The organism is Pseudoalteromonas sp. SR43-2 (assembly GCF_014163885.1).
GTDB lineage: Bacteria > Pseudomonadota > Gammaproteobacteria > Enterobacterales > Alteromonadaceae > Pseudoalteromonas > Pseudoalteromonas distincta.
The window spans coordinates 1-115,343 of sequence record NZ_JACJED010000003.1 but is presented as its reverse complement, the minus strand read 5'-3'; the positions used below and the strand labels follow the sequence as shown (position 1 = coordinate 115,343).

Genomic DNA, 115,343 nt, shown 5'->3' with positions numbered 1-115,343 from the left:
CTTTATACATGTTCATTGTATAACTAAATGGACGACCTGAACGACGTTCAAAATACACGTTAAACTTAGTCGCATACCCTTCAAAAAACTCTGTGTTATATGCTAAGTTGATTTTAAAGCTATGCTCAACTTCGTAAAAACCACGTGCTGCAATATCTTCATTACGATTTACTGTAATATTATGCTTGTAGTTACCTTCCGCTTGAGAAGCTGAACCGGCTGATGACTCGGTAACATCCTGGTGAGCATAGCTTGCCGATACAAACAGGCCATTATCCCACTGTTTAGCAATACCTGTTGAAATAATAATTGAACGTCCATCATCAGATGAATTCGTCATTTCTATGTCAGCGTTATCAGCTAAAGAGCCACTATAAATAGTTTCATTTATGACGCGTTCACCATCAGCTGCAATACCGATTGGGTTAATAGATGTATTATGCCATACCGCCTCATTCTCTTTTTTATGATAAGCAATCTCTGCTTGCCATTTAAAGCCATCACCTAATAGTTCAGAATCAAACTCATATTCAAAACCTATTTGGGTGCGGATGCTTGAAGGCAATTTAAAATCAGGGTCGATATAAGCAACGCTACCAGCACCTTGTTCTAATGAGTTTTTAATTTCATCAGGCACCTGAGTAATATCGGCAGTGTTATTTGCATAGTAGTCGTTAATTACATCGTTAGGAGCAGATACTAATGTAATACCATCGCTTTGGAATGAGTTGTTATACCAAACATTTGGAATACCACCTTGGAAGCGACCAATACCACCGTTAATAGTAAGGGCTTCTGTTACGTAGTATTTAAAGCCAACGCGAGGAAGTATAATGTCTAGACCATCTAGATTTTCTTGGTTAGTAAAGCCATACGTATTCGCAAAATTTTCATTTAGAGTTGGTTTATCATCTGATGATAAACGTTCATAACGAACACCTGCTGTAACTTCTAAATCGTCACCTACATAAAAAGTGTCTTCAATGTAGAGTGCTAGTTGGTTACGTCTTACATCATATGCTGTATCAGCTGAATCATTAGTGTAAGCATTCTGATAAGAGAAATCATAAGAACCAATTTCACGGTTTTCAAAATTTTCTAAGCTATCAAACTTCCACGTGCCAAGAGAGTTTTCAGCAAATAAGTTATATAAACGAAGTGACTCATATTGAGCACCAAAGTTTATTTCATGCTCATCCATTAAATAGGTAGCATCGAGTGTAAAAGTTAAATTTTGCGTTTCAGAGCGGTTAGCATGACGATATTGATCTGTACCAAAGTTGTAAGAAGGGCCATTTCGACCATCTTCATCAACTGAAATACTACCTAGATTTGAGCGAGTTGCGCTATCAGAGGTAACATCTTTATACGACACACCAATTTCAGTAGAAAAATCTTCAGTCCAATCAGAGTAAAGCTTTGTTGAAAAGTTATTGAACTTCGTTACGTAGGCGTAGGTGTTCGATGTTAGTACAATATTATTGCCACCGGTGCTAGTGTTACGCTCATCTTGATCGTCTTGCCATTGGTAAGTAAAATCTAAACGATGGTCATCACTTGCGTTCCAGCTTAGCTTAACTAACAGGTTTTTATTTGTATCTTCTGGCGCACCTGCTAATGAATCAGTTAAGCCATATTCATTATTTAAAATAGAGATGAAACGGTTATAGTTAGCTTCAGAAGTATTAAATTCGTTGGCTGCACCAGAGCCGTCAAAGCCGTAATCAAGATCTAATTCGCTTGACCATTCTGAATAGTTAACGAAATAAAACAGTTCGTCTTTAACAATTGCGCCACCAACGTTAAAACCAAATCTTTCTTCAGTTTTAATCGGCTCTACTTTATTTGTAGAATAAGTTTTATGACCTAGCTCATCAAGATCGTCTTCTTGTACAATATTATCGACATCGCCAGCTATCTCAGGAGTAGAGACCTCATAAAAGCCAGAGAACTTAAACTCATTTGTACCAGACTTTGTTACTGCGTTAATAGTACCGCCACCAAAGTTACCTTTAGAAGCTGAGAAAGGAGATACATCAACAGAAACTTGTTCAATAGCATCAAGTGCTACAGGAGGCTGAGAAGTCGGGTAGCCACCAAAGTTCAAGCCAAAGTCATCATTTTGACCAATACCGTCAACTGTTAAACCGTTGGTACGAGGGTTACTACCTGCAAACGTTAGCTCGCCATTACCATTAATACTGGCAAGTGGGTTTAAGCGCGCAATATCTTTAATGTCGCGGTTAAAGCTTGGCATATTTTCAATAGTATCAGAACCAAATGAGCTGCTTGAGCCACCAGATTGCTGAACAATCTTATAACCAGACACTTCAATTTTTTCGATGTTTAGCGGAGCAAGCTGCGAACTTAAGCGGTATGTTTCACCCAGATTTAGATAGATATTTTCAACAGTTGTATCATTAAACTTATCAGAATCGATGATAACCATGTAAGGACCACCTACACGTAAGCCATTAGCGATAAACGTACCACTTTCGTTTGTAGTTAGCTCGCTAATAGTTCCCGTTGGTTGGTGAACTACTTTAATTTTAACGTTTGCAGCACTGCCACCTGAAGGCGTTGTAATTTTACCACGCATTGCAGATGAAGTATCAGCAGCCATTGCGCTTGTAGAAACACCTAGAGCTAAAATTACCGCTCCAGTTAATTTCGAAAGGCGAAGCTTAGTCATAATGTTGATTTCCCGTGTGTAGGTTATATAAATTTAATACTGTTTATTTGTCAGTCGTCATTTTTAGTGCCGTTTCTAACTCTTTTGCAGAAGGGTCAAATAAGGCGTTCAATAGTCCAGCTAGTCGAATACCCGCTTGTTGTAGGCGTGTTTTAACAATTGGAGTGTTGTTATAAATGTAGCTGTACCCAACTTCGTCGTTGGTGTACTTATAAATTTTTGTTGCTAAATTGTGTGATTCTTCAACCCAAGTTTTAGGTGAGCTTTGTAAATACTCAGCAATTAACTCGCTGTTATTTGTATCAATAAATTGAGCGTATTCAGTAAACGACAAGTTCTCGTTCTCAACTAACTTTGTATCCCAAAGGCTGTGAAGATTTGTTTCTTCGTTAAAAAATGAAACCTTAATACGGTTACCACCTCTGTCTTCACCTCGACCGGCATGAAATGGCTGATGGCTATCGCCTACTAAATGCACTAAAAAACGCAAACTGAACTGCTTAGCATCTAAGGTGCTATTTTTATCAGTGAGTGTTTGCATGGAATAGTGAATGCCTTCTAGGATATTACTTACAGATTCTTTGTTTTTAGTGTGATCGTGATTGAAGCTGAAAGATTTTCCTGGTGCTGCATTAATATAATGCCAACGAGATGATTGCTTTTGCCAAAAGTCGCCAGGAGCAGAGCGCATTTCATCAGGCCACGTTGATATTTGCGCAAGTGACTCACCATCTAAATAAGGTTTAATTGCTGCTTTAGTTGTTTCGCTTATATGAGATTGTGCAATCTGCCCTACAATACGGTGGCCATTTTGACCCCAAGCGTGTGAGTTAGTGCTTGTGAATATCGCACTAATCAAAAGCGCAGAAGATATCGAGTACTTTATATTGTTATGCATTAAAACTTCCTAAATGAATATTTCATGGGGTTGCTATAAGCTAATGCGGTCAATTGTCCTCATTTTTAATGTTGATAGGAAGGACTTATTAAAATTCATAGTTTCTTATTAAATTGCTTTTAAAATCAGTCTCTTACATTTAACAGGTAAAATTACTTGTTGTAATAGGTAAGCGAAATTGTTCAAATACACTATATCGTCTATTTTTGGGTGGCATTGCTTTGGATTATAAAAATATTGTGTTGCACAAAATGTTAATTGTTACATTTTTGTTTCTATTATTGGTCGTTACGTGGGTTTGCGGTCAAGTTAGTGTATACAATGATGATTTACATTTTCCGGTTATGATCGAAACCTCAACAGAGTGTCAAACAACTGCTACAAGTAACAAAGGCCAATTAATTGTTTTTACACAATCAAAAAAAATAGCCAAATTATTAACACAAAAGTTATGCTCTGATAACGTAGTAGCTAAGCAATATGGCTCTGTAAAAGGGTATTGGGGGTATAGAACGGCAGACAGCTTTGAGTTTGTGGGTAAAGGAATTGCTGACTTAATTTTGGCTAAAAACAATATTATGGCAGCCTTTAAAGCAGAGTCGACATATAACTACCAGCCCGTTGTTGGTTTTTCTGACTACACGGCTTTTTTTATATCTTCTAAAGAAAAACCTCGAGTCACTAAACAATATTTTTTAGATAAACGCATAGGTTTGCTTGATTATCCTACCAGCCGATCAGGGCATATTTTACCAAAGCAAATGTTTAAAGAACTGGATATAAATTTAGCTAATTTGAAAATCACTTATGCTAGTTCTCATAACGAATTACGCGATTTACTCGCCGACGGAAAAGTAGATATTATTGCTTCGTTTTGGAAAGAGAGTGACGAAAAACGTTTTTCAAAAAACTATATTACGCCTTTGAGTAATAATATTACTGGAACAAGATGGTATTTAAAAATGCAGCAAAACAATACTGATTTATTATGTGCAGTACAGGCAAATTTGCTTGATATGTCTAAAGATCAAAGTTTGCATTATTATCAAAATGCACAATCGTTTTGGAGTTGCGGTACTAGCTCAGTAAACTTAAAAGAGGAAGTTAGTGATGAGTAAATATAAACAACTACTTGTTTTACTATGCTTATTTTTAACTTTATCTTCTGTGTTTTATATTTCTGTAATTCAAAAAAGCCAGCAAGTGACTAAACAAAAAATAACGCAGATAGAAAGGCAAATAGCACTCGACTTACCATTACTTGATTTATCAAATGAGCTGCTAAAGCATTCAGGGAATAAAGATGCGGTTAATAGCTACATTAAAACCTTAAACAGCTACATTAATTCGAACGATCTTAAAGTTGTTGCTATTGCACCAAAAGGCGAAATACTAGCACCTGTAAACTTACACCAAATAACACGTAGTTTGAGCACTAATAACGGACCTGTATTAGTTGTATTTAACGTTCAGCAAACCCACTTTACAGTGAGCCATCTTATTTACTATTTTATATTTTTAGTATTAAGTGTGTTGATTAGTTTTTGGGTAAAGTTTGCGTTTATTAAACAAAGTAATAAGCAGTTTAATAATGCACAGCATCAGTCAATTACAGAGCCTACGCCGCTGATACTTATAGTTGATCTTAACGATAAAACACTATCAAGTAGTTGTAATGCAGAGCAAAAAGTGGGTTTAGCCAATAAGCCATTATGCTTTTATTTAGCACTTGTAGAGTATTGTACAAATAATGATGATGTAGCGCTTAGTCATAATAAAGATGTACCAGAGGAGCTTCTAGAGCTCGCTAACAAGTATTTTTATAGGTTGGTCGAACTTGGTCATACGGTTAGAAAAAGGCCTAATTTTAATAATAGCCTAGAAAAAACCTTGAGTGAGATACGTGCGGCGTTAGATGAAGTACTTAGTGAGTGTCCTGAAGAAAAAGAGTTATATTACCCACCTAAAGCCTATGGGGAAGGCTCTCGTTCTCGTTTGCATAGTTATGGGCTGGCAAATATTAAAAAAGGTAATATTGAAATAAGAGGAAAGTAACTAGATTACTTTCCTCTTATTCTTAGAGGTTATTTAGGGGTAAATTCAGCCGCTTTGAGAGGGCTATTTTTTGATATAAAGTCTTGAAGTGCTTTAGCATCTGTTTCGTCTGTACTTACAAAGCCTTTTTTATTTGTAAGTGCAGGATAACCATCACCGCCTGATGCGTTATAGCTATTTAGACTCATTCTGTATGTTTTATTTTTATTAAGCGGTTCGCCATTGATCAAAACATTAACCAACTGATTATTTTTACGCTCAAACGATATTTTATGGTATTGCAAATAAGCACCAGCATCCGGTGGGAAGCTCGTTACTGTATTTAAGTAATCCCATAAATCACTGCCTTGCCAATCCATATAAGTAATGCGGTTTTTAAAAGGATGTACTTTTAAAATATCTTTATAGCTTACTTTACCAGCCTCTATTGAGCTGCGAATACCACCGCCACTTATTAATCCAAAGTCTGCATTTACTACATCCATTTGAGCTTGAATAATTACACGTGCAAGGTTTGTTTGTTGGTAACGAACTTTGTTTCTGTCACCTTCTAAGCGAGCATCTACTTCACCAATGGTACCTTCAATTTGTTTAGCGCCTTTAGCTTGGTATACCGCTAAATAAGATTCAAGTTTAGGGTCTGGTTTAATGTACTCGTTTGCTAATACTGCTTTAGTAGAGCCATCAGCTTGAACTTTATCTACATACAAATTAACAGGCATGAGTTTGTAGTCTAGTAACGTTAATTTTCCGTTTTCAAGCTTAAACTCAGCTTTACCAACATACTTACCCCATTCATGGGCTTGCATAATGTAAGTACCGTTTTGCTGGTCTGGCTTACAGGCAAGGCCAGGTTTAAAGTTGTCGTCATTTACATTTGTATCATTCATACACACAGGTTCTTGTGAGTGACCGCCAATGATCATATCAAGCGTGTTTGCAGGAAGTGAGCGAGCAAGTGTTACATCACCTGGTGCATTAATGCCAAAGCTAGCATCAACATAATGACCCATATGAGTCAGCGCAATGGTAATATCAGGGTTGTACTTAGCTTTTATTTCTTTAGCAAGTTTTGCGGTAACGTCAACAGGGTCTTTAAACTCTAAGTGGCCAATATACTGAGGATTACCAATTTTAGCTGTGTCTGTTGTTGTTAATCCAATAACAGCAATAGTTAAGCCATTTTTTTTGAATATTTTATAGCTATCAAACGCATGTTCGCCTGATTCTTTTTCAAATATATTGGCTGATAGAAAAGGAAAGTTCACCCATTTTTGCTGTTGCTTCAATACATCAATAGGGTTATCGAATTCGTGATTACCTAATGCCATTGCATCATAACCAATCAGCGACATACCTTTAAAGTCAGGTTCTGCTTTTTGTAAATCTGACTCAGGAATACCGGTATTAATGTCACCACCAGAGAGAAGTAAAACGGCATGACCTTGCTTTTGGGCGTCATTACGTAAAGAGTCAATTAACGTTTTGCGAGCGGCCATACCGTATTCGCCTTTTTCGTTTTGCCAAAAACGGCCGTGATTATCATTAGTATGAAGAACAGTTAAATATTCAGTAGGAGTACTATTAGAGGTTGATTCAGGAGCAGGAGATGTACATCCAAGTACACTAAAAATAATCGAAAATAAAATAATTATACGCATAAAATACCTATGGATTAAGGTCTACTTAATTTATCAAGCGGGTAGTTTAAACTAGTTTTATGCTAAAAAAACGTACTTATTGACATTTTATTTAGAAGGTACAGTTAATCGATTTGTGGCGGCACTTTCGCGACGCTTTAACTCTGCATCCGCATATTCCCGCTTAGTATGGTTTATACCTACCATCCACGTTAAAAAGCTCGCCGGTAGTTTTGTGTATGGTTCACCTTTGTGTAAACCGAAGTCGCAAATTGTTTGTTTAGTGTGTGGCATTGTTAGATCCTGTTGTTTGTGTTTTTTTAAGGTAACAAATAAGTGACCACACTTTTAAGATGATTTAATTTTAAATAGTTAGATTTATATAGCAAAAAAGAATATAAATAATGGCATATGTAATTAATTTGTCATCAACACGGTCTTAATTGTATCAACTCACACTTTAGAATCGATTTTAGTCGCCGATGGCATTAATGTGTTAACGCATTAACTAATTATTTAAAAAATATAACAACAGGAATAAAACATGAAAAAACTTTTACTTGGCTCAGCACTTGCTGCAGCAAGTTTTACAAGCACCGCTACTATAGTTGAAATGAACACGAGCCAAGGTGTCATAGAGATAAACCTGTTTGATCAACAAACCCCCAAAACAGTCGCAAATTTTTTAAGTTACGTTCAAGACGATTCATATAACGAAACAGTAATTCACCGCTCTGTTAGTAACTTTGTTATTCAAGGTGGTGGATTTACATTTTCTGATTCGCTAGATGCGATTACTACAAAGCCTGCTGTAGAAAATGAGCCCGTTTTTTCTAATGTTAAGGGCACCATTGCGATGGCTAAATTATCGGGTGATGCTAATAGCGCAACAAGTCAGTGGTTTTTTAATATTACAGACAATAGTGCAGCACTTGATACGCAAAATGGTGGCTTTACTGTGTTTGGACAAATTACTGCAGCAAGCCAATCAACGTTAGATAAAATTGCAGCGTTAGTACACTGTGGTGAAACACCCGTGGTTGATATTACTGCTGAGCAATGTGCAAGTACAGATGTAACAATTAGTAGTGCTAACTTAGTGACTATTCAAAATGTGGCGGTAATGGATGATGATCCTAATTCAGCAGCAGGCCTTACTGTCACTGAAAATACGTTAATTGATTCTGACACATCAACAGGTTCTAGTAGCAGTTCTGGCGGCGGGTTAATTTGGCTTTTAGGTGCTTTTTTACTTGCGGTACCTCGTTTAAAACGTGCTAAATAATTAAAATTAACGGTAATGTGGATGGCCTAAACCAGCCGTCCACATTACTATTATTAAACTTTGCTGTTTAAAATAGTACTCGCCAAACCATTGCTAGCCAAATTGAAAACACACAAACACAACCCAGTAAAAACACTTTAAAACGTGCGCGTACGTTGTTTTCACCTAAATGAATAACGCTATGCACAATACGTGTTGCTACAAATAAACAGGCCAGTATTGCCACAAGTGTACTGGCGCTATTTAGTTGCAGTGCAAGTAAACACCCCGCGTAAAAAAGCACAGGTATTTCAAACTGATTTGAAAAGTTTCTATCTGCCACCCTAATAGTGTCGCCAGCCTTATCTAATTGCATTGTTTTAAAATCACTTAAATCTAGTTGTTTGTTTTTAGCTGCGGCAAAGCGCCTTTTACCCATAATGAGCATGACAACCAGTGAAAGCGTAACTTGTGCAAACATGGCAAGTATGATGATTTTTTCCATTGTTTTTCCTTATTATTATTTAGAATTTGCGTATTTTTTGATATTGAAAGATTTTTAATCTCGCAAGGTTGGCAGACTCCCAACTAATATCCGATTATGAAGACATTTTTCACAATGTGTTACACAAAATAGCGTTATTTTGTAGAAAGTTATTAATTGAAAATGTTAGTTTAGCTTAACTATATTGCTTTGAATTGGCGCACGCTATTTTGCGCAATACTTTTTAATGGAAAACAAAAATGAAAAAGATTATTGGTTTTAGTGCTATCGCACTTGCAGTTTTAAGTGGTTGTTCAAATACGGCTTCGGTTTCAGTGGCGCCTCAGGCCTCTTTACTATCAGATACGTTAGTCGTTAGTCCTAACGATAACCGTGAATATAAAACACTTAAGCTGGCAAACGACATTGAAGTAATTTTAGTGTCAGATCCAGGTGCTGAAAAATCAGCAGCGGCACTCAGCGTTGGTGTTGGTTTACTGCACGATCCAATGTCGCAACAAGGTATGGCGCATTATTTAGAGCACATGCTGTTTTTAGGCACAGATCGCTACCCAGACACAAAAGGGTATTCTGATTTTATGACCAAAAATGGTGGCGCGCACAATGCTTACACGTGGCTCGATATTACTAATTACATGTTTAAAATTAATAACGACGCGTTTGATGAAGGGCTAGACCGTTTTGCTGACTTTTTCAAAGCGCCTAAGTTATACCCAGAATACACAAACAAAGAAAAAAATGCAGTAAACGCAGAGTGGTCAATGCGCCGCGAAATGGACTTTTTTGGACAATTTAAACTCGCGCGTAAAATGATGGGCGATCACCCAGCTAATCGCTTTTTAATTGGTAACCTAGAAACGCTTGGCGATAAAGAAAACAGTTCACTTCATAAAGAAACGGTTGATTTTTATAATAAATACTACTCTTCAAATATTATGAAAGTTGCGCTTATTTCTAATTTACCTATTGCTGAAATGGAGCAAAAAGCGCAAAAATACTTTGCTGACATAAAAAATAAAAATATCGAAAAACCAACAGTGACTGCAAAACTTGATTTTGATAACGCTGGCGGAAAACGCGTGTTTTATGCACCAAATGAAGATGTAAAACAGCTGCAACTTGATTTCACCATTGCTAATAATAATAGCGAATTTGCACTTAAACCAAACCGATTTGTAGCGTATTTACTAAGTAATGAAATGCAGGGCAGCCCAGCGCAACTTCTTCGTGATAAAGGATGGGTGTCTCAGCTTTCAGCTTCAGCTGCACCAAATCAATATGGTAACTACGGTTCGTTAAATGTAAATGTAGAGCTTACAGATGAAGGCATGAAAAATCGTGACGAAATAGTTGCGACTATTATGCAGTACATCGATTTAATTAAAAAAGAAGGCGTTGATAGCAAGTACTTTAACGAAATTCGTACTTCCCTTAATAACCAGTTTAAGTTTTTAGAAAAAGGTGATGAGTTTAATTATGTAAGCTCGCTTACGCAAAGCATGCAAGACTATCCGTTAAATCACGCTATTAATGCACCTTATTATTATGCAAAGTTTGACGCTGACGCTGTAAACAATGTACTTGAGCAGTTAAATGCCGACACCCTTCGTATTTGGTATGTATCGCAGCAAGAAGAGACAGACTCACAACTACACTTTTACGACGGTAAATACCGCATCAGTGACATTAGCGATGATGAAATTGCCAGCTGGAAAAAACCAAGCGAATTTAAGTTAGCACTACCAACAGTAAACAATTTATTGCCTGAAAATTTTGCAATAAAAACGCAAGCATTTAAAGAGCAAAAATACCCAGAACTTGCTTACGATAAAAATGGTGTAAAAGTATGGCGCCAAGCAAGTCAAAAATTTGCAGAGCAGCCAAAAGGGCTTGTTGAAGTTTATATAAATACTCAACCAGGTTTGAACGATATCAAAGCAGAAGTCCTTTATTCTGTCTGGGCTGATTTATATAATATTCAACAAAGTCAGTTAAGTACCGAAGCAGCAATCGCCGGTATGAGCGTAAGCTTAGCACCGAGTAATGGTCTTGTTTTATCTATGAGTGGTTTTACAGATAAGCAAGATGTATTGCTTAAACAAGCTTTAACCGGGTTAAAAGCCGATGAAACAGCACAAGCATTTAGCCAAGCGGTAGATCGTTTTAAACGTAATTTACTAAACCAACAAAAGCAGTTTCCGTATGCACAAGCATTTGGCGAGTATTCAAAACTAACGCGTACAGGTGGCTTTGATACAGATGCGCTTATTAAAGCCGCTGACTCACTGAGTGTTGCTGACTTAGCACAATTAAAAACAGCTACGTTTGCACAAAACGATTTACGCGTATTTAGTTACGGTAACTACGATCAGCAAGATATTGACGCGATAGCACAAGAGTTAAGTGCAACATTACCAAGTAATCATAAGCGCAGTGAATTTGCGCGAAGCAAAGCGTGGTTGCCACAACCTGGCGAAACGCTGGTATTGCAAAAAGATATTGATGTAGCCGATGTAGCGGTGGTTGATATGACCGTTCATCCTGTTGCGGGTTACAAACAAAAAGCAGAAGCAGCTGTATTACAAAGCCACTTTAGAACTGTTGCGTTTGATAAAATGCGTACTGAGGAGCAACTTGCATACGCAGTAGGTGCGTTAGCTCGCCCAATTGAAGATTATTCAGCAATAGGTTTGTATATTCAAACACCGGTTAAAGGACCAAAAGAAATACAAGCTCGTTTTGATAAGTTTAAAAAAGAATACGCAGTTGAACTTGATAACATGAGCGAAGAGACTTTTGAGCAGCTGAAAAACTCTACCCTTGTATCACTTAAAGAGCAGCCTAAAAACTTAAGTGACGAAATGAGCCCACTTATAAACGATTGGTACCGTGAAAACTTTACCTTTGATTCTAAGCAAAAGCTGATTGATGAAGTTGAAAAAGTAACGCTTGCAGATATAAAAGACTACTACAAGCAAACAATGCTTAACCCTAATGCTGCACGTTTAAATGTGCAACTACGCGGGACTAAGTTTATAGAAAGTGACTTTGCCGATTTACCAAATCAAACTAAAATCACAACGCTTGATGCCTATTACAATGGTATTAAATTACAAAAATAAGCTTTATTTATGTAGCTAAAAATAAACCCCAATGTATCACTACATTGGGGTTTATTATTTATCTCACTATATTTACTAATAATACCAATTCGCTTAATTAAGTGATCTATTTTGAGGATGGAAAAACGGGTTGATAGCTAGGCAAAAAATTCGCTATTTAGTTGTTCTAAATGAAAATTTTTTAACGCAGGTAGCGACTCGTTTAGCCCCGGAAAATGATTGAGTATTATTGCGGATTGGTATAATATTTAAGCCATTATTAAAAAGCCTATAACAGCTAATGCCGCAGCAATTAGCGTGTAAGGCAATTGTGTAACGGCATGGCTCATTAAATTACAACCAGAACCTTGCGCTGCGAGTACGGTTGAATCTGAGTAAAAACACGCTTGGCTACCAAAAGAGGAAGCCGATAATAGCGCACCAATGACCAGTGGTATGTTTGCATCAACCGCATTAGCCAGTGGCATAACAATCGGAATTGATACAGCAAAAATACCCCAGCTAGACCCAGTTGCAAACGCTAAAATAGCCATTGAAATAAATACCACGGCTGGTAAGTATGCAGCGATCATATAAGGGCTTAAGCTGCCAATAACAAACTGAGGCAAACCAATTAAGTCGCATACATCTTTGAATATAAACGCCGCTATAACAGTACCAATAGCGGGGATCATACTTTTAAAGCCATCAAGCATGCGTTCAATCATTTCACTTACGCTCATTAATTTTTGTAGTGCATAAAATGGGAGAGTGACCGCCATTGTTGCTAATAAGCCTTTGTATACGTCAATTTCAAAGTAAACAGTAAATGCAACCAGTAAAATAATCGGCACCAAAAAGTTACGTAATTTACCTTTAGGATCAGCATCTTCAAAGTTCTCTTCTACGGCTTTTACTGCATATTCATCCGCTGTTTGAACGTCATTGTATTGGGCTGGATCGACTTGAGCTTGCTCAATTTGCGCCATTTGCTCTGCTTTTTTCATTGGACCAATCGCAGGAATAATACCCAGCACAACAAGTAAAACAACAAGCACTGCAAACCACGCATAAAACATATACGGTATGGCTTGGATATAAACCGCAATCCCTTTGCCTTCTTCAGCAATACCGTTATCTACAAGTAAGCCACCAAAAAAAACCGCCCAGGTAGATAAAGGGACGAGTACACAAATTGGTGCAGCAGTAGAGTCTACAACATAGGCAAGCATTTCACGGCTCACTTTAAATTTATCGGTAATGCGTTTCATGGTTTCACCCACGGTAAGCGCATTTAAGTAGTCATCAATAAAAATAACTACACCCAAACAAAAGGTCATAAACAAAGATGAGCGTTTACCTTTAGTGTATTTAAGGGCTAACTTGCCAAAAGCCGATGCGCCACCTGTGCGCACTAATAGCGCGATTAAAGCACCAAAGCCACCACATACAAGTATTAGCCAGCCGATGGTTTCGTCTGTCATCACTTTTAGCGATGTACTCGCAAAGTTAGTAAGTACTTGTGCAGGATCGGCGATAACTAAGCCAACTAAAGCACCAATAAGTAAAGATAAAATAGGGCGGCGTAATACAACAGCCAATACAACTACCACCAACGGTGGTAGTAAACTTAACGCAGAAGGTTCAAGCATTTAAGTATTCACAAAATTAAAAGCATGTATAAAAATTAAAATAGTATTAATTTTTAAACTGCTTATACAAAAACAAAGAAGATGATAAGTTTGTTGTAAAATCATCTTCCAAGTCACTGCTTTTGTACGCGAGGGAGGGACACATAAACAGTTATGTTAAATAGCGGCTTAAGTGAAACGCGTTGGCTTTGGCGCCAGACGGTGCAAGGAGTGCAAACCGCTATTGTTGTGCCTGTAAAAACATCGGCGCAAAAATAATCTGCTTTTTAATTTCAGTCAACAAAAAGTTACATGCAAAACAAAGTTTTTTAGAGGAGCTTATATTGAACGCTGTATTTAAAACAAATCGATTGTTGTTGCGCCATGCAAATGAGCTTGATGCAGCTATTTTACTTAAGCTAGTTAATCAAGCGAGCTTCATAGAGCATATTGGTGATAAAGCAATTTATACCCTTGATGATGCCAAGTCGTACATCAATCAGTCATTTATTGCTTCTCATGTACGCCAAGGCTTTGGGCCTTACATTATTACTTTGCATAATGCTGTAGTGGTTGGCGTTGTTGGGTTTTATAAACGCGCCGCGTTACTGCAACCTGATTTAGGTTTTGCACTTGTAAGCGGTTTTGAAAAAAAGGGTTATGTTTTTGAAGCGGCCAGCGCACTTTTGCAACATAAGCATGAATTTGGAATTACAAAACTGTGTGCAATAACATCACCAGATAATAGGGCATCGCAGAATGTGTTGTTAAAATTGGGTTTTAAAATAGAGGGCAAGGCGGTTATCAATGATGATAAAACCGCCGTGATTATATTGTCACTTAACGATTAAAGTCTTGCTTGTTCTATTTGCTTTGCAACATTTAGGTTTATATTTAGCCATGTTGCTTCAAGTGTTGAAACTAAACCGTCATAGCCATCATCATCAATAGGGACCAATTGCGAAAAATTATTAATACTTATAAGGCGTCGGCCTGTTTCAGGGTGTGTGTAATATAAACGCCAAAGCCCAGAAATATCAGCGTTACCTTGCATATCGCCATTAAAGTGGTGAATTTCGTATTCAAGCTCATAAAACGTTTGTTGATCAAGTTCAGTAATGACCGGTAAGCCTTTTATTACCATCCAGTTGGGCATAGCATTAAAAAGTGTTTGCTGGGCTGTTGCAGTAAGCATTACATCCGGCGATTCGCCCCACAGGTTATAATTTGCAGCATGAATTTGGTTGCTATCTATTTTCATCGCAATGCCCAAATTATTTAAAGCGCCTCTAAGTACAACAGTTTGTATTCTTAGTTGCGCATCTGTATCTGCAACGTTTCGAGACGATGCACCTATAGGCTGCTCAAACTGGTAATACTGTGTCGCAGTTTGTATTGCTGAGCTACAACCTGCCAATAGTAATAATAAACTTGCGGTTAAAAATAACGATTTCATTATTGCTTCCTTGGTTTTGGATCTGCTGGTAATGATTTATCAAAAATTAGCATATTAGGTTGCTCGTTTAATCCGCGAGTTAGAGGCTGTAGGCCCTCACTTAAACGTTTAAACTCTTTTAATGTTTGCTGTATTTGATGATGAAGTTCAGAACCGGCTTGGTAACTGGCCATGGTTTTATCAAATTGGCGCATAGTGACTTCAAACTGCTCCATGCTTTTTGTCATCTTTTCGAAATTACGGTTAAAGTCGCCAGGCAAGTTTTGTATATCTTTTTGGCTTAGCAGCTCTCGCATTTCATTAGCAAGCGCTCGGTAATCGGTAAATGTAGCTTGCATTTGTGCCAAGCTATCTTCAACTTTTAAGTTATTTACCTTATTAAGTACGTCAGAAACTTGATCTGCTAATACAGTTATACCGCTAGAAATACTCGGAAAAACATCATACTGCACAAGTTTACCTAGGTGTGCTTCTGGCGCGTCGGGGTATATATCAAAATCTACATACACAGCACCCGTTAATAAATTACCAGGCTTTAACGAGGCGCGCATACCACTTTCAATCCAGCCCTTTAAACTGCCTTGCCAATACTCTTTTGCTGAAGCACTGTCATGATACAAGCGTCCGTATTCTACTTTTATAAGCACTGGAACCGCCGTATTATGGTTTCTAAAGTGGGCAGGTTTACCGTCAATAATTACATTGGCAGGTGTTTCAACAACAGTACCTACACGCATACCTCTGTATTCGACAGGTGCACCTGTGCGTAGTCCTCGAACTGATTGTTCAAATTCAATGAGGTAGTAATCAAAATCGTAAAAGCGCTCTTCTAGCGCTTCTTTATAGCTTTGGCTTAATGAAAAGCTATGCCCATCTTGTGCTATTTCACCCGGGGCCTGTTGCTCAGGTAAGCCAACCGAAATACCGCCTTTTAAAAGTTTACTTAAAGAGCCCGTATTAATATTGATGCCATCGGCAGATAGGTCAATTTCAATCCCTGCGTTCACCCAAAAAATAGAGTTCATGGTGATGAGATTTTGATAAGGTTCTTTAATAAATACGCCGTACTTCATTGCTTGGTTTTCCCAATCAAAAGTGGCGGTTTCTATTTGACCTATTTTGTAATTTTTGAAAAATATACCGGTACTCACATCAAGCACTTCAGCGTTATAACTCATTAATTTGAAACGGCCACCTTTCACATCTTTACCAATGAGGGCGGGTTCGTCTTGTAATTTAAAACGCTCTTTTAGCTCTTTACTTTCACCGGGTGAAAACTCTAAATATACACCAGACAATAGCGTACTCATTCCGCTAATACCCGTTTCATCAATGCGTGGTTTTACGACCCAAATTTTGGCATCATCAGTTAATAAGTTATTGTAGTTTTTGTCTATTTGCGCACGGGCAATTACGCTGTCTTGCGTGTCGGATAGCCTAACATGATCAATTTGACCTATTTTTACACTGCGCACTTTTATTTCAGTCTTACCTGCAATAATGCCTTCTGCTTGTGGCATTTCGATAAAAATAGTAGGGCCTTTATTAGCTTGGTATTGGTATAACATCCACATGCCCACTAACAGCGCAATTGCCGGAATGATCCAGATAGCGGAAATTTTCGGTTCTTTTGTTATTTCGGCGGTTTCGGTCATGCTTTGTTCTCTGATTTTTTGTTTTTAGGGGAATCCCACAATAAGCGTGGGTCAAAGGCATGGGCAGCCATCATTTGGCATATTACCATAACTGTAAAAAATACAATGCCTAATCCTGGCGTTACTGACATTAAATTACCCAGTTGAACTAAGGCCACTAAAATAGCAACCACGAATACATCTATCATCGACCATTTACCAATAAACTCAGTCAGTTGATAAATTCGGGTGTAACTTTTTGTATGTTTATTGGCAGGCCTTGTAACCATAAAGCATAAAAAGCTCAATACAAATGCCTTAGCAAGCGGTACAACCACACTGGCTAAAAATATAATAGCGGCAATAGGGTAGGAGCCACTGTTCCAAAGAGTAATAACACCACCAATTAAAGTTGAAGGGGATTCATCCCCAAGGCTAGTGGTGTGCATAATAGGTAAAACATTTGCTGGAATATAACAAACAACAGAAGTAATTAGCCAAGCTGCTGCTTTTTGTACGCTATAAGGGTTTCTGACGTGTGTTTTTGTATGGCAACGCTGGCAAATATTACCGGTACATAGTTGATGGCACACATGGCAGGCTTTAATATTTTCATCTATTGCACGTTTAGCATGCTCTGCGCCTTCGAGTACTTTTACAGGCTTTATTTGAGCCCATAAGCGTGGGCGATTTAAGTGAACAAGTGCAGCTATGTATAAAATAACAAACCCCACATAAGCCCAAAAACTCGTGCCGAAGCTAATATCAGCCAGCGACATGATTTTAACCATACTAACAAGTACGCCAATTAAAAATATTTCCGACATAATCCAAGGCTCTAACGCCAAAGTGAACTTTAGTAGTCGCCTTGCAATACTCTCTGGTAATGCTTTTAAAAGCCCAAGATGCAAAGGAATTAAAATAACAAGCAAACCCATGGGCAGGGCAATAATGCTCAAATCAATAAATAAGCCAAGTAGCTCACTATCATAATTAAACAAAATTCGAGCCGCGTCGGGCAGTGTAATAGTTTGAGTTATACCGCTACTACTAAATGAAATAAAAGGGTAAAACATACTGCTGAGCAGCATTAATAGTGCGCTAAAGCTTAGTGCAACTATGCGACTGTCGTGATTAACATTGGCTTCGCAAAGTTTATGGTGACAATGTGGGCATATCGCCATTTGTTTTGCGATTATGCGAGGTATATCTATGATCAGATCACAACAGGGGCAGACAGTTTGCAATTTAATACCAAGCAAGAAGAATATTTCTTCAATTTTGCTATATTTAATACATTAATACAACGCGTTCTGCCATCAAGCTGCTCGTTATATAAAGGAAGCGTGTGAAATATTATTTGTACTGCATATTAATGTGGCTCTTTATTTTCTCGCAAAATGCTGTGGCTATTAATAAAGAGCGAGAAGTAATTATCGCCGCGAGCGCATCAATTCCGCCCTACGTTTTTGCAAAAACAGACTCGGGTATACACCTAGGTTTAATCAAAGCCGCGTTAAAGGCTAATGGATCTGCCAATATTAATGTGCAATTTATGTCGAATAAACGCGCTGAGCATCAATTGCATAATAAAGGAGTAGATATACTTTTAAATTATGCAGGAGGAAGTAGTGCTGGTATTTACTCAAGTAAACCGGTACTTAGTTATGAAAATGTAGCCATTACACTCAAGCGAAATAAATATAATATTGATAAAATAGAAGGCCTGTTTAATAAAAACGTTCTTGCTTTTCAAAATGCAACTGCATATCTGCCTTCTATATTTAAAAGTAATTTTAAACACTTTAGCTCATATAAAGAGGTTATTAATCAAAAAGCGCAAGTAGATAAGCTGTTAAAAGGTTGGGTGGATGTAATTGTGCTAGGCAAGCGTATTTTTTACTATTACTACAATCAACATAAATCACCCGAAGCTGTGCAAATTTACACTTTATTTCCAAAAGCAGAGCGACCTGCGTATTTTAATAACCTCTCTTTAGCTATTGAGTTTGATATTGGTTTGGCGCTCATCAAGCAAAACGGTACTTATAAAAGAATTGTTGATGAAGGCCAAACCCATTCATCAATCAAATAACGCCACTGTTTGACGTGTAAGCGCTATTAGCTCACCGGATTGTGACCATATACAGCCATCTTCTAAACCATAGCCATCTTTTGAATGATGAGTGATTGCTTCAAAGCCAAGCCATTCGCCAGGTGATAAGTTTGGCTCTTGTACAAACTCTAAATACCATGACATGCTGCTAGCAGGAGCGGGTTGTTTAAACATTTGTAATAACGTAGGTGGCCATGCATCTGTTAATGCAATTACATGCGCTTCTGTTATTTGCTCTGGGGTGTGCTTAAAGCGCATCCAGCCCCCTAAGTGAGAAGTTTCTGCGCTGCTAAATGGCATGGCACCTTGTTGAGGGCATAAATCAACATGTTGAAAAAATTCAGGCATCTGGCCTTTAATAAAAGGTAGAGTTTGGTGCTCGTCTACCGGTTTTAACCCTAAAGACTTTGAAACAGGCACATTTACACCCGACTCTCTACTTTTAGCAAAACACGCTTGTACAATTACACACACTTGTTCATTTTGAATCGCTTTGGCAAGTACTTGTGTGCTGCTTTTACCTTGTCGTAATATTTCTACCGATAACGAAAAAGGAGTATCAGCTAGTAATGGCCCTACAAAATTTGTACTGAGTGAGAGTAGGCGACGATCATTAGATACTTTTCCTCTGATAGCTTGATACAACAGTGCGGCTGAGAGCCCACCAAAGGCAGTTCTGCCTTGGCACCAGTTTTCTGGAAATTGCATTGTGCTAGTTAATTGTTCGGTATTGTCTGAACTTCCAATTTTTGCAGCTTGTAGAAGTAATTGTTCAAAATGCATGAAGGTGTCCTTTTATAGTGCGATTTAATAAATTTATAACACAACCAAACTAGTCAGACCAGTAATTAAAAACGTCTCTGGCGGTGCAAAAATCACCATTCCTTACAATTATTAGGGTTATTTTGTAAATAAATCACAAAAAATGGATTTTTTTTCATTTTTACAGTTGAAATAAGTTTGGCGCATCCCTATTTACTATGTCATCGAACGTATTAACGAATATTGAAGTTGGAGAAGTTTCATGGGTAAAATTATTGGAATCGATTTAGGTACTACAAACTCTTGTGTTGCAGTACTTGATGGTGGCAAAGCACGTGTTATTGAAAACGCGGAAGGCGATCGCACAACGCCGTCTATTATTGCTTACACGCAAGACGGCGAAACATTAGTAGGTCAATCTGCTAAGCGTCAAGCGGTTACTAACCCGACAAACACATTATTTGCAATCAAGCGTTTAATTGGTCGTCGTTTTGAAGACGAAGAAGTACAACGCGATATCGGCATCATGCCGTTTAAAATCATCAAAGCTGATAACGGCGATGCATGGGTAGAAGCGGGTGGCGAAAAACGCGCTGCACCACAAATTTCTGCTGAAGTACTGAAAAAAATGAAGAAAACGGCAGAGGACTTCTTAGGTGAAGAAGTAACTGAAGCTGTAATCACAGTACCTGCATACTTTAACGATTCACAACGTCAAGCAACGAAAGATGCTGGCCGTATTGCGGGTCTTGAAGTTAAGCGTATTATCAATGAGCCAACTGCTGCGGCACTTGCTTACGGTATGGATAAAAACCGTGGCGAAAACATCGTTGCAGTATATGACTTAGGTGGCGGTACTTTCGATTTATCAATCATTGAAATTGATGAAGTTGAAGGCGAGCACACTTTTGAAGTACTTGCTACAAACGGTGATACTCACTTAGGTGGTGAAGATTTCGATAACCGTGTAATCAACTACCTAGTAGCTGAATTCAAGAAAGATCAAGGTTTAGATTTAAAAACTGATCCTCTTGCAATGCAACGTGTTAAAGAAGCTGCTGAAAAAGCAAAAATTGAACTGTCATCTGCACAATCAACTGAAGTAAATCTTCCGTATGTAACTGCTGATGCATCTGGTCCTAAGCACATGAACGTGAAACTAACACGTGCTAAGCTTGAATCACTAGTTGAAGATTTAGTAACTAAATCCCTAGAGCCACTTAAACGTGCACTTGCTGATGCTGATTTATCAGTAAGCGACATCAACGATATTATTCTTGTTGGTGGCCAAACACGTATGCCTTTAGTACAAAAAACAGTTGCTGATTTCTTCGGTAAAGAACCACGTAAAGACGTAAACCCTGATGAAGCAGTTGCAGTAGGCGCAGCGATTCAAGGTGGTGTACTTGCTGGTGACGTTAAAGATGTACTATTACTAGACGTTTCTCCATTATCTCTAGGTATTGAGACTATGGGTTCAGTAATGACTGCATTAATTGAGAAAAACACGACGATTCCTACTAAGAAGTCGCAAACATTCTCAACAGCTGAAGATAACCAATCTGCTGTAACAATTCACGTGTTACAAGGTGAGCGTAAACGTTCAAGCGACAATAAATCTCTAGGTCAATTTAACCTAGAAGGTATTCGCCCAGCACAACGTGGTACACCGCAAATCGAAGTAACATTCGATGTTGATGCCGATGGTATCTTACATGTATCTGCGAAAGATAAAGATACAGGTAAAGAGCAAAAAATCACAATTCAAGCATCTTCAGGCCTAAGCGATGAAGAAGTTGAAAAAATGGTTCGTGATGCAGAAGCACATGCTGAAGACGATAAAAAGTTTGAAGAACTTGTAGCTGCTCGTAACCAAGCTGATGCTCTAGTACACGGTACTCGTAAGCAAATTGAAGAAGCTGGCGATGCATTACCAAGCGAAGACAAAGAAGCGATTGAAGCGGCTGTTGTAGATTTAGAAGCTGCTATTAAGAGCGATAACAAAGAAGAGATTGAAGCTAAAACTCAAGCTCTTGCTGAAAAGTCTCAAAAACTAATGGAAATTGCACAAGCGAAAGCACAGCAAGGTTCAGCAGATGCAGGCGAGCAACAGCAATCAGCTAAGCAAGACGACGACGTTGTTGATGCAGAGTTCGAAGAAGTGAAAGACGACAAGTAATTGTTGCTAACGCTTCTCGCTAGCCAAAAACACTTAACTCAATCGAGTGTTTAGGTTAGGATGAACAATTGAGGCGCGCGAGCAATAGCTTGTCGCGCCTTTTGCATGTATTTAAGGTTTAAAAATTCAATGATAAATCGATGCGATTTATCGGTTTATCCAGCAGCTCACGCTGCAAACAGAAAAGAGTAGTGTGATAGATATGTCAAAACGCGATTATTACGAAGCCCTCGGCGTAAGCAAAGATGCGAGTGAGCGAGACATAAAAAAAGCGTATAAACGCTTAGCGATGAAATATCATCCAGATCGTACCGCAGGCGATAAAGAGCTTGAAACTAAATTTAAAGAAGTTAAAGAAGCTTACGAGATTTTAACCGATCCTCAAAAACGCCAAATGTATGACCAACATGGTCACGCGGCATTTGAGCAAGGCGGTGGCGGTGGTCATGGCGGCTTTGGTGGCGGTCATGGCGATTTTGGTGATGTATTTGGTGACGTATTTGGCGATATTTTTGGTGGCGGCGGTGGTCGACGTCAATCTCGTCAACAACGTGGTTCTGACTTACGTTACAACATGGACTTGAGCTTAGAAGAAGCGGTTCGTGGTAAAGAAGTTGAAATTAAAGTGCCAACATGGGTGGGTTGTGAGCCGTGTGATGGCAGTGGTGCTAAAGCAGGTTCTAAGCCTAAAACATGTACTACGTGTCATGGTGCTGGCCAAGTACAAATGCGCCAAGGTTTCTTTGCTGTTCAGCAAACGTGTCCAACGTGTCAGGGACAAGGTCAGATTATTTCAGACCCTTGTAACAAATGTCATGGTCAGGGCCGCGTAGAAAAAACTAAAACGCTTTCAGTTAAAATTCCAGCTGGCGTTGATACTGGAGACCGTATCCGCTTAACTGGTGAAGGTGAAGCCGGAATGCACGGCGCGCCATCTGGCGACTTGTACGTGCAAGTATCTGTTCGCGAACATGAAATATTTGTACGTGAAGCAAATAATTTATACTGTGAAGTACCAATTAGCTTTACAACAGCCGGTCTTGGTGGCGAAATTCAGGTGCCAACACTTGATGGTCGTGCAAAACTTAAAATACCTTCTGAAACGCAAACGGGCAAAATGTTCCGTATGCGTGGCAAAGGCGTTAAGTCTGTTCGAAGTGGTGCCCAAGGCGATCTAATTTGTAAGGTAGTAATCGAAACGCCAGTTAATCTTAACGAGCGTCAACGTGAACTACTGCAAGAGTTAGATGAAAGTATGGGTACAGATAGCTCGAAAAACCGTCCTAAAGAGCAAGGCTTTTTTGACGGTGTTAAAAAGTTTTTTGATGATTTAACTAAGTAAATTATTATTAATAATGAAACGGCGCTTTTTAGCGTCGTTTTTTTTGCTTTAAATTTTATTTTTGTTACTGTTAAAAAAAACACGATTAAATAGTATGACCCCAGCAATCGAATTACTTAAAAAACAAAAAATCCCCTTTGAAGTACTCAGTTACGAACACGATGCAGGTAATAGTCAATATGGGCTTGAAGCTGTTGAAAAGTTAAATTTAGATAGCGCCCAAGTATATAAAACTCTCGTTCTTGAAACGCATGAAAGGCAGCTAATTGTTGCTGTTACTCCTGTGTCGCAACAAGTTAACTTAAAACAGTTAGCAAAATTATGTGGTGCCAAAAAAGTAGCCATGGCTGCCCCGCAAAAAGTTCAAGCTAGCACTGGTTATATTTTAGGTGGAGTAAGTCCACTTGGGCAAAAAAAACGCTTAGCTACGTTTATTCATAGTAGTGCTTCACTTTTTGATACTATTTATGTGAGCGCCGGAAAGCGAGGTTTAGAAATCGCACTCTCCCCAACTAATTTAGCGGCGTTAACTGACGCTAAATTTGGCGATTTATAGCCTTTATTTTTAAAATTATTCTCCATAAAGGCAATTAACTCAAGTTAAGCAATTTGCTCAATACCTTATTTGTAACTACATTGAGAGTATCTTTATACCGTTAATATTTAATACCAAACGGTATTACACATTTTGTATACGGCTGTTTGTATGAACCTTTTAGATGTAGATTATTTTGCAATACTGGTGGCTGCACTGTCTTCTTTTATGCTTGGCGGCATATGGTACTCAAAAGCACTCTTTAAAAACGCTTGGCTAGAAAGTATTGGCTTAACTGACCTTGATTTGCAATCAGCCAATCCCAAGTTGATATTTGGCGGCAGCTTCTTTTTAGTATTTATAGCGGCTTTAATGTTGTCTCTATTTTTAGGTAAAGACGCAAGTTTAGTTGAGTGTGTAGGAACAGGCTTTGTGATCGGCTTTTTTTGGATCAGTAGTTCACTAGGATTAAGTTATATATTTGAGCAACGGCCTTTAAAACTATTTTTAATTAATGGGAGTTACTGTATTTTACAGTTTTCGTTAATGGGGCTTATCTTAGGTATTTGGCCGTAAGGGTTGAGTAGCCGTTAATGCCCAGTTTGATTCTTACCTGAGAGTAGAGTAGGTTTATATAATCGTATTTACATGATTTGGTAGCGGTATTAATGAAAATATTAGTTGTTGATGATATGCCGCTCATGCGTCATGTTTTAATTAATATGCTAAGAAAATTGGAGTATTGCAATATCGTTGAAGCTACAGATGGATTACAAGCTTTGGCTTTATTACGTGACCAGCATTTCGATTTGGTTATTACAGATCTTCATATGCCAAAAATGGATGGTGTTGATTTACTCACAAACATTCGAAAAGACAGAGCCCTTGCCGATATTCCTGTGTTGATGGTTACCTGTGAGGATAGTACAGATAAAGTTAAGCAAGTTATTGCAGCTAAAGTATCGGGGTTTATAATCAAACCTTTTAACATGAATGTACTATCATCTCAATTAAACCGCTTCTTTTTCAAAGATTAGGTTACATTTTTCATCATCATTAAATTATTATGAGCTCACTTTAGTATCCATACCGCGTAAAAATTTTACAACCCAGTGGTCACCTTTATCTACCTAATACCAATAAGCAATAATACCTAATCATTTTGCGAGGCTAAATGTGTCGCTCCCTGTGTTAAAAAATTCTCATTTAGAACAGTTAAATAGCGAATTTTCGCCTAGCTATCAACACGTTTTTCTACCCTCTAAATAGATCACTTAATTAAACGAATTGCTATAAACTGGTATCATAAAGAATAATTTTTTATATAGTACAGCAGGACTTAATGGCAAAACCTAATAAAAAAGGCCCCACTAAAACGGTCGATATTTTTTGCTCTGCTTGTAAAGCTTCCTTATTTAAATATCGAAAAGGAGGCAAAGGAGCATTAGTTAAGTGTTTTAAAGAGCGTATTAGTCAAGACTTTACACACGAGCCCTGTATTTGCCCTAACTGTAGTCGGCCTTTTGCCCGAGAAGCGATTATTCGTGGTGCACCTGCCTATAAAATAATTGGTGGCAAAGTAACTTTTAAATAATTCAGATACAGTAAAATTTCTTCATACGGACATATGGCCTTGTTAGAATTTACCATATTGATAGAATCGCCCGGTTTGCTGTTTCAATGAATGAAAAAATACCCTCCCCATGGATCGGGCCAGTTTATTGGGTTATTTAAAAATGGATAAAGGATAGTTTCGTGATAGCACTCTTATTTGACATCATAGGTATGACAGGTACTTTTTTAGTAGTTGGTTCATTTTTCTTACTGCAGCTAGGAAAAACGTCTCCATCTAGCCTAACGTATAATATGATGAATTTAACAGGGGCGATTTTGTTGTTAATTAGCCTTTGTTATAACTTTAATTTAGCGAGCTTTGTGATAGAAATATTTTGGATAGCTGCTTCATTAATTGGTTTATACAAATACCTAAAAAACAGATCAGCTTTAGCTACAAATTAATAACGTATTAATTTTGTTCTAAACCTTAAACACTGCAAGCACAACTGTTTGCGGTGTTTTTTGTTTTTGGGACTAAATTTAATTAACAAGTATAATTAAATTCATTTGTTAACAAAAAGTTTATATCCCTGCCTTATATAAGTCGTTACACTAGCGACCTTAAATTTTTAGGCTATTTCTCGGGTAGGCCATGTTTACGTTTTCTAAAAAAATAATTACAGTATGTATATTATTAGTATTAATTTTGGTTGTTACATTTTGGGTAGGCCGCGCTCACGATATTGAAAAAGCAACAGCTCAAGCGCAGCGTCAGGTTACTCAATTAAATAATTACATTGATACTGAACTCGCTCGTTTTTCGGCTATTCCCCAGCTACTTACTTATAATCAGTTAATGATTGAATTTGCAAACGGCGACCAAGCCCATTACAACGCTATAAATAACTACTTAGCTGATATACAACAAGCTAGCGGTGCATCAGATATATTTGTACTGAATGCCCAAGGCGCAGTAACGGCAAGTAGTAACTGGCAAGCCGATTACACATTTTTAGGCAGTAACTTTGCCTTTAGACCATATTTTAAGCGTGCATTTGCAGGTGAAAAAGTGGCCTATTTTGCACTAGGTATGCGCTCAAAAGAGCGTGGCATTTATTTTTCGCAGGCTGTTTATCACGACAACAAAGCGGTTGGTGTTGTTGTATTAAAAGTGAATGTAAGCAAATTTGAAAACGACAGAGAGCTTTTAAATACATCTAAAGGTAGCCATTTTTATTTAGAGCTTAGTGATAATGTAATTGCGATGTCTGATATGCAAACATGGCGTTTAAATAGCTTCAGCGAGTTTGATATAACAAAGCGACGTAATATAAAATTACGCCGTGCCTATTTAGATCATCAACCTGTATATATTAAGCAATTTCAATATAAGAGCCAGGGTATTTCGCATTTCAAAATTAATAAAAACCTTTATGTGAGTGCGACAAAACCATTGCGTTACTTTAGTGCACATATGAACGTACTTGTTGATATTACAAAAGTAAATTCAGCTCAATTAATACGCTTGTTTTGGGCATTTAGTATTTATGCTTTAGTTATGATTGTTGGTTATAGCTTACTTGCTCGTTTTGCGGGTTATAAAAAGCTCGTTTACTCTAGGCATAGTCTTGAACAAAAAGTGATTGAGCGCACACAAGAGCTTGAGAAAACGCAAGTTGCATTAGTTCAATCAGCAAAACTTGCAACAATTGGGCAGTTAAGTGCAGGTATTAATCACGAAATAAACCAGCCCCTTAGCGCTATGAATACTTACCTAGCAAGCGCCAAACGTTTACTCGCTAAGCAAAATTACACCGCACTTGGCGAAAGTATAACTGTGATTGAGGGGCTTGTAGGTCGCGTACACAAAATAGTGGGGCAGCTAAAACATTTTAGTAAACCATCACAAACTCAATTAAGGCCTTATCCGTTAGCTGGTTTATTAAATAACGCCTTGATGATTGCCAGCTCACAACTAAAGCAAGATAACGTACACGTAGAGCAGCCTAATTTAGATAGTGGGTTAATAGTGTGGGTTGATTCACTTAAATTTGAGCAAGTGTTGGTAAACTTAATAACTAACGCGAGCCAAGCTATGAATGGCGCAATAATACGTAAATTAAGTTTTAATGTTGAGTGTTTTGATAACCGAGTAAAACTCTCAATTTTAGATACAGGGCCTGGAATAGAGCAACATGCTTTTGGTAATATTTTCGAACCTTTTTATAGTACTAAAGAGAGTAACGGCTTAGGCCTTGGATTATCTATTTCAAAACAAATCATTAACTCGTTTAATGGCTCTTTAAGCGCGCACAATCGACTGCAAGGCGGGGCTGAGTTTATAATCAGTCTATCAAGCGCGCAGGATAATACAGATGATTGAAAACTCACCGTGTAAGCACATCATTGTAGTTGATGATGAAGCGATGATCAGAGATTCATTAAAGCAATTACTTACTCTCGAAGGCTACACAGTTGAGTGCTTTAATGATGCAAGTACGGCTCTAACAAAGCTTAATCGACGTTTTATGGGCGTTGTACTGAGTGACATAAATATGCCTGCAATGGATGGGCTAACTTTGCTTGAGCAAGTCACGGCATTTGATAGTGAACTGCCTGTTATATTTTTAACAGGGTACGCCGATGTAACTATTGCTGTTAAAGCTATGCAATTAGGCGCGTATGACTTATTTGAAAAACCAGTAAACGAAACATTGCTTGATTGCATAGCAAGAGCATGCGACAAGCGTAGCTTAGTGATTCAAAATCGTGCACTAAAACTTGCTGTACAAAAAACCTCAGCGCCGGGTGTACGAATACTGGGTGATACTCCTAAAATGCAAGATATGATGCATTTACTCAATACGGTTATTGATACCCCAGCTGATGTAATGATTGAAGGTGAAACTGGCACGGGTAAAGAGCTTGTAGCGCGTTACTTACACGATCAAAGTATTCGCTCAGCAAGTAACTTTGTTGCTATAAATTGCGGCGCGGTGCCTGAGCAGTTGATAGAAAGCGAGTTGTTTGGTGCTGCAAGTGGTGCCTATACCGGAGCAACTCACACTCGTAAGGGAAAGTTTGAATTTGCACAAGGTGGTACAGTTTTTTTAGATGAAATAGAAAGTACCCCAATGTCGTTGCAGGTTAAATTATTACGCGTATTAGAGGAGCGAAAAGTAACTCCAGTAGGTGATAATAAAGCAATTGAGTTAGATATAAGAATTGTTGCAGCCACTAAAGTAGATTTGCTTTTATTAGTTGAAAAAGGTGAATTTAGAGCAGATTTATATTATCGACTAAGCTTGGTAAAAGTAGATATACCGCCTCTTAGAGCTCGCAAAGCAGATATAGTATTACTGTTTAAGCATTTTAGCTCTATTGCAGCAACACGCTATCACAAGCCGCCAGCACCTCTTAATAGCGAAATACAACAGCGACTCTTAGCGTACGACTGGCCTGGTAATGTAAGGGAGCTTAGAAACCAAGCTGAGCGCGCGGTTTTATTAGGAGTAGAACTTGCTTTTAGTGTTAGCAAAACGCAGGCTAAAGGTGAGCTTTCTCCCGATTTAAGCCTATCTGAAAAAGTTGCTTTTTATGAGCAGTCGTTAATAGAAGAAGCCCTAGAGCGTAACCATGGCAGTATTAAAAATACGATGGATACACTGCAAATCGCTCGTAAAACCCTTTACGATAAAATGAGTAAATACAATTTAAACCGCGATATGTTTATTGACTAAATTGTGTGGTTTATGTGACAACTTCGTTTTTATGGTGTGTGGGAAACCGCACATTTATTCTCTTTTTTAAACGCAATACCCATTAACCGTCTGAAATGTAATAGTATTTTACCATTGGCAGTAAAGTTGCCTTATTAGGTCTGACAACAAGTAGATTCTAATAATTAGGACACATAATGATAAAGTTTACACACTCTACTATTTTACTCACCTCAATAAGTAGCTTAGCTTTTTACTCGTACACGGCTTGTGCTACTGAATATGATGTTTATGGTAAAGCCGAAGTACAAATTGCTAATACAGATACGGGTATTATGCGTTACGCAGAAGAAGGCACGCAGATTGAAGCGCCATTTTCGCGTATAGGTATTCAAGGGCAACACAAATTAAATGAATATTTAAACGTTGTTTTTAAATACGAAGTGCAAGTAAAAGGCTTTGAGCAAGATGACACCGAAGAGCCATTTAGTGCAAGGAATACATACCTTGGTTTAAAAGGTCAATTTGGCGAGCTTGTAGTGGGAAGAAATGATACTCGTTTTAAATACTCTGAAGGCAAAGTTGATAACTTTAATGAAACCCAAGGTGACATAGCCCAAGTTATTGCAGGACAAGATAGACTTGGTGATACGCTAACATACACTTCTAAGCATTGGCATAATACGCAATTTTCGTTTACTTATGCTCCAAAAGATGACAACAAAGATAACGAAGCTGGATTTGCAGCAACCTTTATTTATGGTGATCGTAGCTTAAAAAACACCTCATATTACTTATCATTAAGCCATGTTGATTCTCTCAATAATATTAATGCGAGCCGAATAGCAGCAGCCTATAAATTTGAACAATTACAGCTTGGTGCACTGTATCAGCATTCTGAATCAACAGATGGTATAAAATCAGGTAACGGTTATGTGTTAAGTGCAAGCTATACGCTTGATAAATGGGTACCTAAATTACAGTTTGCTAAAGACGACTCTTTACTTCGTCAAACTTCTGAGGCAACGCAATGGACTACGGGCCTTGACTATGTATTTGATAAGCAAACAACTGCTTACCTTTTATACACCGACCTTAATTTAGAAGAACAAGACGACAGCAGTGTTGCGCTTGGTCTTAAATACAAATTTTAGAGGCCTGCCATGACAGATAATATACTCACGCAAAAAACAGATAAGAAAAGACATTTCCAATGGCTTTTTTTAATACTTGGCCCATTAGTAATGCTATTAACATGTTTACTCGATCCACCAACGGGTATGTCTGTAGCGGCATTTAAAACCGCAGGTTTAGCATTTTGGATGGCATCGTGGTGGGTCAGCGAAGTAGTGCCAATTCCGGCAACTGCATTACTTCCTTTAGTTATATCTCCCTTAGCTGACATAGCAGCAATAAAAAGTGTGGCTGCGCCGTACGCACATCCTTTGATCTTCTTGTTTTTAGGGGGCTTTTTAATTTCTATAGCTATGGAACGTTGGGGATTACATAAACGTATTGCGTTAAGTACGATGTTGTATGCGGGTAAAAAGCCAAGCTTGCAAATTTTAGCAATGATGCTGGTAACCGCATTTTTGTCGATGTGGATGTCTAATACCGCAACAGCCGTAATGATGCTGCCTATTGCGCTTTCGATCACCAGTTTAGTTAAGCAATCAGACCCGAGTAATGAAGGTTTTGGTAAGGCTTTACTGTTATCAATCGCTTATGGTGCAAGTATTGGTGGTATTGCTACCTTAATCGGTACTCCGCCTAATGCTTTAATGGCTGCGTACTTGTCTGATAGTTATCAAATAGAAATTGGCTTTGCACAATGGATGATTGTAGGCGTACCTCTGTCTTTAAGTATGCTTATTATTAGCTGGGTTTGGCTTACTAAATTTGCTTATAAAGTAGATGCTAATGTTAAAAACGATCAAAAAATTGATACAAAAGCGGTGTTTTCAACGCAGTTAAAAAGCCTAGGTATAATGCAGCGCGCCGAAAAAGGCGTGTTATTTGTATTTGTACTTGCTGCACTTTGTTGGATATTTAGACCTTTATTAGGTGACATAACGGGTCTTAATATTTCAGATACTACTATTGCAATCGCAGCGGCATTGCTGTTGTTTGTAATGCCAGCGAATAAAGGCAGTGATGAGCGAATTCTTGATTGGCAAAATGCCTCACAAGTGCCTTGGGGCGTATTGCTATTGTTTGGGGGCGGACTTACGCTTGCATCTCAAATTAAATCGTCAGGCCTTGCTGAATTTATTGCTCACATGATTGAAGGCGCAAGCGCAATTCCACTGGTTATGAGCGTACTTGTTGTTGTTGCATTAATTACGTTTTTAACTGAGATCACAAGTAATACCGCAACAGCCGCAGGGTTCTTACCTTTATTAGGTCCTGTTGCTGAGTCTATAACAGGTTCACCGTTGGTATGGGTTATTCCTGCCGCTATAGCGTGTAGCTGTGCATTTATGATGCCTGTAGCGACACCGCCTAACGCTATTGTTTTTGGTTCAGGTCAACTACAAATGCGCGATATGATAAGAGCGGGTTTTGTATTAAATATTGTAGCAATTGCGTTAATAACACTGGTTACAATGACGATTGCAGCCCAAGTGTTTAATTTTTAACTATCCATTCAATTAGTTCCAACCAACCTATTACCAGAGTAGCTTTGTTTATATTTACAATTTAAACAAAGCTACTCTTTATGCTTATTTATATTGCCTAAGAAGCTCTTTTTTAGATAATTAGTGTTATTGCTCGAAAAACAGAACAAGGTTATAGTCGTTAATAACTTTAAAAATTGAGTAACCTATTTTGAGCACTGAGACATCACAGGCAATGCCTTTAATTCCCCAGTTTGATGAATTGCAAAAAAGCTTTCTCGAAACGCCTTACTTGCCAATTGATAAACGTCTCGTTTTATTGAAAAAACTCCGTGTACGTATTGTTGAACTTGAGCAAGAGTTAGTAGATGCTGCTTCAAAAGACTTTGGTTACAGAACCGCTTTCGATACCTTACTCGGCGATATATTACCTACAGTGCAAACACTCGCGCACATTATTAAAAAATTGCCAAAATGGGCAAAGCCAAGTAATCGCTCTGTGGGTTTAAGCTTATGGCCTTCAAAAGTAAGTGTTAATTATCAGCCCAAAGGTGTGGTTGGTATTATTGCACCGTGGAATTACCCGATTCAGTTAGCGTTAGTACCTGTGCTTACCGCCATAGCTGCCGGTAATAGAGTGATGCTTAAATTAAGCGAATTCACACCTCATACAAACGCCGTTATCGAAAAAATATTTAAAGATGATCTGCAAGCTCATTGTAAAATAATACTAGGGGGGAGTGATGTTGCAGCACAGTTTTCATCACTGCCATTTGCTCATTTATTATTTACGGGTTCTACGAACGTAGGTAAATTAGTAATGGCGTCAGCGAGTCGTAATTTAACGCCGGTAACGCTTGAACTCGGTGGTAAATCGCCAGTTATTATTACGCAAAATGCCGATATTAAAAAAGCGGCACAAGCCTTACTGTTTGGCAAAATGGCCAACGCCGGGCAAATATGCGTTGCACCCGACTACGTATTTGTACCCAAAGAGCTTGAGCATCAGCTTATTCAGCAATTATGCGAGCTGTATAAAAAGCATTTTAAAGACGGTGTTGAAGGGAAAAACTTAACCTCTATTATTAGCGATGCACACTATAAACGTTTAGCAACCTACTTAGAGCAAGCCCAAGAGCTTGGCGCAAACATTATTAAGCCACTTGAGCAAAACCAGCAAGACGAAGAAAAGCATCGTATGGGGCTGCATTTAGTGACTCAAGTAACTGACGAAATGCAGCTTATGCAAGATGAGTTATTTGGTCCAATACTACCAATAATGAGTTATGAAAAGCTCGACACTGTAATTGACTATATTAAAGCTCATCACCACCCATTAGCGCTTTATATTTTAGGCCAAGATAAACACGCTCAAGAATACATTATGAAGCAAACAATCAGTGGCACTGTGGCAATAAACGATACATTAGTGCAAGTAACTGCTGACGATGCTCCTTTTGGTGGTGTAGGGCATTCAGGAATGGGGCATTATCATGGTATAGAAGGTTTTTTAACGTTTAGCCATGCTAAAAATACGTTAGTATCGGGCTCGTTTAATCCTCGCATTGTTATGCTACTAAAACAAAGCAAACTTATTATTAAGCTTCTAAAGTGGCTTTACATAAAATAATAGGGTGCTGATTTGGTAAAGTTGAATAGGTTTTAACTTGCTAATCAAGATATATTAAAAAGGCTGAATTACATAACGTAATTCAGCCTTTTTTAGATTAGTTTAAAGCTACGGTCTTAAACTCTAAAATAAGACTTTAAAATAAGCGACCTTCGCCAGCATAGGTACCCACTTGTATTTTTGCATAAATGGCATCGGCTTTTTCTTTAGCTTCTTCAATTTCTTTAGGCAGCATTTTACGCTCATCAAGTTTACGGCTATGACTCGCTTGCATATTGCCGTTGTACTCAGCGATAGTATTCCAAATATATGACTTTTCTAAATCTTTTGGCATACCTAGTCCTTCAAAATACATGAGGGCTAAATTAAATTGCGCTAAAGAGTAATTGTTTGCAGCTGCTTTTTCGTACCAGTTACGTGCCGCTTCATAGTCTCGTGTAACACCCACGCCATTAGCGTACATTACGCCCAAATTAAATTGAGCTGCAGGTAAATTCTTCTTAGCTGCTTTTTCAAATAAGGTAACTGCCATTTGATGATCAAGTTTAACGCCTTTACCTTCATCGTATAAAACCGCTAGAGCAAACATCGAATCAGCATGGTTTTTTTTAACGCCTTGTTGATAAAGTGCAGCTGCTTTGCGGTAATCGCGTGTTACACCGTATCCACCTTCGTATAATTTGGCTAGTTCGTAAATTCCTGGCGCAAAACCTTTATCTGCTAGGTATTGGAATTCTTTTAGGGCGACTGCAAATTCACCTTCGTTAGCTGCTCTTATGCCATCTTCTAATGTTGCATGAGCAAAAGGGCTGGCAAGTAAAACGCCAGCAAGAACGAGTGCTTTTAAATTAAACTGTGACATATTAATGTCTCCAATTAGTAATAGTTTCGATAGATTTTAGAGCCAGTACATTTTTTAGGTTAAACACCCACTGCTATTTAGGCTCGCCCTTGAGGCGGTTTGCTCTTTGCTGCTCGGTTTTTTAATGAGCTTACTAAGCTACAAACTTTGCGCGGCGATTAAATAGCGCCTAGATAGAAAAAATTTTAATCCTAAAAGTTCAACAGGCCATAGTTAAATGCTAATTTATTAAATTTTTGCACTATTTGCACATTATAAACGTTTAATACCCAATACATTTATGTAAAGACTAGATCGGCTACTATAAATAGATGCAAAAAAGGGGTCTACTGTTATGTTTTACGCCAGCTTTAGTGTAAACGCAAGGTGGCACCTTATAAGATCGTGCGTATAAAATATAAATAACAGCGCGATGGACTTTCAAGGTAAGTAAATGAGTTTAAGAAGTGTAAGATACAGATTTTATAGAAAATTTAAAGATATAAAAAAAGCCCGTTAGGGCTTTTTTGAGTCATATTAACCGTCACTAATATGAGCAATGTAGCAAGTAAATGTGATATTTGGTGTTATTACTTGGGTCGAGTAAGTAATACCACGAAGCGGCACGTTCTTCTTTTAATGTGTCAGCATCCTTGCTGAATATCCTTCCATAGGCACTGAGGTCGGTACACTTTGTTTCTGATAATGATTATTAGTTAGATTAACGCGCAAGTCAATACTTAAATGATAATTATTATCAAATAGGGTTTTCATGATTATAAAATTTAAAATAAGGAAAGTGATGCTTAATAATCTTAAAGCTAAAAAAGTGATAAATGCATGCTTTGCTATCAGCATGGTATTTTTGTGTAGTTGTTCAGCCTCATTTACTTATAACAACTTGAGCTGGCTTTCGTCATTTTGGGTAGATGATTATATTGATTTAAATAAAACACAAAATAAGCAGCTCAAACAGATCATTAACACGACTCAAGCATGGCATAGAAGTACGCAGCTACCAGCTTACAAACAAGACATCCAAAATATTAAGGCACTTTTTAACAACACACTAAGCAACGATCAGTTAAAAGAGCAGGTGGTTTTTGCTAAAAAGCATTGGCAAAACTTACTCGAATACGCGCACATGCCTTTAGCAGAGCTTGGGGCAACCTTATCAAGTGAGCAAAGAGAAGAACTTTTAAACAATATTCAAATAAAAATTAACGACGAACGTGAAGAGTTTGACGAACAAACCCCGCTTGAGCGAAAAAGTGAGCGTTTGGAAGAGCAATTTGAATACTACGAGCAGTGGATCGGCAAGCTTAATAAACAACAAAAAGCGCTGATTAAATCAACTAATGAGCAACATCAAGACTCTGGAATGTTGTGGTTGGAATACAAACAAACCCGTTTGAATGCAGCCAAACAGGTATTTGAAAATGTTGAAATAACAAAAAAAGAATTTATAAATCAGTTGAGTACAGTTATTAAAGAGCGCGAACTATATATGAGCGACGCACTATTGAAAAGCAATGAAGCAAACTTAGATTTATATATAAATTTACTCTACGAATTAAACTCAACTCTAAATGATAAACAACGCCAAAGCGTTAATGATCAATTTGATGAGTTAATTGAGACCTTAAACGATATAATAGAAAATTAAATTGTGCGTGAATTATTAAGTTTTAAATTAGCTGTTTAGGCTGATTTGTTTTTAAACGCAAAAATGCTTTTTAAAGGGCAATATATGGTTACAGATTTGAAAAGTATCTTAAACACTTGGTATCCCGATAGGAATAACCAAGAATGGGTTTTAGCTACTTTGTACAAAATTGAAGGCTCTAGCTACAGAAAGATAGGCGCTATGATGCTTATTTCAAGCCTAGGCGAGCGCTTGGGGATGCTTTCAGGAGGCTGTTTAGAAGCTGACATACAACGCCATGCTAAACAAGTAATGAGTAGTTTAAGCAGCAAAACCATTAGTTATGATGCCACCGATGAAGACGATTTAACATTTCAACTTGGCATTGGTTGTGGGGGCATAGTACATATTTTACTGCAGCCCATTCATAAAGCTAATGACTATTTACAGTTAGAGCTTGTATCTAAAGCACTTAATGAGAATAAACCAGGGCGATACCTTCAACAAGTAAGCCCCATTTTGCCAGCCGGTAGTGGTGTATTTTCGCAAAATGATGAGTTGCATGGTTTATCAATGAACCGCAAAGCGCAATTGGTAGAATTACAAGGCGCTACGTGCTTGCAAACCTCTATTTATCCACCGCCCCATTTATTAATAGTAGGTGGTGGAGCAGATGCAGTTCCGGTTTATACATTTGCCAAACAACTTGGTTGGAGTGTAACGGTATGGGATACACGCGCGGCTAATGCAAAAAGACAATATTTTAAAAATGCAAATGCTATTTTGCGCATCACACCGAGTGAGTTAAAAGAATATTGCATAACTAATAAAGTCGATGCTGCTATTTTAATGGCTCACAGCGTTGAACTTGACGCCAGTACGTTGGCTCAATTTAAAGATGTACCGTTTAAATATATAGGGTTATTGGGTCCTAAGCACAGGCGTGAGCAAGTTTTAGAGCACGCAAATACGCGAGTATCACAAATTAAGTCTCCTGTTTTTGGGCCTGTCGGTTTAAATTTAGGCGGCGACTCGCCAGAGAGTATTGCACTATCGCTGATCAGCGAAATACATGCAGTGCTGTGTGATAAAGATGCCCAATCACTGAGCCATTGGGGGCAAGAGCCGTGCTAATTGCAAAAGTTGTTTTAGCCGCAGGTCAATCATCTCGCTTTAACGGCTGTAAATTAACAGCTGATATTGGCTTTGGCAAAACAATGATTGAGCATGCTGTAAATACACTGCATGCACTTGATGACACGCCGGTGTATGTAGTTACCGGGGCATGGCATAAAGAAGTAGCGCAAGCACTGGCAGGTTATAAAAACATAGAGCTGATTGAGAACAAGCAATGGAGCCAAGGTTTGGGTCATTCAATCGCGACAGCTTCTCAAACTGTGTTTAAAAATAAGTCCTTTGATGGGATTTTATTTATGCTTGCGGATCAGGTTGAGCTCAAAGTAGCGCACTTAAGTGAGCTAGTTACTGGTTTTACACGTAATCCATCGCGCTGGTGCGCAAACTATGGCGAGCGTTTAGGCGTACCCGCTATATTCCCAGCGGTTGATTTATCTCAGCTTGCAAGCTTAACTTCAGATAGAGGTGCACAGCAATTACTGCGCTCCAGCAGTGAAGTAGTCAATACAATTAGTTTACGTAGTGCGAGTTTAGACATCGATACTCAAAAGCAGCTAAGTAATTTTATAGCTAAAAATGAGTGAAAAAGTATTAGTAGGGCAAAATAAGTTTTAGCTGCGCTAACGCTTTAGTGCAGTGGTTATGGTATTTAGCTGTTAATGTAGCTGATGCGGTAACTATATGTGTTATGGATTAGTAGTTACAACAATCTTAACTGTTATAACCTGCGTTTAAATTAAACAATTTAAACGCAGGTTATAAAGCTTAATCAAGGGGCAAGCTATGGTGACGTTTACAATTAATGGCAAGGTGGTTGAATCACACGCAAGTGAAGATACACCATTGTTATGGGTTATTCGTGATGAAATTGGATTAAAAGGGACGAAGTTTGGTTGCGGTATTGCAATGTGTGGTGCGTGTACGGTGCATTTAGATGGGCAGGCAACTCGCTCATGTGTTTTACCAATTGGCGCAATTGCAGGAAAAAACATTACCACAATTGAAGGACTTAATAACGAACACCCACTTCAAAAAGCATGGGTTGAAGAGCAAGTACCACAGTGCGGTTACTGTCAGTCGGGACAAATAATGCAAGCTGCTACATTACTGGCAGCTAATCCAAGTCCTTCAGATGAAGAAATAGTAAGCCATATGAATGGTAACTACTGTCGCTGTATGGCTTATAAACGTATTAAAACTGCTATTCAACGCGCTGCAGATGAGTCGCAAAGTGTCGTAAATATATTTGATCCAAATGCACAAGACGCTTAACTGGAGCCGATAATGAAAAAATTATTTCAAAAAAATAGCGAAACCGTTAATTTAAATCGTCGCTCGTTTATGATTGGCACTGCTAGCGCAGGCTTAGTCATGGCGTTTGCCCCTGCGTTATTTTCGGGTTCGCTCAGTGCAAAAGAATCAATTGCGCAACAAGCTTTTTCACCCACTATTTGGTGGACTATGAGCACCGACGGCGCCGTAGAAGTAAGTATTGCAAAAGCTGAAATGGGTCAACATATTGGTACTGCTCTTGCGCGTATTGTGGCTGATGAACTTGAATGTGATTGGGATAAAGTATCAATTACCTACGTAGATACTCATGAAAAATGGGGCTTTATGGTAACGGGTGGTTCGTGGTCTGTATTTCAAAGCTTTAAGCCATTATCTCAAGCCGGTGCTGCAGGTCGAATTGCATTAATAGAAGCTGGAGCTAAAATGCTCGGCGTGACTGCAGATAAATGTCGTGCTGAAAAGGGCTATATTATTGCAGGCGAAAAATCGGTTAGTTACGCAGACATAGTTAAAAAAGGCGAGTTTAATCGTACATTTACCAGTGATGAAGTTTCAAACCTGCCACTAAAACCTGCTAATAAACGTCATTTAACAGGGCTTAAACAAGACTTTAAAGCGCTTGATATACCAGCCAAAACAAATGGTACAGCAGTATATGGGATAGATGTAGAAGTTGAAGGCATGCTGTACGCGCGTCCAGTTATTCCACCAACTCGTTATGGCAGCACAGTAACAAACGTTGACGATAGTGCAGCAAAAGCAATTAAAGGTTACAAAGGCTATGAAATTTTAAATGACCCTAGTAACACAGTGCAAGGCTGGGTTGTTGTATTAGCTGATAGTTACCCAAGTGCCATTAAAGCAGTAGATGCTTTAAAGGTGAGTTACAAAAAGGGTGAGTCGGCAAATATATCTGAAGCTGATATTCAAAAAGAAGGTAAGCGATTATGCGAGCAACGCGACTCGGGCACTTTGTTTGTTGATGAAGGCGATATAAAGAAAACCCAAGCAGACGCTAGTGAGTCGTTAGAATCAATGTATACCACAGCGACAGCGAGTCATTATCAGCTAGAACCATTAAATGCGGTTGCAGAGTTTAAAGACGGAAATTGGATTATTCATACAGGTAACCAGTGGCAGTCACTTACGTTACCAGCGCTTGCTAAAGCACTCGATATAGAACAAAACAAAGTAATTATTCGTCCTTATTATTTAGGTGGTGGTTTTGGTCGTCGATTATTTGGTGATTGGACTGTACCTGCGGCTCTAACTGCAAAAGCAGTAGGTAAACCAGTAAAACTGGTATTTACACGGGCAGATGATAGTTTATTCGATCAGTCTCGTTCTGCATCTGCTGCAAAAATGACGGCATCGTTTGACAAAAATGGTACCTTCACAGGGATGGAGCATGCATTTGCTGCTGGTTGGCCTACTAAAGCTATGGCTCCAGGGTTTTTATCACCGGGTGTTGATGGCAAAGGTAAATTTGATGCATTTTCAGCATCAGGCGCTGATCATTGGTACAGCATGAGCAGTCATCGTGCTCGCGCTATTAATAACGAAGTTGCACAAAGCACCTTTAATCCAGGTTGGCTACGTTCAGTAGGGCCTGGCTGGATTGCATGGAGTCTTGAGTCGTTTATTGATGAAATTGCCCATAAGCAAGGCAAAGATCCTGTTCAATTTAGAATTGAACTGTTAGATGGTAAAGGCAAGCAAGCAGGTAAAGCACCTGAGAGCGTTGGCGGAGCACTGCGCTTACGTAATGTGCTTAAAACGGTGTCTGACAAAGTAGCTTCTGTAAAATTGGCGAAAGACGAAGGCATTGGTTTTTCTGTAAGCTCAGGGCAAGAACGTACAATGCCAGCATGGCTTGCAACCGCAGCGCATGTTCACGTTAACCGTGATAGTGGTAAAATAACGCTTAAAAAGCTTTATGTTGTTGTAGATGCGGGCTTAATAGTTCACCCTGATGGCGCACTGGCGCAAATTGAAGGGTCGTTACTATGGGGCAGTAGTCTTGCATTGCATGAGTCAAATACGTATAAAGATGGACAGGTATCTGCGACTAACTTTAATACTTATTTACCGCTAAGAATGCAAGATGTACCAGATATGGACATCGAGTTTTTACAAAGCGATGAGTTTCCAGTTGGTTTAGGTGAGCCTGGCGTGATAGGGGTTGCTCCTGCGATTGGTAATGCTGTATTTAATGCAGTAGGCGTGCGTTTACGTGACCTACCAATGAAGCCAAGCGAACTTAAAAAAGGCTTAGAAGCGTAAAACAAAAATAATTAAAGGGGTTTGCTTTATGCTGCCCCTTTAGTTATTAAATATATTTATGTAATTATTATTTATGTATCAATAGGTAGCGTTGTTTATACCAGTTTGCTTAATTAAACGATTAAGTATTATTGCAAATTGGTATTAGGTTGTTATTACGTGTTGATATTAGTTAAGGTTTATTTATGCTAATCGACCCAACAGGGCGAGAGTTTAGTTACCTACGTTTGTCTATTACTGATGTATGTAATTTTAAGTGTGTTTATTGTTTACCAGATGGTTATCAGGGCGGTCACGACCGTGGCTTCCTCACAATTGATGAAATTAGCAATACACTTAAAGCGTTTGCACACCATGGTATTGAAAAAGTAAGGATCACTGGCGGAGAGCCAACCCTTAGAAAAGACTTTATAGATGTTGTTCGCGCGGCAAAAGATGTTGCGGGCATAAAAAAAATTGCAATGACCACCAATGGTTTTTCTCTTCATAAGAATATTCATGACTGGGTAGATGCAGGTTTAAACGCCATTAATGTAAGCATTGATAGTTTAGATTCACGCATGTTTAACACCATTACTGGGCATGACAAATTTACCTCAGTAATGAAAGGTATTGATACTGCGCTTGAAACGGGTATTGATTCGGTAAAAATAAACAGCGTGCTGATGAAGCAATATAACGCAAAAGAGTTTGATACATTTTTAAATTGGGTTAAACACCGCCCCGTCACCATCCGCTTTATAGAATTGATGCAAACAAACGACAACAAAGCCTTTTTTGATGCTAACCATGTTTCTGGGCAAGTTTTAAAAACTCAGCTATTACAAACGGGTTGGCAGCAAGTTGCGCGTAGTGCATCAGCAGGTCCTGCTCAAGAGTTTGCGCATCCTGATTATCAAGGCAGGATTGGTTTAATAATGCCTTACAGCAACGATTTTTGTAGTACCTGTAACCGATTAAGGGTTACAGCAAAAGGAAATCTGCACTTGTGTTTGTTTTCTGAAGAGGGTATTTCGCTAAGAGAATATATGAACGACAGTTCGAATAGTGAATTAATGGCATTGTTATCTCGCTATATTAAAACTAAAAAGCCAACTCATCTTTTACATCAAGGTAATACAGGTATTACTACTAATTTATCTATGTTAGGTGGCTAGTTTTTAGAGCTAATTTGTAAACGAAAACATCAAATGTGTTCCTAAAATATCTATAAAGGGGAGTGTTTACATGGTTTTAGAGCAACAAAGCTTGTTAAATTGTATTTTCACGTTAAACTTACTTTTTATTTTTATTAAGTGATTAGAATGGATATCGCAGCCCTTAATAGCACTAAATCATTAAGAAAAGACGTTCTAAGAGGAATGTGCCTTTGCTTTGGTGTTTTATCGGTTGGATTTGCGGGGTTTAATTTAACCGTAAATAACTTTCCATTGCTTGGCTATATCGAAATCTGTTTTTCTATTTATTGTATATTTACTTACATTACACTCATACGCCGCCCATTACAGTTTTGGCAATCCGTTGTAATGTGCGCACTTATCACATCCATTGTTATTTTAGGTACATCTTTGGCGTCGCCTCGTAACGGTGTTTATGTATGGTCGTTTGCATTACCTATTTTGTACTACCTACTATTAGGTAAAAAATATGGTGTAATTTTCTCTGCAAATTTATTAGTCACCCAAGTATTTATTTTAGGTAGTCAGTCTACGCTTGCCCCCTTTGAGACTTTTAACTTATCTCTTAATCTACTCTGTGCTTATTTAAGTATTTGGGCGATTTCTCACGTTTTTGAAGGGAGTCGTTCACACTTTTCAAGGCGACTTAAAAATTTAGCTTTACTTGACCCACTAACGGGTGCAGGCAATCGCCTTTCAATGAACCACTACTTTGAAGTAGAACTACAAGATAAATCACAGTTATATTTATTCTTACTTGATTTAGATTTTTTTAAACAAGTAAATGATGAATATGGCCATGGTGTGGGTGACCAAGTGCTTATTGAAGTAGCAACTTTACTAAGAGTTATACTCGCTAGAGGGTATGTATTTAGAGTCGGCGGTGAGGAGTTTGCTTTATTTAGCTCTTTTGAAAATGATGAGGCCGCGCTGAAAACCGCCGAACAAATAAGGGCACGTTTTGAAAGTACCACATTTGACATTGACGGCCTTGCAATCAATGTTACAACCAGTATTGGTGTCGCAAAATTTAAAAGTACCAATTCATTGGAAAGCTTTGTAAACCAAGCTGATAAACAGTTATACAAAGCAAAGCAATTTGGTCGCAATAAAGTGTATTGTAAGTTTAAAACAGAAAATGATTACGAGGCAGTTGTTGCGTAAGTCGTGCTACTTAGTACATTTGTTCAAAGTTAGGGATCCCGTTTTCCCAAATCGGTTTATCTTTTCCTAAATGCTCGCGTACAGCATCAAAAAATAATCGGGTTCTTACTGGTAAATCTCGATGCGGATATACGGCATACATCGCGCTAAACTCCATCAGTTTTACATCGGTCAATAAAGGCACTAACTTACCTTGTATTATTTCATCACCAATAATAAATGCAGGGGCGACAAAGTAAGTTGTGCCCGACAATGTTTTCATTAACAATGACTCGGCATCATTTGCACGAAACACACTTTTTATTTTTTGCTCGCAGCGCTCACCTTTACTATCGTAATAATCTATTGCTTCTACTCGAATAGAATTACTGGCATAGCTTGCTGCTGGTAATGTCGCTAACTCTTCCATTGTTTTTGGCATACCATAAGTTTCAATAAACTGTGGCGCAGCTAAAATTAATAATCGATTACGCGCTATTTTACGTGCAATAAGTGACGAGTCTTTAGGCTCTCCTACACGAAAAGCCAAATCAAATCCTTCAGAGACTATGTCTACTAATCTATCGTCTAAGCGCAGTTCGACTTCTACTTGCGGAAAGCGTTTTTGAAAATCATTAAGCACAGGTTGTAAATAACGACGACCAATAAGAGTTGATGAAGTGATTTTTAAAACGCCGCGCGGTTCTAAATGATAGTTTTCAGCCATGCGCACGGTTTCGCCGAGCAGCTCTCTAAGCTCAGCTGCTTTTTTGATCATTTCGGCGCCTGCCGCTGTGAGCGAAAATGAACGAGTAGTTCGGTTAAGTAACCTAACGCCTAACTCATCCTCTAAACGGCTAATTTGTTTAGATATAACAGAGCGATCTATGTTGCGTATTTCTGCAGCTTTAGCAAAAGAGCCTTGCTCAACTACTTCAAGTAACATTAAAAGTCGACTTGTTGTATCCATTATTACACCTTAACTAATTCATTGATGCCATTTTGGCATTAATGAATTTAAAAATCTATGGTTTTTACACACGGATTTAATCCGTATTATGCGAGGCTAATCAACAATGGAGCGTCTTCATGAACAAACATCTAATTGCTGCTGCACTTACTGCGGCCTCTTTAACACTCGCGGGTTGTGCTGATGAGAGCACAGCTCAATCAGCACCTGCACAGCAACTTCAACCAATTGATGTAGCACAGGTGCTTGTTAAGCCGGTACAAAGCTGGCACACATATACAACTCGTTTAGAGTCTCCACAAGAAGTTGCTTTAATGCCGCGTGTATCAGGAATCATCGATAGCATTGAATTTAAAGAAGGCGACGTGGTTAAAGAAGGCGATGTTTTATTTCAATTAGATGCTCGCCCATTTGCAGCGGTTGTTGCAAGCTTAAAAGCGCAAATTAAAAGTGCAGAAGCCGCCTTAGAACAAGCTAAAAGTGAAGACAAACGTGCGGTACGCTTATTAGACCGTAAGGCAATCTCTACAGAGCAAGCACAAGCGCGCACTTCAACACTGCGCCAACGCGAAGCACAGCTTTCTGCACTGCAAGCACAACTTACTTCAGCAGAACTTGATTTAGAGTTTACGTCAGTAGTATCACCAATTGATGGCATTATTTCTCGTGCAAATATTACTAAAGGTAATAACGTACTTGCGGGTCAAAGCGTATTAACATCGATTGTTTCAAACCAAGCTATGTACGCTTACTTTGATGTTGATGAGCGCACATGGAATAGCTCTTTTAATGATGTTACTGCTGCGAGCCACCAAACTGTTGTAATGCAAAAAGTCGGTCAAAGTGATTTTGCATACAAAGGCTACATTAACTTTATTGATAACCAAATTAATTCATCAACGGGCACATTACGTGTACGTGCGGTATTTAATGAAGACAACAACCAATTACGCGCAGGCTCGTTTGCACGTATCAAGCTTGCAGCCAATTCTATTAGCGACGCTATTATTATCCCAGAACGTGCAATTGGTACTGACTTAAAAAATCGCTTTGTACTAACCGTTGGCGAAAACAACGTACTTGAATACAAACTAATTACTATTGGTGAACGTTACGGTGCATTACGTGCGGTTACTTCAGGCCTTAACGAAGGTGATGTAATTGCTGTAAATGGTCCTGCTCGCGTAGGTCCTGGTATGCCAATCTCTCCGCAAACAGTAACAATTGATACAAGCGGTGTGGCATTTACATTGTCAAACGACAACGCACAACTTGTGGCTAAGCAATAAGGTTTATTGATGAAATTTTCGCATTTCTTTATACAGCGCCCAATATTTGCGGCTATGCTGTCGTTGGTTATTTTAATTGCTGGTGGCATATCACTATTCCAATTACCAGTAAGTGAATACCCAGAAGTAGTTCCTCCAACAGTTGTTGTTACCGCCAACTACCCAGGTGCTAACCCTACCGTTATTGCGCAAACAGTGGCAACACCGCTGGAGCAAGAAATTAACGGCACTGAAAACATGCTATATATGTTTTCGCAAGGTACTAGTGATGGCCGTATGACTCTAACGGTAACTTTTGCGTTAGGTACCGATTTAGACCGTGCCCAAGTACAAGTACAAAACCGTGTAAACAGTGCACTTCCGCGTTTGCCAGAAGAAGTACAGCGTTTAGGTGTTGTGGCTGAAAAGTCATCACCCGATTTAACCATGGTGGTGCATTTATATTCACCTGAAAAAACGCACGACACAGCTTACTTATCTAATTATGCTGATTTAAACATTAAAGATGAAATTGCGCGCTTACCAGGCGTAGGTGATATTCGCTTATTCGGTGGCGGTAAATACTCAATGCGAGTATGGCTTAACCCAGATGCACTTGCTGCACGCGAATTAACAGCAACAGATGTAGTAACAGCGCTTCGCTCGCAAAACCAGCAAGTTGCTGCAGGTAGCTTAGGTGCACAACCAATTTCAAACGACAGTCAATTTCAAATATTGTTAAACGTTAAAGGTCGTTTAAACAGTATTGAAGAATTTGAACAAGTTATTATTAAAGTAGGCGACGAAGGTCAGTTAACGCGTTTATCTGATATAGCCCGTGTTGATTTAGGTCAAGACACTTACGCACTGCGTGCAGAGCTTGATAACCAACCAGCTCTTGCAATGCCAATATTTCAACGTCCAGGTTCAAACGCTATTGAGCTTTCTGATCAAGTACGCGAAACAATGGCGCGCTTATCTAAAGATTTCCCTACTGGTGTTGAATACGACATTGTGTACGACCCTACGGTATTTGTTCGCGGCTCAATTGACGCGGTAATTGCCACTTTGCTTGAAGCAATTGTACTGGTAGTTATTGTTGTTATTGTATTTTTACAAACGTGGCGTGCATCAATTATTCCGTTAATTGCTGTGCCTATTTCACTCATTGGTACGTTTGCTGTAATGCAGTGGTTAGGTGTCTCAATTAATACCTTGTCGTTGTTTGGCTTAGTATTGGCCATAGGTATAGTTGTAGATGATGCGATTGTAGTTGTTGAAAACGTAGAGCGTAATATCGAAAATGGTTTATCGCCTCTTGAAGCAACCCGCGTTGCAATGAGCGAAGTAACTGGCCCTATTATTGCCATTGCATTAGTACTAAGTGCTGTATTTATTCCTACTGCGTTTATTACCGGTTTATCAGGTCAGTTTTATAAGCAATTTGCCCTTACAATTACAATTTCGACGATTATTTCAGCGTTTAACTCATTAACGTTATCGCCTGCGCTTGCTGCATTGTTACTAAAATCGCACGATGCAAAACCAGATGCGTTCACGCGTTTACTTAATAAATTGTTTGGTCGTTGGTTGTTTAAACCATTTAACCGCGTATTTAATCGTGGTGCAAAAGGTTACGAAAAACTGGTACAAAAACTAATCCGTATGACTGTTGTTGTAATGGTGTCTTATATTGCACTTGTTGGTGGCACAATTAAGTTATTTGATACCGTACCAGGTGGCTTTATTCCACAGCAAGATAAACAGTATTTAGTGGCTATTGCGCAGTTACCTGACGCATCAAGCCTTGATCGTACTGAAGACGTACTTGCTCAAATGCAGCAAATTGCATTAGAAGTCCCAGGCGTTGCACATACTGTTGCTTTTCCTGGCTTATCAGTGAACGGTTTTACAAACAGCCCTAACAGCGGCATTGTATTTACACCACTTGAGAGCTTTGACAAACGTACCGATCCGAGCCAATCAGCGATGGCGATAGCGGCGCAGTTGAATAAACGTTTTGCTGCCATTGATGAGGCATTTGTAGCGGTATTTCCACCGCCGCCAATTCAAGGTTTAGGCACTACAGGTGGTTTTAAACTGCAAATAGAAGACAGAGCTAATAAAGGGTTTGAAGCACTATTTAATAGCCTGCAAGCCGTTATTGGTAAAGCGCAACAAGACCCTGCATTAATGGGCCTGTACTCAAGTTTCCGTATTCAAGTTCCACAAATGGATATTGATATTGACCGCGAACAAGCGCTTATTCAAGGTATTCCACTTGATGAAGTATTTAACGCACTGCAAATTTACTTAGGCTCTGTGTACGTAAATGACTTTAATATGTTTGGTCGTACGTACCAAGTAAATGCACAGGCTGATGCTGACTACCGCTTAGACCCTGATCAAATACTTAATTTAAAAGTACGTAACCGCTCAGGTAATATGGTGCCACTAGGCTCTGTATTAACAGTAACACCAACAATTGGTCCTGACCGTGTTATGCATTACAACGGTTACCCAAGTGCAGAGTTAAATGGTAGCCCAGCGCCAGGTTATAGCTCTGATCAAGCACAAGTTGCTATTGAAAAAGTACTCGCAGACACACTACCAACAGGTATTGAATATGAGTGGACTGAAGTAACGTACCAACAAGTACTTGCCGGTAACACCATGGTTTATGTATTCCCGTTAGTTGTATTACTTGTATTTATGGTACTTGCAGCGCAGTACGAGAGCTTACGTTTACCACTGGCAATTATATTAATTGTACCAATGACTATTTTCTCAGCCTTGTTAGGTGTGTGGTTTGTTGGCTCTGACAACAACATATTCACCCAAATAGCGCTCATAGTTCTGGTCGCGTTGGCTTCTAAAAATGCGATATTGATGGTTGAGTTTGCAAAAGATAGACACGACTCAGGCTTATCGCACTTAGAGGCAATACTTGAGGCATGTCGTATGCGCTTGCGCCCAATATTAATGACGTCAATTGCATTTACAGCAGGTGTTGTACCGTTAGTACTTGCCACCGGTGCGGGCGCCGAAATGCGACACGCAATGGGTAACGCCGTATTCTCAGGCATGATAGGTGTAACCGTGTTTGGTCTATTGTTTACGCCGGTATTTTATATGTTAGTGACTAACAAAAAAGAGAAAGCGCAGGAGAATACTCATGACTAAATTAATGCAAAAAAGACTTAAAACAAGTCTAACTGTCAGTGCAGTATTAGTCGCTGCGTTTTTAGCCGGGTGCGCGAGTAAAATAGACACCATGAGCGAGCAAAAAGCTGTTAACGAATTTGTCGCTAAAGCTAATATTGCAAGTAACGTTAGCGTTGCTGATGAAACAAATTGGTGGAAAAAGCTTAATTCTGATCAACTAAATGAGCTTGTTACTGGCGCGCTTGCAAATAACTATAATTTGCAAACAAGCCAGCTAACACTTAAAAGCGCATTAGCGCGATTAGGAGAGCAAAAAGCCCAGTACTTTCCGCAAGGTGGCGTAAATGTTGGAGCAGCTCGAACCGATGCACCAAGCGTGTTTGACCGTCAATCAAGTGCAAACGTTGCACTTGATTGGCAGCTAGATTTATTTGGTCGTATAACGGCGTTGGTTGATGCTGCAAATGCATCGGCCATGAGCCAAGCAGAGCAAGTACGTTTATTACAAATAGAAGTAGTATCGTCGGTTGTTAAAGGCTTTGTGAGCTATCAGGGTAATGTTGAAAAACAACACATTGTAGCGCTTCAAATAGAAGCGCTTGAGCAAAGTATTGACGTTCTTCAAGCCCGAGTTGACGAAGGCGTTGCAAACGAGCTTGATTTAAACCGTACTATGGCGCAGCTTAGGCAGCAACAAGCACTTATGCCTGCTATTGAGTATGCAAAATATAGCGACTTATCTGCGCTTGCAGTACTAAGCGGTAAGCTAGCGCAAAATATTGCTATTGAAAACGAGCAAGGCGTGCTTGAACGTGACTTTAGCGTCGCACTAAAAAACGCTAATAATGCCATTGCCTTACGTCCTGATATTAGCCGCGCACTGTTTGATTTTAGCCAAGCAAGTAGTTTAAGTGTTGCAGCTAGCAAAGCGTTATTACCAGATATTAGCTTATCTGCATTTGCAGGGGTTGTGAGTATAGACAGCACAGGCTTAAAAAATACCGATCAGCAGTGGCAAGTAGCGCCGCAGTTGCAATGGTCGTTATTAAGCTACCCAGCATTATTAGCGCAGCGCGACGCGCAGCAGTTTTTAAGTGAAGCCGCATACAGCGATTATCAACAAGTGGTATTAACTGCACTCAGTGAAAGTGAACTTTCACTGCAATTGTTGGTCAATCAAGCACAGCAAAAACGCTTTGCCGATGAGCGCTATGACTTTGCTAATAAAGCATTTTTACAAGCCCAGGCAATGTACGAAGAAGGTCAAATTCCTTACCTTGAGTTGTTAGATGCGCGTCAGGATGTTTTAATAGCACAAGAAAATGCTGTTGAAACAACAATTTCTTCACTGCTTGCCAAAGTAAATGCTTACCAGTCATTTAATGGCCAATGGAGTTATGCGTTAAACGACACTAATAAGTAGAGTTATATTGATGCCAAATACTGAAAATTTACATGAATACATTATCCCGCAAACAATGCGCGCTATTGTACTGCCAGAACCAAATGAAGCAATTAACTTAGCGGATGCTGAGCTGCCTGTTCCAGACTGTGCAGATAACGAGCTGCTTGTAAAAGTAGAGTACGTTGGTTTAAATCCAGTTGATGGTCAATTTGCTAAAACAGGCTTTTGTAAATGGCAGTATCCACATATTTTAGGCTTAGACGCCGTAGGTGTTGTGGTTAAAGCTAACAAAGGTGTGTTTCCAAATGTTGGCGAGCGGGTTATGTGGCATGCCAACATTGGTGAGCAAGGTGCTTTGAGCGAATACACCAAAGTGCCTAACTTTGCAGTGTCGGTTGTGCCAAGCAGTTTAAATCCGGCCATTGCAGCAACACTTCCATGCGCCGGTATGGCAGCACTTATCAGCTTAGATAAAATAGGTATTAGTGAAGGCGATACTATTTTTATTGAAGGCGGAGCCGGAGCGGTAGGGCAGTTTGCTATTCAATATGCAAAACAGCGTGGTGCAGATGTATTTACCACCGCATCAAAGCGTAACCATAAATTGGTTAAGCAGCTAGGCGCTGATGTGGTTTTTGACTATAGCGATAAAAAGCTATGCGAAAAAATCCGCAGAGAACTTGGCCCGCAAGGCTTTGATGCGGTTATTGATACGATAGGTGGAGAGTGTACTCAGCGTAATATTGAGTTAATGCGTTTTTGCGGACGTATTGCCTGCTTAAATCCGCTACCTTGTTTTGATCAAGACTTAATGTATCACCGAGCGCCGAATATTAGCGTTGTATCGATTGGTGGTGCATGGCTTGCTAATAGTTTATGTGCACAACAACGCTTGAGCTTTATGGGCAACCTGTTACTTGAAGGAGCTGTTAGTGGCGACATTAAACACCCAGAAATAACGCCCGTAGATTTTAGTGCTGAGTCAGTATCGCAAGCGCTTAATAAACAACTTGCTGGTGGTTTTACCGGCAAGCAAATTGTTAAAGTTGCTAAGTGAAGCGCTTATACAATTTGATTTAAATTTAAGTAGTTTTAGTTAGATTAACTGATAATGTAGCCTCTATAAATTGAATAAAAACGTAGCATATTTGTGCTGCGTTTTTTTATGCCCATCAGAAAATAGATACAGCGCAAGGATTTTTGCTGTTTTATTCATCATTTTAGTCAAAATACTTTTTTTCAGCGTACAACTGTAAGCCTTTGTGTTTCAACAGTTTACGTTCAGGTAAAGAAAATAAATTGAAAAAACTGTTAATTAAATGAATAGAGTAATTGATCTAAACGATTTTTTATGACGTAATGTAGGTATTATTTAGCTGGTCGGATGAGTTCAATCATGAGTTTACGTACAAAACTAAAAAAAGTATTACCAAGTATTTCTATCACAGAACAAGAAGCGCTAGACGCGGGTGATGTATGGCTTGAAGGTTCTATCTACCAAGGTAAACCTGATTTCAGTGCACTTCGCGACGTACCTGCTGCTACATTAAGCGCAGACGAGCAAGCATTCTTAGACGGTCCAGTAAAAGAACTACTGGGCATGATTGACGATTCAGTGATTCAAAACGGCATTCATTTACCAAATGACATCTTAGAATTTTTGAAAAAAGAGCGTTTTTTCTCGCTTATCATTCCTAAGTCGTTTGGTGGTTTAGAGTTTAGCCCTTATGCAAACTCTACCATTGTTGGCACTATTGCGACTAAAAGCTCAGCAGTTGCGGTAACCGTAATGGTTCCTAACTCGTTAGGCCCAGGTGAGTTATTACTTCACTTTGGTACGCAAGAACAACAAGCACATTACTTACCACGCCTAGCAAATGGTACAGACATTCCATGTTTTGCATTAACAAGCCCAGAAGCGGGTTCTGATGCAGGTGGTATTCCTGATGTTGGTAAAGTAACTAAAGGTATGTACAACGGCGAAGAAGTCCTTGGTCTAGAAATTACCTGGGACAAGCGCTACATTACACTTGCACCTATTGCTACCGTACTTGGTTTAGCATTTAAAGTAGTTGACCCTGATGGTCTGCTAGGTGGTAAAGAAAACCTAGGCATTACCTGTGCACTTATTCCTAAAGAGCACCCAGGTGTAGAGCTTGGTAATCGCCACGACCCAATGGGTATTCGTTTTTACAACGGTACTACACGTGGTAACAAAGTATTTGTACCAATGGATTTTGTTATTGGTGGACAGAAAAACATCGGCCGTGGTTGGCAAATGCTGGTTAGCTGTTTAGGTGCTGGCCGTGGTATTTCATTACCTGCACTAGGTGTTAGTACAGCACAAGTTGCATTTAAATCAGCATCTGAATACGCAGCAGTGCGTGAACAGTTTGGTTTAGCCATTGGCCAGTTTGAAGGTATTCAAGAAAAATTAGCCGACATTGCAGGTAAAACATACCTACAAGAAGCAATGCGTGTACTTACAACTGAAGGCTTAGGCATGGGCTTAAAACCATCAGTAGTAACCGCAATCGCTAAATACCACATGACAGAGCTTGGTCGCGACGTGCTTGATTCAGCAATGGATATTCAAGCAGGTAAAGCGATTCAAAATGGCCCACAAAATACATTAGCAAGTGGTTATGTTGCTCAGCCGATTGCCATTACGGTAGAAGGCGCGAATATTCTTACACGTAACCTAATGATCTTTGGTCAAGGTGTTATGCGTTGTCACCCATATTTACAATCTATGGTTGAGTCAATTCACAGTGAAGACAAAGGCGCAGATAAAGAATTTAACGGCATTTTGCGTAAAACAATCGGCTACAGCACAGCAAACAGCTTACGTGCTTTCCGCCTTGGTGTTTTACCATTTACAGCAAGTGCTAATTCTGATTTACCAGAAGTACGTGACTACGAAAAAGCAGTACATAAATTGTCTGCAAAACTTGCAGTGTACGCAGACTTTTCGTTACTGGTACTTGGCGGTAAGTTAAAACAAGCAGAAATGCTATCGGCACGTTTAGGCGATGTAATGAGCTTCTTATATGCAGCTATGGCATCAATTAAATACTACGAGCAAAAAGTATCAAGTAGTGACCGTGAGCAAGCAGCGCCCTATTTCCATTACGCGACTCGTTTTGCACTACAAAGTGCTGAAGAAGCATTGCATAAGTTTTTAGATAACTTCCCTGCAAGTGGTACACGTAAGTTTATTCGTTTCATTACAATGAACTACTCAACTAAAATGCCAAAAATTAGCGACGATTTAATCCGCGAACTAGCTAAGCAAGCTCAGCTAGATACCGCATTTAAAGCGCAAATCACGCATTTAGTTAAACCAGTAGTGGGCGATGGCCATCATATTAATGAGCAAGCTTACAAAGCTAAAATGGCATCACTTGGCGAGCTGGCTAAAGTTAAAAAAGCATTACGTGCTAAAGTAATTAAGCCAGGTGCACGTTTTAACATTACACTTGATAACGCATTAGCGGCAAACGTAATCACGCAAGCTGAACACGTTCAGTTAATTGATTACAACATCAAACGTGAAAAAGCGATTCGTGTAGATGAGTTCGATTTTGATATGAACCTACTAGACGATAACGCACAGCCGATTAACCCGCTTAAAAGCGTAGTTAATCAGTAAGTTAAAGTAATTAAATTCAATGATGCAAAGCGCCCGCAGTATCGGCGCTTTTATTTTTGATTAAAAAATTAGTGTGGAGCCCTGTTTGTGTAAAAACAAGCGGGGCTTTTTTATGTTTTTTAAAAGTAGAATATAGATGGCGGTATTGGTTTGAAAGCGAATATGTATGCGTAGAGGATTGAAAAGAGACGCTTATAATCTTGAAAAAGGGCTAACAACCCCGTTAGCACCTTGCTGTAGTACATGGGTAGGATACCCACTGAATTAAAACGTTGAACATTTTAGCGTTCTAAATAACTCATTAACTGCGTTAAAAACTTCTCATATAGATAAACTATATTACGAAGTTTTTGCCTTGTTACTGAGCTATTTATCTATCGCTAAAATTGCTCACTAATTCAATACAGCGGGTATTATTTGCGTAGTACGCACATCACTGTGACCTAGCTGTGTTTGTACTGTGCGGATGTCAGCGCCATTTTGCAGCAAGTGCGTAGCGAATGAGTGTCTCAATGTATGAGGTGTTATTATTTTTGTTAACCCTGATTTTTGGACGGCTTTTTTAATCTCTTTTCTAATACAAGAGTGATGAAAATGATGTCGCCTTATTTCACCACTTTGAGGATCTGAACTTAATATATCAGAAGGAAATAAATATTGCCACGCAAGCGATTTTGCGGCACTTGGATATTTTTTTGTTAAAGCATATGGCATCCATACGCCAGAATATTCCGTATTATTTAAATCCAGTTTTAAATAGTCATCAACGTTCAAAATTTGATTTCTCAGCATAGGAATTAGCTCTGTGGCCAGCGTAACAATGCGGTGTTTATTACCTTTTCCATTCCATACTTGAATGCATTTATAATCAAAATCAATATCTTTTACTCTTAATTGCACCGCTTCCATTACTCTTAAGCCACTTCCATACATAAGGGCTGCAATTAAATAATAGCGCTTATTTAAATGAGCCATCAACATTTTAACTTCCTCTGGGGTCATCACCACAGGGAGCTTTGCTGGTTTTTTACTACGGGCAAAATTTAAATTTAATGAGAGTTCTTTTTTTATTATGTGCTTGTATAAAAATGACAATGAATTGAGTGCGGTGGCTTGCGTACGTGGTGCAACGTTTTGCTTTAACACTAAATGTTCTAAGTAGCGTTCGACTTCATTGTCCCCCATTGAGGCGGGATGGCGTTTATTATGAAAATGGATATAAGATGCAATCCATCTTAGGTAGGTATCTACGTTGCGTAATGAATACTGACGTACCAACATATAATCGGCTATATAATTTAAAAATGGGGAACGTGTTTTCATACTATTACCAATAATGGCGCTGTTTTTATATACAGTATAGTTGTGATGCACACATATTCAAGAAAATGAGCGGCGAGCGCATTTTCTCTTTTATTGAGAGTTTGAATGCTAATAAAAATTATATATAGCAATGTGTTAAGTTATTTGGTAAAAATGATTTATAAAATACATGAGCGTATCGTTGGCAGAAATATGCGCGATGAGCGCACTATTAAAATGTTAAATACCTAAGGACAGATTCGGTGAAATTAAAGTATTCGTTGAAATTGCAACTTTTAATACTAAGCCCAATCTACCCGATATCATTCAACTTAATTATGATGTCAATATTTTACTCTGGCATACAACTAGACCGCATTACTAATCTAACGTTAGCTGTAATTGGTGGCTCATTGGTTATTGTTTTGGTTGGTCTTTTGCTACCAAGAAACAAGTTACTTTTGTGGAGTACACTTTGTGTTTTGTCACATTTAACATATTGGTATCTTTTATCTCCATTTGTTAAAGGCACTGGAAATTACCTTGGGGACTTTGGGGCATGGTATGGTTTAATTTTGTCCGTTCTTGTACCTATTGTTTTGAGCTGGTGCGCACAACGGTATTTAACAAGGCGCTCAAGCAAGGACGCGCAAACAACGCGCGCCGCTTAGCTTGTCGTTATATGCTTTTTCGAGTCAGGAGTAAGAAGCTTGAGTATTGAGTCAGTCCAAAAAGAATGTTGTGAGCATTATCAAGCAATTTATGCTCCTGTTGAGGCTACTCAGCTTGTTACTATTTCTAAAGGCATTTATGAGGGCTCAACACCAGTTGAAGGGGTTCGTTACCCATCACCAAATCATATGAGTGGTTGGTGGTTAACTACAGATGAGTACGACGGAAATATCAGCTCATTAGTTACGGTGCACTTTGAGCACATCATCGAAAAACGCCCTGAATTAGCAATATATATGGCTCTTCCATTCGGGTATCGTTTTAACTTAGGCGGTGAGTCAGAGCACGTTTGGTTTGACCAAGCAGTGGCAAATGAAAGCATATAACAAAGTGCTTAAAAGGCGGACACAAAAAGCTTGGCTGTGCTCGTTCCTCGCAAATTTTAGCCAAGCATTTTGTGCCGTTTAGCACGGCGTTAGCTGTATAGGGAAGTTTGGCATATGAAATCAACTTTATTTATTTTGCTTTGTCTGTCTTCTATTCTTGAAGTTCAAGCCAATAAGTTAATTTTGGTTACTAAAGTACTGTCAGAAGAAGTAGTAAAACGTAACTTTGATGGTAACGAAGACCCGAGATTAAAACCATTCAAACTCGAGAAGTCCAATGCTTGCGGAATACAGTTTGTTAAACTTTATATTGAAAGCGTTTTAGAAGGTAGTTTTGATGAGCATGTTATAGATGCTCATGTAATTATAGGTGAGTGGTGTGGGCAACCATTTAAACCCTTTCAAGAGTATGTGGTAAAACTATTTGATAAAGAAGACCCTATTGTTTCCATCCATCGTACGCAGTTAGATGGTTGGGAAGTATTTAACCTATATAGTATTGATAAGCTTTCAAATAATGAACGAGCTTTAACTAAAGATTGGCATATCAAGCATTTTGATCATTTAACACCTTCAGTCATCAGTGAATTTGATGGTAAACCAGTGGTTAAAATCAATGAGCTAAAGGCGTGGTATACAGCTAACAAGTAATTAAACAGGGACAAAAAACAGTTGGCTGTTTTCACTTCGTTCAACATTTTAGCCAACAATTTTTTGCCCGTTAATTGGGCGTTAGAAGTGCCAGAAGGATCTGCAAATGTCTTATTACAACTCCACTATTTTAAAGACCGCTGCAAAAGTCTCTTTTTTACATATTTCTTGGCTTGTTGCCCTAATTGGAATTCCGATTGTATTTTTTAGGGATGGCTTAGACTTAGTAGAAAAGTCATTATTGTTTAGTGGATTATTATTCTTTTTCTGGTTTGTATATTTACTTTTTTGCATTACATTTCATAGGCTAAGTATGCGAAATGAACATAACAGATTTGGCTACCTTGCAAAGGATGACCTCGAAAAAGGCAAAGAAGTTGGTACACATTTGGAGGGTTGGTAGCATGGCACTTCTAACAAAACGCTCAAGCTCGCTCCCTCCGGTCGCAGGGACGCCTATACGCGGGGCGGCTTCGCCATTATGCCCCACGCATCTGCGCCCCTTAGCTTAAAGTTAGGTAACCAATGATATTCCGAGACGTACAACTAATTAACGCTGGAAAACATAGCGAAGAGAAATTAGCTCAAAATCGGTATTTGATGGCTTATTGGGAAAACTTGCGAGATATATTTTGCACCCTTTTACCCAACAAGTTCGATTTTTACGGGATATCTAAGTTAAATATTTATCTTGGTCCCTTCGAAGGTGAAAACTTTACTGAAGCATCTACAGATGGAATAGCAATTTATCGTCGATGCGATTTTGATTTTAGCGAATTCAAAAAACTTCCCGAACAGGATAAAAATGAACGATCTCTATTTTATGTAAGAGATTCCTTGCTCGTGCTTTGCAAAAGATTTGAACTGTCCGATCAGGTATCTGAAGTTATAAGAACAGTCTCTGAACAAGTTTTAGAGAGTAATTTTGAGCTAAAACGCGAATATAAAAAAACGACAAAGTGGAATAAAGCAAGGAGCTTGAGAGCAATAACCGAGTTGAATCATAAAGTTGGCGGTATAGATGTTAATTTCACTTTAGTGAATAAACAAGGTGTTACTTTGGCTAGGCATTGCTTATTTAGCAATGCAATTTGGAATACAGTTTGGTTTGAGTTATTTGTAGGTACATGGGAAGAATCTAATTTCATTATCGAAAATAGAGTAGGTAAAAGGGTTTTTATTTTTAATAGCCATGGCGAAATGGTTACCTAACAAGGCGCTGTTGTCGCCACTTTCGTGGCTGGGATGGCTTACGCTGCGCTCCAGCCGCCCCAAAGCTTAGCGTTATGCAGAACCAATATTACGGAGAAATAATCAATGATTGGCGTAAATGAACTTACTTCTTTTTTCGGTTGGTGTACTGTAATAAATCTTGGTGTTTATTTGTTTTCAGCGTTTTTTATTATCGTATTTAAAAGTTTTACGATTAATATCCACAGTAAAATTATAGGCGTTGAGGCTTCTGATTTACCAAATATGTATTTTAAGTTTTTGGGAAATTATAAAATAGGCATATTACTTTTAAACTTATCACCATATATTGCATTAAAATTAATAGTTTAGTGTAAAGTTCAGCATAACAAGTGACTATGGTGTCAATTCCTAATTTCAAACCATTTTAGGATCCCACATGACACCATCCCTCACCATAGAATTTATGATTACTATAAGCTTTCTTATACAGGCAATAATAGCCACTTTTTTAGGTTTCCCTGCCGCGACTAGCCGATGATAAATAGCTTTAAATTTAGGGTTGCATTGAATAGCTGACATCATTGCCATATACATTGCGGTTCTAATTTTTGGCCGTCCACCTCGTATCATCCGTTTACCCTGATAAGCACCACTTTCTCGATTAAATGGTGCAACACCAACCAGTGATGCAGCCTCTTTATTGTTTACACACCCAAGCTCAGGCATGTCACTAAGTAAGTTAAACGCGACAACATTACCAACGCCAGGCACACTTTGAATAATGTCATTCTTGACCTTATATTCGTCACATTCTTTGATGAGTTTTTGTAGTTTCAAATCTACTTTGTCAATCTGATTTTTTAATGCCGTTAGGATAGGTTTTATTAGTGATGATATTGTTTTTGTCATTATTTGTGAACGATTTTTCTCCATCGTTTGCATATCCATTAACTGCCTTCTTCTAGAAAGTAAATCACTCATCAAGCGCATCTGCTCTGGCTTTAAAGAAGAGAGTGGTGGCTTTATTGCTTCACCAAAATGAGCGATGAGTTGCGCATCAAGTTTATCTGTTTTTGCTTTTTGGCCAATAGCGCCTGCGAAACGTTTAATATTAACGGGATTAGCAACAACGAAAGGGATATTCGCTTGAGCACACGCCATAATAAAGGGGTGTTCGAGGCGCCCAGTTGCTTCAATAGTAACACGCGTTATTGGGTGCTTTTTTAGTGTTTTTATAGCGTGTTTAATGCCGCCGTCATTGTTTTCTACGGTGAAATATATATCTAACGGTCGGATGTAAATATCGAGTTGAGTTTTACCTGTATCGACACCGACGTTAATTTCATTTTGATTATTGAGTGTATTCATAATAAGCTGACTCTGCCTTGCGATTCGGGCTCGAGGCCCCGTTGACTATCCGAGTTTAATGCTTGGAGTTTATACAGCGTTCTTTCTTGTTATCGGTCTCTCAATAGAGGAGCGTTCAATCAATCGAACTACTGTATAAAAGGCTTTGGTTGCAGCCAAAGCTTGGGCCTCACATTACCCGAACTAGGTTAAAGTATTAATTAATTTATGGGTTTATTATCCATACAAGCCATTCAAGCAGGACTTTTTCCGCTTCGCTTCACATTGTAACTAACAATTAAAAGCCTCTTAAATGGGCGTTATATGCAAAAGGAGAATCGCGTATGAATATCAATGCAACACTATTAGGAGAGATAATATTTATCTCTGGGATCGTTATCGGCGTCCTTAGTTATTATTTGGCTAAACGTAAAACTAGTACACCTAAAATAGCTACATTTATAGGCGTGCTATTAGCATTTATTCCGCCACTCGGTTTAATTTATATTGCCATTCTAGTGTTAAAAAATGACATTAATCAAAACAATACTACTGAGGCTGTTGAGTAATTTGCATATAACAAACAAATTATGGCGCGACGCGCAAACAGCGCGCGCCGCATATTCGAATCGTTATACGTCGAACAGGCATCAAGGATGATTTTTAATAAATTCATGAGAGTATTCAAAGATACGAAAGGGATGCCAAAGTTATTCCGGTTTCAGCATATGCTCAACTCAATTACATATTCACTGATGGTGCTTTTTGCTTTCTGGCCTTGGCCAAACGGAGAGTATTCGTTGAATGGGCGCAGCCTTACTTATCAAGAATTTTGGTTAACAGGTATGGCGCCCGGCTTTCTGTTATTTAGCATACTAATCATTGCAATTTGCTTTGCTTCAGTGAATAAACACTGGGCTGGCCGTGTTGGTACTTTTTTATACTGGGCATCTATTATTGCCTTCATGTCTTTTTATTCTTTAACTGGGGTTGTAATAGGTGGGGCAATAATAGCTGTTTGGGCGCACTATGTGTTCTATAGCACTGGCATGAGGCAGTTTTTTGTTCAATCAAACGTATAACAAAAAAATTAAGTTCGCCCGCTGCGCGGGCTGGGATACAAACATGTGGGCTGCTCACTTCGTTCGGATTTTAGCCCACATGCCTGCGCCCCTTATTTAAAAGTTATGTAACCAAGGAAGAATCGTGAAATTCTGGAGAAACTCGTCCACAGAACATTATCCAATGTGGAAAGCATTCTTAATGTACATCTGGGTAATACCTGGAGTTCCGATAGGAACCTTTTTAGGTGTTTATTTCTTAGAGGCTCGTAATAGGAGCGATGATGAATTATTACTTAGCTTGCTTAACTATCGTTTAGATTTTACTTTGATTATTTTATTTGGTGTCGGTTTTATCCTTTGGGTTTGGTCTATTAGAGCTTTAAGTAAGCCTGTTTTTCAAATTCATCAAAATAGGTTGTACTTTTACGGTTATGGCTTTTTTAAAGATGACATTGCACTTGATTCACTTCAAGAAATACGCTCCTATAATCTTGGTCCGCTGGGTCACCTAATAGACTTTAAATCTAAAGTCGGTATTACCTTTAGATCTTTTGCTTTTCTATCAAACATTAATAAAAGTAAATTAGAAAAGTTTTTTGAGGAAAGTGGTATAAAGGTTACATAATAAACCATTCAAGCAGGACATTGCTCCTCACCCGTTTTAGTGGACACCTCCTCATCACTTTGAAGAGGCTAAAATGCCTAAATATACTCAACCTAGGAAGACATGGTTTTACCCAGTTAATTTCAAAATCAAAGTGTTGTGGCATAGTGATTTTGGCCACTATTTACATACAAACTTGTATAAAACCAAGTGGAGCTTTTTTATGCCTTAGTTTTATTAAAAACGTCCACTAATGTTAAACTACAAAAAACTTAATTACTTAATATAGCTATGGCATTTTACATTCCTTTATTACAACCTTACTTTAAGCACATTGAAATTGGCGATACGCTTACATCACTTTGGAGTGGATGTGGCAGTATTGTGCAGTGCCAGCTTGATGATGAGCCATGTGTTATTAAAGCGATTAAAATACCCAGTTATATACACCATCCTAAAATTAAACAAAGCGAATTTGCGCTTAAAAGAAAGCAGCACTCATATAGTGTTGAATACACTTTTTATAAGCTTTATAGCCAGCATTTACCAGTACATGCGCAAAGTATTGAATGTATAGGTGCAATTAATAAAGATGATGAATATGCGCTGGTGTTTAAGGATTTCACCAAACATGGGTTTGCTCAAGCAGGGGCACAACATGTTAAAGCTATATTAAAGTGGCTTGCACACTTTCACGCGTTTAACTTAAGTAAACCCGCTGAAGGGTTATGGCAGCAAGGCAACTACTGGCATTTAAGCACGCGCCCAGATGAGTTTAATAAACTAAAAGATAACCTTGATAAAAAGTCCGATATTAAAAATGCTGCACATAAAATAGATGAGCAACTACAAAGTTGTGCGTATAAAACGCTGATTCATGGCGATGCAAAACTTGCTAACTTTGCAGCAAATGAGCGCGATGAAATACTCGGTTATGATTTTCAGTATATAGGTGCAGGTTCTGGGATAATTGATGTAATGTATTTTATGACCAGTTGCTTAAGTGATGCACAATTACACGAGTGCGCTGATGAGTATCTTGCGTATTATTTTGATAGTTTAAAGGCTGCTATTACTACTTATCATCCTACAGCACCAGCAAGTAAAATAGCTGACGATTGGCTCGCTTTATGGCCTGCTGCATGGGCTGACTTTTATCGATTTTTAGCTGGCTGGAGCCCCGAGCACCAAAAAATAAATAGTTATATGCAACAGCAAGTAAACAGCTGGTTAGCGAGTAACATTTAATAAACACAACGGGTTGATTGCTTGCATAAATATCAAGCAAAACAATACATTTTGGCACGATGTATGAAAATCTCTTTAAAACTACAGGTCAAATGACCTTTTTTAATATAAAATACTGCAAATTCTTGTATCAGTAGGTTTATATCATGGCAATTCACGTTATTTCACACCCTCTTGTTCAACATAAACTAGGCCTAATGCGAGCGCATGGTATTAGTACTAAAAGCTTTCGTGAATTATGTTCTGAAGTTGGAACCTTATTAACTTACGAAGCAACTAAAAACCTACAGTTAGAAGATAACGAAATTACAGGCTGGGATGGCAATAAGTTAAAAGTAGAGCATATTAAAGGTAAAAAAATTACCGTAGTGCCTATTTTACGCGCAGGTCTTGGCATGATGGACGGTGTTATGCAGTTATTACCAGCCGCTAAAGTAAGTGTGGTTGGTCTTGAACGTAACGAAGAAACACTAGAACCAGTACCATATTTTGAAAAGCTCGTTGGTAATATTGATGAGCGCTTAAGCTTAGTTATTGACCCTATGCTTGCAACAGGTGGCTCAATGATTGCTACAATCGATATGCTTAAAAAAGCAGGCTGTAAAGAAATCAAAGTAATTGTATTAGTAGCTGCACCAGAAGGTGTGGAAAAAACACTTACAGCACATCCCGACGTAAAAATATTTACAGCCTCTGTAGATAGCCACTTAAACGAAAAGGGCTATATTATCCCTGGTTTAGGCGATGCGGGCGACAAAATATTCGGTACTGTTTAGGAGTCTTTAAGTGCAAAATAATGACACCTTTTCAATAAAAACTATTTTAACGGGCGCGCAAATGCTGTTTGTAGCATTTGGTGCGCTGGTATTAGTGCCACTTTTAACGGGCTTGGATCCTAATGTTGCGCTTTTTACCGCTGGCATTGGTACTTTGCTGTTTCAGGTAGTGACTAAAGGCCAAGTGCCTATATTTTTAGCTTCATCGTTTGCTTTTATTGCACCCATTATTGCCGCTGTGCAAATGTGGGGCGTGCCAGCCACTATGGGCGGCTTAATGGTAGCGGGCTTTGCTTATATGCTTTTAAGTTTATTAGTAAAATTTAAGGGCGTTGCAACGCTTCATAAAATTTTACCGCCTGTGGTTGTAGGCCCTGTAATTATGGTTATTGGTTTAGCGCTTGCACCTGTTGCTGTAAATATGGCGATGGGTAAAAGTGGCGACGGCAGTATTCAAATTATTGATTACAACAGCGCTATTTATATTTCGTTGTTCTCGTTAGTGGTTACGCTTATTTTTGCAGTGTGGGGAAAAGGCGTATTTAAGCTTATACCTATTCTGGCAGGGGTTGTTGCGGGTTATTGTTTATCGCTTGGTATGGGCGTTGTGCAATTTGACGCAGTAACTAACGCACAGTGGTTTGCTGTACCAAACTTCACATGGCCTGAGTTTAAATGGCAGGCTATTTTGTTTATGGTGCCTGTAGCAATAGCACCTGCAATTGAGCATATTGGCGATATGATGGCTATAAGCCAAGTAACCAATAAAGACTTTTTGAAAAAGCCTGGGCTTCACCGTACTTTGTTTGGTGATGGCCTTGCGACGTCTGCTGCATCATTATTTGGCGGCCCGCCTAACACAACTTACTCAGAGGTAACGGGAGCAGTTATGCTTACCAAAAACTTCAATCCTAAAGTAATGATGTGGACAGCCATTATCGCCATTATTTTAGCCTTTGTTGCTAAAATGGGATCTGGCTTACAGACTATACCTGTACCTGTAATGGGCGGCATTATGATTCTACTTTTTGGCTCTATTGCTGTAGTGGGTTTAAATACATTAGTTAAGTCGGGCGATGATTTAACAGCACCACGTAACTTAAGTATTGTTGCACTTATTTTGGTGTGCGGTATTGGCGGTATGCATATAGGTGGTAGCCAATTTAGTTTAGAGGGCGTAAGTTTATGCGCTATTTTAGGCATTGTGCTCAACCTTGTATTACCTAAGGCGCAGCCTCAAGAGAGTTAATAGTGCACGTAAGTTAAAAATATTGCACCAAAATAGCGCATTTTCAATGCGCTATTTTTTTAACCTACTAATAAATATATAAAAATAATAATGGTCTATTACCTGCATTTAATTTCCAGAACGCATTGTATGCAAAGGAGTTACTATGTCAGAGGCCAATATTGTGGATATAACCCCGTTTTTAGCAAAACACCAACTGCCTTTAAAGTATCAATATTTGAGTGAGCAATATTTTGTTCCACTTGCGCATGACATCCTCGAATCTAAAAAAACAAATACTCCTATTTTTGTTGCCATAAATGGATGCCAGGGCTCAGGAAAAACAACACTCGCAGATTTTTTAGTTACGTGGTTTTCTAAAAACACACCACTTAACAGTATAGCATTGTCAATTGATGACTTTTATTTAGCAAAACAAGCACGTACTGAGCTTGCGAAAGACGTACATCCTCTTTTTACTACTCGCGGAGTACCGGGTACTCACGACGTAGCGTTAATGAATAGCACAATAACTAACTTACTGGCAGGAGAGGTAAACGTACCGCTTCCACGTTTTAATAAACACGAAGACGACTGCGTGCCAACAAGTGATTGGCTAACAAACGAAAAGCCAGTTGATATTGTTATTTTAGAAGGGTGGTGCGTGGGCAGTGAGCCACAACCGCTGTTTTCATTGAGTGAGCCGCTTAACGAGTTAGAGCAACAGTTTGATAAAGAAGGCGTTTGGCGCCGCTGTGTAAATAGCTGTTTGGCAAATGAATATAAAGCCGTTTTTAACCTAATTGATTATACAGTTATGCTAAAAGCACCGAGTTTTAGTGATGTTTTTACATGGCGACAAGAGCAAGAACAAAAGCTAATAGCCAAAAAAGGTGAAGGCTCAGGCACCATGACTAACGAGCAATTGGTATATTTTATTTCTCATTTTGAGCGCATTACGCGTGAGAACTTAAATACACTGAGCGCTAAAGCAAATGCTTTAATTGAACTTGATAGCAACCGAGATATTAGCGGTATGCACCTAACGAGTGATGACACCCTTCAACCTATTATTTTTACAGATTTGGACGGTACATTACTCGATCACGCCGATTACAATACCAATAATATCAGTGAGTTATTACAGCAGCTGCAAAATGCGCATATTCCTGTGGTGTTTAATACCAGTAAAACTTTTTGCGAAGTTATAGAGCTTAAAAACGATTTAAACATTCAGCAGCCTTTTATTGTTGAAAACGGTGCAGCGGTATTTATTCCAGAAGATTATTTTGAACTTAAGCCTATTGGTTGCAAAAAAATAGGCGCTTATTGGTGCTACGCAATGGCAAAGCCGCTATCGAGTTTATTAAAGGACTTAAATACTTTAAAGGCAGATTATAAAGCACATTACAAATTGTTTAGTGACTTATCGAGTGAGCAAATATCAGAACTTACAGGTCTCGATGATGCGCAAGCAAGACGCGCACAAACCCGCGATTATTCAGACCCTCTTTATTGGTATGGCAATGACGAATTACTCACAGCTTTTGTAAACGATGTTGAAGCACTCGGCTACGATATAAAAATTGGTGGGCGCTTCATTCATATTGCCAAAAATACCGATAAAAGCGCTGCACAGCAGTGGTTAGTTAAACAGTTTACCCATCATTTCAGAAAGCCTCTCACGGTTATAGCACTGGGTGATAGCGATAACGATAAGCAAATGTTAGAACACGCAAATATCGCCATTATTATTGCCAATCCGGCGAGTAAAAAGCCGGTTAAATTGTCGCACAATAAAGCACGATACTCTCAATCACCAGCACCGCTGGGCTGGATTGAAGAAATAACATCGTTGCCGTGCATTAGCAGTATTTTAAGTATTTCTGAGGAGCAAACATCTCATGGCTGATTTTTACCAAAATGGCATTATTACAACATTACATAATATTGCCGACAGACCAATAGAAGATCTAGAAAAAGAGCTACTTACTTTTAGCAAGCAGCGCCCAATGGGATTAATACTTCCTTCGCTATTTAGTGAACTTGAAGGCCCTGCGCTGCAAAATATAGTTAGCGAGTTGCGTGAAGTACCGTATTTATCACAAATTACGATAGGCTTAGATAGAGCCGACGAAGCACAATACCGTCATGCACTAGGCTTTTTTAAAGAGCTAAACCAAAATCATAAAGTATTATGGAACGACGGCCCACGCTTACAAGCACTAGACAAAGAATTACAAGAGCTAGGTGTTGCCCCACGCGAGCTGGGTAAAGGGCGTAATGTGTGGTACTGCATGGGCTATAAATTAGCAACAGCAGAAGTAGAGTCTATCGCACTGCATGATTGTGATATTTTAACCTACGACAGAAGCCTACTTGCTCGCTTAATTTACCCCGTTGCGCATCCGCGTTTTAACTATGAATTTTGTAAAGGGTTTTACCCGCGTACTGCTAATGGCAAAATTAATGGCCGTGTATCGCGCTTATTAGTAACGCCATTGCTTCGCTCATTTAAAACAATTTTAGGCAATACCGACTACCTTGAATATATGGACTCTTTTAGATACCCACTTGCAGGTGAGTTTTCGTTTAGACGCGATGTATTAAACGATATTCGTATCCCAAGTGATTGGGGCCTTGAAATAGGCGTACTGAGTGAAATGTATCGTAACTATTCGCATAACCGCTTGTGCCAAGTAGATATTGCCGATAATTACGATCATAAACACCAAGAACTTTCACTTGATGATCAAAGTGCAGGCTTGTCTAAAATGTCGATTGATATTACTAAGGCATTGTTTAGAAAGCTGGCGACTCAAGGTGTTACTTTTACCAGCGAAACAATTCGTTCATTAAAAGCGACTTATTACCGTATCGGTCTAGATTTTATAGAAACGTATCATAACGATGCGTTAATGAACGGGTTAACGCTTGATGTACACCAAGAAGAAAAAGCAGTAGAAATGTTTGCACAAAATATTATGGAAGCAGGGCAACACTTTTTAGAAAACCCAATGGAAGCGCCATTTGTGCCAAGTTGGAACCGTGTTGTATCAGCAATGCCAGACGTACTTGAGCGCTTAAAAGAAGCCGTAGAGCTAGATAACGAAGAATATAGTTAACCTGCGTGCAGGTTAACTAGCCTATAAGTCTAAACAATAAATATTAGGGGCGCATGTGAGCACAGTTAGCGAATTATTTTTACAACGAGTAGAGCAACATCTTCATATTATTTATGAGGGTGTTGAGCTGCCTTTATCGGTTACTGAGCTTGCTCAGCAACTTATTAAAATTATATTAGGTAGCAATGCACTGCGCGACCCGACACCCCATACAAACCGGTGGGATGAACAAGATATAGTATTGATTGCTTATGGCGACTCTATTATTAAACACGATGATAGCGAATTTGCCGTATCGAGCCCAATGGAGGCACCGCTTAAAACACTACACAGGTTTATAAAAGAGCAATGTGATATGCAGTTAAATGCGCTGCATATATTGCCATTTTACCCGTACAGCTCAGACGAAGGCTTTGCCGTAATGAACTACGTGCAAGTGAACGAGTCCTTGGGTGATTGGGGAGATATTCAAAACATCGCTAAAGACGTAAAGCTAATGGCGGATTTAGTTATTAACCATTGCTCAAGCAGAAGTGTATGGTTTGAGAACTTTTTAAATGATTTACACCCGGGTAAAGATTATTTCAAAACGGCGAGCTTAACGGATGATTTAAGCCAAGTTGTTCGCCCGCGAACCTCATCGTTATTAAATACTGTAACTACGCCAAGCGGCGAAAAACACGTGTGGTGTACCTTTAGTCACGATCAGGTTGATTTTGATTTTGCAAACCCCGAGGTACTTAAAGAGTTTGTGGGAATAATTAGGCATTATTTAGACAATGGCGTGCGTTTATTTAGACTCGATGCGGTTGCATTTTTGTGGAAACAGCTTAATACAAGTTGCATTAACTTGCCGCAAACACATGAAGCAGTAAGGCTAATGCGAACACTTATTGAGCACGCAGAGCCGAGCGTAGTTATAATTACCGAAACCAATATTCCAAACCAAGAAAACCTGTCTTATTTTGGTAATGCCAACGAAGCGCACAGTATTTATAACTTTGCACTGCCGCCTTTATTGCTTCATACATTACTTAGTGGCGATAGCACTGCAATTAAGCATTGGATGATGAGCATGCCACCTGCGCAAAATGGTACGGCATACTTTAATTTTATAGCCTCGCACGACGGAATAGGGCTCAGGCCAATTGAAGGTTTATTGCAACCCAGTGAAGTGGCATCTCTAGTAAGTACCACAATGCAATTTGGTGGACGTGTATCTATGCGTACAAGTAACGATGGCACACATACACCGTACGAGCTAAATATTGCTTTATTTGATGCTCTCCAAGGGACGCACAATGGCCCAGATAAGTTTGGCCTGGAGCGGTTTATGTGTGCTCACGCAATTATGTTTGCGCTAGAAGGTATCCCAGGGCTTTATATTCATAGTTTGTTGGGTACAACTAACGATTACGAACGCTTTGAAAATTCACAGCATAACCGTGCTATTAATCGCCATCGGTGGCAAGAGTCAAAGCTACTGGCGGCAATTGGTGAAAAGTACAGTCATCATCATAAAGTGTTTAACGGCATAAAAAGTTTATTGGCAGTACGCAAAAAGCAAAGTGCCTTCCACCCAAATGCTACACAGTTTACGCTGCATTTAGCAGGGGGATTATTTGGTTTTTGGCGACAAAGTATAGACAGACGCCAAAGCATATTTTGTGTTTATAACATTAGCGATAAACCACAAACACTCACATTGGCCGACTTAAACTTAATTAACACCCAAAAGTGGTTTGATTTGGTGGCAGATAAAACGATTGAAGAAAGCCAATTAACAATAGAGCTAGAACCATACCAAAGCGTGTGGCTGAGTAATATTAAATAAGACCTATTAAAAAGGCTCGCACTGCGAGCCTTTGTTTTAACTAATAAGTTATTTTATTAATTATAAGCTGTAGCTTAAATTAATGTAGCCAAAGCGGCCAATGTTGTCGTAACTTGCGCTGCCCGCGCTTGTACCACGTGAACCGTACGGAAGTTTACGATTAAATACGTTATCAACACCTACTTTAACGCCTAAACCGCTATCGAAGTTGTAACCAACAGTCATATCGGTAATAAAGTATTTACCGTAAGACATTTGATTACTTGGGTTCGGGTTATTTTCAAGCTCAACATTTGTATATAAATCTACTTCATTTAAAAAGCGTGTTTCAACTGTTGAGAAAAAGTTATCCATAACATAACTTACAGATAAGTTAGTTTGCCACTTAGCTTCACCTGTAGTACCTGCGTATTCAATGTAGTTACTAGGGTCGTCTTGGAACGGGTAATCTTTACGTTCAATTAAGTAAGTACCAATTAAGCGGGTTTTAAAGCTACCTTCAAGCGCGTCAAAGTCGTAACCTAGTTCAAAATCTATCCCTGATGCTTTTTGGCCAGCAACATTTAATACAGAGTTTTGTATTAAAGTAATTTCACCATTAGCATTACGTGTAATTAAGTTACAGTACTGATTGTTTATACCTGTTGCGCTATCAACACAGCGATCAAGAATGTCTTGCGCGTTAATTGTGTCAATTGCATCTTCAAGTTCAATTTCCCAGTAATCAATAGTAAGTAGCGCGTTTTCTAAAAACTCTGGTTGGTAAACAATGCCTACAGTTGTACTTGTTGACTCTTCGCCTTTAACATCGCGGTTACCACTGCTTAAACCATCTAAAGAGGCTGAATCGTAATCTGAATTAAAGTCACTCGCTACGCCTAATGCGGCACAGTTTGCAGTACGTGTTGCACCGTTTGATAAGTCACCTAAGTTTTCAGCGCGACACGGGTCGTCTACATTGTAGAAAGTTTGACTCGGTGCACCAAATACTTCACTAATGTTTGGCGCACGAAGTGCTGCAGATTGTGTTACACGTACACGTAGCTCATCATTTACAGTCCAATCAAGGCCAAGTTTCCAGCTAGTGGCTTCGCCAATCGTACTGTAGTCAGCATGACGTACTGCAGTGTCAAATACTAAATCTTGGATAAGCGGCAAATCAGTTAAAATTGGCATCGTCGCTTCAAAAAATACTTCGCGTACGTTGAACGAACCTTTATCTTCGCCCAGTGCGTTAAAGAAAGTACCTTCTGCGTTATCTGGCTCTTTTGTTTCGCTTTCTTCTTTACGGTACTCGGCACCAAATGCAACACCTACATAACCTGCTGGTAATTCAAAAATAGCGCCATTAGCAAGTGAGCCAGAAACAACCGTTTGCTTAATTGTTGAGGTACCAACTGATACTGTATTTATGTAATCAATAGCTTGTTGAGATGGTGCGCCAAAACCCATAATATTTACAGGTACACAGCCGTCAGCTTGTGCAGCAGCGCTACGACATACTACGTTACCATTTGTATCTTCAACGGCATCAAGTGCATTAAAGTAGTTGGCTAAAATCATGTTAGCGCCGTTTTCACGCTCAAGATCAGTTTGGCCATAAACAACTGATGTATCTAATTCCCAATCTTCAAATACAGTCCCTTTTAAGCCGGTAACAAAGCGCGTTGTTTCACGCGTATTGTTTTCAATGCGGCGGCCAAGGTCGGTCATCATGCGGTTAACCATGATCGAATCAACACCTTCCTCTTCCATACGTGCTTTGATGGCTGGGTCTAGGTAAGGGTTGTCGATTTTAATGCTATTGTCGCTGTCGAAAAAGAAAAATGCAGGTTGGCCTATGCTTTCGCCTTGGCTGTTTACGTATTTTGCATCAAAGTAGACATTTAAGTCGTCGGTAACATCGTAGTTAACTTTAAAGTTTACGTTGTAGCGCTCGAACTCAGGTTGAATCTCTTCAAATTGACCAAGATTAAACGAATCACAGTTTGCACATGACAAGCCATCTACATTATCACCTATGTATAAGTCGCGAGCGCTACTGTCGGCGTTAAAGCTATTAGTATATCCATCTTCAAGTGCATAAACACCGGCGTTATTAATTGCGTAATAACCAGCATTAGGTGTTAAGATTTTGTCTGGGAAGGCTGCGCTATCTTTGTTTGCATCTGTTTGGGCTTGATTACGTAAACTACTAAACGAAGTACTAGTCCAAGGGTGGTCAAGTGCATTTAATGAATCTTGGCCAGAGTACTCAATAGCAAAAGCGGCATTACCACGGCCGTTATCAAAATTAGAGCCGTACGAGAACGTCGCTTTTTCGTTGTTGTAGCTGTTTAAATCGGCAAAACCTCGGGTAACACTAAAATCCATACCTTCAATGTTGTCTTTTAATATAAAGTTTACAACACCTGTTACCGCGTCAGCTCCATATACAGCGGATGCACCACCAGTGATAATTTCTACACGCTCGACCCATACACTTGGAATAGTATTGGTATCCACAGCTTGAGAACCTGCAGAGCTTGATACATGACGCTTACCATTTACAAGTACTAAGGTACGGTCTGTACCCATGTTACGTAAATCAAGAATATTTAAACCAGCAGTACCAATAAAACGGCCTGAGTTAGCCATAGAATATGTATTGCCAAGTGCTGGTAAATTGTTTAGCGCTTCACCAATGTTTACAGCGCCTGTATTAATTAGCTGCTCGCCACTTATAACTGTTACTGGTGCAGGTGCAATAGCACCCTCACGTAAAATACGTGAACCCGTTACTTCAACGCGTTCAATTTTTGTTGCTTGCTCATCTTGTGCAAGCACAGAGTTACTTGCTGTTGCAGCAGCAGTAATTAATGCACATTTAATGCTAGTAGAAAGTAAATTATGACGTTTCATGTGTTTCCCAAAGGACATTTTATAGTAATTTAATACAATATTTATTTTTACTTAATACAGTCTGTATTAGATAAAAACCTATAACTTTTTTATGAGGTCGGCGATTATTGCACGGGGAAACCAGTAATAGAAGAGAGGTAACTTGATGGATTCAAATGAGTTATTTCTGTATCAATTTTTATAAAGTTCAGTTTGTTGCGTTTTTTACATTTATAATTTTAATTATTTGATATGAGTTTGTAACTAAAAATAAGGTTTTTTATTGTCTATGCACTTTTCATTATCATGTAGTGTTTTTTGTTTTCATTTGAGTGTTAATAATGAACTTTTTTATGGCTTTCATATTAATTTTTTAGGAGAAGGTTAGTTAATTAATAAATTTTAATAGAAGGTTTATTAGTCTTTAATGTTTTATTTATGTAATTTCATGTTGTCGTGAAGTAATTTAAATTACGCTATTTTTGTTGCTAATAAATATAAAATGAGTAAATTTCATCTTTGAAAAGTAAAAAAGGCCCAGTTTATGGGCCTTTTATTAACAATAAAACTTACATTTTATATGAAAAAGTAATGTAACCAAAACGCCCTATATTATCGTAGCTAGCACTTCCGCTACCATCACCACGTGTACCATAAGGTAACTCACGATTGAATAGGTTATCTACACCCACTTTTAAGCCAACACCGTTATCAAAGTTATAACCGACTGTCATGTCAGTAATTATGTATGTACCAAAAGTAGTTAAACTATTTGGATTGGGGTTATCGCTTAAATCTTGATCTGTGTATAAGCTTACTTCTTCGATATAACGAGTGCTCAAAGATGTGTATAAGTTTTCGTAGCTGTATTCTATATTTAAGTTAGCTTGCCATTGCGCTTCACCTGTAACGCCCGCATATTCAATGTAGTCGCTAGGCTCATCTTGGAATGGGAACTCTTTACGCTCAATCAAATATGTACCAATAAAGCGTGTTTTAAAGCTACCTTCAAGCGCATCAAAGTCGTAACCTAATTCAAAGTCAACACCAGATGCTTCTTGACCTGACACATTAAGCACTGAGTTTTGAATTAACGAAATCTCACTGTTTGCATCACGTGTAATAAGATTACAATATTGATTTGAAATACCTGAGCCGCTATCAACACAACGATCTAGGATATCTTGCGCACTGATAGTCGAGATTGCATCTTCAAGCTCAATTTTCCAGTAATCGATAGTAAGTGTTGCGTTTTCAATAAACTCTGGTTGGTAAACTAGACCAATAGTAGTACTTGTAGATTCTTCACCCTTCACATCTCGGTTACCGCTTTGCAAACCTTCAAGTGTTTGTGAATCATAGTCAGAATCAAAACCTTCTGGCACACCTAATGCAGCACAGTTGGCACGGCGTGTACTACTGTTTTGTAAATCATTTAAGTTATCAGCTTGACAAGGATCGTCGACACTGTAGAAAGTTTGGCTCGGTGCACCAAAAATTTCACCAATATTTGGCGCTCTTAGCGCTTCTGATTGTGTTAAACGAAAACGAAGCTCATCGTTTAGAGTCCAATCAAGCCCTAATTTCCAGCTAGTTGCATCGCCAATTGTGCTGTAATCAGCGTAGCGTACAGCTGCATCCAGCACTAAGTCTTGAACAAATGGCATATCAGAAAGTAGTGGAATTGATACTTCTGTAAAAATTTCACTTACATCAAAGTCGCCTTTGTCTTCACCAAGTGCATTAAAGAATGTGCCTTCAGCATTATTTGGCTCTTTTGTTTCACTTTCTTCTTTACGGTATTCAACACCAAAAGCCATACCTACATAACCTGCAGGTAATTCAAATAATCCACCATTGGCCAAAGAAGCAGATACTACAGTTTGAGTGATTTCAGATGTACCTGTAGAAACAGTATTAATGTAGTCAATTGCTTCATCACTTGGCGCACCAAAGCCCATAATATTTACAGGAACACAGCCTTCAGCTTGTGCTGCTTCACTTCTACATACAATATTACCATTGCCATCATCTACCGCATCAAGTGCGTTAGAGTAATTTTCAAGAATCATATTCGCGCCATTGACGCGTTCTAATTCTGTTTTACCACGTACAATAGATGCATCTAAATCCCAATCACTAAAGACCGTACCTTTAAGGCCAGCTACAAATCGTGTTGTTTCGCGTGTATTGTTTTCAATGCGACGACCTAAATCAGTCATCATACGAAGTACATTTATTGATTCTACGCCTTCACCATCGTTAGCTTCTTCCATAAGCTTCTTAACACTTGGGTCTAAATATGCGTTATCAATTTGTATGGTATTACGTGGATCGCCAAAGAAAAATGCGGGTTGGCCAATGCTTTCACCTTCACTGTTTACGTATTTGGCTTCAAAATAAGCATTTAAATCGTCTGTTACATCATAGTTAACTTTAAAGTTAACATTGTAACGTTCGAATTTTGGTTGTATCTCGTCAAACTGGGCTAGGTTAAACGAATCACAATCTGCACATAGAAGACCGTCAACGTTGTCACCAGTATAAATGTCACGATGAGAGCCATCTGCATTAAATGTATTTACATAACCATTACCTAGGCTAAATACGCCTGCGTTATTAATTGCGTAGTAACCAGCATTTGGCGTATAAATCTTATCAGGAAAATTAGGGTCGTCTTTATTAGAATCGTTTTGGGCTTGGTTACGTAGACTTGAGTATGAACCATCAGTCCAAGGGTGATCTAACGCATTTAAAGAGTCTTGAGCTGAGTATTCAACTGCAAATGCAGCATTACCACGGCCATCATCAAAGTTCTTACCATATGAAAAGGTTGCCTTTTCATTGTTGTAATCACTTAAATCTGAAACGCCTTTAGTTACAGTAAAGTCTAAACCTTCAATATTATCTTTTAAAATAAAGTTAACAACACCTGTTACAGCATCAGCACCGTAAACAGCAGATGCACCGCCTGTTACAATTTCTACACGCTCAACCCATACGCTTGGTATAGTATTAGTGTCAACAGATTGTGAGCCAGCTGAGCTCGAGACATGGCGTTTACCATTTACAAGTACAAGCGTACGGTCAGTACCCATGTTACGTAAATCAAGAATATTAAGACCTGCAGTACCAATAAAGCGGCCTGAGTTTGCTAAAGAATATGTGTTACCTAGTGCTGGTAGTTTATTTAACGCTTCACCGATATTCACTGCACCAGTATTAAGAAGTTGTTCACCAGTAATTACAGTTACAGGTGCAGGTGCAATTGCACCAACTCGGCTGATTTTTGAACCTGTTACTTCAACTCGTTCTATTTTTGTATCCTCAGCATCTGCTGCAATAGAAGTATGCGCCAAACCAATTGCACTTAAACAGAGAGCTGTTTTTATGCCGCTTGAGAGCTGGTTATAAGATTTCATATTATCCCCTAGATGAATTAGTTGTTTTTTTAAACTTAAGTGCAATATAAAATTCATATTAGTAATTGTTTGTATACAAAATTTACATTGCGCACCCAGATTTAACACTTGCAGTTTTTTAGGCAATGGATTATCGCTGAACCTACAAATAAAGAAGACAAGCGGGTTGTTAAAATATAGTTAAAACAATGGTTTAAAATGTTTCTGTTAACTTCTTGTTTGCCCTATTGGCAATGTGTTTATATTTTGTATCTTGATTGCCTTTTTTATTGTTTTTTACTTATTGATTTAAAAGTATAAATATTTATATGTTTATTTTCATGGTTTTATAGTTGTATTTTTAGGGATTGTTTTGTTACTTTTTAGGTTTGTATCGTATAGGGTTAGCTTGATAATTTATTTTCATAAATTCAAGATTATGTTCTGTCTTCCACCGCTAATACAAACTGTAAAGGGGCTTTACAGAGAGCTTCCAAAGTTTAGAGTAGTAGAGTTACTTTTTTTACTTTAATTGATACAATTCGGCGTCTTTCACTCATAAGGTTGTTCATGAAATATTTCTTATTAAATATTGCGTTATTATTTAGCTCATTGGTTTTAGCCGAGGAACCTGTCGATCTTGAAATAAATATGAAAAATACGGGCCTTGCGTATAAACAAGCAGTACAGGCAACTCAACTTAGTGAATTTAATACTGCGATTGATGAATTTATAAAGCTAGTAAAAGTAAGTAAAACAGGTAAGTTTTACAAAAAGCCTGAGCAGTCATTGCAGGGCCTTGATAAAGTGATTGCCCAAGCTGAGCTTGCTAAAAAAGCAGCGAACGAGCAGGGTCTAAGTGCAGCAAAAGAACCGTTAAAAAATATAGATAATTTACGTAAAAAATATCATGAGCTACATGAGCCTCCAGGGTTCTTTAAATTACTGTTCGGTTCATAAACCTAAACTATATGTATCTTTAGTCGCTACTTTTAAGCTAATTGCGTTAAAAGTATCTGCAGCAATAAATATAAGGAAACACAATGGAAATTTCAGTTTCAATGTTAGAAGGCCAAAAGCAAAGCGCTAAATTTGGCGACCTAGAAGTAATCAGCGATCAAAGTGTAAACGCTGGTGGCAACGCAGAGCATCCAGAACCGTTTGATTACTTTTTAGTAAGTATGGTTTTATGTGCAGGTTTTTATGCACGTAAATTTTGTGAGCAGCGTGATATTTCAACGCAAGGTATGACGCTTACTCAAAATAATGAAAATGTAGATGATAACGGTAAAAAGTTATTTTCAATTGAAATTAACCTACCAGACGGTTTTCCTGATAAATATAAAAAGGCGCTTATTGCAGCCGTTAATACCTGTACGGTAAAAAAAGTAATTCAGGCAGTGCCAGAGTTTTCAGTAGTGGTAAAATAATCCTCCCTAAATTAGGTAGCTTTAACAGGCTACCTAATTATGTATAGTGCTCCACGGCTTAACTTATTTCTTTTTCATTCCTTGTACTGCTTTAAAGCGTGGGTTGTTTTTACAGATTACAAATACACGACCTTTGCGTTTTACAATTTGACACCCCGGACGTTGCTTGGCACTTTTTAGAGAGCTTAATACTTTCATACCTTTCCTTTTTAACAGTCGATAAATTTTTAAAACGACGGTTAAACTGCGCAACACGGCCATCTGTAGCAACAGTTTTTTGCTTGCCTGTATAAAATGGGTGTGAGTCACTTGATACGTCAATAGGTACATATGGATAAGTATTACCGTCTATTTCTACTGTGCGGCCTGTTTTAATGGTTGAGCCAATAATAAAGTAAGAATCGGCAGCAGTATCGTGAAACGCAACCACTTGGTAATAAGGATGAATATTTGGTTTCATAATACGCCTCAATAAATAATATGTGATAATATATCATTTTAATTTGACGTATTTATTCTCTCATTGCAAATTATTTAAATGCTCCCCAAAAGGGGCGTAATTGCTGGCTATTTGTGCAAACAAATCAAAAAATAAGCACTTGAATTAAAAATGCTGGCTATTGGCGTTTAGGCTGTTATAACTATATTTAAGAGTTAAAACGTTAACAAATACGGTTATAAAGTTATTACAGAGGTTATGTATGAGTGACGCAACACAACAACAAGAACAAATTGACCAAGGGGTGATGGAAACCCTAAGAGAGCGCGACCACAGTACCTTGGCGCAACAAGTAAATCCGTTAACCTGCAACCACAATGATATTGTAGAGTTACTAGCAAGGTATATGGCACTTAGTGAGCAAGAAGATGATGAGCTGTTTGATACTTGGTTTGATAACCTAACTAAAGAGCAACATACTGTTTTAAAAGTATTTGAAGTTTACCGTGGACAATATGAGCACCAAAATTAAAGTGTTTATTTTTGTAAGTATGCCAAATCCAGTGGTTATTTAAATAAAACTAAATAGCCACTACTACTTTTTAACTAGAAAGTAGTAATGTTGTATCAACCACTACTCCCACCTGTTTTCATCATAATTTTTTGCGGATTTAATCTTATCTTTATTTAAGTACGACTTACTGATATTCATAAGTATTTATTGCTATTTTAAGGTAATGTTCTAGTTTTAATAGACAGGCTGTTTATAATTTAAATAAGTTTATGGGTTATATACTCGAAAATATTCGCTCCCATTTCGTAATTCATAAAACACTTAAAATTAATTGAGCTTTAATGATTAAACCTGATATCCCAAGTAACGAAGCAGAGCGATTACATGCGTTAAAAACATTAAAAATTCTAGATACGTCGCATGAAGAGCGCTTTGATCGTGTTACTCGTATTGCCAAGCGTATGTTTAATGTTTCTATTTCATTGGTTACTTTAATTGACGAAGACCGCCAATGGTTTAAATCTAGGCAGGGGCTTGATGCGCCTGAGCTTCCTCGCGAAACCTCATTTTGTGGCCATACCATAAATCAAGACGAGCTCTTAATAATCCCAGATACAGCCCAAGATAAAAGGTTTTTTGATAACCCTTTTGTTGCAGGCGATCCTAAAGTACGCTTTTATGCCGGCTTTCCTTTAAAATTAAGGCAAGGGGTTATTATAGGCACTTTATGCCTTGCCGATAATAAACCTAGACACCTTAATGATGAAGAAAAACAATTACTAAGAGATTTAGGCACGTTGGTTGAGCAAGAGATTCAATCAATTCAACTAGCCACAATTGACGAGTTAACAAGAATCTCTAACCGGCGTGGCTTTTTGAACCTTGCTGAGCATACGCTAAATGTATGTAGGCGAAACAAAGTATCAATGTCGTTTATATTGTTTGATCTTAATAAATTTAAACAAATTAATGATGTTTATGGACACCACGAAGGCGATTTTGTATTGAATAAATTTGCGCAAATTATGCTTAGTTCATTTTGTGATTGTGAAGTAATAGGCAGACTTGGCGGAGATGAGTTTGTAGTAATGCTAAGTGATTTAGATGAAACAAAAGCTGAGTTTGTTTTACAAAGGTTTGCGGATGCAATTGCGCATACCAATAATACCTTAAATAAGCCATACAAAATTGATTACAGTGTAGGGGCAACACACTTTAAATACGATACAGGTAAATCGGTTGAGGATATGATTCAAGATGCTGATGTTGCCATGTATCAGCAAAAAAAGCAGCAATCACTTTAGTGAGCTATTTAGTTTAATTGCTGCCTGAACTTCACTTCCTCATGCTAGTACGAATCTTATAATATGACGTTATTCGCTATTACAGTCATTTTTTGCAGAGGGTGATGCTAAAGACACATTTGGTTGCCAAATCCTGTCCCATATTTTATGAAGATTGCTTAAGTTTGGTCTTTGACTTATTTTTTCAAAGTTACCAATGCTCACCTCTGAATTATTTTTTTGACCCACTACAAAATTAAACACATAGTTGCACTCCATCCCCATACGTAAATCAGAAAGTACAATACTGCTTTGCTGTTGGCGCACCGAATAAAACCCTTTAGTAAACCACTGCAAGCGTTTTATAGCCCATTCATCGCTAATATTATTTAACAATGAAGGCGTTGTTTGATAAGGCGTTAATGTAACATCGCTGGGCGCGTCAAATACTGATGCATAACCTTCGTAGTATTGTCCGTCAGACATCACAACAATACGCCACAGCAAAGTGGTTAGCGGGGCAGGCGTACTAATATTCGCATTTACTGGTATTTGCCTGTTGTTGAGTGCAGTTTTTACCTTCTCATCAATATTTACTTTTAAAATTAAAGCGCAAAATAAATATAAGCTACTTAAAACTAAGGCCGCTGCATTTATACGATAAGCCGTTGCTGCTTGTATTTTGGGTATTAGCGTACATATTACGCCAATTAATAAAGGAAGCGTGTAAGCGGGGTCAATAATAAACACACTAGAAACCGCAAAGGGGTACTCAGTAATAGGCCAAAGTAATTGTGTACCGTATACCGTTAGGCTGTCTAATATGGCATGTGTAGATAAACTTAAAAATACTAGCCAAAACCAGCGCACTTTATAAGTTTTCATTCCGGTGTGTATTTTTAATATTAGCCATACAATGAGCGGGCTAATTAATAAATGTATTAATAACGAATGACTAAAGCTACGGTGATAAGTAAATGCTTCTACAGAGCCACCATAAGGCAAAAATACATCTAAATCAGGGAGTGTGCCTAAAATTGCTCCCCATAAAACGGCTTTTCGACCTATTTTATTGCCTAATACCGCATAACCTACAGCACTACCTAATGCTACCTGCGTTAAAGAATCCATTTTGATTAATACCTTTAATTACGACTTTTATTATTTATACTTTTTGATTATTCAAAAGCGTCAAAAAATAATGTGAAATATTTGATAAGCACATCAATGCCCAAAATTTATAAACTAAGCCTGGGTTTTATAAAATCTAAAAATGCTGTAATGCGAGACGATACCGCACTATTTTTATAATACACGGCTTGTATAATTTCTCGGTTATTAGGTGAGCTAACTGCACTGGGTAACACTTCAACTAATTTACCTGTTTTTAGGTCATTGCCAATCATAAAGTGAGAAAGTAGCGCAACGCCTTGGTTTGCAATACATAGTTGGCGCACTGTTTCGCCGCTGCTTGCGCTAAGCGAAAACGTAAATAAAGCGGGCTTTACTAACGGCCAAGTGTTTAATTTAGGGGAGTCACTAAAACCAATTATCTTGTGATTTTGTAAGTCATCTATTTGCGTAATTGCTGTGTTGTTTTTTATATATTCTGGGCTGGCTACAATACGTAACTGACTGCTGCCGAGTTTACGAGCATTTAAATTTGAGTCTTTTAAATCACCAATGCGTATGGCTAAATCGGTTTTATGTTCAAGTAAATCAATAATGCTGTCGTGCGAGGTTATATCAAGCGTTATGTGAGGGTATTGCTTGGCAAATTCGCCAATTAAAGGCGTAAGTTGGTGCAATACAAAAGGGCTTGCAGCATCTATTCGCAGCTTGCCACTTGGCGCTTGTTTTAAAAGCTTTATAGCTTCTTCACCGGTATAAAGCGTATTTAATCCTTCGCGCGCATATTTTATAAAAGTATGGCCCTCTTCGGTAAGTTCTAATCGGCGTGTTGTTCTGTTTAGTAAAGTGCATTGCAATGTATTTTCAAGGCGTGATACAGCTCGCGACACTTTAGCCACCTGTTGATCGAGCAAATTAGCTGCCCCCGAAAAGCTTCCGCAATCTACTACCGTTATAAACGTTTCTAAATCTTCAGTTTTTGAATGAACAGCCATAAGTATACCAACACCATCTTTGCATTATTAACAAAAGTATTTTGTCACTAATGCTATTTTTTGCAAACGATATTTTAGCCAAACTACATTCTTCAAATATTAATGAGGATATAACTATGCCATTGGCTTTGTGGGCGCTTACCTTAAGCGCATTTGCAATAGGAACAACTGAGTTTGTAATAGTGGGATTAGTACCCACCATTGCAAACGACTTAGGCGTAAGCCTACCTTCAGCAGGTTTGCTTGTAAGTTTATATGCGGTTGGCGTTGCCATTGGTGCGCCGGTGCTAACAGCTTTAACGGGTCGTTGGAATCGTAAAGTGGTACTAATAAGCTTAATGGGCTTATTTGTTTTAGGTAACTTACTTGCATGGCAAGCGCCAAGTTACGAAACATTAATACTTGCGCGCATTTTAACGGGGCTTGCCCATGGTGTGTTTTTTTCAATCGGATCGATGATTGCCACTAGCCTAGTAAGCAAAGACAAAGAAGCCAGTGCAATAGCCATTATGTTTACCGGGCTTACTGTAGCACTCGTAACTGGTGTGCCACTAGGTACATGGATTGGACAACACTTTGGTTGGCGTGCAACGTTTTTAGTTGTGTCGGTATTAGGTTTAATTGCATTAATCGGCAGCTCTATTTTAGTACCAAGAAACTTAAAACAATCAATACCAGCCACGTTTAAAGAGCAACTACAAGTAATCGTAAAACCGCGTTTATTACTGGTGTATTTAATGACGATATTGGGCTATGGCGGCACGTTTACAGCGTTTACTTATTTAGCACCTATTTTAGAGCAACAAACAGGTTTTGCGCCTTCGGCTATTGCCTTAATAATGCTTGTTTACGGTGTATCGGTAGCGGTAGGTAATATTTGGGGTGGAAAGTTGGCCGACAAACGCGGCCCAATTAGCGCACTGAGCATTATATTCAGCGCTTTGAGTATTATTTTACTGATATTTACTTTTACGATGGAATCAAAAATTGCTGCTGTACTTACTATTTTAGTATGGGGCGCATTTGCTTTTGGTAATGTGCCAGGCTTGCAACTTTATGTAGTAAAGCAAGCACAAAAGCACACGCCCAATGCGGTAGATGTTGCATCAGGTTTAAACATAGCCGCATTTAATATTGGTATTGCACTTGGCTCAATTATTGGCGGTAGTGTAGTAGAGAACATGACACTGCAAGATACAGCATGGATAGGCGCCGTTATCTCTGTTTTAGCACTCGGTGTTACACGCTACAGCGGTATGCTTGATAGACGTGAAATTCAGCAAGCATAAAGTATCTTCTGTTAACCTTGAAACTAAAATTAATGACCTCATACCTGTTATGAGGTCATAGATTTTTAAGTGACAGTCGTAATAAGAAGTAAAAGGTGTATTTCGTAAAACTTTTAAAAGTTTGTATTTTTAACCGATTATTTTATAAGGATAAACCATGACAAAACGTGTAATAGAAATGCCAGAACTCGGTATGGGAACATTCCGCTTAGAGGGCGACACTGCCTATAACTCAGTAAAAATGGCACTCGAAGTTGGGTTTCGCCATATTGATACCGCACAAATTTATGGCAACGAAGAGCAAGTAGGTCAAGCCATAAAAGATAGTAATATTCCGCGCAGTGAAATATTCTTAACCACCAAAGTGTGGAATAACAAATTAAATAAAAGCGACTTTATCCCAAGCGTTAAAAAGTCACTTGAAAAGCTACAAGTTGATTCGGTCGACTTACTGCTAATTCATTGGCCATCGCCTGCTAACGACGAGCCAATGAGTGAATACCTCACTGAATTACTAAAAGCGAAGCAGCTAGGTTTAACTAAGCACATTGGTGTATCAAACTTTACCATTGCAAACTTAAATGAAGCAATGCAAACGCTTGACTCGCGTGAAATATTTACCAATCAGGTTGAGGTTCACCCATACTTAACTAATACTAAATTGCGTGCATTTTGTGCTCAGCACGATATACATGTAACTGCGTACATGCCATTTGTAGTAGGTAAAGTACTTAAAGATCAAACCATTATCGACATTGCTAAAAAGCACGATGCAAGTCCAGCACAAGTTGTTTTAGCATGGGTTAACGCAAGCGGCATGACGACAATTCCATCATCAACTAAGCGTAAAAACTTAGAAGATAACTTTAACGACCACGTTAAGTTAGATGATGAAGACATAGCCCGCATTGATGGCCTAGATTGTGGCGACCGCCAAGCAACACCAGACTTTGCGCCGCAGTGGGATCAATAAACTTATCTCAAACACAAAGTTAAACTAAATATTTTAAGGTGTAGATTATCTACACCTTAACTTTTAAAAGGAATACACATGTTAACGGTTATAGCTGCACTGTCGTGCAAAAATATTGATGCAGATGTGATGCTTACAGCACTTGAAAACTTACAAAAGTCATCGCGCCAAGAAGTAGGGTGCTTACGTTATGAACTATCGGTAAAAAGTGATGATGAACATACCGATTACGTTGTTAGCGAACAGTGGGCGTCTGACGAGCACTTTGAAGCGCATAAAAACGAGCCACACTTTAAAGCATTTGGTACGCAAGTTACTGGGCTTTTGACCAATAGTAGTATTGATGTATATAAATCAATTGGTTAAATTCTTTTTAAGTGCCTATTATGGTACGTATTAAAATACTTAGCTAAATTACATGTCATAAAGTAAATACTCAAATAGGTGCTGTTAACCTACATCACCTTTTATTCTTACACCCCAACCTGCCTAAATACCCAACTTCGCCAATATCAATGAAACCTATTAGGACTCTTTTTGTTAATTCGCATTCGTAGTGCGTCGAAATCAAAAGAGGTTCATAACTTTATTAAAAGTCGTTTTGGTACCACAACCCACTCTAATAAATAGCCTATTTAATTTGTTGTTTACATTAAAGTTCTCTGGTGTAAATTGTAGAAATATAATATGGCATTTTAGTCAGCCGTAAATAGTTCGAGTGGTACTGAATAAGAGACTCAAAATAGCAAACTATTTATATATTTTTTGTGTGTTATATTTTTAGAGCTGAGTTAAATAAACTTATAACGGAGACATGGGTATGGAAATTAATAAATCTAATCAATCTATTCTTATTTTTGTAATTCCTTTATTAACTGCGTATTTTGGGTCAAAAGTTATATTTCACTTATTTTCTTTTGAGTATCTTGTGTTTACAGATACTTTTGACATTCTAAAGCTACTCATTGATATTAGTGTATTTGGAGTGTTGTTCTATATTAGTTCGCTGGGCGTTGGTTATGTCATCAGAGCTAAAACATAAGTTTTTAATCATTAGCGGGTAAATTGCTAGCTAAAAAATCACAGCCAATAAAGCCTTAACAGCTTTAAACTGTATAATTTATATGGAGATAATAATGAAAAAATTAATCGCAATAGTAGCGTTGTTAGGCTTTGCTTCATTTGCACAAGCTAATGATAGTTTTGTAGTGAATGCTAAATTTTATGATAATAAAAACTTAATTGGTTCACCTATTTTAGTAGTCAATTCAAACGAAGAGGCGTCAGTTTCAGTTGATAATTCGTATAGTTTTGCTCTTACAGTAACGCCAATTGATGATTCTACTGTTAGTTTAGTAACTGACCTAAAACTAGGTGGAAAACATATGGCTCCCTCTTTAGTTGTTGAACTAGGCAAAGAAGCAAGTATTAATATTGATGGTAAAGAGCTGTCAGTTTTAGTAAGTAAATCAAGCAGCTAATAAGTTAAAAACTAGGAATATAATTAATGAGAAACTCAAGAAATGAAATAGTAAAATATGGAGTCTCTTTTGGTACGGCCCTAGCAATTGCTATTTCATGGAGTGCTAACGAGTCTGTGTTATGGGCAATTTTGCACGGTTTTTTATCTTGGTTTTATGTTATTTGGCATGTAATCACGCGATAAGTGCTTTCGCGTGTGCACTGATTGATTATGTAGATTGCGGTCAATGTGAATACTTGAGCAATTACCATCTAAAACAAATAAGTCAAAAATATAAAAGGAATAATTAATAATGAAAGGTGCTGGTGGAAGCTCTGGTGGTATTGGGCATTTTTTTGTTGGTTTAATTATGATGTGCGGTGGCTTTTATATGCTGCTAAACGCAATTTCGGTGACCTCTAATTTTGGACTAAGTTCTCGCATTTATAGTGTTAATGCTTTAGGTGGCTTTGGCGTTACAGGCGGCATGGTTATGATCCCGTTTATTTTTGGTGTGGGTCTGATTTTTTATAATTCTAAAAACATTTTAGGCTGGATACTATCTCTTGGCTCGTTAACCGCACTCATATTTGGCGTTATATCGAGTGTGCGATTTAGTATGCGAACTATGACGTCGTTTGATTTGATTGTTATTATAATTTTAGCGTTTGGTGGCTTAGGGCTGTTTTTACGTTCGCTTAAATCTATTGATACTTAAATAATTACCACGCTTTGTTTTAAATACAATTTTAATTATAGGCATTTAACATGATGTTCTAATGCCTAAGCTAATACATTAATAATATAACCCTTCCTATTTACTGCTTAACCAGTAACGTATTTTAAAGAGATTTATGTGAACAACTCAATACAACTAAAACTAATTGCTACTCACTTATTAGCACAAAGAGAAGAAAACCCAGCGCGTTCAAACTTTCCTAAAGAGTTAGAACTAGATACGACTGACGATGCAATAGAAGTACAAAAGTTGATGATTTACTTAAATGATCAAACTGTATATGGCTGGAAGTGTATGCTGCCTTTAGATGATGGCTCAATTATATTAGCGCCTCTTTTACATGCACCTATAAAACAAGCTGAAAATTGCCCACTGTATACAACAAACAACAAAGCGCTGATAGAACCAGAAATTGCATTTATTTTGCAAAGCGATTTACCAAGTAATAAAACCTATACAAATGAAGACGTAGATACTGCATTTGCCAGCGCCCATATAGCACTTGAGCTTATTCAAAAAAGGTTTGATGAAGACACTCCAAGCACTCACATTGAAAAGCTGGCCGATGGCCTATCTAATCAAGGCGTGTATTTAGGCCCGCAAATAGATAAAGCCAAAGCGTATAACGCAAGTACTGTAAATATCAACGTTAAGCAAACTGAGCTGGAATTAAACCTGGCGGGTGTGCATCCTGCAGAGCTTGCGCAGCTTCCACTTTATTGGGCGGTTAATTACTTATCAGCAAAGGGAATTAATTTAAAAGCAGGGCAAGTGTTTATAACTGGTTCTTACTGTGGTGTTGTTGAGCTTAATACTAATGAGCAAACATGTATTACATATAAAGATTTAAATACATTTGATGTGACATTTTTATCCCATTAAGCGTAATACTCATTTTAACGGTCATAATAAAACAACCCACTAATTCGTGGGTTGTTTTATTAGGCTAAATTTTAATTATTTTATTTTAGAGAGTAATGCAGGATTTATTACGAGATTTCGTACGCCGTGGGCATGATCTTCATTAAAGGTGTTACTTTCACACCATTTGCCAACACTGTTTATATCAACCTTTGCTACTTTTGGTTTAACTGACCATGTTACTTGAAAAGGAGAGCCTGCCTCGTTGTAACTAGGACCAGTAGTTGAACCGCTATAAACAACCGATTTACCCGTATTTGTAGGTGTAGCAATAGCTTGATAGTAACCATTAACAGATGACACGGAGCTTATTTGAGCAAAATCAAGTGCGTTAGCATCGTTTACTAATACATATACTTGAGCTTCAACACGTAGTTGCGGATTTTTAATCGAATTACTTAAACAGCTACCCAAGGTAGGGCCTGGTTTTACAATTGCCGACGTATGAACGTTATGAACCTCAATGGTATCGCCAACTAAAAGCGCGCCGTGATCGCTTGGACAAATTTCAATTTTTGCTGGTTTACTTTCACTTTTAGTTAAAGAGCCTGAATATAAGTAGCCACTTTTAAAGCCTTTTCCATTACCATTTCCGGCATATTTACTAAACTCGCCACCGGCATGTTCAGCATTTTTATGAAAGTGTATATTACATAAGTTCATATTTGATGAAGTTGGGGCATGAGAGAAAACTGCCGTGTTTTCGCCTTTATAATTATCAATATTGCGTGGAGATTGTGGGCCAAAGCCTTTATTCGCAGTGTTTTTAGCAAGTGCTGCACGCTGCATTTTTATTATGTCGTCATTTGCTATTTCGTGGTTAGCTTTAGCTAGCGTATTAAAAGATAGGATAGTGATTACAGCAGAAATTACACTTATTTTTGTTTTGATTGTCATTGAGTCAGTGCCTTTAAATCATGTTTTACGTAACAATTAAGTTAACAGATCTTGTTTTTCGTAAAATAATCCTAAAATGATAAATAATCAAACTATTGCAAAACTATTTTATAGATAAGTCGTATTTTAAAATAAGTGCATCTATATAGCGGGTGCGTAATGTGTGTTGTTTTTCATGATCGGCGCCATGCCCTAATGCTTTGTTTAAAAGCTTTATGGCGGGGTGCAGTAGCGCTCTTTCTTCTTGGTTTAAGCTCGCTTTACTGCGCAGTTCTGTAATGTCGTCAACTAGTAGCCTGCCAATGTCTACCGAGACTATTTCATCTATTAATCCATTTTGAGTAAGTACGCCATATTTACTGCATAAAAACTGTTGCCAAACTTGCTGTAAGTGCTCGTCTATTTCACAGCCAAATAGCTCTTCGCTAAACGTAAATCCATGCTGAGCGAGTTTAGTTAGGCTTGCAGTATATTGCTGCGCAAAATAATTAAAAGCATGGCTTGATGATTCTATTTTTTGTTTTAAAAGACCTTGCCCCCAATTAACACAGCCGCGCGGATAATAGTCGTCATATTCTTCGCATTCATACAAACCCGAATATGAGCTGCAGCTAAGTTGACTTTTAATACAGTAACTTGGTTTGGGGAACACACTTCGCTCTTGCCAAGCTAAAAGTGTATCTGCATCTATGTTTAATGCTTGGCACAGTTCATCGGTGTTATAAAAATGAGTTGCTAAGTAGTCAGATAAACGCATAAAGCCTCTGGTATCGTTAAAATAAAACACTGTTTATATATACAGTTTTTCATTTTGTATTACCAAACTCAATAACACAAGCGATTTTATAATTAAATGTGCGCTTATACCTCCAAAAATACCGGCAAGTATGTTACAAATAGCGCAAGTTTTATAAATAATGAATTTTTATGCGCACCCTAGACCAAATTAAACAAGCAAGCCTTATTACAGCTATTAAAACGCCATATTTAGCAAACGGTGAAATTGATCTCGCAAAGTACGATGAACTCGTTGAAATACAAATTGCAGCGGGCGTTGATGGCATCGTAGTCGGTGGCACAACAGGCGAAGGCCAGTTAATGAACTGGGAAGAGCATTTAATGCTTATAGCGCACACTGCAAACAAATATGGTGACAAACTGGTTATTGTTGGTAATACCGGTAGTAACAACACCCGTGAAGCGATTAAAGCAACTAAATATGGCTTTGCCAGCGGTATGGATGCAGCACTGCAAATTAACCCATATTACGGACGTACGTCAATCGCGGGTGTTAAAGAGCACTTTAAACGAGTACTTGATATTGGACCTGCCTTTATTTACAACGTAGCAGGTCGCACAGGTCAAGACCTAACACCTGATATTATTGAACCATTAGCACAGCATTCGAACCTAATTGGTATTAAAGAATGTGGCGGCAATGAGCGCATTGCACACTATGAGCAGCAAGGCATTGCGTGTTGGTCTGGTAACGACGATGAAGCACACGACGCTCGTCATGTACACAAAGCTCACGGTGTTATTTCGGTTACTTCTAACCTTATTCCTGGGTTGTTTCGCCAATTAATGGATACTAAAAATGATGAGTTAAATACGTCATTACAACCATTAATGAACTGGTTGTTCTGTGAGCCAAACCCTATTGCTATTAACACTGCGATGATGATGACAGGTGCAGTAAATCCAGTATTTAGATTACCGTATTTACCGCTTAGTGATGAACAACAAGCTCAAGGCGAAGTTTTAATTAATGAGTTAAATAACAACGATGTTGTTGGCGGTAAAGCTAAGTGCATAAAGCAGGATGATATAGCTCTACTTTCTTAGCAATATGAGCAAGCGCTGAACAGGGGGTTAGTTCAGTGCTTTTTATTAATGATTATTTACTTCTATTGCTAAAATCGGTAAAATTCTCTCCCTTATATCTTATAAAATATGCAGAGCTGTGGAATTTGTTGTTGAAGAACTCGCTATATGGATAAAGCCCGAACAGCGACAAATAAAAGAGAGTAATTGGTTTGATTCCTCCGTATTAAATCTTAGTTGGGTGCCTGCTATGAAGCGACGCCGAATGACTTCCTTTATTAAAATGGCACTCTTTAGTGCTCATCAAGTAAGCACACAAGGTAATTATGTTAACTTACCGAGTGTCTTTTCTTCTCGCCACGGCGATTTTCACAAAACGGCTAACTTACTTGTTGATGTAGTAAATGATCAGCCATTGTCGCCCACTGGTTTTGGGTTAAGTGTGCATAATGCCGCATCGGGGCTTTTCGGGATAATACAGGGTAATACAAGTGCTACAAATGCTATTGCTGCAGGAGCCGAAAGCTTTATTTATGCACTCGTAGATGGCTTTGTAAGACTTGCTGATAACGATCAGCCACACATGTTAATAGTTCATACCGATGAGACTCTCCCTGATATTTACGCTCAGTATGCCGATGAACAGCAAATAGCACACTCTATTGGTTTAATAATAAGAGCGCCGCAAAAAGGCGAACCCCATTTTAGTTTAAATAAAGTATTTAATATGGGCATGGAAAAAAGCGACTTACCAATGAGTATTCAATGCGCTAAAGCTTTGTATGAGCGAAGCAATACATTACTTGTTCATAACACGCTTGAGCACGATTGGCAGCTTACGTACCATGCTTAAAAATGCACAAAGGCTATGTGGATTGATTTGGCGGATTATTGCGACTGCATTTTGCTTTTCAGTTTTTGGAATTGGTGGTTTAGTATTAGCCTTTATTGTTTTTCCTGCTCAGCGCCTATTTCAAAGTGACTCAGTTAAACAAAAGCTTAAGGCTCGAAAAACAGTACATTATAGCTTCAAATTGTTTGTTAGTTTAATGCATGTAACGGGCGTTATTCGATTTCATGTCAACGATAAAGCAAAAATTGCAGGCTTAAAAGGGCAATTGATATTAGCAAACCATCCTTCTTTAATTGATGTTGTTGTTTTAATTTCGGTAGTAAAAAATGCAGATTGCGTAGTAAAAGCACATTTATTTAAAAACCCTTTTATGCGTGGCGTTATTAAAAGCACCGGCTACATAAGTAATGAGGACCCACAGGAGCTATTACGAGAATGCGAGCGCAGTTTGCAAAAGGGTAATAACTTAATTGTATTTCCAGAAGGGACACGGACAGAGCCTAACAAAGCATTAAAGTTTAAACGAGGCGCTGCAAATATTGCAATTAGGTGTCATGCGCCCATTACTACTTTTTTAATTAAAATGAAGCCAAACACTTTAACCAAAGGCACACCTTGGTATAAGGTCGCGCCATATCAGGCGCATTTTACAATGGGGCTTGCGAGCCAGCAGTTTAATTGTGCAACGTACCACAGCGGTATGCCTGCGATGCAATCACGCCAATTGACTAAAGATTTACAACATTATTTTACACAAGAGCTAAAAAACATATGAGCGAATTAAAAGAACAAATAAAACAACTGATTATCTCAAGCCTTGACCTTGAAGACATGACCACTGCTGACATTCAAGATGATGACGCTTTATTTGTGGATGGCCTAGGGCTAGATAGCATAGATGCATTAGAACTTGGCCTTGCGATAAAGAAGCAATTCGATGTGAAAATAGATGCAAACTCTGAGCAAACTAAAGCGCACTTTGCCTCAGTTAATTCTTTAGCAAAATTTATTGAACAAGCACGTTCTTAATATATAAAAGTAGGAAGAAAGATGAAAACCGCTGCTGAAATTTATGATGTATTACACGGCATTTTAGAAAACGAATTTGAAATAGACCCAGAAGATATTAGCTTAGAGGCTAACCTGTACCAAGATCTTGATTTAGACAGTATTGATGCAGTTGACTTAGTTGTAAAATTAAGAGAAATCACAGGTAAAAAAATTGAGCCTGATGCCTTTAAGCTTGTGCGCACAGTGCAAGACATAGTCACCGAAATAGAAAAGTTAGTTAACTAATACTATGTTAAAAGCAGTTTTAACAACGTTAATTATGATTTGCTTGGCTTGCTACCCTATTATTGTGTACGTAGGCCTTACGCGTTTTAATAGTCAGATTATTACAGTATTACTGCTATTTTTACTCGGGCTTAGACTTTGGTTAAGCAGAACCTTGTTTGATAAAATGCCGTGGTTAAAGCCCGCTACATTTTTAGCAGCCATTACTATTTTGATTTCCAAGGTAATGGATAGCGACTTAGGGCTGCGTTTGTATCCCGTAATCGTTAATTTAGTTATGTTAGTTGTGTTTGCGTATTCTTTGTATAAAGGGCCTTCTATTATTGAAACCTTTGCGCGCATTACTGAGCCCTCACTTGATGAAAACGGTGTAATTTATACAAAAAAAGTAACGCTAGTGTGGTGTGTGTTTTTTGTACTGAACGGTGGTGTTGCCCTGTACACCAGTATTTTTAGTAGCCTAGAAACTTGGGCTTTTTATAATGGTTTTATTGCTTACTTAGGCATGGGCGCATTGTTTGCGATAGAGTGGCTAGTCAGACAAAAAGTAAAAAGGAATGCCGGTGTTTAATGCTTTTCAAAGTAATGCGTTAAGAGCATGTTTTAATCATAACGACAATAATATTTTAGAGTATCAGTTTGTTAGTGATATAAACCAAGTTTTAGCAAAGCTATCAACGTTAAATACTAAATCATCGGTTGTTTTATACACCACAGACACCTATGAATTTGCCGTGTACCTATTTGCTTTAGCATCACACGGTAACGCAGTGATTTTGCCGTCGAATGGGCAACCTGCAACGTTAAACTCCTTACTTAAACAAACGCCTTTTTTCATTGGTGAATCTGAATTAGTAGCCGATGTAGAGGCTGATTTTTTAGATGTAGGTACGTTAGACAATCAACCTCATTTCGTATCTCTTGAAATAATTAAATGGCCTGAAGAAGGTACAATTGTTTTTTACACGTCGGGCTCGTCGGGTAAAGCAAAGCCAATTGTAAAAACGTGGCAGGTAATAAATAAAGAATTAAGTACATTAATTAATAGCTACGCACTGATTGATAATCCTATTTTTATAGCGAGCGTTTCGCATCAGCATATATACGGCTTATTGTTTAGATTATTGTGGCCATTACGTGCAGGAAAGGTTGTAAATACAGAACTATTGCATTACCCCGAGCATGTAGCTAAAAAGCTTAGGTTATTTAAAAAAGTAGTGTTTGTTTCAAGCCCAGCGCAGTTAAAACGGTTATGTATCGATAATGTATTAGTGAATGATAAGTCTCATTTACAATGGATATTTTCATCAGGTGGACCGCTACTAAATGAAGATGCCATTTCGTTGTTTACGCAATTGAATAAACCAGTCACACAAGTTTTTGGTAGTACCGAAACAGGTGGTATTGCATATCGACAAGTTACTTCACTTGAAAAGGTTAGCCTTTGGCAGCCATTTTCGGGTATTAAAGTACGGGCTTTGGACGATCAGCGTTTAATTTTAAACTCACCGCTCGTTCGCGACAAGAATTACCCTTTAGATGATAGAGGCGAAGTGTTTAAAAATGGTCAATTTAGATTATTAGGCCGATTCGATCGAATTATAAAATTAGAAGAAAAACGATTAAGTTTAGATGAGCTAGAACAACATTTGTGTACTAGTGAGTGGGTAAGTGAAGCTAAAGTAATCGCCTTGCCTGGTGAGCGATTAATTGTAGGCGCTATTGTTGTGCTTACGCATAAAGGGCAGATGTTTTTTAATGGTGACGGTAAGTTAGCTACAAATAATTTATTAAAAGCGCATGCATTAGCGCGCTTTGAGCGAATTTGTATCCCTAAAAAGTGGCGTTTTGTAGAGCAATTACCATACAACTCACAGGCAAAGTTAAATTTAAAAGCATTGGAGAGTCTTTTTGCAAAAGTTGACTAAAACACAGCCTGATTTACTGTCTTGTGAACAAGTAGAGCAAAAGTGTAAATTAAGCTTACTAGTTCCTCATGATTTAGATTATTTCAAAGGACATTTTACGGATGGCCCAATACTCGCAGGTGTTGTGCAATTAGACTGGGCTGTGGCTGCAATTTGTAAATATTATAATGTTCAGCAACCTGTTAAAAATGTTGAAGTATTAAAATTTCAGGTAGTGATTACCCCAGGTATAACAATCGAATTATTGCTTGAGCAAAAAGCAGAGAATAAATATACCTTTTCGTATAATTCAAACAAAGGACAGCATGCATCTGGCCGTGTTGTTTTTGAAAGCCTAATAAATGAATAACTTTTGTATTGTTATCCCAAATTATAATCACATTACGGTTATTGATGATGTACTGAGCCAATTATCGTCATTTAATCTTCCTATTATTATGGTTGATGACGCAAGCAGAGTCGAAGCTAAAAGTGTGTTCAGTAAGCTTGATGCAAAATACACGCAGTTGAGTGTAGTTAGCCACGACGATAATCAAGGTAAAGGCGGCGCGGTACAAACAGGCTTAAAGCAAGCATATAAGCTAGGTTTTTCGCATGCGATACAGGTTGATGCTGATGGTCAGCATGACTTATCTGATATTAAAAAACTAATAGCGCTTTCAAACGCTCAGCCTAAAGCGCTTATAAGCTGTTGCCCAATATATGACGATTCAGTGCCTAAACACCGTTATTTAGCACGTTATTTAACGCATGTTTGGGTATGGATTGAAACGTTAAGTTTTACAATTGTAGATTCGATGTGTGGCTTTAGAGTATATCCGCTTGAGCAAAGTACAAAGCTAATTGATGAGGTATCGCTTGGAAAACGCATGGATTTTGACCCCGAAATTTTAGTGCGTTTATATTGGCGCAATGTGCCTTTTGTATTTTTACCTAGCCAAGTAATTTACCCCGAAAATGGGCTTTCTCATTTTCAGCCTTTACACGATAACGTGCGTATTTCGTGGTTACACACCCGCTTGTTTTTTGGAATGTTGATTCGCTCTCCTGTGTTAATTTGGCATAAATTAAAGAGGCGTTATGGCCGCTAAACACTGGTCTAAAATGCAAGAGCGCGGTAATTTCTTAGGTATTCAAATACTGTTATTTGCTCATAAATTACTGGGTAGAAAAGGGCTGTGGATTGTTTTGTTTCCTGTGGTTTTTTATCTTTTTTTAACAGGAAAAGTAGCGCGTGTAGCATCTAAAGCGTTTTTAGCGCAGGTTAATGTTTACCAAGGCTGCAAACAACCTGTTACGTTTAAAATGCAATTAACGCACTTTTGCAGTTTTGCAGATAGCGCATTAGATAAAATTGATGCTTGGCTTGGGCGAATAACCCAACGTGATATTAAATACACGAATGAGCATTTATTTGCTGAGCTAGATGAGCAAAACCAAGGGGCTATTTTTATAGGTTCCCACTTGGGTAATTTAGAGGTGTGCAGGGCACTTAGCCAGCACCGCAGCAGTAAAAAAATAAATGTACTGGTGTTTACTCATCACGCTGTTGAATTTAATAAAATGCTTAAAAAGATTAACCCAGATGTGTCGGTCAATTTAATACAAGTGACTGATATGGGGCCTGACTTAGCTATTTTACTAAAAGAAAAAGTAGAGCAGGGAGAAATAATCGTTATTGTTGGTGACAGAACAAGCACAACAACGGCTTCTCGGTCGGTACAGGTACCTTTTTTAGGCAAAAAAGCCCCATTTTCACAGGGACCTTTTATATTAGCCGCGCTGCTTGATTGCCCTGTTTACTTTTTGTTTTGTTTAAAAGATAAAAAAAGCAAAAAGTATCAAGTGATATTTGAACATTACAGCCAATCATTAAAAATGCCTCGACGAGAGCGACAGCAGGCGCTAACACTTATTATTACTGACTATGCACAGCGTTTGAGTTATTACGCAGCTTTATATCCTTATCAGTGGTTTAATTTTTACGATTTTTGGAAAAGTGATCAGCAGGTAGTGCGCGATCAATCAATGGAGAACAAGTGTGACTGAACAAAATATACAGCTTTTTGGCAATCAGCGATTATCAATTGAAGATATTGTTCGAGTTGCCTTTAATGAAACACAAGTGCAATTAAATAGCTGTGAGACTTTTAGCGTTAAAATTAATAGCGCTTTGCGTTTTTTAGACACACTTTTAAAAGAAGATGGCGTGATTTACGGCGTTACTACTGGTTACGGTGATTCTGTAACGGTGGCTGTACCCCTTGATTTAGTTGATGAATTACCTCTGCATTTAACTCGCTTTCACGGCTGTGGACTCGGGGATGTATTTAATAAAGTTCAAGGGCGTGCAATTTTAGCGACCCGCTTAACATCACTTTCACAGGGCTACTCTGGTATTAGCTGGGAAATGCTGCATCTACTTAAAGATTACTTAAATAACGATATAGTGCCTGTGATCCCGCAAGAAGGGTCAGTAGGTGCCAGTGGCGATTTAACACCGTTATCTTACGTTGCAGGTGCGATGGTAGGCGAGCGTGATGTGTTTTACAAAGACCAAGTACGTAACAGTGCAGAAGTTATGAAAGAAGTTGGCTTAGAACCACTAACACTAAGGCCAAAAGAAGGTCTTGCCGTTATGAATGGCACAGCGGTAATGACTGCATTAGCGTGTTTAGCGTTTGATAGGGCTAATTACTTAGCTAAACTGGCGAGCCGTATTACTGCATTATCAAGTTTAGCGCTTAAAGGAAATAGCCATCATTTTGATGAGATATTATTTTTAGTTAAGCCACATCCTGGGCAGCAACAAATTGCACGTTGGATAAGAGAAGATTTAAACCATCACGATCACCCTCGTAATGCAGACAGACTTCAAGATAGGTATTCAATCCGTTGTGCACCCCATGTTATTGGTGTGCTGCAAGACAGTCTTCCGTTTTTTAGGCACATGATAGAAAACGAGCTTAACTCAGCAAACGATAACCCAATAATTGACGGCCAAGGTGAGCATGTATTACACGGCGGGCATTTTTACGGAGGCCACATTGCAATGGCAATGGATAGCATGAAAACAGCCGTTGCAAACCTTGCTGATTTAGCCGACAGACAAATCGCTTCTTTGGTTGATACTAAGTACAACAATGGGCTACCTTCAAACTTGTCTGATAGTGCACCAGAGCGCCGTTATATTAATCATGGTTTTAAAGCGGTTCAAATTGGCTGTAGTGCTTACACTGCAGAGGCATTAAAGCTAACCATGCCGGCCAGCGTTTTTTCTCGCTCTACGGAGTGTCATAATCAAGATAAAGTGAGTATGGGAACTATTGCGTCTCGCGATTGTTTACGTATTTTACAGCTAACAGAACAAGTGTTAGCAAGTACGTTATTAGCCAGCATTCAAGGTGTTAGATTACGTATTAAGCAAGGCGATCTTGAGTTTTCGACTTTAACGCAAGATATGCAAAACATGTATACCGATATAACTGATTACTTTGAAAACCTCACTGAGGATAGACCAATGGAAGCCGTGCTAAGGCAAACAATAGGGTATATTCAAACTAAACGTTGGGCGTTGTATGAATAGTAAAGGTGCATTATTAACGCATGTGGTAGAAATCGAAATTCCATTTCATGACTGCGACCCGATGAATGTTGTATGGCATGGTAATTACCCACGTTATTTAGAAGTAGCGCGCTGCGAGTTATTGCGGTTATTTGATTATGATTACCCGCAAATGCATGAATCGGGCTACGCGTGGCCAATCGTTGATATGCAAATAAAGTATGTTGCCTCAGCAGTATTTACTCAAAAAATTAAAGTAGCGGCTTATTTAAAAGAATACGAGAATAGACTACGAATTGATTACGTAATCACTGACTCGCTAACTAATAAGCGCCTTACTAAAGCCTCAACCACGCAAGTTGCGGTTGAGGTTAGCTCCAAAGAAATGCAATTTGAATCACCCGTTATTTTATTTAATAAGTTAAAAGCGGTTTTGAATTAAATTTTTATTTTATAGGCGATTAAATGAATTTTTTAAAATGTTTTACATTGAGCATAGCTATTAGCTTTTTACTGTTTTGCACTGTAGTAAATGCAGCAGCTATTAAAGGTGAGTTTAAGCAATATAAGCAATTTAATGGATTTGCTAAGCCTTTTATTTCGTCGGGTGTTTTTTCGTTAATTGACGAAAAGCTCATTTGGCAAGTGAAAATGCCTGTTGAGAGTATGCTCATAATAGAAAACGGCAAAGTGCTTGCACAAAATGCCAATGGTGAGTTAATACCACAACCCGGTAGCGAGCAATTTGTAGGATTACTGAGTGACTTACTTAGCGTAAATATGAGTGCTCTGGAAACACGTTTTGACATTGCTAAAATGCAAGACAGTTGCACACAGTTAACACCAAAAGAAGCGATGCTACAGCAATTATTTAGTGATTTTATTTTATGTGAAACTGCTCAGCAAGTGAGCAGCATTACACTAAATGAGCACTCAGGAAATAACACAAAAATTGAGTTTACTTATTCCAAATAAAATTATGTTTTTAAATAATGCAGTGGTTAATTAAGGGAATAGTGCAGTGACAAAACGAATTACCGTTATTGTAGGGTGGTTTAGCAGTTTAATTTTACTTTTTGCTGCAGCTTTTTGGCTGTCTAAACCAACGTTTAGCGCCGATATGTTTAGCTTATTGCCAAAGTCCCACTCCCAAATTGCACATGCGGAAGATGTTTTTTTTCAGCAAAATGCTAACCGTATTATGTTCTCGTTTGCAGGAAATAATAAAAATAAAGCATTTGATGATTTCCAAAAATGGCTCGACGATAATGCAATTAAAAGCACATTTAACTTTCCGTCCGTTAACGATTTAGCGCAAACATTCTCACCTTTCAAACATGCGTTATTAAGTGATACTTACAAGCAAACATTAAGCAAAAAAACAACGTTTGAACATTATTACCTTGAGCAATTAAATCAGTTAGGCAACCCATTTGTAAGTGCTACCTTAAGCAAAGATACAAGTTTGAGCTTAGCGGCATTTATAGAAGATAACTTAAAACAAAGCCAATTGTTTACGCTTGAACAAGGTCGTTTAACTCGACATTTAAATGGCGTTGAATACCGTGTCATTTTGTCAAACTTAGCGCCTGAAAATTTAGGGGTTAATAAATCGATTGATTTAGCAGGCTCGATAATTAAACAGATCAATTTACTTAATGAAACCTACCCTGATTTAAGCATTACTTACTCTGGTGTGCTATTTCATACGGCTGAAAATGCTAAACAAGCTAAATACGAGATGAGCTTGTTTGGTGGCATTAGCTTATTAGCCCTTATTGCGATGGTATTTTGGGTATTTAGGCGTTTAAACAGTATTTTATTAGCAAGCTTTACCGTACTGAGCGCACTTATTGGTGGCGCTATCGCTATGGTGTTGCTGTTTAATACTATTCATTTATTAACGCTTGTTTTTGCAGTTACCTTGATTGGTATTGCCATTGATTATGCATTTCATGGTATGACTGACTTAGCCAAAAAAGAGCATGAAAAAGGCTACAGCAAAGGGACTCAATCTGCGCTTTTACTGTCTCTTATTACGACTACGTTGGGTTATTGCTGCTTACTGGGTGCGCCACTAACGTTATTATCTCAAGTTGGCGTGTTTGTTATTGCGGGTTTAGTGAGTGCTTGGCTATTTACAGTTTTAGTTTTGCCATTGTGGCAATCTACACTCACGTTATCGCCTTCGAGTCTATTGATGAGTCAAAAGCTCATTAAGGTTTTTTTATATTGTAATAGTTTAAAAAAACCAATACTCATTACGTTATTAGCCCTTATAAGTGCGTTATTTTTAATAAAACCTATTAGCTTTAATGATGATGTAAAGCTATTAAATGCTAGCTCCGAGCATTTAATGCTAAACGAAAAAAAGCATTTGTTATTACTTGGGCAATGGGATAGCGAAATTGTTTTTATGTTTGCAGATAGCGACGAAGCGCTTTTACAAAAACAAGAACAATTTTTAAAACGCTTAACCCAACTAAACCCTAATTTTAAACATAATAGCATTAGCCATTGGTTGCCTAGTTTACAAAAGCAGAGCGATAACCAAGCCTTGTTTGAACAGGCTAAAAATAAAGGGACTTTGGATATTGCAGAGCGCGTTACTGGGCAAGCGTTAGCAAGTACAAAAGCACCGTTATTAACTTATGAAACACTCGCCACGAGTACATTTAAACGATTACTGCTTTCTCAAATGATTGTTGAGCCAAGTCAATCGATAACATGGATGTCTATTTCGGGTATTTCATCTGATCAACTAATTAATGAGGTTGAAAAAAATAATGGAATTTACCTTTATAATAAACCTAAACAAATTAGTACTTTATTAAGTGATTACCGTGAATATTTACTATTAAGCCTAGTGCTTGCGGGTTTTATTAGTTGGCTGCTTTTTAGTTGGCGATTTACGATTAAGATAGCGCTGCTGCAGGTGACCATTTTATCTATTGTGGTGTTGAGCATGCTTTGGGTATGTAATGCGATTCAAGGTAGCTTGTCGTTATTTAATTTACTCGGTGCGTTACTTGTTATTGCCTTAGCAATTGATTACCTCGTTTTTTATCAAATAAATAAGTTAGAGCCCAAAAATGTGTTAGCGATTAGCTTATCGGCTGCGTCATCAATGTGGGTATTTGGCATGTTGAGTGCATCTGATACACCGGCTATTTTTAGCTTTGGGCTGAGTGTAATGGTAGGGATTTTAGCTATTTACTTTTTATCACCGCTGAGTGTTTTAAAGCCTCAAAAGGAACAATAATTTGAATAACCTTGAGCAGTACGATGTTGTTGTTATTGGCGCTGGGCCTTCTGGTGCATTGGCTAGTAGTCTTTTAGTTCAAAAGGGATGGCGGGTACTGGTACTTGAACAGCAGGCGTTTCCACGTTTTTCAATTGGTGAAAGCTTACTGCCGCAATGTATGGCGTACTTAGAAGACGCGGGCTTAATCGATACACTACATAACAATGCAGCGGCTTTAGGTTTTCAGTTTAAAGATGGCGCTGCTTTTCATCGGGCAGGGCAAAATACAACTATAAATTTCACTGAAAAATTTACTAAAGGCCCAGGCACTACGTATCAAGTGAAAAGAGCCGACTTTGACAAATTATTAGCAGACAAAGCACAAGAACAAGGCGTAGAAATCAGATATAAGCACACGGTGGTTGACTACTGTGATGAGCCAAATGGTGCATCATTAGTGGTACACAATGAGAAGCAGCAAGCTTATCGCGTTAATGCCCGATTTGTATTGGACGCAAGTGGCTTTGGGCGTGTATTACCAAAATTGTTAGATTTAGAGCTTCCTTCTAACTTTCCTGTTCGAAGCGCTTATTTTAGTCACTTTAAAGACAATATTAGTGATACAAGCTTCGATCGAAATAAAATTTTGATTACCGTACACCCTCAATATTCAGACGTGTGGTATTGGCTTATTCCCTTTAGTGATGGTACTGCGAGTATTGGGGTTGTGGCGCAGTCAGAGCGTTTTAATGATGATGAATCTAGCGATTTACTAAATCAATTTATAGAGCAAGACCCTTATTTAAAAACACTGTTAGCACAGCGTGAGTTATTAACTCCAGCAAAAAATATAAAAGGCTACTCGGCAAATGTGAGTAAGTTATATGGTAAGCACTTTGCTTTATTGGGTAATGCGGGGGAATTTTTAGACCCGGTATTTTCATCAGGTGTAACAATCGCACTCAAATCTGCAAATTTAATTGCCCCACTTGTTGATCGCTATTTAAAAAACGAAGTCGTCGATTTTGACGCTCACTACGCACAGCCATTACAAGCTGGAGTCGATTGTTTTAGAACATTTGTAACAGGGTGGTACGATACGCGTTTTCAGGATGTGATATTTTACTCTGAACAAAATACCCAAGTACGAGAAATGATCAGTGCTATTTTAGCGGGTTACGCATGGGATACGAATAACCCATTTGTTGCACAAAGTGAACGCCGTTTAAATGTGTTGGCTCAGTTATGTCAAAATTAATTAAGTATGCGGTGTGTAGTGTATTTATATTTGCTGTATTGAGCGCATGTACGAGTTTTACAGCATCTAAAAATAAAGTGTATCTATCACCTAATATTCAATTAAATATTAATAGTGTGCCAGCACAAATGTTTGATAAGTCTTGGCAGCATGTTTTGTATATTACGAATCAGCAAAACACACACACTGTATTTGCCCAATTAGCTATAAATGACAAAGGTGCAATTAAGTTATTGTTAATGACAGTGCAAGGCTTTCCAATTATGGAGCTTGAAAAACCTTTAAATGGCCCAGTAAAAACACTAAATATGCTGGCGGTAGAAGGGATAGACCCTCATTATATTTTGGCGGATATTGCATTAGTACATTGGCCAGTAGCATTTTTACAAAAGCAGTTAGAGGGTGCTTTAATAGAGCAGGTTGGCTCTAATCGGCAGGTATTTAACGATGAGGGTACATTTATTACCATTGACTATAGTGATGAGTCGACAACGTTGAACAATATTTTACATCAGTATCAAATAACATTTAAAAAGGTAGAACAGTGACATATTGGCTGAATGATTTAGGCATTGTGAGTGCGATGGGCATAGGCCAAGATGCAACCACAACAAGCTTAAATAAATATAACCCTGCAACTCCTTTATTAACTTTAAATAAAAGTTTAAGTGCTGAGCAAACTCCGCTGTATGTCGGGCAAGTTCAGTCTATTGCTTTATCAAATAATAAACGTATCAATACATTTATTGATTTAGCTTTAGAGCAGATTAAGCCAACCTTAGATAAACTTTCGCATATTGATAAGTCGCGTATCGCAATTGTAATGGGTACTAGTACATCAGGTATTCATGATGGCGAAAGAGCGCGTAAAAGCTATGAAAGTACAAAACTCTGGCCCGGTGACTTTAGTTACAGTGATCAAGAGCTAGCAACACCCGCTCATTACATTGCACATAAAATAGGGGCGCTAGGCCCTTGTTACAGTATTTCTACTGCATGCACGTCGAGCGCTAAAGCGTTAATTAGCGCTCGAGCTTTGCTAAATACTGATTTAGCCGATGTGGTAATTTGTGGTGGTGCAGATAGTTTGTGCCAATTAACAATTAATGGCTTTGATTCGCTCGCTTCTTTAAGCTCGGGTCTATGCCAGCCTTTTTCTAGCACCAGAGACGGCATTAATATTGGTGAAGGGGCCGCTTTATTTGTAATGACTAAAAATACGCCAATAACAAATAACGGCGTTATGTTACTAGGCAGTGGCGAAAGCTCAGATGCGCATCATATGTCAGCCCCTGATCCTAATGGGATGGGCGCCCAAGCCTCAATGGAAAAAGCACTAAAAAGTGCAAAGTTATCTTCTGGTGATATTGATTATATTAACGCTCACGGTACGGCTACTGTAAAAAATGACGAAATGGAAGCACTTGCAATTAATCGCGTGTTTGGCAACAATACCCCGCTTAGCTCAAGTAAGCATTTAACAGGACATACTCTTGGTGCTGCAGGCGCCATTGAAGCCGGTATATGTTGGTTATTATTAAAAGACAGCGGCCAACATATGCTGCCGTATAACGTGATTAAAGAAGGCAGTGATTTGGCTGATATAAAAATAATAAAACAAGCGTTTAAGCCCGCTCTTAAATACTGCTTATCTAATTCATTTGCGTTTGGCGGTAATAATGCCAGCTTAATATTGGGAGTTAACGTTGACTAATTACCCTATAGAGCAAGTAGTCCCGCATGATGCGCCTATGATTTTAATAGATAGCCTTTTAACACACAGCGAAGATGAAGCTCAATGCGGCGTTACTATCACTGAGCAAAGCCCTTTTTTTAGTCCTGCAATTAATGGCGTACCTAGCTATATTGGTGTTGAGTACATGGCGCAGTCTATTGCCGCTTACGCTGGTGCGTTAGCGAATGATGAAAATAAACCTGTAAAAATTGGTTTTTTAATTGGCACGCGAAAGTATCAAACTTATCGACCGTGTTTTAAAAACGGGAGTAAGCTGACTATTGAAGTAAAAAAACTATATCAAGAAGAGTCAGGTCTAAGTGTATTTGAATGCCAAATACACGCGTCTGAAACCCTACTTTGCCAAGCAAAAATTAATGTATTTCAGCCTGAAAATCCGTTGGAATTTATAAGAGAAAATCAATGACAAAAAGAATTTTAGTTACAGGTTCAAGCCGTGGTATTGGTAAAGCTATTGCGTTAAAACTTGCTGAGCAAGGGTTTGATATTGCTGTGCATTGCAGAGCCGGTGTTGAGCAAGCTCAAGTAACATGCGATGAGATTAATGCATTAGGTAGAGCTACCAGTTTATTACAATTTGATGTATGCGACAGAGAGCAAGCCAAAGCACAAATAATAGAAGATATAGCTAAGCATGGCGCTTATTATGGCGTGGTGTGTAATGCAGGTATTACTAACGATATGGCATTTCCTGCTATGCAAGGGGAAGACTGGGATTGTGTAATACGTACAGGCCTTGATGGGTTTTATAATGTAGTACACCCAACTGTAATGCCTATGGTACAAAGCCGTAAAGGTGGGCGAATAATTACAATGTCATCGGTATCAGGTATTGCAGGTAACCGAGGGCAAGTAAATTATAGTGCAGCAAAAGCCGGTATTATTGGAGCTACTAAAGCACTTGCATTAGAATTGGCAAAACGCAAAATCACAGTTAATTGTGTGGCACCTGGTTTAATAGAAACCGCGATGACTGATGAATTACCTATTGATGAAATGATGAAAATGATCCCCCTTAAACGCATGGGGAGCGTTAAAGAAGTTGCGGGAACAGTTGCTTTTTTAATGTCTGATGATGCAGCTTACATAACACGCCAAGTGATTTCGGTTAATGGTGGTATGGTTTGATTAAACGCGTTGTTGTAACAGGGATGTCGGTGGTCACTGCATTTGGCGATGATTGGTCTGAATTCAAACAAGCCTTAATTAAAGGCGAAAATGCGGTTGTTACTATGCCAGAGTGGGATATAGCTAACGAACTCAATACCCGTTTAGCCGCGCCAGTTAAACACTTTGAGCGACCAAGTCATTACAAACGAAAACAAATCCGTTCAATGGGGCGAGTGTCACTTATGTCAACTCGTGCGACTGAATGCGCACTTGAACAAGCCAAACTACTAGAGCACGACAGTCTAACAGATGGCTCTACGGGCATAGCGTATGGCTCATCTACGGGCTCTACTGAGCCACTACTCGCCTTTGCAAATATGATGGAAACGGGGTCGATGTCAGGTGTAACAGCCACGAGTTACATTAAAATGATGGCGCATACTGCCCCTGTAAATGTTGGTGTGTTTTTTGGTTTAAAAGGGCGCGTCATAACAACAAGCTCTGCTTGTACATCGGGATCTCAAGGAATAGGCTTCGCCTATGAAGCGATTAAGTTTGGCCGACAAAAAATAATGGTGGCTGGTGGAGCGGAGGAATTATGCATCACAGAGGCTGCAGTATTTGATACGCTTTATGCAACATCTACAAAAAATGACACACCAAAACAAACACCTCGTCCCTTTGATGTAAATCGTGATGGCTTAGTGATAGGCGAAGGCGCGGGTACTCTTATTTTAGAAGAATACGAACATGCAAAAGCGCGCGGAGCAACAATATTAGCTGAGGTGGTTGGTTTTGGTTGTAATTCTGATGGACAGCACGTTACTCAACCAACATCAAAAACAATGCAACTAGCGATAGAAATGGCACTACAAGATGCTAATTTAGAACCAGAAAAAATTGGTTACGTTAATGCTCATGGTACATCAACAGATAAAGGTGATATTGCCGAGTCTCACGCAACGTTTAAAGCATTGGGTAGTAAACCTATTAGCTCGTTAAAAAGTTATTTGGGGCATACATTAGGTGCTTGTGGGGCAATAGAGGCATGGGCAAGCATTAATATGATGGCTGATAATTGGTTTGCACCAACAATTAATTTAGATAACGTTGATGACGAATGTGCTCAGCTTGATTACATAAGGCATCAAGGACGTGAGATTAATACCGATTATGTGATGAGTAATAACTTTGCGTTTGGTGGTATTAACACCTCTTTAATATTTAAACGTTATAAAGCAGATTAAACGCGTTAAAATAGAACTAATGACTAACTGTTGACTCGTTTTTGCTGTATAATTTGCGACCCTTGATAATGTGGCCGTAGGTTATACAGCATGAATTTTAAATCTTTTAGTTTCGCTCCTGAAATCATCCAGGCGTTGGACGAACTTAACTATCACACTCTTACGCCCATTCAGCGCGCAGCAATCCCTGCTGTTCGTAAAGGTAAAGACGTTTTAGCCAGTGCACAAACTGGTACCGGCAAAACTGCCGCGTTTGCTTTACCTATCATCCAAAAATTGGTTGAGTCTGAACTCAGCACAACGAATGCACCTCATGCGTTAGTACTTGCGCCAACGCGTGAACTTGCAGAACAAATTGCAAATAATTTTAGAGATTTTGCAAAGCATACATCACTTAAAGTCGTTAGTTTATTTGGTGGTGTTAGTACCGCCGGCCAAGCAAATGCTTTAAAAGAAGGTGTAGATATTGTTGTTGCAACACCAGGTCGTTTATTTGATCATATTCGCTTAGGTAACTTAAGCCTTGCAAGTGTAAAACACCTTGTTCTTGATGAAGCCGACCGTATGCTTGATATGGGCTTTATTGAAGACATGCAAAACGTGATTAAAAGCTGTGCAGAAGAGCGCCAGATTTTACTTTTCTCTGCTACTTTCCCTGCAGCAATTAAACAATTTGCATCTAAAGTATTAAAACAAGCTGAAATAGTGCGTGTTGATCAAACTAACAGTACAGCAAGTACTGTTGAGCATGTTGTTTACCCTGTTGAAGAACGTCGTAAGCAAGAGCTACTTTCTGAATTGATTGGTAAGAAAAACTGGCAACAAGTGCTTGTATTTGTAAACATGAAAGAAACGGCTGACGAGCTTGTTAAAGAGCTTAACCTTGATGGTATTCCGGCGGGCGTTTGCCACGGTGATAAATCTCAAGGTAACCGTCGTCGTGCTTTACGTGAATTTAAAGAAGGCAAAGTACGTGTATTAGTAGCTACAGAAGTGGCTGCTCGCGGTATTGATATTGATGGTTTACCTCGTGTAATTAATATTGATTTACCATGGCTTGCAGAAGATTACGTTCACCGTATTGGCCGTACAGGTCGTGCTGGTCGTCAAGGTCAAGCAATCTCATTTGTTAGCCGCGAAGAAGAAAACACTTTGTTTGAAATTGAAACGTTAATCGGTCAAAAAATCAAACGTGTATATTTAGAAGGTTACGAAGTAAGTAACCGTGAAGTACTAATTGATAAAATTGGTAAAAAACCAGCGCATTTACGCCGTACACGTTCTAACAAGTTATCAGGACAAGCAACCGGTGAAGCGAGAGCAGTAAATCGCTCACGTATTTCAAGTGTTCGTAAAAGTTTAAAAGGCGAAAAACTGTCACTTAAAAAGTCATAGTTAACGCCGTTTAGTTAAAAAAAAACCTGAGTTTACTCAGGTTTTTTTGTGCCTGATGATAACACCTCATCAATAATATTTGCGTATAAATAAGCCGCTTGCTCGTCCTCTTTATTTGCTATTATGGACAAACCAACAGGTAAACCACTTACTTTTCCGACAGGTAGGGTTATGTGCGTTGTGCCTGCAATAGCAGATAACGAACTACTACTGCCATTAAAATTATCACCATTAACTAAGTCTGTTTTCCAGGCGGGTGATACTGTAGGCGCTATAACAATATCAAGCTTGTTGTTTTTATATACATTAACAATGGCTGTCGTTGCTAAAGTTCGATAGCGTTCTTTAGTCTCTTGGTATTTTTGTTTGTTAGTTAAATCAATAGCCTGCGATTTAACTAGGATATCTTGCTCAAAGTGGGGCATTTCTGTATTTTTATTTTGAATATTAAAATTAATAAGTGCTTTTAGGCTTTTAACAGCTACTTGTGCGGGAGTGCTTGCGAGGTAGTGATTAATTTCGGCTTTAAAGTCGTAAAGTAAAATATAGTATTCATCAGCAAATAGCGTATCTAAGTTATCAGTAATATCTACATTAAAAACAGTGTGCCCAGCCTGTTTTAATGCTTGTAACTGCTTGGCATAAAGGCGCTGCGTTTCAACTGTAAATTTATCGCTAGGGAGTGCACCAATAATAAGTGACGATTTTGATTTTAGATTACCTGTTTTTAATTCAAACCCTGTAGTTGTTGCATCAAGGGAGTCCTCACCTTGCAAAACTGATAAAACCAGCAATGCATCTTTAAGTGAATGCGCCATCGGCCCTACTGAATCTTGGCTACTTGAAAGAGGTATAACGCCTGAGCGTGATACTTGGCCCATACTCGGTTTTATTGCATAAACTCCATTTACTGAGGCAGGGCACGTAATTGAACCGTCTGTTTCAGTCCCTAATGCTATAGGCGCAAAGTTAAGTGCGACTGCCACAGCAGAGCCTGCACTAGAACCACATGGATTACGTGTTACATCGTGCGCATTATGTGTTTGTCCGCCTACGGCACTCCAGCCTGACGATGAATAGGATGAACGAAAATTTGCCCATTCACTTAAATTAGCTTTACCTAAAATTATAGCGCCCGCATTACGTAGTTGTTTAACAACAAAAGCATCATTATTAGTAACGTTATTTTTAAGTGCTAAAGAGCCAGCCGTTGTGGGAAGTGTGCCTTTAGTTTCTATATTATCTTTAAGAAGTACAGGTATTCCGTGTAATGGACCTGCCCAAGTGCCTTTGGCGGCAAGTTCATCTAACGTTTTAGCTTGAGCAATCGCTGTAGGCTCAATACTAATAACTGCATTGTATTGTGGGTTAAGTTTATTAATTCGCTCTATATAACTTTGGGTGAGTTGCTGTGCATTAATAGAATTATTTTTATATGCACTTTGGATTTCATTGATGGTTTTTAGCTCCTGTGCTTTAGCGTTAAAAATTGCTAATACACTGAGCAACGAAAAGGTAAATGTTTTGATCATTGTTGAGGTGCTTGAGTTGTTATTATTTTCTATACATTTAGCACAAAAAAACCTCACAAAGTGAGGCTTTTCGATAAACAGCTTAAAAAAGAGGTTTAAGCGCTTTCTAACATAGACAGTGCGACTGCTTCAGCTGCTTTAATACCATCAATACCCGCTGATAAAATACCACCAGCGTAACCTGCACCTTCACCTGCAGGGTAAAGCCCTTTGGTGTTAATACTTTGGAATGTTTTATCGCGCTTAATACTAATAGGCGACGAAGTACGCGTTTCAACACCGGTTAATAAGCCGTCGTTAGTTGAAAAACCACGAATTTGTTTATTAAACGCAGGTATCGCTTCGCGAAGAGCATCAATTGCAAATTGTGGTAACACTTTACTCAAATCAGTTAACTTAATACCAGGTGTGTAAGAGGGTTGTACTTCACCTAAGTCTGCAGATGATTTACCTTTTAAGAAATCTCCAATTAACTGTGCTGGTGCATCGTAGTTGCTACCACCAAGCTCATACGCTTGCTCTTCAAGTTTGCGTTGTAAGTCTATTCCAGCAAGTGGATTACCAGGGAAATCTTGCTCTGGTGATATACCTACCACAATAGCGCTGTTAGCGTTGCGCTCACTCCGTGAATATTGACTCATACCATTGGTAACAACACGGCCTTCTTCAGAGGTTGCCGCGACTACTGTGCCACCTGGGCACATACAAAAGCTGTAAACCGTGCGGCCATTGTCGCAGTGATGAACAAGTTTATAATCGGCAGAGCCTAAAATTGGGTTTCCTGCATTTGTGCCAAAACGACATTCATCGATCATTGATTGTTTATGTTCGATTCTAAAACCGACTGAGAATGGCTTTGCTTCAACATAAATCCCTTTTTTGTGGATCATATCAAACGTGTCACGTGCGCTGTGGCCAACGGCTAATACAACATGGCGAGTGTTTAGCTGCTCGCCATTTGAAAGCGTTAAACCTGTTACTTGCCCGTCGTCTAAATGAATATCGTCAACACGTGTGCTAAAGCGAATTTCGCCGCCAAGCTCTATTATACGAGCGCGCATTTTCTCAATCATGGTGACAAGTTTAAACGTACCAATGTGTGGCTTACTTACGTATAAAATTTCATCGGGTGCGCCTGCTTCTACAAATTCAGTAATGACTTTTCGGCCATAATGCTTTGGATCTTTTACTTGGCTGTATAACTTACCGTCTGAGAATGTACCTGCGCCACCTTCACCAAATTGTACATTTGATTCTGTATTAAGTGTGCGTTTACGCCAAAAGCCAAACGTGTCTTTTGTACGTTCACGTACTTCTTTACCGCGCTCTAATATAATGGGTTTAAAGCCCATTTGAGCAAGTAATAAGCCCGCAAATAAACCACAAGGACCAAAACCAATCACGACAGGGCGCTCTTTGATATTATTGTTAGCTTGGGCTACAAATTTATAACTTGTGTCTGGTGCTACTTTTACATGTTGGTCTTTTTCAAATGCTGCGAGTAGCTCGGCTTCGTTATCAACTTCTATATCGAGTGTATAAATAAGCAAAATAGCTGATTTTTTACGTGCATCATAACCACGTTTAAACACATTAAAACTGTGCAATTGTTCAGGTTGGATTTTTAGTTTATTTACAATTGCTTGACCAATTGCGTCTTCGTCATGATCAAGTGGCAGCTTTATTTCGGTTAAACGTATCATTTATATCTCTTTTAGGTGTCATAGCGGGGTATTATTACCGCTCACAATAAGGGGATGCAGGGCACAACGGGTGTGCAAACATTAGGCGCGCATTTTACGTTAAAATAGGCTGATATGGCACTTATTTATTGTATTTTTGGAGTGGATGGGTATGATCCGCAACTGTTGTTCAAAATCTTAGGTATTAAAATAGTATGGCGTTTGTTGTCACCGAAAATTGTATAAAATGTAAGTACACCGATTGCGTATCAGTGTGCCCAGCAGATGCATTTTTTGAAGGCCCTAATTTTTTAGCAATTAGCCCGATTGATTGTATCGATTGTGGCTTATGTGTCCCTGAGTGTTCAGCTGATGCTATATACCAAGAAGATGAGCTACCAGAGTCTCAAAAAGAGTTTACTGAATTAAATGCTGAGCTTGCACTGGTCTGGCCGCGCATTACAGAGGTTAAACCTGCTCCAGAGGACGCTGATGTATGGAATGGCATAGACGATAAGCTTAAACTACTCGAAACATAATACATAACAATTAGTTGCTCCTTTATCATTAAATAGTTAATTTTTTATTTCAAAGTATTAACAAATGTACCTGGATAAATTACAATCCTCAGCTTAAGTTGCTCCTTATGAGTAATTACAGTCTAAATGGATGTTTATGCAGTACTTTATAACTATAATAAAAAAGTTTACCTTCCTATTTTTAAGTTTTGCTTTATTACTTTCAAGCCTTGATGTAGCGGCTAAAAAACAGCAAGTATCCTTGTCCCGTATTAATTCAAATATCACCGTTGATGGTGTTATGGATGAGGCGCACTGGCAAAATGCAACACGTATATCTTTACTCTACCAAGATGAGCCTAACGAAAAAGGCACACCCCCTGTAAAAACTGATGCTTTTATTTACGAAGATGGCACTAACTTATATGTTGCCTATGTTGCACAAGATCCAGACCCTACGCAAATTCGTGCATCACTTCGTGACCGGGATACGCTATGGGAAGACGACTTAGTTATTCTTGTTATTGATACATTTAATGATGAACGCAGTGGTTATGAATTCCATGTGAACCCGCTGGGTGCGCAAGGCGATATACGAATGACCGACACCGATGGCTGGAGCTCTGATACCTCATGGAATGCTATTTGGGATAGCGCAGGACAAATTAACGACAAAGGTTATGTTGTTGAAATGCGTATTCCTTTTAAAGCATTGCGTTTTCCTGAAAATAAAAATGAGCTAACGTGGGGTTTTTCTGTAATGAGAAACTATCAACGTGATGTGCTATATCAGCTATCAAATATGGGGTTTGATAGAAATGTGAAATGCAGCCTTTGCCAGTTTGATAAGTTAGTTGGCTTTAGTGACATTGAATCAAGTAAAAATATCCAATTAACACCTACATTAACCACACTGCGTAACGATAATAAATCTGCGTTGCCAGGTGATTGGGATAAGGGTGATATAGATACTGAAGTGGGCTTAGATTTACGCTGGGGTTTAACAAAAGATGCTGTTTTAAACGCGACAATTAATCCTGATTTTTCGCAAGTAGAAACTGACTCTTTAGAGCTTGATGTAAATACAACCTTCTCAATTTATTACGCTGAAAAACGTCCTTTCTTTTTAGATGGTGCTTCTTACTTTAAAAGTAGCTTATTTGAGCTTTTATACACACGTACAATTGCAGAGCCTACTTTAGGTGCAAAGCTGACGGGTAAAACGGGTGATCATAGTTATGCGCTAATGCTAGCTGATGACGACAATAGTAATATTTTACTGCCAACGAATCAGGGCTCTGGCTTTGCAAGCTTAAACGAAAAAACGAATGCAGCCGCAGGGCGTTATCAATATGATTTAGGTCAGCAAGGTACTATTGGTATTTCAAGCACGCACAGAGAAAGTGATGACTATCACAACACTGTATTATCAGTGGATGGTACCTACTGGTTTAATCAATCGGATACTCTTTTGTATCAAGTGTCATCTGCTGATACTCGTAACTCTGAATTTTTAATTCAAAACTATAACTTATCTGAAACTCAATCAGATGAAGCTTATGCTCTAGAATTTACCCGCGATAAGCGTGATTACAAATTATTTGCATCTTATGAAAATATTGGGCAGGACTACCGCACTGATTTAGGTTATCAAGCTAAAGTCGATTATGAAAAAGTGGGCTTTGGTGGCGGACAAACATGGTACAGAGATGAATCTGATTTACTTACCTCATGGTCATACGAAGCTGACTGGGATAAAACATGGGCTCAAAACGGTGACTTACTTGAAGAAGAGTACGAAGGTTTTTTAAGTTTTAAAGGTCAAATGCAATCTATTTTTGAAATTGGTTTAGTACACCGTTATGAAAATTATAATGACAATTTTTATAATCAAAATATTGGTTACATGTATACGGGCTTTAAACCCACTAAAGATTTAAAGTTATCATTATATGTTGAATACGCTAGCCGCATTGATTATGCAAATGAGCAATTAGGCGATGCGTTTGACACCCAAACCCAAATGGTGTGGGACATTAACGACCATTGGCAGCTCGATGTAAAACATAACTACAGCCAATTAGATAACCCACAAGGGGAGCGTGTATTTACAGCTAACTTAGTTGATTTTAGGCTTCATTATAAATTTAGTATGCGTTCAATTCTTAAGCTTATTTTACAATTTGAAGATATTGATAGAGACGAAAATGCCTACTTTTATCAAGTTAGCCAAATTAACAAAGACTATGGTAGTCAGCTTGTTTACTCATATAAAATTAATGCGCAAACACTGTTTTATTTGGGTTACTCAGATAGAGGTTACCAAGACGATTCACTTAAAAATATTGAGCGGGATCAACGTACCTTATTTACAAAAGTTAGCTATGCATGGCAGCTTTAAATATTAAAAAAAAAGGAATAAATATGAAAACTTTAAAAATAACAGTTGCAGCAGCAATGGTTGCTACCTTGGCGGGTTGTGCGGCCAAGCAAGACATTACTCGCTTTGAAACAAACAAACCTAAAACAGTGTGTATTGCTGAACATAAGGCTGTTAAAGAGGGTGTTATTGATGCGATGAAAAAAGGTTTTGCAAAGCATGAGGTGGAAACTCGAGTAATTTCAGCAAATTACGTATTAAAACACCAAGACTATCAGACTGAATTATCTGGTTCAGATACTACTGGTTGTAATGCCGTGGCTTACTATGTAGCAAATTGGCGTTGGGATTTAGCACTATATATGGCATACGCAAATATATGGGTGAAAGATGTTGAAACAAATGAAAAAATAGCACAAGCATCTTATCGCACGGGTGGTGGGTTGGATAAATTTATAAATGCGGAAGAAAAAATTATAGAGCTTATTGACGGTATGTATTAAATTTTAAACAATTGAAACGTTTTTGTTTATTTTTATTAATCCTATCTATACTATATGTAGATATAGTTAGTTAATCCATTATCGTTACAATTTTTTGTTATTCTAATGGCTTAGGGTTATATCAATGCTTGCGTAGTACTAAATGCAAGCGATATAATCCGCTTTTGGTAATAGGTTTGATAGGAGAAGCAAAATAGATGGATTTTTTTTATGAATAAACTTAAGCCGCTCGGTTTTATTTTCTTAATCATAGTTCTATTTTGTTTCTGCATAAACATAGAGTTAACTAATCAGATCAACCGTATAAATCTATTTCAGACTAATATTGATATACGAAGTTTCGAGATCACGAATACCTCCCTTGATATGGCTCCTTGGTATAATCCCATTTTAAATGGCCATTATATAATTGAGCAGCCAACAGCTGATTTTTTACTTATCAAAACCACTGATACCCAATTTGTAGCCGCTGATTCTAATAAGTTAATCATGATGACACTCTCATCACCCATGAACTTTTTATTTTTATGTATATTGATATTTGGCTCAGGTATCTACTTACGTAGAGAACGTAGAAAACGTCATTATAAAAATCAAATAGCGGAGCTTAACCGCCAAGCCAATAGTTTACTTACGGCATTTAATTTACAAGTTACACCGCCAGAGAATCCGTTGGGTGTAAGCAGCTTAAGCCAATCTATAAATAGCTTAAATTCACATGTAGTTAATTATGTAAAACAAACTCAAACAAGTATTTGCCAAGATAAACTGACGCAGTTAATTGACCGCCATGCATATATTGAACACATAGACAGACAAATAAATCATGCTAATCAGGAAGATCTCAAGTGTGCGCTTCTATTTATCGACTTGGATGGCTTTAAACAAGTAAATGACTCGTTTGGCCACAGTTTTGGTGATGAGATATTAGTTCAAGTGGCCAGTCGACTTGCAAATGTTTTACGTCACCATAAGTTAAGCAATATTAATAGCGCTAACCAATTAGAGCAAAATTTATCAAGGTTAGGAGGGGACGAATTCTCCATATTTATAGAACTACTTGATGATAGCGACAGAGTTGTTGAAATTGCAAAGCACGTGCTAAGTGAGCTTGAAAAAGACTTTGTGCTTGGTAATAAAATAGTAAAAATTAGTGCCAGCATTGGTATTGCGGCTTACCCAGAAAGTGCATCAACGCCTCAAGCGCTTTTACAATTAGCCGATGTAGCTATGTACAGAGCTAAAAGTGATGGTAAGGGAATATTTAAAGTTTACTCGCCAGAAATGGGTAACAAAATGCGCCGTTACCATTATTTACTCGAAGAATTGCGTTTAGCGCTCGCGTGTAAAGATTTTTACTTATCTTTTCAGCCAATTGTGCATGTTGAAGATTGTATGATTGATTATTTTGAAGCACTTGCACGCTGGGACCACCCAGTTGAGGGTATGATCCCACCTTCAGAATTTATTCCAATAGCAGAAGAGTCTAATTTAATATTAGAGCTTGGCGATTGGATTATGCTTGAATCGTGTCGGCAAATGGCCGCATGGCATAATGCAGGTATGCGCAAAGTAAAAATATCAGTTAACGTTTCGGGCATTCAGTTAAAGCACCGCGATATTTATGATTGGATAATGAAGAAACTAAAAAAAACCGGCTTACCGGCGACGTCTTTAATGCTTGAAATTACCGAATCAACATTTATTCAAGCCAGCCCTAAAATAATTAAAGAGCTAACTAGACTAAGAGAAGAAGGCATCACTATTGCAATTGATGACTTTGGTACCGGTTTTAGCTCGTTAAGTACATTAGCGGATTTACCAATTGATGTTATTAAAATTGATCGCTCGTTTATAGCACAAGCCAATAAAAGCCAAAAATACAATGACATATTAAATACAATTAGTGAACTTGGACAAAAGCTGGGCCTTAAAATTGTAGCTGAAGGCGTTGAAGAAATAGGGCAGTTTGAGCTTGTTAAAAAAATGGGGGTGAGCTCTGTTCAGGGGTACTTAGTAAGCCGACCTGAGTCATCAGCTAATGTAGGTAATAAAGTATTACGTAACAATACTAGTAACCTTTCAGCATCAGGTACAAGTGCGTGGGATATTGTTAGTTAGTTAGTTAGTTAGTTAGTTAGTTAGTTAGTTAG

At 38.4% G+C, this 115,343-nt stretch carries 103 protein-coding genes and 1 pseudogene (1 of these 104 running past the window's edge); 80 read left to right on the top strand and 24 right to left on the bottom strand.

What is annotated here, in order from left to right; all coding sequences use genetic code 11:
* Nucleotides 1-2,692, bottom strand: partial view of a TonB-dependent receptor gene (locus tag H5120_RS03515; RefSeq protein ID WP_182673607.1) — the 5' portion only. It extends 491 nt beyond the left edge of the window; only the first 2,692 of its 3,183 coding nucleotides appear in the window; the start codon lies at nt 2,690-2,692; its stop codon lies beyond the left edge, outside the window.
* A 43-nt stretch (nt 2,693-2,735) separates the two neighbouring features.
* Nucleotides 2,736-3,590, bottom strand: a complete 855-nt coding sequence (locus H5120_RS03510; RefSeq protein WP_182671135.1) for a S1/P1 nuclease — start codon at nt 3,588-3,590, stop codon at nt 2,736-2,738.
* 251 nt (nt 3,591-3,841) lie between these two features.
* Here H5120_RS03510 and H5120_RS03505 point away from each other — a divergent pair, with 251 nt between their 5' ends.
* Entirely contained in the window at nt 3,842-4,708 is an 867-nt protein-coding gene (locus H5120_RS03505; RefSeq protein WP_182671136.1) for a hypothetical protein, read from the top strand.
* Nucleotides 4,701-5,645, top strand: coding sequence for a hypothetical protein (locus H5120_RS03500; RefSeq protein WP_182673606.1), 945 nt, complete (start codon nt 4,701-4,703; stop codon nt 5,643-5,645). Before H5120_RS03505 ends, H5120_RS03500 begins: the two co-directional genes overlap by 8 nt.
* 29 nt (nt 5,646-5,674) lie before the next feature.
* Here H5120_RS03500 and ushA read toward each other — a convergent pair whose 3' ends face one another.
* Nucleotides 5,675-7,306 carry a bifunctional UDP-sugar hydrolase/5'-nucleotidase UshA gene (gene ushA, locus H5120_RS03495; RefSeq protein ID WP_182673605.1) on the bottom strand — a complete coding sequence of 544 codons (1,632 nt, stop codon included), beginning with the start codon at nt 7,304-7,306 and terminating at the stop codon, nt 5,675-5,677.
* Between the two features lie 87 nt (nt 7,307-7,393).
* Entirely contained in the window at nt 7,394-7,579 is a 186-nt protein-coding gene (locus tag H5120_RS03490) for a hypothetical protein (protein WP_024594581.1), read from the bottom strand.
* A gap of 250 nt (nt 7,580-7,829) precedes the next feature.
* Here H5120_RS03490 and H5120_RS03485 point away from each other — a divergent pair, with 250 nt between their 5' ends.
* Nucleotides 7,830-8,570 carry a peptidylprolyl isomerase gene (locus H5120_RS03485; protein ID WP_138490388.1) on the top strand — a complete coding sequence of 247 codons (741 nt, stop codon included), beginning with the start codon at nt 7,830-7,832 and terminating at the stop codon, nt 8,568-8,570.
* Nucleotides 8,571-8,637: 67 nt separating this feature from the next.
* Here the strand turns inward: H5120_RS03485 and H5120_RS03480 are convergent, their stop codons facing one another.
* The gene (locus tag H5120_RS03480; protein WP_024594583.1) at nt 8,638-9,054 is read right to left on the bottom strand and encodes an MAPEG family protein; all 417 of its coding nucleotides are present in this window, start codon (nt 9,052-9,054) and stop codon (nt 8,638-8,640) included.
* A 239-nt stretch (nt 9,055-9,293) separates the two neighbouring features.
* Between H5120_RS03480 and H5120_RS03475 the strand changes: the two genes are divergently transcribed.
* Nucleotides 9,294-12,176: an insulinase family protein gene (locus tag H5120_RS03475; RefSeq protein ID WP_182673604.1), complete on the top strand. Its 2,883-nt coding sequence runs from the start codon at nt 9,294-9,296 to the stop codon at nt 12,174-12,176.
* A gap of 248 nt (nt 12,177-12,424) precedes the next feature.
* Here H5120_RS03475 and H5120_RS03470 read toward each other — a convergent pair whose 3' ends face one another.
* Complete coding sequence (locus H5120_RS03470) at nt 12,425-13,807, bottom strand: Na+/H+ antiporter NhaC family protein (protein ID WP_182673603.1); 1,383 nt, start codon at nt 13,805-13,807, stop codon at nt 12,425-12,427.
* A 323-nt stretch (nt 13,808-14,130) separates the two neighbouring features.
* On the opposite strand from H5120_RS03470, the gene H5120_RS03465 reads away from it, so the two are divergent.
* Nucleotides 14,131-14,637 (top strand): GNAT family N-acetyltransferase, encoded by a 507-nt coding sequence (locus H5120_RS03465; RefSeq protein WP_138490392.1) that lies wholly within the window; start codon nt 14,131-14,133, stop codon nt 14,635-14,637.
* On the opposite strand, the gene H5120_RS03460 is transcribed toward H5120_RS03465, so the two are convergent.
* Genes H5120_RS03460 through H5120_RS03450 form a run of 3 tightly spaced genes read right to left on the bottom strand, consistent with a single transcriptional unit; the run spans nt 14,634 to nt 18,060 of the window.
* Nucleotides 14,634-15,242, bottom strand: coding sequence for a PqiC family protein (locus H5120_RS03460; RefSeq protein WP_138490393.1), 609 nt, complete (start codon nt 15,240-15,242; stop codon nt 14,634-14,636). The genes H5120_RS03465 and H5120_RS03460 overlap by 4 nt on opposite strands.
* Nucleotides 15,242-16,897, bottom strand: coding sequence for an intermembrane transport protein PqiB (gene pqiB, locus H5120_RS03455; RefSeq protein ID WP_182673602.1), 1,656 nt, complete (start codon nt 16,895-16,897; stop codon nt 15,242-15,244). Before pqiB ends, H5120_RS03460 begins: the two co-directional genes overlap by 1 nt.
* Nucleotides 16,894-18,060, bottom strand: coding sequence for a paraquat-inducible protein A (locus H5120_RS03450; RefSeq protein ID WP_259396303.1), 1,167 nt, complete (start codon nt 18,058-18,060; stop codon nt 16,894-16,896). The genes pqiB and H5120_RS03450 overlap by 4 nt, the downstream gene beginning before the upstream one ends.
* A 164-nt stretch (nt 18,061-18,224) precedes the next feature.
* Between H5120_RS03450 and H5120_RS03445 the strand changes: the two genes are divergently transcribed.
* Nucleotides 18,225-18,971 (top strand): ABC transporter substrate-binding protein, encoded by a 747-nt coding sequence (locus tag H5120_RS03445; RefSeq protein WP_182673600.1) that lies wholly within the window; start codon nt 18,225-18,227, stop codon nt 18,969-18,971.
* Here the strand turns inward: H5120_RS03445 and H5120_RS03440 are convergent.
* The gene (locus H5120_RS03440) at nt 18,960-19,775 is read right to left on the bottom strand and encodes a thioesterase family protein (RefSeq protein ID WP_182673599.1); all 816 of its coding nucleotides are present in this window, start codon (nt 19,773-19,775) and stop codon (nt 18,960-18,962) included. The genes H5120_RS03445 and H5120_RS03440 overlap by 12 nt on opposite strands.
* A 241-nt stretch (nt 19,776-20,016) precedes the next feature.
* Here H5120_RS03440 and dnaK point away from each other — a divergent pair, with 241 nt between their 5' ends.
* The 12 genes from dnaK to H5120_RS03380 all read left to right on the top strand — a co-directional run bounded on the left by dnaK (nt 20,017) and on the right by H5120_RS03380 (nt 33,334).
* The gene (dnaK, locus tag H5120_RS03435; RefSeq protein ID WP_002959064.1) at nt 20,017-21,933 is read left to right on the top strand and encodes a molecular chaperone DnaK; all 1,917 of its coding nucleotides are present in this window, start codon (nt 20,017-20,019) and stop codon (nt 21,931-21,933) included.
* Between the two features lie 202 nt (nt 21,934-22,135).
* Nucleotides 22,136-23,275 carry a molecular chaperone DnaJ gene (gene dnaJ / locus H5120_RS03430; protein WP_002959065.1) on the top strand — a complete coding sequence of 380 codons (1,140 nt, stop codon included), beginning with the start codon at nt 22,136-22,138 and terminating at the stop codon, nt 23,273-23,275.
* Between the two features lie 94 nt (nt 23,276-23,369).
* A complete protein-coding gene (ybaK, locus tag H5120_RS03425) occupies nt 23,370-23,831 on the top strand; it encodes a Cys-tRNA(Pro) deacylase (RefSeq protein ID WP_024604031.1) in 462 nt (153 codons plus the stop codon).
* 150 nt (nt 23,832-23,981) lie between these two features.
* The gene (locus H5120_RS03420; protein WP_024595561.1) at nt 23,982-24,386 is read left to right on the top strand and encodes a DUF1761 domain-containing protein; all 405 of its coding nucleotides are present in this window, start codon (nt 23,982-23,984) and stop codon (nt 24,384-24,386) included.
* 92 nt (nt 24,387-24,478) lie between these two features.
* Nucleotides 24,479-24,847, top strand: coding sequence for a response regulator (locus H5120_RS03415; RefSeq protein WP_024595560.1), 369 nt, complete (start codon nt 24,479-24,481; stop codon nt 24,845-24,847).
* 305 nt (nt 24,848-25,152) lie between these two features.
* A complete protein-coding gene (locus H5120_RS03410; protein WP_002959073.1) occupies nt 25,153-25,404 on the top strand; it encodes a hypothetical protein in 252 nt (83 codons plus the stop codon).
* Nucleotides 25,405-25,565: 161 nt separating this feature from the next.
* The gene (locus tag H5120_RS03405) at nt 25,566-25,829 is read left to right on the top strand and encodes a hypothetical protein (RefSeq protein WP_024595558.1); all 264 of its coding nucleotides are present in this window, start codon (nt 25,566-25,568) and stop codon (nt 25,827-25,829) included.
* Between the two features lie 190 nt (nt 25,830-26,019).
* Nucleotides 26,020-27,750: an ATP-binding protein gene (locus H5120_RS03400; RefSeq protein WP_182671144.1), complete on the top strand. Its 1,731-nt coding sequence runs from the start codon at nt 26,020-26,022 to the stop codon at nt 27,748-27,750.
* The gene (locus H5120_RS03395; RefSeq protein ID WP_002959078.1) at nt 27,743-29,107 is read left to right on the top strand and encodes a sigma-54 dependent transcriptional regulator; all 1,365 of its coding nucleotides are present in this window, start codon (nt 27,743-27,745) and stop codon (nt 29,105-29,107) included. The genes H5120_RS03400 and H5120_RS03395 overlap by 8 nt, the downstream gene beginning before the upstream one ends.
* A gap of 176 nt (nt 29,108-29,283) precedes the next feature.
* Nucleotides 29,284-30,240, top strand: a complete 957-nt coding sequence (locus H5120_RS03390) for a porin (RefSeq protein ID WP_182673598.1) — start codon at nt 29,284-29,286, stop codon at nt 30,238-30,240.
* Between the two features lie 9 nt (nt 30,241-30,249).
* Nucleotides 30,250-31,725 carry a DASS family sodium-coupled anion symporter gene (locus H5120_RS03385; RefSeq protein ID WP_182673597.1) on the top strand — a complete coding sequence of 492 codons (1,476 nt, stop codon included), beginning with the start codon at nt 30,250-30,252 and terminating at the stop codon, nt 31,723-31,725.
* Nucleotides 31,726-31,939: 214 nt separating this feature from the next.
* The gene (locus H5120_RS03380; RefSeq protein ID WP_404936368.1) at nt 31,940-33,334 is read left to right on the top strand and encodes a coniferyl aldehyde dehydrogenase; all 1,395 of its coding nucleotides are present in this window, start codon (nt 31,940-31,942) and stop codon (nt 33,332-33,334) included.
* A gap of 136 nt (nt 33,335-33,470) precedes the next feature.
* Here the strand turns inward: H5120_RS03380 and H5120_RS03375 are convergent, their stop codons facing one another.
* Nucleotides 33,471-34,196, bottom strand: a complete 726-nt coding sequence (locus H5120_RS03375) for a tetratricopeptide repeat protein (RefSeq protein ID WP_149593050.1) — start codon at nt 34,194-34,196, stop codon at nt 33,471-33,473.
* Nucleotides 34,197-34,977: 781 nt separating this feature from the next.
* On the opposite strand from H5120_RS03375, the gene H5120_RS03370 reads away from it, so the two are divergent.
* The 7 genes from H5120_RS03370 (at nt 34,978) to H5120_RS03340 (ending at nt 42,875) form a co-directional block, all read left to right on the top strand.
* Nucleotides 34,978-35,841, top strand: coding sequence for a DUF6279 family lipoprotein (locus tag H5120_RS03370; protein ID WP_182673595.1), 864 nt, complete (start codon nt 34,978-34,980; stop codon nt 35,839-35,841).
* An 84-nt stretch (nt 35,842-35,925) separates the two neighbouring features.
* Nucleotides 35,926-36,954: an XdhC family protein gene (locus H5120_RS03365; protein WP_182673594.1), complete on the top strand. Its 1,029-nt coding sequence runs from the start codon at nt 35,926-35,928 to the stop codon at nt 36,952-36,954.
* A complete protein-coding gene (locus tag H5120_RS03360; protein WP_182673593.1) occupies nt 36,948-37,541 on the top strand; it encodes a nucleotidyltransferase family protein in 594 nt (197 codons plus the stop codon). The genes H5120_RS03365 and H5120_RS03360 overlap by 7 nt, the downstream gene beginning before the upstream one ends.
* 199 nt (nt 37,542-37,740) lie before the next feature.
* Entirely contained in the window at nt 37,741-38,229 is a 489-nt protein-coding gene (locus H5120_RS03355; protein ID WP_007582016.1) for a (2Fe-2S)-binding protein, read from the top strand.
* 12 nt (nt 38,230-38,241) lie between these two features.
* Nucleotides 38,242-40,533, top strand: a complete 2,292-nt coding sequence (locus H5120_RS03350) for a xanthine dehydrogenase family protein molybdopterin-binding subunit (protein ID WP_182673592.1) — start codon at nt 38,242-38,244, stop codon at nt 40,531-40,533.
* A gap of 185 nt (nt 40,534-40,718) precedes the next feature.
* Nucleotides 40,719-41,690, top strand: a complete 972-nt coding sequence (gene moaA, locus H5120_RS03345) for a GTP 3',8-cyclase MoaA (RefSeq protein WP_007582018.1) — start codon at nt 40,719-40,721, stop codon at nt 41,688-41,690.
* A 147-nt stretch (nt 41,691-41,837) separates the two neighbouring features.
* A complete protein-coding gene (locus H5120_RS03340) occupies nt 41,838-42,875 on the top strand; it encodes a GGDEF domain-containing protein (RefSeq protein ID WP_182673591.1) in 1,038 nt (345 codons plus the stop codon).
* Between the two features lie 10 nt (nt 42,876-42,885).
* On the opposite strand, the gene H5120_RS03335 is transcribed toward H5120_RS03340, so the two are convergent.
* Nucleotides 42,886-43,824 (bottom strand): LysR family transcriptional regulator, encoded by a 939-nt coding sequence (locus H5120_RS03335; protein WP_182673590.1) that lies wholly within the window; start codon nt 43,822-43,824, stop codon nt 42,886-42,888.
* Between the two features lie 119 nt (nt 43,825-43,943).
* On the opposite strand from H5120_RS03335, the gene H5120_RS03330 reads away from it, so the two are divergent.
* From H5120_RS03330 to H5120_RS03310, 5 genes are all read left to right on the top strand, one after another.
* Complete coding sequence (locus H5120_RS03330; RefSeq protein WP_024595653.1) at nt 43,944-45,113, top strand: efflux RND transporter periplasmic adaptor subunit; 1,170 nt, start codon at nt 43,944-43,946, stop codon at nt 45,111-45,113.
* Between the two features lie 9 nt (nt 45,114-45,122).
* Nucleotides 45,123-48,275 carry an efflux RND transporter permease subunit gene (locus H5120_RS03325; RefSeq protein WP_182673589.1) on the top strand — a complete coding sequence of 1,051 codons (3,153 nt, stop codon included), beginning with the start codon at nt 45,123-45,125 and terminating at the stop codon, nt 48,273-48,275.
* Nucleotides 48,268-49,680 (top strand): TolC family protein, encoded by a 1,413-nt coding sequence (locus H5120_RS03320; protein ID WP_182673588.1) that lies wholly within the window; start codon nt 48,268-48,270, stop codon nt 49,678-49,680. Before H5120_RS03325 ends, H5120_RS03320 begins: the two co-directional genes overlap by 8 nt.
* 10 nt (nt 49,681-49,690) lie before the next feature.
* A complete protein-coding gene (locus H5120_RS03315; protein ID WP_182673587.1) occupies nt 49,691-50,719 on the top strand; it encodes a zinc-binding dehydrogenase in 1,029 nt (342 codons plus the stop codon).
* Nucleotides 50,720-51,058: 339 nt separating this feature from the next.
* On the top strand, nt 51,059-53,314 hold the full coding sequence (locus H5120_RS03310; protein ID WP_182673586.1) for an acyl-CoA dehydrogenase: 2,256 nt from the start codon (nt 51,059-51,061) through the stop codon (nt 53,312-53,314).
* A gap of 393 nt (nt 53,315-53,707) precedes the next feature.
* On the opposite strand, the gene H5120_RS03305 is transcribed toward H5120_RS03310, so the two are convergent.
* On the bottom strand, nt 53,708-54,637 hold the full coding sequence (locus tag H5120_RS03305) for an integron integrase (RefSeq protein WP_182673585.1): 930 nt from the start codon (nt 54,635-54,637) through the stop codon (nt 53,708-53,710).
* 689 nt (nt 54,638-55,326) lie between these two features.
* On the opposite strand from H5120_RS03305, the gene H5120_RS03300 reads away from it, so the two are divergent.
* The 5 genes from H5120_RS03300 (at nt 55,327) to H5120_RS03280 (ending at nt 57,888) form a co-directional block, all read left to right on the top strand.
* A complete protein-coding gene (locus H5120_RS03300; protein ID WP_182673584.1) occupies nt 55,327-55,674 on the top strand; it encodes a hypothetical protein in 348 nt (115 codons plus the stop codon).
* A gap of 114 nt (nt 55,675-55,788) precedes the next feature.
* Nucleotides 55,789-56,325, top strand: a complete 537-nt coding sequence (locus tag H5120_RS03295) for a hypothetical protein (RefSeq protein WP_182673583.1) — start codon at nt 55,789-55,791, stop codon at nt 56,323-56,325.
* 106 nt (nt 56,326-56,431) lie between these two features.
* Entirely contained in the window at nt 56,432-56,728 is a 297-nt protein-coding gene (locus H5120_RS03290) for a hypothetical protein (protein ID WP_182673582.1), read from the top strand.
* A 122-nt stretch (nt 56,729-56,850) separates the two neighbouring features.
* Nucleotides 56,851-57,537, top strand: a complete 687-nt coding sequence (locus H5120_RS03285) for a hypothetical protein (protein WP_182673581.1) — start codon at nt 56,851-56,853, stop codon at nt 57,535-57,537.
* Nucleotides 57,538-57,642: 105 nt separating this feature from the next.
* The gene (locus tag H5120_RS03280) at nt 57,643-57,888 is read left to right on the top strand and encodes a DUF6868 family protein (RefSeq protein WP_182671167.1); all 246 of its coding nucleotides are present in this window, start codon (nt 57,643-57,645) and stop codon (nt 57,886-57,888) included.
* A 45-nt stretch (nt 57,889-57,933) separates the two neighbouring features.
* Here H5120_RS03280 and H5120_RS03275 read toward each other — a convergent pair whose 3' ends face one another.
* Entirely contained in the window at nt 57,934-58,887 is a 954-nt protein-coding gene (locus H5120_RS03275) for an IS110 family transposase (RefSeq protein ID WP_182673580.1), read from the bottom strand.
* A gap of 323 nt (nt 58,888-59,210) precedes the next feature.
* On the opposite strand from H5120_RS03275, the gene H5120_RS03270 reads away from it, so the two are divergent.
* The 9 genes from H5120_RS03270 (at nt 59,211) to H5120_RS03230 (ending at nt 68,745) form a co-directional block, all read left to right on the top strand.
* Entirely contained in the window at nt 59,211-59,435 is a 225-nt protein-coding gene (locus H5120_RS03270; protein ID WP_024591715.1) for a hypothetical protein, read from the top strand.
* A gap of 87 nt (nt 59,436-59,522) precedes the next feature.
* Entirely contained in the window at nt 59,523-59,948 is a 426-nt protein-coding gene (locus tag H5120_RS03265; RefSeq protein ID WP_182673579.1) for a hypothetical protein, read from the top strand.
* Nucleotides 59,949-60,129: 181 nt separating this feature from the next.
* Nucleotides 60,130-60,555, top strand: coding sequence for a hypothetical protein (locus H5120_RS03260; RefSeq protein WP_032827236.1), 426 nt, complete (start codon nt 60,130-60,132; stop codon nt 60,553-60,555).
* A gap of 270 nt (nt 60,556-60,825) precedes the next feature.
* Nucleotides 60,826-61,782, top strand: a complete 957-nt coding sequence (locus tag H5120_RS03255) for an oxidoreductase family protein (RefSeq protein ID WP_182673578.1) — start codon at nt 60,826-60,828, stop codon at nt 61,780-61,782.
* Nucleotides 61,783-61,928: 146 nt separating this feature from the next.
* A complete protein-coding gene (upp, locus tag H5120_RS03250) occupies nt 61,929-62,558 on the top strand; it encodes a uracil phosphoribosyltransferase (RefSeq protein ID WP_182673577.1) in 630 nt (209 codons plus the stop codon).
* Between the two features lie 10 nt (nt 62,559-62,568).
* Nucleotides 62,569-63,807, top strand: a complete 1,239-nt coding sequence (locus tag H5120_RS03245) for a uracil-xanthine permease family protein (RefSeq protein WP_149593033.1) — start codon at nt 62,569-62,571, stop codon at nt 63,805-63,807.
* Nucleotides 63,808-63,952: 145 nt separating this feature from the next.
* Nucleotides 63,953-65,698, top strand: a complete 1,746-nt coding sequence (locus H5120_RS03240) for an HAD-IIB family hydrolase (RefSeq protein ID WP_182673576.1) — start codon at nt 63,953-63,955, stop codon at nt 65,696-65,698.
* Nucleotides 65,691-66,911, top strand: coding sequence for a glycosyl transferase (locus H5120_RS03235; protein ID WP_002958673.1), 1,221 nt, complete (start codon nt 65,691-65,693; stop codon nt 66,909-66,911). Before H5120_RS03240 ends, H5120_RS03235 begins: the two co-directional genes overlap by 8 nt.
* Before the next feature lie 55 nt (nt 66,912-66,966).
* Entirely contained in the window at nt 66,967-68,745 is a 1,779-nt protein-coding gene (locus H5120_RS03230; RefSeq protein ID WP_002958672.1) for a sugar phosphorylase, read from the top strand.
* Nucleotides 68,746-68,805: 60 nt separating this feature from the next.
* Here the strand turns inward: H5120_RS03230 and H5120_RS03225 are convergent, their stop codons facing one another.
* Together H5120_RS03225 and H5120_RS03220 are read right to left on the bottom strand one after the other, a co-directional pair.
* Nucleotides 68,806-71,646, bottom strand: coding sequence for a TonB-dependent receptor domain-containing protein (locus H5120_RS03225; protein WP_182673575.1), 2,841 nt, complete (start codon nt 71,644-71,646; stop codon nt 68,806-68,808).
* Nucleotides 71,647-72,194: 548 nt separating this feature from the next.
* The gene (locus tag H5120_RS03220) at nt 72,195-75,047 is read right to left on the bottom strand and encodes a TonB-dependent siderophore receptor (protein WP_182673574.1); all 2,853 of its coding nucleotides are present in this window, start codon (nt 75,045-75,047) and stop codon (nt 72,195-72,197) included.
* A 549-nt stretch (nt 75,048-75,596) separates the two neighbouring features.
* Here H5120_RS03220 and H5120_RS03215 point away from each other — a divergent pair.
* Both H5120_RS03215 and H5120_RS03210 read left to right on the top strand, forming a co-directional pair.
* Complete coding sequence (locus H5120_RS03215) at nt 75,597-75,986, top strand: cytochrome b562 (RefSeq protein ID WP_182673573.1); 390 nt, start codon at nt 75,597-75,599, stop codon at nt 75,984-75,986.
* An 83-nt stretch (nt 75,987-76,069) separates the two neighbouring features.
* Nucleotides 76,070-76,456, top strand: a complete 387-nt coding sequence (locus tag H5120_RS03210) for an OsmC family protein (RefSeq protein WP_002958670.1) — start codon at nt 76,070-76,072, stop codon at nt 76,454-76,456.
* Between the two features lie 63 nt (nt 76,457-76,519).
* Here H5120_RS03210 and ykgO read toward each other — a convergent pair whose 3' ends face one another.
* Entirely contained in the window at nt 76,520-76,654 is a 135-nt protein-coding gene (ykgO, locus tag H5120_RS03205; RefSeq protein ID WP_002958669.1) for a type B 50S ribosomal protein L36, read from the bottom strand.
* 4 nt (nt 76,655-76,658) lie between these two features.
* A pseudogene (locus tag H5120_RS03200) lies at nt 76,659-76,916 on the bottom strand (type B 50S ribosomal protein L31); the annotation flags it as partial.
* A gap of 241 nt (nt 76,917-77,157) precedes the next feature.
* Here H5120_RS03200 and H5120_RS03195 point away from each other — a divergent pair.
* Nucleotides 77,158-77,427: a hypothetical protein gene (locus tag H5120_RS03195; RefSeq protein WP_039487544.1), complete on the top strand. Its 270-nt coding sequence runs from the start codon at nt 77,158-77,160 to the stop codon at nt 77,425-77,427.
* A 323-nt stretch (nt 77,428-77,750) separates the two neighbouring features.
* The gene (locus H5120_RS03190; protein WP_182673572.1) at nt 77,751-78,713 is read left to right on the top strand and encodes a sensor domain-containing diguanylate cyclase; all 963 of its coding nucleotides are present in this window, start codon (nt 77,751-77,753) and stop codon (nt 78,711-78,713) included.
* Nucleotides 78,714-78,782: 69 nt separating this feature from the next.
* Here the strand turns inward: H5120_RS03190 and H5120_RS03185 are convergent, their stop codons facing one another.
* Nucleotides 78,783-79,823: a metal-dependent hydrolase gene (locus H5120_RS03185; protein ID WP_182673571.1), complete on the bottom strand. Its 1,041-nt coding sequence runs from the start codon at nt 79,821-79,823 to the stop codon at nt 78,783-78,785.
* 107 nt (nt 79,824-79,930) lie between these two features.
* Nucleotides 79,931-80,818, bottom strand: coding sequence for a LysR family transcriptional regulator (locus H5120_RS03180; RefSeq protein ID WP_182673570.1), 888 nt, complete (start codon nt 80,816-80,818; stop codon nt 79,931-79,933).
* Nucleotides 80,819-80,934: 116 nt separating this feature from the next.
* Here H5120_RS03180 and H5120_RS03175 point away from each other — a divergent pair, with 116 nt between their 5' ends.
* The 7 genes from H5120_RS03175 (at nt 80,935) to H5120_RS03145 (ending at nt 86,163) form a co-directional block, all read left to right on the top strand.
* Entirely contained in the window at nt 80,935-82,107 is a 1,173-nt protein-coding gene (locus H5120_RS03175) for an MFS transporter (protein ID WP_182673705.1), read from the top strand.
* Nucleotides 82,108-82,264: 157 nt separating this feature from the next.
* Nucleotides 82,265-83,080 carry a 2,5-didehydrogluconate reductase DkgB gene (gene dkgB / locus H5120_RS03170; RefSeq protein ID WP_024605501.1) on the top strand — a complete coding sequence of 272 codons (816 nt, stop codon included), beginning with the start codon at nt 82,265-82,267 and terminating at the stop codon, nt 83,078-83,080.
* A 78-nt stretch (nt 83,081-83,158) separates the two neighbouring features.
* Nucleotides 83,159-83,446 (top strand): putative quinol monooxygenase, encoded by a 288-nt coding sequence (locus H5120_RS03165; RefSeq protein WP_002958660.1) that lies wholly within the window; start codon nt 83,159-83,161, stop codon nt 83,444-83,446.
* A 454-nt stretch (nt 83,447-83,900) separates the two neighbouring features.
* A complete protein-coding gene (locus H5120_RS03160) occupies nt 83,901-84,122 on the top strand; it encodes a hypothetical protein (RefSeq protein ID WP_039487563.1) in 222 nt (73 codons plus the stop codon).
* A gap of 94 nt (nt 84,123-84,216) precedes the next feature.
* Nucleotides 84,217-84,561: a hypothetical protein gene (locus tag H5120_RS03155; protein WP_182673569.1), complete on the top strand. Its 345-nt coding sequence runs from the start codon at nt 84,217-84,219 to the stop codon at nt 84,559-84,561.
* A 294-nt stretch (nt 84,562-84,855) separates the two neighbouring features.
* Complete coding sequence (locus H5120_RS03150) at nt 84,856-85,260, top strand: hypothetical protein (RefSeq protein WP_182673568.1); 405 nt, start codon at nt 84,856-84,858, stop codon at nt 85,258-85,260.
* Between the two features lie 138 nt (nt 85,261-85,398).
* Nucleotides 85,399-86,163 (top strand): 2-keto-4-pentenoate hydratase, encoded by a 765-nt coding sequence (locus tag H5120_RS03145; RefSeq protein WP_182673567.1) that lies wholly within the window; start codon nt 85,399-85,401, stop codon nt 86,161-86,163.
* A gap of 75 nt (nt 86,164-86,238) precedes the next feature.
* On the opposite strand, the gene H5120_RS03140 is transcribed toward H5120_RS03145, so the two are convergent.
* Nucleotides 86,239-87,099 (bottom strand): delta-class carbonic anhydrase, encoded by an 861-nt coding sequence (locus H5120_RS03140; RefSeq protein WP_182673566.1) that lies wholly within the window; start codon nt 87,097-87,099, stop codon nt 86,239-86,241.
* A 103-nt stretch (nt 87,100-87,202) separates the two neighbouring features.
* Complete coding sequence (locus H5120_RS03135) at nt 87,203-87,856, bottom strand: DUF6058 family natural product biosynthesis protein (protein ID WP_182671183.1); 654 nt, start codon at nt 87,854-87,856, stop codon at nt 87,203-87,205.
* A 170-nt stretch (nt 87,857-88,026) separates the two neighbouring features.
* On the opposite strand from H5120_RS03135, the gene dapA reads away from it, so the two are divergent.
* From dapA to H5120_RS03030, 21 genes are all read left to right on the top strand, one after another.
* Nucleotides 88,027-88,944: a 4-hydroxy-tetrahydrodipicolinate synthase gene (dapA, locus tag H5120_RS03130; RefSeq protein ID WP_182673565.1), complete on the top strand. Its 918-nt coding sequence runs from the start codon at nt 88,027-88,029 to the stop codon at nt 88,942-88,944.
* Nucleotides 88,945-89,062: 118 nt separating this feature from the next.
* Nucleotides 89,063-89,776, top strand: a complete 714-nt coding sequence (locus H5120_RS03125) for a beta-ketoacyl synthase chain length factor (RefSeq protein ID WP_182673564.1) — start codon at nt 89,063-89,065, stop codon at nt 89,774-89,776.
* Complete coding sequence (locus H5120_RS03120) at nt 89,769-90,551, top strand: 1-acyl-sn-glycerol-3-phosphate acyltransferase (protein ID WP_182673704.1); 783 nt, start codon at nt 89,769-89,771, stop codon at nt 90,549-90,551. The genes H5120_RS03125 and H5120_RS03120 overlap by 8 nt, the downstream gene beginning before the upstream one ends.
* The gene (locus H5120_RS03115; RefSeq protein WP_002958649.1) at nt 90,548-90,805 is read left to right on the top strand and encodes a phosphopantetheine-binding protein; all 258 of its coding nucleotides are present in this window, start codon (nt 90,548-90,550) and stop codon (nt 90,803-90,805) included. Before H5120_RS03120 ends, H5120_RS03115 begins: the two co-directional genes overlap by 4 nt.
* A 21-nt stretch (nt 90,806-90,826) precedes the next feature.
* The gene (locus H5120_RS03110) at nt 90,827-91,072 is read left to right on the top strand and encodes an acyl carrier protein (RefSeq protein WP_002958648.1); all 246 of its coding nucleotides are present in this window, start codon (nt 90,827-90,829) and stop codon (nt 91,070-91,072) included.
* 4 nt (nt 91,073-91,076) lie between these two features.
* Entirely contained in the window at nt 91,077-91,643 is a 567-nt protein-coding gene (locus H5120_RS03105) for a hypothetical protein (RefSeq protein WP_182673563.1), read from the top strand.
* A complete protein-coding gene (locus H5120_RS03100; protein WP_182673562.1) occupies nt 91,636-93,000 on the top strand; it encodes an AMP-binding protein in 1,365 nt (454 codons plus the stop codon). Before H5120_RS03105 ends, H5120_RS03100 begins: the two co-directional genes overlap by 8 nt.
* Nucleotides 92,984-93,349: a thioester dehydrase gene (locus H5120_RS03095; protein ID WP_182673561.1), complete on the top strand. Its 366-nt coding sequence runs from the start codon at nt 92,984-92,986 to the stop codon at nt 93,347-93,349. Before H5120_RS03100 ends, H5120_RS03095 begins: the two co-directional genes overlap by 17 nt.
* Nucleotides 93,342-94,091 (top strand): glycosyltransferase family 2 protein, encoded by a 750-nt coding sequence (locus H5120_RS03090; protein ID WP_182673560.1) that lies wholly within the window; start codon nt 93,342-93,344, stop codon nt 94,089-94,091. The genes H5120_RS03095 and H5120_RS03090 overlap by 8 nt, the downstream gene beginning before the upstream one ends.
* Complete coding sequence (locus H5120_RS03085) at nt 94,081-95,049, top strand: acyltransferase (protein WP_002958640.1); 969 nt, start codon at nt 94,081-94,083, stop codon at nt 95,047-95,049. The genes H5120_RS03090 and H5120_RS03085 overlap by 11 nt, the downstream gene beginning before the upstream one ends.
* Nucleotides 95,042-96,586 carry a histidine ammonia-lyase gene (hutH, locus tag H5120_RS03080; RefSeq protein WP_182673559.1) on the top strand — a complete coding sequence of 515 codons (1,545 nt, stop codon included), beginning with the start codon at nt 95,042-95,044 and terminating at the stop codon, nt 96,584-96,586. Before H5120_RS03085 ends, hutH begins: the two co-directional genes overlap by 8 nt.
* Nucleotides 96,579-97,007 (top strand): thioesterase family protein, encoded by a 429-nt coding sequence (locus tag H5120_RS03075; RefSeq protein ID WP_182673558.1) that lies wholly within the window; start codon nt 96,579-96,581, stop codon nt 97,005-97,007. The genes hutH and H5120_RS03075 overlap by 8 nt, the downstream gene beginning before the upstream one ends.
* Nucleotides 97,008-97,030: 23 nt before the next feature.
* The gene (locus H5120_RS03070; RefSeq protein ID WP_182673557.1) at nt 97,031-97,540 is read left to right on the top strand and encodes an outer membrane lipoprotein carrier protein LolA; all 510 of its coding nucleotides are present in this window, start codon (nt 97,031-97,033) and stop codon (nt 97,538-97,540) included.
* Between the two features lie 46 nt (nt 97,541-97,586).
* Nucleotides 97,587-99,827 (top strand): transporter, encoded by a 2,241-nt coding sequence (locus H5120_RS03065; protein WP_182673556.1) that lies wholly within the window; start codon nt 97,587-97,589, stop codon nt 99,825-99,827.
* Nucleotide 99,828: 1 nt separating this feature from the next.
* Entirely contained in the window at nt 99,829-101,067 is a 1,239-nt protein-coding gene (locus H5120_RS03060; protein WP_182673555.1) for an NAD(P)/FAD-dependent oxidoreductase, read from the top strand.
* Nucleotides 101,055-101,615, top strand: a complete 561-nt coding sequence (locus H5120_RS03055) for a DUF3261 domain-containing protein (protein WP_182673554.1) — start codon at nt 101,055-101,057, stop codon at nt 101,613-101,615. The genes H5120_RS03060 and H5120_RS03055 overlap by 13 nt, the downstream gene beginning before the upstream one ends.
* Nucleotides 101,612-102,781: a beta-ketoacyl-ACP synthase gene (locus tag H5120_RS03050; protein ID WP_182673553.1), complete on the top strand. Its 1,170-nt coding sequence runs from the start codon at nt 101,612-101,614 to the stop codon at nt 102,779-102,781. Before H5120_RS03055 ends, H5120_RS03050 begins: the two co-directional genes overlap by 4 nt.
* Nucleotides 102,774-103,229: a hotdog family protein gene (locus H5120_RS03045; protein ID WP_002958632.1), complete on the top strand. Its 456-nt coding sequence runs from the start codon at nt 102,774-102,776 to the stop codon at nt 103,227-103,229. Before H5120_RS03050 ends, H5120_RS03045 begins: the two co-directional genes overlap by 8 nt.
* Nucleotides 103,226-103,951 carry a 3-oxoacyl-ACP reductase FabG gene (gene fabG, locus H5120_RS03040; protein WP_002958631.1) on the top strand — a complete coding sequence of 242 codons (726 nt, stop codon included), beginning with the start codon at nt 103,226-103,228 and terminating at the stop codon, nt 103,949-103,951. Before H5120_RS03045 ends, fabG begins: the two co-directional genes overlap by 4 nt.
* Nucleotides 103,951-105,180 (top strand): beta-ketoacyl-ACP synthase, encoded by a 1,230-nt coding sequence (locus H5120_RS03035; protein ID WP_182673703.1) that lies wholly within the window; start codon nt 103,951-103,953, stop codon nt 105,178-105,180. The genes fabG and H5120_RS03035 overlap by 1 nt, the downstream gene beginning before the upstream one ends.
* 90 nt (nt 105,181-105,270) lie before the next feature.
* Entirely contained in the window at nt 105,271-106,575 is a 1,305-nt protein-coding gene (locus H5120_RS03030) for a DEAD/DEAH box helicase (RefSeq protein ID WP_002958629.1), read from the top strand.
* Nucleotides 106,576-106,607: 32 nt separating this feature from the next.
* Here the strand turns inward: H5120_RS03030 and H5120_RS03025 are convergent, their stop codons facing one another.
* Together H5120_RS03025 and H5120_RS03020 are read right to left on the bottom strand one after the other, a co-directional pair.
* Nucleotides 106,608-108,107 (bottom strand): amidase family protein, encoded by a 1,500-nt coding sequence (locus tag H5120_RS03025; RefSeq protein WP_182673552.1) that lies wholly within the window; start codon nt 108,105-108,107, stop codon nt 106,608-106,610.
* Nucleotides 108,108-108,202: 95 nt separating this feature from the next.
* On the bottom strand, nt 108,203-109,810 hold the full coding sequence (locus tag H5120_RS03020) for an NAD(P)/FAD-dependent oxidoreductase (RefSeq protein WP_182673551.1): 1,608 nt from the start codon (nt 109,808-109,810) through the stop codon (nt 108,203-108,205).
* A 194-nt stretch (nt 109,811-110,004) separates the two neighbouring features.
* Between H5120_RS03020 and fdxA the strand changes: the two genes are divergently transcribed.
* The 4 genes from fdxA (at nt 110,005) to H5120_RS03000 (ending at nt 115,311) form a co-directional block, all read left to right on the top strand.
* On the top strand, nt 110,005-110,328 hold the full coding sequence (gene fdxA / locus H5120_RS03015; RefSeq protein WP_002958626.1) for a ferredoxin FdxA: 324 nt from the start codon (nt 110,005-110,007) through the stop codon (nt 110,326-110,328).
* 136 nt (nt 110,329-110,464) lie between these two features.
* Nucleotides 110,465-112,708, top strand: coding sequence for a carbohydrate binding family 9 domain-containing protein (locus tag H5120_RS03010; RefSeq protein WP_182673550.1), 2,244 nt, complete (start codon nt 110,465-110,467; stop codon nt 112,706-112,708).
* Complete coding sequence (locus tag H5120_RS03005) at nt 112,696-113,190, top strand: Sbal_3080 family lipoprotein (RefSeq protein ID WP_259397814.1); 495 nt, start codon at nt 112,696-112,698, stop codon at nt 113,188-113,190. The genes H5120_RS03010 and H5120_RS03005 overlap by 13 nt, the downstream gene beginning before the upstream one ends.
* Nucleotides 113,191-113,556: 366 nt before the next feature.
* Nucleotides 113,557-115,311, top strand: a complete 1,755-nt coding sequence (locus H5120_RS03000) for a putative bifunctional diguanylate cyclase/phosphodiesterase (RefSeq protein ID WP_404936367.1) — start codon at nt 113,557-113,559, stop codon at nt 115,309-115,311.
* Nucleotides 115,312-115,343: the final 32 nt, after the last annotated feature.

Coding starts and splice junctions, on each gene's coding strand:
- H5120_RS03510 (WP_182671135.1), bottom strand. CDS start 3,590: ATGCATAACAATATAAAGTACTCGATATCTTCTGCGCTTTTGATTAGT.
- H5120_RS03505 (WP_182671136.1), top strand. CDS start 3,842: ATGTTAATTGTTACATTTTTGTTTCTATTATTGGTCGTTACGTGGGTT.
- H5120_RS03500 (WP_182673606.1), top strand. CDS start 4,701: ATGAGTAAATATAAACAACTACTTGTTTTACTATGCTTATTTTTAACT.
- ushA (WP_182673605.1), bottom strand. CDS start 7,306: ATGCGTATAATTATTTTATTTTCGATTATTTTTAGTGTACTTGGATGT.
- H5120_RS03490 (WP_024594581.1), bottom strand. CDS start 7,579: ATGCCACACACTAAACAAACAATTTGCGACTTCGGTTTACACAAAGGT.
- H5120_RS03485 (WP_138490388.1), top strand. CDS start 7,830: ATGAAAAAACTTTTACTTGGCTCAGCACTTGCTGCAGCAAGTTTTACA.
- H5120_RS03480 (WP_024594583.1), bottom strand. CDS start 9,054: ATGGAAAAAATCATCATACTTGCCATGTTTGCACAAGTTACGCTTTCA.
- H5120_RS03475 (WP_182673604.1), top strand. CDS start 9,294: ATGAAAAAGATTATTGGTTTTAGTGCTATCGCACTTGCAGTTTTAAGT.
- H5120_RS03470 (WP_182673603.1), bottom strand. CDS start 13,807: ATGCTTGAACCTTCTGCGTTAAGTTTACTACCACCGTTGGTGGTAGTT.
- H5120_RS03460 (WP_138490393.1), bottom strand. CDS start 15,242: ATGAAATCGTTATTTTTAACCGCAAGTTTATTATTACTATTGGCAGGT.
- pqiB (WP_182673602.1), bottom strand. CDS start 16,897: ATGACCGAAACCGCCGAAATAACAAAAGAACCGAAAATTTCCGCTATC.
- H5120_RS03450 (WP_259396303.1), bottom strand. CDS start 18,060: ATGGCGATATGCCCACATTGTCACCATAAACTTTGCGAAGCCAATGTT.
- H5120_RS03440 (WP_182673599.1), bottom strand. CDS start 19,775: ATGCATTTTGAACAATTACTTCTACAAGCTGCAAAAATTGGAAGTTCA.
- dnaK (WP_002959064.1), top strand. CDS start 20,017: ATGGGTAAAATTATTGGAATCGATTTAGGTACTACAAACTCTTGTGTT.
- dnaJ (WP_002959065.1), top strand. CDS start 22,136: ATGTCAAAACGCGATTATTACGAAGCCCTCGGCGTAAGCAAAGATGCG.
- ybaK (WP_024604031.1), top strand. CDS start 23,370: ATGACCCCAGCAATCGAATTACTTAAAAAACAAAAAATCCCCTTTGAA.
- H5120_RS03420 (WP_024595561.1), top strand. CDS start 23,982: ATGAACCTTTTAGATGTAGATTATTTTGCAATACTGGTGGCTGCACTG.
- H5120_RS03415 (WP_024595560.1), top strand. CDS start 24,479: ATGAAAATATTAGTTGTTGATGATATGCCGCTCATGCGTCATGTTTTA.
- H5120_RS03410 (WP_002959073.1), top strand. CDS start 25,153: ATGGCAAAACCTAATAAAAAAGGCCCCACTAAAACGGTCGATATTTTT.
- H5120_RS03400 (WP_182671144.1), top strand. CDS start 26,020: ATGTTTACGTTTTCTAAAAAAATAATTACAGTATGTATATTATTAGTA.
- H5120_RS03395 (WP_002959078.1), top strand. CDS start 27,743: ATGATTGAAAACTCACCGTGTAAGCACATCATTGTAGTTGATGATGAA.
- H5120_RS03390 (WP_182673598.1), top strand. CDS start 29,284: ATGATAAAGTTTACACACTCTACTATTTTACTCACCTCAATAAGTAGC.
- H5120_RS03385 (WP_182673597.1), top strand. CDS start 30,250: ATGACAGATAATATACTCACGCAAAAAACAGATAAGAAAAGACATTTC.
- H5120_RS03380 (WP_404936368.1), top strand. CDS start 31,940: ATGCCTTTAATTCCCCAGTTTGATGAATTGCAAAAAAGCTTTCTCGAA.
- H5120_RS03375 (WP_149593050.1), bottom strand. CDS start 34,196: ATGTCACAGTTTAATTTAAAAGCACTCGTTCTTGCTGGCGTTTTACTT.
- H5120_RS03370 (WP_182673595.1), top strand. CDS start 34,978: ATGCTTAATAATCTTAAAGCTAAAAAAGTGATAAATGCATGCTTTGCT.
- H5120_RS03365 (WP_182673594.1), top strand. CDS start 35,926: ATGGTTACAGATTTGAAAAGTATCTTAAACACTTGGTATCCCGATAGG.
- H5120_RS03355 (WP_007582016.1), top strand. CDS start 37,741: ATGGTGACGTTTACAATTAATGGCAAGGTGGTTGAATCACACGCAAGT.
- H5120_RS03350 (WP_182673592.1), top strand. CDS start 38,242: ATGAAAAAATTATTTCAAAAAAATAGCGAAACCGTTAATTTAAATCGT.
- moaA (WP_007582018.1), top strand. CDS start 40,719: ATGCTAATCGACCCAACAGGGCGAGAGTTTAGTTACCTACGTTTGTCT.
- H5120_RS03340 (WP_182673591.1), top strand. CDS start 41,838: ATGGATATCGCAGCCCTTAATAGCACTAAATCATTAAGAAAAGACGTT.
- H5120_RS03335 (WP_182673590.1), bottom strand. CDS start 43,824: ATGGATACAACAAGTCGACTTTTAATGTTACTTGAAGTAGTTGAGCAA.
- H5120_RS03330 (WP_024595653.1), top strand. CDS start 43,944: ATGAACAAACATCTAATTGCTGCTGCACTTACTGCGGCCTCTTTAACA.
- H5120_RS03325 (WP_182673589.1), top strand. CDS start 45,123: ATGAAATTTTCGCATTTCTTTATACAGCGCCCAATATTTGCGGCTATG.
- H5120_RS03320 (WP_182673588.1), top strand. CDS start 48,268: ATGACTAAATTAATGCAAAAAAGACTTAAAACAAGTCTAACTGTCAGT.
- H5120_RS03315 (WP_182673587.1), top strand. CDS start 49,691: ATGCCAAATACTGAAAATTTACATGAATACATTATCCCGCAAACAATG.
- H5120_RS03310 (WP_182673586.1), top strand. CDS start 51,059: ATGAGTTTACGTACAAAACTAAAAAAAGTATTACCAAGTATTTCTATC.
- H5120_RS03305 (WP_182673585.1), bottom strand. CDS start 54,637: ATGAAAACACGTTCCCCATTTTTAAATTATATAGCCGATTATATGTTG.
- H5120_RS03295 (WP_182673583.1), top strand. CDS start 55,789: ATGAAATCAACTTTATTTATTTTGCTTTGTCTGTCTTCTATTCTTGAA.
- H5120_RS03290 (WP_182673582.1), top strand. CDS start 56,432: ATGTCTTATTACAACTCCACTATTTTAAAGACCGCTGCAAAAGTCTCT.
- H5120_RS03285 (WP_182673581.1), top strand. CDS start 56,851: ATGATATTCCGAGACGTACAACTAATTAACGCTGGAAAACATAGCGAA.
- H5120_RS03280 (WP_182671167.1), top strand. CDS start 57,643: ATGATTGGCGTAAATGAACTTACTTCTTTTTTCGGTTGGTGTACTGTA.
- H5120_RS03275 (WP_182673580.1), bottom strand. CDS start 58,887: ATGAATACACTCAATAATCAAAATGAAATTAACGTCGGTGTCGATACA.
- H5120_RS03270 (WP_024591715.1), top strand. CDS start 59,211: ATGAATATCAATGCAACACTATTAGGAGAGATAATATTTATCTCTGGG.
- H5120_RS03265 (WP_182673579.1), top strand. CDS start 59,523: ATGATTTTTAATAAATTCATGAGAGTATTCAAAGATACGAAAGGGATG.
- H5120_RS03260 (WP_032827236.1), top strand. CDS start 60,130: ATGTACATCTGGGTAATACCTGGAGTTCCGATAGGAACCTTTTTAGGT.
- H5120_RS03255 (WP_182673578.1), top strand. CDS start 60,826: ATGGCATTTTACATTCCTTTATTACAACCTTACTTTAAGCACATTGAA.
- upp (WP_182673577.1), top strand. CDS start 61,929: ATGGCAATTCACGTTATTTCACACCCTCTTGTTCAACATAAACTAGGC.
- H5120_RS03240 (WP_182673576.1), top strand. CDS start 63,953: ATGTCAGAGGCCAATATTGTGGATATAACCCCGTTTTTAGCAAAACAC.
- H5120_RS03235 (WP_002958673.1), top strand. CDS start 65,691: ATGGCTGATTTTTACCAAAATGGCATTATTACAACATTACATAATATT.
- H5120_RS03225 (WP_182673575.1), bottom strand. CDS start 71,646: ATGAAACGTCATAATTTACTTTCTACTAGCATTAAATGTGCATTAATT.
- H5120_RS03220 (WP_182673574.1), bottom strand. CDS start 75,047: ATGAAATCTTATAACCAGCTCTCAAGCGGCATAAAAACAGCTCTCTGT.
- H5120_RS03215 (WP_182673573.1), top strand. CDS start 75,597: ATGAAATATTTCTTATTAAATATTGCGTTATTATTTAGCTCATTGGTT.
- H5120_RS03210 (WP_002958670.1), top strand. CDS start 76,070: ATGGAAATTTCAGTTTCAATGTTAGAAGGCCAAAAGCAAAGCGCTAAA.
- ykgO (WP_002958669.1), bottom strand. CDS start 76,654: ATGAAAGTATTAAGCTCTCTAAAAAGTGCCAAGCAACGTCCGGGGTGT.
- H5120_RS03195 (WP_039487544.1), top strand. CDS start 77,158: ATGAGTGACGCAACACAACAACAAGAACAAATTGACCAAGGGGTGATG.
- H5120_RS03190 (WP_182673572.1), top strand. CDS start 77,751: ATGATTAAACCTGATATCCCAAGTAACGAAGCAGAGCGATTACATGCG.
- H5120_RS03185 (WP_182673571.1), bottom strand. CDS start 79,823: ATGGATTCTTTAACGCAGGTAGCATTAGGTAGTGCTGTAGGTTATGCG.
- H5120_RS03180 (WP_182673570.1), bottom strand. CDS start 80,818: ATGGCTGTTCATTCAAAAACTGAAGATTTAGAAACGTTTATAACGGTA.
- H5120_RS03175 (WP_182673705.1), top strand. CDS start 80,935: ATGCCATTGGCTTTGTGGGCGCTTACCTTAAGCGCATTTGCAATAGGA.
- dkgB (WP_024605501.1), top strand. CDS start 82,265: ATGACAAAACGTGTAATAGAAATGCCAGAACTCGGTATGGGAACATTC.
- H5120_RS03165 (WP_002958660.1), top strand. CDS start 83,159: ATGTTAACGGTTATAGCTGCACTGTCGTGCAAAAATATTGATGCAGAT.
- H5120_RS03160 (WP_039487563.1), top strand. CDS start 83,901: ATGGAAATTAATAAATCTAATCAATCTATTCTTATTTTTGTAATTCCT.
- H5120_RS03155 (WP_182673569.1), top strand. CDS start 84,217: ATGAAAAAATTAATCGCAATAGTAGCGTTGTTAGGCTTTGCTTCATTT.
- H5120_RS03150 (WP_182673568.1), top strand. CDS start 84,856: ATGAAAGGTGCTGGTGGAAGCTCTGGTGGTATTGGGCATTTTTTTGTT.
- H5120_RS03140 (WP_182673566.1), bottom strand. CDS start 87,099: ATGACAATCAAAACAAAAATAAGTGTAATTTCTGCTGTAATCACTATC.
- H5120_RS03135 (WP_182671183.1), bottom strand. CDS start 87,856: ATGCGTTTATCTGACTACTTAGCAACTCATTTTTATAACACCGATGAA.
- dapA (WP_182673565.1), top strand. CDS start 88,027: ATGCGCACCCTAGACCAAATTAAACAAGCAAGCCTTATTACAGCTATT.
- H5120_RS03120 (WP_182673704.1), top strand. CDS start 89,769: ATGCTTAAAAATGCACAAAGGCTATGTGGATTGATTTGGCGGATTATT.
- H5120_RS03115 (WP_002958649.1), top strand. CDS start 90,548: ATGAGCGAATTAAAAGAACAAATAAAACAACTGATTATCTCAAGCCTT.
- H5120_RS03110 (WP_002958648.1), top strand. CDS start 90,827: ATGAAAACCGCTGCTGAAATTTATGATGTATTACACGGCATTTTAGAA.
- H5120_RS03105 (WP_182673563.1), top strand. CDS start 91,077: ATGTTAAAAGCAGTTTTAACAACGTTAATTATGATTTGCTTGGCTTGC.
- H5120_RS03090 (WP_182673560.1), top strand. CDS start 93,342: ATGAATAACTTTTGTATTGTTATCCCAAATTATAATCACATTACGGTT.
- H5120_RS03085 (WP_002958640.1), top strand. CDS start 94,081: ATGGCCGCTAAACACTGGTCTAAAATGCAAGAGCGCGGTAATTTCTTA.
- H5120_RS03075 (WP_182673558.1), top strand. CDS start 96,579: ATGAATAGTAAAGGTGCATTATTAACGCATGTGGTAGAAATCGAAATT.
- H5120_RS03070 (WP_182673557.1), top strand. CDS start 97,031: ATGAATTTTTTAAAATGTTTTACATTGAGCATAGCTATTAGCTTTTTA.
- H5120_RS03055 (WP_182673554.1), top strand. CDS start 101,055: ATGTCAAAATTAATTAAGTATGCGGTGTGTAGTGTATTTATATTTGCT.
- fabG (WP_002958631.1), top strand. CDS start 103,226: ATGACAAAAAGAATTTTAGTTACAGGTTCAAGCCGTGGTATTGGTAAA.
- H5120_RS03030 (WP_002958629.1), top strand. CDS start 105,271: ATGAATTTTAAATCTTTTAGTTTCGCTCCTGAAATCATCCAGGCGTTG.
- H5120_RS03025 (WP_182673552.1), bottom strand. CDS start 108,107: ATGATCAAAACATTTACCTTTTCGTTGCTCAGTGTATTAGCAATTTTT.
- H5120_RS03020 (WP_182673551.1), bottom strand. CDS start 109,810: ATGATACGTTTAACCGAAATAAAGCTGCCACTTGATCATGACGAAGAC.
- fdxA (WP_002958626.1), top strand. CDS start 110,005: ATGGCGTTTGTTGTCACCGAAAATTGTATAAAATGTAAGTACACCGAT.
- H5120_RS03010 (WP_182673550.1), top strand. CDS start 110,465: ATGCAGTACTTTATAACTATAATAAAAAAGTTTACCTTCCTATTTTTA.
- H5120_RS03005 (WP_259397814.1), top strand. CDS start 112,696: ATGGCAGCTTTAAATATTAAAAAAAAAGGAATAAATATGAAAACTTTA.
- H5120_RS03000 (WP_404936367.1), top strand. CDS start 113,557: ATGGCTCCTTGGTATAATCCCATTTTAAATGGCCATTATATAATTGAG.